Here is a 115,343-nt window from a genome sequence, read left to right on the forward strand (position 1 = left end):
GTCGGCATTCAGGATATGGGGGCGGCAGGACTGACAAGTTCGAGCGCGGAAATGGCGAGCAAAGCGGGTTCAGGCATTGAAATGAACCTTGATTTGATCCCGCAGCGGGAAACGGGCATGACACCGTATGAAATGATGCTTTCCGAGTCTCAGGAGCGCATGCTCTTGGTCATTGAGCGCGGACGTGAACAAGAAATCATCGATATTTTCGATAAATATGATCTTGAAGCAGTGGCCGTCGGCCATGTCACAGATGATAAAATGCTGCGCCTTTTCCACAACGGAGAAAAGGTTGCCGAACTTCCGGTTGATGCGCTGGCAGAAGAGGCGCCTGTCTACCACAAGCCTTCAACGGTTCCGGCTTATTACAAAGAGTTCCTTGAAACAGATGTCCCTGCGCCAAAAGTGGATGATGCGAAAGAGACGCTTCTCACGCTTTTGCAGCAGCCGACAATTGCAAGCAAGGAATGGGTTTATGACCAGTATGACTACATGGTGCGGACAAATACGGTTGTCGCCCCTGGTTCAGATGCGGCGGTTCTCAGAATCCGCGGAACGAAAAAAGCGCTGGCGATGACAACAGACTGTAATGCACGCTATTTATACCTCGATCCGGAAGCCGGCGGAAAAATCGCGGTCGCTGAAGCGGCGCGCAATATCGTCTGCTCGGGTGCGGAGCCGCTTGCAGTCACAGACAACCTCAATTTCGGAAACCCGGAAAAGCCGGAAATTTTCTGGCAGATTGAAAAAGCCGCTGACGGCATCAGCGAGGCGTGCAATGTATTAAGCACACCTGTCATCGGCGGAAACGTCTCTCTTTACAATGAATCGAACGGAAAAGCGATCTATCCGACGCCTGTCATCGGTATGGTCGGACTTGTCGAAGATACAGCGCACATTACGACACAGCAGTTTAAAGCAGCGGGGGATTTGATTTATGTCATCGGTGAAACGCTTCCTGAGTTTGCCGGAAGCGAGCTGCAAAAGCTGACAGAAGGAAAGATTTACGGAAAAGCGCCTGTGATTGATCTGGCGGTTGAACAGGCACGGCAAAAAGCGCTTCTCGAAGCGATCCGCTCAGGGTTAATCCAATCAGCCCACGACGTTTCAGAAGGCGGCCTCGGCGTAGCGCTTGCCGAAAGCGTCATGTCTGCTGACGGCCTCGGCGCCAGTGTCACTCTGGAAGGCGGCCCTGCTTTACTATTCAGTGAATCACAATCACGTTTTGTCGTATCTGTGAAAAAAGAACACCAAGCGGCTTTCGAAAAGCTTGTAAAAGACGCCAGCCATATCGGTGAAGTGACGTCTGACGGGATTTTTGCCATTCAAAGTCAGGAAGGAAAACAATGGATTCATGCGCAGGCAGAAGAGCTTAAAAGCGCATGGAAAGGAGCTATCCCATGCTTGCTGAAATCAAAGGACTAAATGAAGAATGCGGCGTATTTGGGATTTGGGGGCATGATGAAGCACCGCAGATTACGTATTACGGACTCCACAGCCTTCAGCACAGAGGTCAGGAAGGCGCCGGCATCGTGGCGACAGACGGACAACAGCTGTCTGCCCACAAAGGGCTGGGGCTGATTACAGAAGTCTTCCAAAACGGCGAGCTTGAAAAAGTGAAAGGAAGAGGGGCGATCGGCCATGTCCGTTATGCAACGGCGGGCGGCGGCGGTTTTGAAAATGTTCAGCCGCTCCTTTTCCATTCGCAAAATAACGGCAGCCTGGCACTTGCGCACAACGGCAACTTAGTGAACGCCAGCCAGCTGAAACAGCAGCTGGAAAACCAAGGAAGCATCTTCCAGACGTCATCTGATACAGAAGTACTTGCACATTTAATCAAACGGAGCGGCCACTTCACTTTAAAGGATCAAATTAAAAACGCCCTTTCCATGCTGAAAGGCGCTTACGCTTTCTTGATTATGACGGAGACGGAAATGATCGTGGCGCTTGATCCGAACGGACTCAGACCGTTATCGATCGCAATGCTCGGCGACGCGTATGTCGTCGCATCTGAAACGTGTGCGTTTGACGTGGTTGGCGCGACCTATCTGCGCGATGTTGAACCGGGAGAAATGCTGATCATCAATAATGAAGGCATGCAGTCAGAAAGATTCTCCATCAATATCAACCGCACAATTTGCAGTATGGAATACATTTATTTCTCAAGACCTGACAGCAATATTAACGGAATTAACGTCCACAGCGCCAGAAAGAACCTCGGCAAAAAGCTGGCCGAAGAATCCGGCATTGAAGCGGATGTTGTCACAGGTGTTCCGGATTCAAGCATTTCAGCGGCGATCGGCTATGCAGAAGCGACGGGCATTCCTTATGAACTCGGACTCATCAAAAACCGCTATGTCGGCAGAACCTTTATCCAGCCTTCCCAGTCGCTCAGGGAACAGGGCGTAAGAATGAAGCTTTCCGCCGTCCGCGGAGTTGTTGAAGGCAAGCGCGTCGTCATGGTGGATGATTCGATCGTCCGCGGCACGACGAGCCGCCGGATTGTGACGATGCTCAGAGAAGCTGGCGCGACGGAAGTTCACGTCAGAATCAGCTCTCCGCCGATTGCACATCCGTGCTTTTACGGAATCGACACATCGACGCATGAAGAACTGATCGCTTCCTCTCATTCAGTAGAAGAAATCCGTCAGGAAATCGGCGCCGATACGCTGTCATTCCTAAGCATTGACGGCCTTCTTTCCGGGATCGGCAGAACGTATGAAGGCGAGAATTGCGGTCAATGCATGGCTTGCTTTACAGGGAAATATCCGACAGAAATTTACCAGGATACCGTTCTCCCTCATGTGAAAGAAGCCGTTCTGACAAAATAACTTGGCCGGGGTCCATCAGGACGCCGTGCCTGCTGAAATGAATAAAGGGCAGCGAGAGGTTAGGCTGCTCTTTTGATTTGAAATATCATGAATGGACAAGCGCGGATAAGGAGTGATTGTGATGTCTGAAAGCTATAAAAACGCCGGGGTTGATATTGAGGCGGGCTATGAAGCCGTAAAACGGATGAAAAAACATGTGGAACGGACAAAGCGCATCGGTGTGATGGGCGGACTTGGCGGTTTTGGCGGCATGTTCGACCTGTCGGAGCTTCCTTACAAAAAACCGGTTCTCATTTCAGGAACAGACGGTGTCGGGACAAAGCTGAAACTTGCTTTTGCGATGGACAAGCACGATACGATCGGCATCGATGCCGTTGCGATGTGTGTCAATGATGTTCTCGCTCAAGGTGCGGAGCCGCTCTTCTTTCTCGACTATCTGGCGGTCGGAAAAGCCGATCCCGTAAAAATAGAAGAGATCGTAAAAGGCGTAGCCGAAGGCTGCACTCAGTCGGGGGCGGCGCTCGTCGGCGGTGAAACGGCGGAAATGCCAGGCCTCTACACGGAAAACGAGTATGATATTGCCGGCTTTTCGGTGGGCGCCGCTGAAAAGGACAACATCGTGACGGGCGAAAACATTGCGGAAGGGCATCTTTTAATCGGCCTCTCTTCAAGCGGTCTTCACAGCAATGGCTTTTCACTCGTACGGAAAGTTCTTCTTGAGGATGCCGGTCTTAGCCTCGATGAAACGTATGCACCTTTTGAACGGCCTCTTGGCGAAGAGCTTTTAGAGCCGACAAAAATATATGTCAAACCTGTGCTTGAAGCTGTGAAATCAGGAAAAATCGCCGGCATGGCACATGTCACAGGAGGCGGTTTTTATGAAAACCTGCCGCGCATGATGCCTGACGGTCTTGGCGTTGAAATCGACAACGGCTCTTGGCCTGTCCCTCCTATATTTCCGTTTATTCAGGAAAAGGGCGGTCTGAAATCTGAAGAAATGTTCAACGTCTTCAACATGGGAATCGGCTTTGTACTAGCTGTCAAAGAAGAGCACATGACAGATCTCATTCAAACGCTCGAAAATCATGGGGAAAAAGCATATTTGATCGGCCGGGTGAAAACCGGAAGCGGCGTGACGTTTGGCGGTGCCGGTCTTTCATGAAAAAATTTGCGGTATTTGCATCTGGAAGCGGAACGAATTTTGAAGCGATCTTGAGAAAGATGAAAGAAGAAAACTGGGATGCCGAAATCGTGCTTGTCGTCTGTGACAAACCGCAGGCTAAAGTGCTTGAAAGAGCGGAAAAAGCCGGAATCCCGTCATTCGCTTTTCAGCCGAAATCGTTTGAAAATAAAGCGGCATTTGAAAGGATCATCGTTGAACAGCTTCATCTTCACGGGGCTGAGTGGATTGTGCTTGCCGGCTATATGAGACTGATCGGCAATACGCTTCTTTCGGCCTTCCGGAACAAAATCATCAACATCCATCCGTCGCTCCTGCCGGCTTTTCCGGGCATTGATGCAATCGGACAGGCATACAGATCAGGCGTGAAAGTGGCCGGAATCACGGTTCACTATGTTGATGAAGGTATGGACACGGGGCCGATCATCGCTCAGCGCGCCCTTGAGCTTGAAAAAGATGAAACATTGGAATCTTTGGAAGAAAAGATTCACAAATTGGAACACGAGCTTTATCCCGAAGTAATCAAAGAGCTTCTTGAACTAAATGGCAGAGGTGAGAAGGAATGACGATCAAACGCGCATTAATCAGCGTATCTGATAAAACGAACATTGTCCCTTTTGTAAAAGAATTGACAGAGCTTGGCGTTGAAGTGATTTCAACAGGCGGCACAAAAAAACTGCTTCAGGAAAACGGTGTTGATGTGATCGGCATTTCTGAAGTGACGGGCTTCCCGGAAATCATGGACGGCCGCCTGAAAACACTTCATCCGAATATCCACGGGGGACTTCTTGCTGTCCGCGATAATGAAAAACACATGGCACAGCTGAGTGAACAAGGAATCCAGCCGATTGATCTTGTTGTCGTCAACCTGTATCCATTTAAAGAAACGATTTCAAAAGAGGGCGTCACATACGAAGAAGCGATTGAGAATATCGACATCGGCGGCCCAGGTATGCTTCGCGCAGCCGCGAAAAACCATCAGGACGTCACAGTCATCGTCGATCCCCGCGATTACAGCCCTGTGCTGAACGAAATCAAAGAAACTGGTGCGGTGTCTCTAGAGAAAAAACGCGGACTGGCGGCGAAAGTATTCCGCCACACAGCAGCATATGATGCATTGATTGCAGACTACTTAACAAACGTAACAGGTGAAAAAGAGCCAGAGCAGTTCACCGTCACATTTGAGAAAAAGCAATCGCTTCGCTACGGAGAAAACCCGCATCAGGAAGCTGTTTTTTATCAAAGCGCGCTCCCTGTCAAAGCGTCGATCGCTTCAGCCGAACAGCTTCACGGAAAAGAGCTCTCCTACAACAACATTAAGGATGCGGATGCTGCAGTCCAAATCGTCCGCGAATTCACCGAACCGGCAGCGGTCGCCGTCAAGCATATGAACCCGTGCGGCGTCGGAACCGGCAACACGATAGAAGAAGCGTTTAACAAAGCATATGCGGCTGATCAGACATCGATCTTCGGCGGAATTATCGCCCTTAACCGCGAAGTCGACAAAGCAACGGCCGAAGTGCTTCATCAAATCTTTTTGGAAATCATTCTTGCACCTTCTTTCAGCAAAGAAGCGCTTGAGATTTTAACATCCAAGAAAAATCTCCGTCTGCTGACGCTCGATGTCAATCAGCCTGTTCAAAATGAAAAACAGCTGACATCTGTACAAGGCGGCCTGTTGATTCAGGATCTGGACATGCATGGCTTTGAAGATGCCGACATCTCCATTCCGACAAAAAGAGAGCCGACCGAACAAGAATGGGCTGATCTAAAACTCGCATGGAAAGTCGTTAAACACGTCAAATCGAATGCGATTGTTCTCGCCAAAGATGACATGACGATCGGTGTCGGCGCAGGGCAAATGAACCGCGTCGGTTCCGCCAAAATCGCGATCGAACAGGCCGGAGAAAAAGCAAAGGGAAGTGCGCTTGGATCTGACGCGTTTTTCCCGATGCCTGATACCGTGGAAGAAGCGGCCAAAGCAGGGGTAACCGCGATCATTCAGCCGGGCGGTTCTGTTCGTGACGAAGATTCGATTAAAAAAGCGGATGAATACGGGATTGCCATGGTGTTCACCGGAATCCGCCACTTCAAACATTAAGGGGAGGAAGCAGCGTGAATGTATTGATTATCGGTAGAGGCGGAAGAGAGCACACACTCGCCTGGAAAGCGGCGCAAAGCCCTCTAGTCGAAACGGTTTATGCAGCCCCGGGAAATGACGGAATGACCGGAACTGCCGCACTCGTTGATCTTGATGAAGGAGATCACAAGGGACTTCTCGCTTTCGCAAAGGAAAACAATATCGGGCTGACGATCGTCGGTCCTGAGGTTCCTTTGATCGAAGGCCTTGTTGATAAGTTTGAAAAAGCGGGCCTTCCGGTGTTCGGACCATCGGAAAAAGCCGCAGTGATTGAAGGAAGCAAGCAGTTTGCAAAAGATTTGATGAAAAAATATCAAATTCCGACAGCGGAATATGAAACATTTACGTCTTTTGAAAAAGCAAAAGCTTATGTTGAGGATAAAGGCGCACCGATCGTCATCAAAGCGGATGGGCTTGCGGCCGGAAAAGGTGTCACAGTCGCGATGACAGAGAAAGATGCGATTCAGTGTCTGCACGACTTTTTGGAAGACGAAAAGTTTGGCGAAGCAAGCGCATCTGTCGTCATAGAAGAATTTTTAAGCGGAGAGGAATTTTCGCTGATGGCGTTCGTTAAAGGCGAAAAAGTATATCCGATGGTGATCGCGCAGGACCATAAGCGGGCATTTGACGGAGACAAAGGTCCGAATACAGGGGGAATGGGCGCATATTCACCGGTGCCGCAGATTTCCGATGCGGTCGTTCAAGATGCCGTCAAAACGATTTTAGAACCCGCCGCCCAAGCGATGGTCAAAGAAGGCCGTTCATTTACGGGGGTCTTATATGCGGGCTTAATGCTGACGGAAAAAGGTACAAAAGTGATCGAGTTTAACGCCAGATTCGGCGATCCGGAAACACAAGTCGTGCTCCCGCGTCTTGAATCAGATCTTGTTCAAGTGATGCTTGACTTGCTGGAAGGACGCGAAGTCGAGCTCAAGTGGAAGGATACAGCAGCAGTCACCGTTGTGCTGGCGTCTGAAGGCTATCCTGAAAGCTATGAAAAAGGCACGCCGATCGGTTTATTAGAACCTGTTCAAGAACAGACCGTCGTCTTTCACGCAGGAACGAAAAAAAGCGACGGGCAGTTTGTGACGAACGGCGGCCGCGTCGTCAATGTCACAGCATTTGCAGACACGTTTGAAGCCGCGAGAAAAACTGCTTACAAAGCGGTGAGCGAAGTCGCAAAACCGGGCCTTTTTTACCGGACCGATATTGGTGCAAGGGCTTTGAAGGCCGCGCAGAAATAGTGAAAAGCATAAAGAGACAAAATGGGCGCTTCCCATTTTGTCTTTTTAGTGTTTTTGAATGATGTTGATCAGGGCTTCTGCCATGAATTCAGGAGGGATAAGGCATTCCGTTTTCAAGCCACCATGCTGCTGTGCCTGCATAGGCGGAAATCACGAATTGCCGAGGCCCCTATTGTCAACTTCATCGGGCGCGGCTTTTTTGATGCCTGACAAAAAGCTGTCATTCCCAAAATCATTAAGCAAACCCTTAATATTCAACTCATATCTTTTGTTGATGATGATCGTAAAATCATGGGCGTTCTTTTGCAAATGAAGATAGATTCGCAGCAGATACCAGTATGCCTCAGGCTTTTCCTCATTACGATCAATGTCAAGCGGTGAAAAAATATCTTCTTTCATCGTTTCAAACATGTCGCTCATATTTTGGTGCAGCAAATCATATTTATCTTGAGGATCAGAGGGGCGAATTTGAAAAAAGGAGAGGGTGTTATTGCTTTTCTTGCTTCAGCCAACCGGGATGAATCCAAATTAGAAAGGGCGCATGAATTTGATATTCATCGCCATCCGAATCCGCATATCGGAATTTGGACACGGTATCCACTTCTGTTTAGGCGTCCCGCTTGCACGGCTGGAAGCTAAAATCGCGCTGACTGCGCTTTTGAAGCAATATTCTTCTATAGAAAAGGTCTCGATCACGCCGATGGCCAACAGCAGCTGTACGGTCTGAAACATTTCCGCCTCCGCGTGAAACCTGCTGAAAAAGCATTATTGTTCAAACCGTGAAAAAAGCACCCCTTTGGGTGCTTTTTTACGATTGTTCGTCTGACTGCGCCTGCTTCATATACGTTTGGCAAACATAAGTCATGGGGCAAAACCTTAAAATGCCCGAAGCGGCTTTCATCGCGCCCATAAACATGCAGAAAAACGTCATTCTGCACCACGGCTTTCTCGTCAACTTCGCCGTCGCCGCGGACAGGATCGTCAGCCCGCAGGCGATGCGGAAAACAGCGTCAAACAGCCCGATGTTTTGCTTCATATTGATTCCTCCGATTTAAATAATTAAATAAAGTGTTTTTTCGAAAAATTGTAACGTGTTGGTAATGCGTGACTATATTAAATGTGTTAACATGGGATCATTACATGTAAAGGAGAGTATGTGAATGTTCGAACGCACCTTAAATTGGAAAAACAAGCACATCAGATCGCAAGTTGATGTTGTAAGTTCAAGGCTGCTGCCAACGCTCCTTTTACGAAATGCATCCGTACTAAACCCGTACTTAAAGCAATGGGTCCGCGCAAACGTATGGATTCATCATGACAGAATCGTGTATGTCGGCCGTGATTTGCCTAAATCGGCTGTTAAAACTACAATAGATTGTGAAGGGAAATACATTGTACCCGGGTATATTGAGCCGCATGTGCATCCTTTTCAAATTTATAATCCCCAAACATTGGCTGAATATGTGTCACAGTTTGGAACAACGACATTCGTGAATGACAACCTGTTTCTGCTTTTGCACTGCGGAAAAAAGAAAGCGTTTTCTATATTGGAGGAACTGAAAAAACAGCCTGTTCACTACTATTGGTGGTCAAGGTATGACTTGCAGACAGAGGTCTTAAATGAGGATCAGATTTTATCCATTGACTACCGAAAACACTGGGGCGAACATCCTGATGTTATACAGGGAGGAGAAATGACAAGCTGGCCGCGCCTTTTGGACGGCGATGATTTGCTTCTGCATTGCATGCAATGTACAAAAAGAAGACGGAAGCGGATAGAAGGCCATTTTCCGGGCGCTTCGGAAAAAACGCTTACAAAAATGAAGCTTTTCGGCGCTGACGCCGATCATGAAGCCATGACCGGAAAGGAAGTGCTGAAACGGCTTGAACTGGGGTACTATGCCGGTTTAAGGCATTCTTCCATACGCCCTGATTTGCGAAAGATTTTGCGCGAGCTTCATGAAGAAGGCTTTCGCCATTATGATCATATGTTTTATACAACGGACGGCGCCACGCCGAATTTCTATAAGGAAGGCATGACAAACCAGCTGATTGCGATAGCGCTTGAAGAGGGAGTCCCTGCGGTTGACGCCTATAATATGGCCGCGTTTAATATCGCTAAATATTATCATATGGAAGACATTCTCGGTGTTGTCGCACCGGGCAGATATGCGACGCTCAATATTTTGGAGAGCCCTGAAAATCCGAACCCTGTGACAGTTTTGGCGAAAGGCCGGATTTTGAAATCGGACGGCATTGATATGAAGACGTTTTCAGAACCCGATTGGCAAAAAGGGGGTCTTGTCCCTCTGAACCTTTCATATGATCTAACGATGGATGACTTGCAGTTTTCTATGCCGCTCGGCTTGAAAATGAGGAATTCAGTCATTATGGAACCTTATACCATTGAGATCGACAACTCTGTGGATCAGCTGTCCTTTGAACATGATGAAAGCTATCTTTCTCTGTTTGACAAGTATGGGAAATGGCGGGTCAATACGATGCTGAAAGGATTTGCGCCCCGTGTGCAAGGGTTTGTCAGCTCTTATTCAACAACGGGGGATATTGTGGCGATCGGAAAAAACAAGGAAGACATGCTGCTGGCCTTCAAACGAATGAAAGAAATCGGAGGGGGAATCGTATTAGCCGAAAACGGGAAAATACTGTATGAAATTCCTCTTCATTTAAGCGGCGGCGCATCAAATGAGACGTATGAGACGGTGCTTGAAAGGGAAGAAAAGTTGAAAGGACTTCTTTTTGAAAGAGGATATACGTTCAGCGACCCTATCTACACCCTTCTCTTTTTGCAAAGCACTCATCTTCCTTATATCAGGGTGACGCCGAAAGGGATCTTTGATGTCATGAAAAAAACTGTACTCTTTCCATCGATAATGCGTTAAAATATAAAAGAGCGGGAGCTAATGTATGTTTAATCGATATGTAAGAGTGCTGCTGTGTTTTGCCTGTGTATTGCTGTTAGCATCATGCCAGCAGCAGGAAAAACAGGAAGCCGGGCAGAAAATATATCCGCTGACAGGAATGAAAGCGGAAAAAGACATTCGGCAGCGGCCGCTGGCTGTTGTGGTGAACAATCATCCAAAAGCTAGGCCGCAGTCAGGGCTAAGCAAAGCCGATATTGTCATTGAGGCCCTTAGTGAAGGCGCGATTACCAGATTTGTGGCGATTTTTCAAAGCGAAATGCCTAAAGCGGCGGGACCTGTCAGAAGCGCGCGGGAATATTTCATTGATTTGGCTCGTGGTTTTGACGCCATCCTGGTGCATCACGGCTGGAGTCCAGGTGCAAAAAGCCGGCTTGAAAACGGTGATGCCGATTATGTCAATGGATTGGATTATGACGGCAGTCTGTTTTGGAGAGCTGATTTTCGAAAGGCGCCGCATAATTCGTACACTTCATTTGAAAACGTCAAGCAGGCAGCCGCTGAAAAGGGATATGCCCTTGAGACCCGCACAGATCCGCTCACTTTTAAAGAAAGTCCTGAAGAGCCTTCAGAGACGCTTTATTCCATCCGGTTAGATTATGGAACAAAATCCGTTACAAACCGTGTCGAATATGGTTATGATAAGAAGGTTAAAGGCTATGTGAGAAAGTCAGCCGGCGTTTTGACAACAGACCTTGAAACAGAAGAACCGGTTATTCTTCAAAATATTGTAATAGCGGAAGCCGAACATCAAATGAAAGATGCGTACGGGAGAAGGGATATTGACCTTCGTTCAGGCGGAAAAGGGCTGCTTCTGCAAAACGGGGAAGTCCGTCAGATCAATTGGAAGAACGAAAACGGCCGGATCATACCAGTTGCGGATGGAAAAAGCGTTCCATTCGTGCCGGGAAAAACGTGGATCAATATCATTCCCGATCTCAGCAAGGTTTCTATTAGCAAAGGAGAAGGTGTGTAACGATGCAGATCGATAAATTGCGCGGGAGAGAGCTGGATCAGCTTTTTCAATCCATTCTATCATTAAAAGATCTCGAAGAATGCTATCGTTTTTTCGATGATTTATGTACAATAAATGAAATTCAGTCACTGGCTCAGCGGCTCGAAGTGGCCAGGATGCTTCGCGACGGCAACACGTACCATAAAATCGAAACGGAAACCGGAGCGAGCACGGCGACCATTTCCAGGGTAAAGCGCTGCCTGAATTACGGAAATGACGCTTATACACTGGCACTGGACCGTGTAAAAGAAAAAGAATCTGAATCATCTTCGTGATGTTCACTGTACCGCCTGGCTTTAAAAGCTTTAGGCGGTTTTTTTATGGCCGTAAACTTTTGCCTCCGCTGCCTGCATTATCCCTCATTCTTTATTCGTTATCCGTTTTTCCAAAGAGAATGAATTTGTTATAATATTTAAATGGTAAGAACGATTGGAGGAGCTTTTTTCATGTACGATATTACCGAGTGGAAGCATGTCTTTAAACTCGATCCCAATAAAGAGATAACGGATGATCAGCTTGAACAGCTGTGCGAATCAGGAACAGATGCGATATTGATCGGCGGAAGCGACGGTGTCACAGAAGATGACGTGCTTCGGCTGATGTCAAAAGTTCGCCGTTTTTTGGTTCCTTGCATCCTTGAGGTCTCAACGATTGATGCGATCGTGCCGGGTTTTGACCTTTATTTTATCCCGACCGTATTAAACAGCAATGATCCCGACTGGATTGTCGGTTTACATAAAGAGGCGATGAAAGAGTACGGCGAGCTGATGTCGCCCGAGGAGATCGTTGTCGAAGGGTACTGCATTTTAAATGCAGACTGCAAGGCGGCAGCATTGACAAATGCCGATGCGGGGCTTGACCTTGAAGACGTTAAAGCATACGCGCGAATGGCTGAGCATCTTTTCCGCCTGCCGATCTTTTATCTGGAATACAGCGGCAGGCTCGGGGATGCAGAGATCTTGAAGGAAACGAAAGCTGTTTTGAATGATACGACATTATTTTACGGCGGCGGCATTCAAGATTCTGCAACAGCAGTGAAGATGGCCGAGCATGCCGATGTGATCGTGGTCGGAAATGCGATTTATGAAAACTTCGGACAAGCGCTGAAAACGGTGAAGGCTGTAAAAGAATGAGCGAAATAAACCGGAATGGTTTATAATAGAACATATGTTTGAATGGGCGGTGAATCAATTTTGAATTATATTAGCGATCAATTATTAAACGGATTAAATAAAGTTCAGCAGGATGCAGTCAGGAAAACGGACGGGCCGCTTTTGATCATGGCGGGAGCCGGAAGCGGAAAAACACGGGTGCTGACCCATCGAATCGCCTATTTGATGGCGGAGAAGCGTGTCGCCCCGTGGAATATTTTGGCGATTACATTTACAAACAAAGCGGCCAGAGAAATGAAAGAGCGTGTTGAAAGCATCCTTGGGCCGGGAGCGGATGACATTTGGATTTCGACGTTCCACAGCATGTGTGTGAGGATTTTGCGGAGAGACATCGACCGAATCGGAATCAGCCGCAACTTCTCGATTCTTGATACATCAGATCAGCTTTCCGTCATTAAAGGCATCTTAAAGGAAAGAAACATCGATCCGAAAAAATTCGATCCCCGGAGCATTCTCGGCTCGATCAGCGGTGCGAAAAATGAACTGATCGACCCTGAAGAATACGAGAAAACGGCGGGCGGTTTCTTTGAACAGGTGGCAAGCGACGTCTATAAAGACTATCAAAAAAAGCTGCAAAAAAATCAGTCGCTCGATTTTGATGACTTGATCATGACGACGATCCGTCTGTTCGACAGGGTACCGGAAGTGCTCGAATACTATCAGCGGAAGTTTCAATACATCCATGTCGATGAGTATCAAGATACAAACAGAGCGCAGTATTTGCTCGTCAAAAAATTGGCGCAGCGATTCCAAAACATCTGCGTCGTCGGGGATTCTGACCAGTCGATTTACAGATGGCGCGGAGCGGACATTGCGAACATTCTTTCTTTTGAAAAAGACTATCCGAATGCCAGCGTCGTTCTGCTTGAACAAAACTACAGATCGACGAAGCGGATTTTGAATGCGGCCAATGAAGTCATTCAGAACAACTCGAACAGAAAGCCGAAAAACCTTTGGACTCAAAATGATGAAGGGGCAAAAATCGCTTCCTACAGAGGAGACAACGAATTTGGCGAAGGCCAATTTGTCGCGGGCAAAATCAGGGAGCTCATCGCTTCGGGAAAACGCTCGCTTTCAGATATTGCGATTTTATACCGGACAAACGCGCAGTCCCGTGTCATTGAGGAAACGTTGATGAAAGCGAACATCAACTATAATATCGTCGGCGGCACGAAGTTCTACGACAGAAAAGAAATTAAAGACATTCTCGCATATTTGCGCCTTGTCGCAAATCCCGATGATGATATCAGCTTTGCAAGGATCGTGAATGTGCCGAAGCGCGGCGTCGGTGCGACTTCTGTCGATAAGATCGCCGCATATGCTGACATGAATGGACTGCCGATGTTTGAAGCGCTCGGACAGGTTGATTTTATCGGGCTCAGTGCAAAAGCAGCCAATGCGCTTGACGGGTTCAGACAGATGGTTGAAAACTTGACGAATATGCAGGAGTACTTATCCGTCACAGAGCTGACAGAAGAAATTCTTGAAAAGACCGAATACCGCGAAATGCTGAAAGCGGAAAAATCGCTTGAGGCACAGAGCCGTCTTGAAAATATTGACGAGTTTCTGTCCGTGACGAAAAACTTTGAGCAGCAAAGCGAAGACAAATCGCTTGTCGCGTTTTTGACAGATCTTGCGCTGATCGCAGATATCGATCAGCTTGATCAGAAGGAAGAGGAGTCCGGACATAAGGACACCGTCACCTTAATGACGCTTCATGCTGCAAAAGGGCTTGAATTTCCTGTCGTTTTCCTGATGGGGCTTGAAGAAGGGGTCTTCCCCCACAGCCGCTCCCTGATGGAGGAAGCGGAAATGGAAGAGGAGCGGAGGCTTGCGTATGTCGGCATTACGAGGGCCGAGGAAGAGCTCTATTTAACAAACGCCAAAATGCGGACATTGTTTGGCAGAACGAATATGAATCCGGAATCAAGATTTATTGCAGAAATACCGGAAGAATTATTGGACAATCTAAATGAGAAGAAGAAGGATCTGAAAAGTCCGTTCGGAAGGAAGCCGGAGCCGAGGGGGCCTGTTGCAAGACCAGCCGCATCCTACAGCAAAACGGGCGGAGACGGAATCGGCTGGGCCGTCGGTGATAAGGCCTCCCATAAAAAATGGGGTGTCGGAACGGTCGTCAGCGTAAAAGGAGCCGGTGAATCAACTGAGCTTGACATCGCCTTCCCGAGCCCGATCGGAGTGAAGCGTCTTCTCGCGGCCTTTGCGCCAATTGAAAAGCAATAATGGCAAAAGACCTGAAATGAAAGGACGAAATCAATGGAAAAAGAAACAGCAAAACGTCGTGTGGAACAACTGCATGCACTGATTAACAAATACAACTATGAATATCACACACTTGATGACCCGAGCGTGCCAGATTCCGAATATGACAAATTGATGAAGGAGCTTATTGCCATTGAGGCGGAGCACCCTGATTTAAAAACGCCCGTCTCTCCTTCACAGCGTGTCGGCGGAGCCGTTCTGGACGCCTTTCAAAAAGTGCAGCACAAAACACCGATGCTGAGCCTCGGCAATGCGTTTAATGAGGAAGATCTGCGCGACTTTGACCGCAGGGTCCGCCAGGCGGTCGGAGACGTTGAGTATAACGTCGAATTCAAAATAGACGGTCTTGCTGTTTCATTGCGCTACGAAAACGGCGTATTTGCCAGAGGTGCGACAAGGGGCGACGGAACGACCGGCGAGGATATTACTGAGAACTTGAAGACGATCAGAAACATCCCCCTCAAGATGAAACGCGACCTTTCCATCGAGGTGCGCGGAGAAGCTTTTATGCCGAAACGCTCCTTTGAACTGCTGAACGAAGCGAGGCTTGAAAGAGAAGAAGAGCCGTTTGCAAACCCGCGAAACGCAGCTGCCGGATCATTAAGACAGCTTGATCCGAAAATTGCAGCGAAACGAAATCTTGATATTTTCGTCTACAGTATAGCTGAGCTTGACGAAATGGGTGTCGAAACGCAGAGCCAAGGGCTTGATTTTCTCGATGAACTCGGCTTCAAAACCAATCATGAACGAAAAAAATGCAGCACAATCGAAGAGGTCATTGAAATCGTTGAAGAGCTGAAGACAAAACGCACAGACCTGCCATATGAAATTGACGGGATCGTCATTAAAGTCAATTCCCTCGATCAGCAGGAAGAGCTCGGATACACGGCGAAAAGCCCGCGCTGGGCAATTGCCTACAAGTTTCCGGCTGAAGAAGTCGTTACAACGCTATTGGACATTGAATTGAGCGTCGGCCGGACGGGCGCAGTGACGCCGACGGCGATACTCGAACCCGTAAAAGTTGCGGGAACGACAGTCCAAAGAGCGTCTCTTCATAACGAAGATTTAATTAAAGAGAAAGATATTAGACTGTTTGATAAAGTCGTCATCAAAAAAGCGGGAGATATCATCCCGGAGGTTGTCAATGTGCTGGTTGAACAGCGGACGGGCGAAGAAAAAGAATTCAGCATGCCCAAGGAATGCCCGGAATGCGGAAGCGAGCTGGTCAGAATTGAGGAGGAAGTCGCGCTTCGCTGCATCAATCCTGAATGCCCTGCCCAGATCAGAGAAGGGTTGATTCATTTCGTTTCCCGCAACGCCATGAATATAGAAGGCCTCGGAGAACGCGTCATCACCCAGCTGTTCCGGGAGGATCTTGTCCACAATGTGGCTGATCTTTATAAATTGACGCGGGAGCAGCTGATCGGTCTTGAACGAATGGGTGAGAAATCGACTGACAACTTGTTGCAGTCGATTGGAAAATCGAAGGAAAATTCATTGGAACGGCTTCTTTTCGGGCTCGGCATCCGCTTTATCGGTTCAAAAGCGGCCAAAACGCTTGCCATGCATTTTGAAACGCTCGACAGGCTCAAAAAAGCAACAAAGGAAGAATTGGTTGAAGTTGATGAAATCGGTGAAAAAATGGCGGATGCCCTCGTCACATACTTTGAAAAAGAAGAGATTCTAAAACTTTTGGCTGAGCTTGAAGAGCTCGGTGTCAACACCGTTTACAAAGGCCCGAAAAAAGCAATTGCCGAAGACAGCGACTCCTATTTTGCCGGAAAAACGATTGTGCTGACCGGAAAGCTCAGCGAAATGTCGAGGAACGACGTAAAAGCTGAAATTGAAGCGCTCGGGGGAAAAATTACAGGCAGTGTAAGCAAAAAAACCGATCTTGTCATTGCCGGAGAAGCGGCAGGCAGCAAACTGGCCAAAGCTGAAGAGCTTAACATCGAGGTATGGGATGAAGCAAGGCTGATCAGTGAGCTAAAGAAATAAGAGGAGTGTTTTCTATTGAAAAAAACATTATTTTTGGCGGCTGCTGCGGGTATGCTGATGCTCTCAGCCTGTGCGCCGAATTTTGGGGGAGAAGAAGAACAAGAGATGGTTCAGAAGACGGACAAGGCCAAAGAAAAAGCCATCATCCCAAAATACAGCATCTCTGATTCTTATTATAAAATGGTTATTCCATTTAAAGCCGGAAAAGCCCGGGGCTTGACGGCGGAACGGCTGAATACGAGGCTTGACATCGATGAATTTGAAACAGGCATGATGCGCCTCGCGCAAGATTCTTTCTCTACTGACGATTATCTTTTTCAGGAAGGCCAATATTTAGATGAAGATACAATCACAAGCTGGCTGGCTCGTAAAAAAACGGGAGCAGATCTGAAGAAAGCGCAGAAAGATGATAAAGACTTTCAAAACCTCGGGCTGAACCCCGCTCTTTCAGGCAGCGGCTCAACGGAAAAGCAAAACGAGGAGAGCCCGATTTATCTCGCCCATATGCTTGAGCACGATTACCTTGTCCGCAAAGACAAAGATACGATTGAGCTGGGCGGCGTTGTGATCGGCTTGGCGCTCAACTCTGTCTACTATTACCGCGAAAAAGTCGGCGACCCGCAAAAAGAAGTGACGATCAGCGATAAAAAGCTGAAAACAGAAGGCGAAAAGATCGCACAGGAAGTGGCAAAACGCGTCCGGAACATGGATGATCTGAAGAATATTCCGCTGACGATCGTCCTGTACAAGCAGGCGCCAAAATCATCGATCGTGCCTGGAAACTTCATTGCCAAAACAGAAGTCAAAGCAGGCTCAAGCGAGGTCGGCGGCTGGGATCATATCAATGAAGAATACACCTTCTTCCCGTCAGATAAAGGAAAGGATAAACATCCGGATGATGCGGAGCTCTTTAAACGGTTCAAAAATAAAGTCGATACGTATTTTCCAAACTATACTGGTGTTGTCGGCACAGCATTGTATAAAGACGACCAAATGCAGGAGATGAAAATAAACATTCCGATGCAGTTTTACGGAAAAAGCGAAGTCATTGCGTTTACACAGTTTCTGACCGGTGAAGTGATGGATTACTATGGAAAAAGCGAACTGAATGTAGAAATCAACATCACTTCATCAGACGGACAGGAAGCCGTCATTCTGAAAAAGCCGGGAGACAAAGAACCGACCGTTCATATTTATGATTCATAAAAGAAAAAGCAGCCTTCATCGGCTGCTTCTTTTGAATCATGCGCTGACATTAAAGCGTATCACATTTCACTCCGACGACTCCGTCGATCGCTTTAATGTCATAATAAACATCAGTCACATATCTTTTCTTATGGACCATGATTTTCGTTTCCATAATCGGAAAATCTTTATCGCGCATATCGTCGATCCGGACAGAGTGTATCCGGATGTTTTTCGCTTTCATTTCCTTGAGGATGTCGGTCATTTTATCCTTATCAGACAGGGACATGCGAATGCGGATTTCTTTTTCCTGCAAGCGGCCGGGGCCGATTTTGCCGATCATCCAGGGCAAAAACTCGACGCTGACTAATATGAAGACCAAACTGATAAATGCCTCTTTATAAAAACCCGCTCCGATTGCGACGCCGAGACCTGCCGCACCCCAGATCATAGCAGATGTTGTGAGGCCGGAAATGACATCATTGCTTTTCCTTAAAATGACGCCTGCCCCGATGAAACCGATCCCGGAAATAATTTGCGCCGGCAGCCGCAAGGGATCCATCATAATCCGGTTTGATTTCGGAAAATGATAGGCTGCATCAATGCTGACCAATGTCAACACACATGAGCTGATCGCAATGACAATGCATGTTTTCAAGCCGAGCGGCTTATTTTTTAGTTCCCTTTCGAGACCGATGACCATTCCGATTAATGTTGCGACTCCCAGCTTCATGACCGTGTCCATGTCGATATGCCAATCCATGCCCATTGATCTCCTTTCTCACACTAATTGATATGATTTTCTCACAGACATGATGGGCGGACAATATTTTTTGCGAAAAGAAGGTGATGTTTCAGTATGCTGCTGTTATTGTCTCTGCTGCTTCCGCTGTCGATATTCGCCATCATCGTGGCTTGTGCCTATAACATGTTTATCCGCAAAAAAACCATTCAAAACCACTATACTCCTTTTGATTATATTGCCGGACAAACATCAAAAGAATTCCATGAAGAAAAAAAGGAACAGGAAGCTCGCGATGATGATGAAAGCGGTGAAGGAAAATAAAAAAGCTGCCGAGGCATACAGCCCGGCAGTTTTTTGGATTTGCTATTAAATTAAGAATGTTCTTCCTCATGCGTCTGTTCCATTTCTTCAAACATATCAGATGCCTCAGAACCTGGTTTATTCGTCATCAGGCTGACAGCGACAACCACAATCAGACTCAAGAAGAATCCTGGAATCATTTCATAAACTCCGGTTGCCTCTTGAAGTCCAGTCAGAATCCAAATCAACACGGTTGCGGCTCCTGTGATCATGCCTGCTAATGCGCCCCACTGGTTCATTCGCTTCCAGTACAGGCTGAGAAGGATGGCAGGTCCAAACGCAGAACCAAACCCGGCCCAAGCATAGCCGACGAGATCCAAGATCGTGTTATTCGGGGTCAAGGACAGAAGAAGGGCGATGACGGCGACCAAAAGAACGCTCATGCGTCCGACAAAGACAAGTTCTTTATCTGTAGCTTTGCGGCGGAAAAACGTTTTGTAAAAGTCTTCGGTCATGGCGCTTGACGTCACCAAGAGCTGGGACGATACCGTACTCATGATAGCCGCAAGCAAAGCGGAAAGTAAAAATCCGGTAATCAATGGATGGAATAATACTTTAGAAAATACAATAAAGATCGTTTCAGGATCTTTCAGGGTTGCGCCTGTTTCATGGACATACGCCACTCCAATCAATCCGACAAGCAATGCGCCGATGACAGAGACGATCATCCAGCCCATCGCAATGCGTCGTGCAGGCTTCAGTTCTTTTACGGATGAAATCGCCATAAAGCGCACGATGATATGCGGCTGCCCGAAGTAGCCGAGTCCCCAGGCAAGAAATGAAATAATGCTAATGACGGTCGTTCCTTTGAAGAAATCCAACAGGCTCGGATCGATTTCTTCTATCACATTTATTGTCGGCGAGATTCCGCCTAATTGAGTAAAGGCAACGATCGGCACGAGCACTAAAGCAATAAACATAATCAAGCCTTGCACAAAGTCCGTCAGACTGACAGCTAAAAATCCTCCGAACAGCGTATATGCGATTACGACTGCAGTAGTTACTAATAAACCAATTTTATAATCGAGGCCAAACGCCGTTTCAAACAGCCGTCCTCCGGACACCATACCAGCTGACGTATAAAGTGTGAAAAACACCATGATGACAATCGCCGATGCCAGGCGCAGGATTCTTGTTGTATCATTGAACCGATTTTCAAAAAAGTCCGGAATTGTTATCGCGTCATTCGCTACTTCCGTATATGTGCGCAGACGGGGAGCGACGACTAAATAGTTCACATAAGCTCCAATCGTTAAGCCAACTGCAAGCCAGGCGCTTGAAAGTCCTGTTACATACATGGCCCCCGGGAGTCCCATCAGCATCCATCCGCTCATGTCAGACGCACCAGCCGATAAAGCCGTAACAGCAGGCCCAAGACCTCTGCCGCCGAGCATATAGTCATTCAAATTGGATGTTTTTCTGTAGGAATACCAGCCGATAAACAACATTGCGGCAAAATAAATCCCCAACGAAATAAATATTTCAACACTCACGTTTCATATCTCTCCTCTTTAACTTAATGTGGCATCACCTCTTTATGATTTTCAACAATACTGATTTTATGTGTACGAAGAATGTTGCAGGGCCTCCTCTTTAAAAGATCAAGTATTGGAATAATAAGGCGCTGCCAATTTAATCGTACTCAGTTACCTAACCTATCAAACTATTCCGAATCAATCAACCGTAAAAAGCCCATTAATTTTTGAAAAAAGGATGGGATGGTCCTGATAAGCATACTAATGAAAGCGCTTACAATTATTAATTAAAGTAAAAATATTCTGAAAATTTAGACATCCTATTTTGTCTGCTTCTTGATGTAAAATAAAATAAAACGGCGGGAGACGGGACGATGATTGCGGTTTTGTTGATTTACGAGGCTCACATTTGATATGATCAGTATTATATGACTAAGCGAGAATCATCATGGAGGTGTTTTTTATGTCGCGTATTTCTATAGAAGAAGTAAAGCATGTCGCCCATCTTGCAAGACTGGCGATTACGGACGAGGAAGCGGCTATGTTTACAGAACAGCTGGACAGCATTATTTCCTTTGCAGAAGAGCTGAATGAAGTCGATACAGAGAATGTTAAACCAACAACGCACGTATTGCAAATGAAGAATATCATGAGGGAAGATGTCCCTGATCAAGGTCTTCCGGTTGAGGACGTTGTCAAAAACGCGCCTGACCATAAGGACGGCTATATCCGCGTGCCGTCAATTTTGGACTAAATAAAGGAGGGAACGAGAGAACATGTCGCTGTTTGATCATAAAATATCTGAATTAAAACGTCTCATACATAATAAAGAGATCAGCATATCAGATTTAGTCGATGAATCCTATAAACGGATTCATGAAGTGGACGGAAAGGTTCAGGCCTTTTTGCAGCTTGATGAAGAAAAAGCCCGCGCTTATGCCAAGGAATTGGATGAAGCGACAGGCAGCAAAGACGAGCACGGTCTTCTTTTCGGCATGCCGATCGGAATCAAGGACAATATCGTCACAAAAGATTTACGCACAACCTGTGCGAGCAAAATATTGGAGAATTTTGATCCGATCTACGATGCAACGGTCGTTCAACGTCTTCAGGAAGCGGAAGCTGTCACGATCGGGAAGCTGAACATGGACGAATTTGCCATGGGGTCTTCCACAGAGAATTCAGGCTTACAAAAAACGAAAAATCCGTGGAATCTTGAAACCGTTCCGGGCGGATCAAGCGGAGGCTCCGCAGCGGCAGTGGCAGCCGGAGAAGTGCCGTTTTCACTCGGATCTGACACGGGAGGCTCCATTCGTCAGCCGGCTTCATTCTGCGGCGTCGTCGGCTTAAAACCTACATATGGACGAGTATCCAGATACGGTCTTGTCGCATTTGCTTCATCATTGGATCAAATCGGTCCGATCACAAAATCTGTCGAGGACAACGCCTACCTTCTGCAAGTGATTTCCGGCGTCGACAAAATGGATTCGACAAGTGCGAATGTGGACGTGCCCGACTATCTGTCCGCGTTGACAGGCGATATTAAAGGACTTAAGATCGCTGTTCCGAAAGAATACCTTGGCGAAGGTGTCGGAGAAGAAGCGAAGCAATCCGTCCTTGAAGCATTAAAAGTGCTTGAAGGCCTTGGTGCGACATGGGAAGAGGTGTCACTGCCGCACAGCAAATACGCGCTGGCCACCTATTATCTGCTTTCTTCATCTGAAGCTTCGGCAAACCTTGCCCGCTTTGACGGCATTCGTTACGGCTACCGCACCGATAATGCGGACAACTTAATCGACCTTTACAAGCAGACCCGTTCTGAAGGATTCGGAAACGAAGTCAAGCGCCGCATCATGCTCGGTACGTTCGCGCTAAGCTCAGGCTACTATGATGCTTACTATAAAAAGGCGCAGAAGGTCAGAACCTTGATCAAAAAGGACTTTGAAGACGTATTTGAAAATTATGACGTCATCATCGGACCGACAACGCCGACGCCTGCCTTTAAAATCGGCGAAAAAACGAGCGATCCGCTGACAATGTACGCCAATGACATCTTGACTATTCCTGTCAACCTTGCAGGTGTACCGGGAATCAGCGTACCGTGCGGACTTGCAAACGGCCTGCCGCTCGGCCTGCAGATCATCGGCAAACATTTTGATGAAAGCACAGTTTACCGCGTCGCCCACGCGTACGAACAGGCGACAGACCATCATAAGGCAAAACCTGAACTGTAAGGGGTGAAAAAACATGAACTTTGAAACGGTAATCGGACTTGAAGTCCACGTGGAGCTAAAAACAAAATCGAAAATTTTCTCAAGTTCTCCAACGCCATTCGGCGCTGCTGCCAATACGCAGACAAGCGTCATTGATTTGGGCTATCCCGGCGTGCTGCCTGTTTTAAATCAAGAGGCGGTCAATTTCGCGATGAAAGCGGCAATGGCGTTAAACTGCGAGATTGCGACGGAGACAAAATTCGACCGGAAAAACTATTTCTACCCTGACAATCCGAAAGCATACCAAATTTCTCAATTCGACAAACCGATCGGCGAAAACGGCTGGATCGAAATCGAAGTCGGCGGAAAGACGAAGCGCATCGGCATTACCCGCCTTCATTTGGAAGAAGATGCAGGGAAATTGACGCATACCGGTGACGGATACTCCCTTGTCGACTATAACCGTCAGGGAACGCCGCTCGTTGAAATCGTCTCCGAGCCTGACATCAGAACGCCTGAAGAGGCTTATGCCTATCTTGAAAAACTGAAATCGATTATTCAGTATACAGGCGTTTCCGACTGTAAGATGGAAGAAGGGTCGCTCCGCTGTGACGCCAATATCTCGCTCCGTCCGATCGGACAAGAGGAATTCGGCACGAAAACAGAGCTGAAAAATCTGAACTCATTTGCCTTTGTTCAAAAAGGCCTTGAGCATGAAGAAAAGCGCCAGGCGCAGGTTCTTCTGTCAGGAGGCGTCATTCAGCAGGAAACCCGCCGCTATGATGAGTCATCAAAGACGACGATTTTGATGCGGGTCAAAGAAGGTTCCGACGACTACCGCTATTTCCCTGAACCGGATCTAGTCGAGCTTTATATTGACGATGAGTGGAAACAGCGCGTCAAGGACAGCATTCCAGAGCTTCCCGACGAACGCCGCAAGCGCTACATTGAAGAGCTCGGACTGCCTGCCTATGATGCAAAGGTGCTGACGTTGACAAAGGAAATGTCAGACTTCTTTGAAGCGGCCGTTGAAAAAGGCGCCGACGCGAAGCTTGCATCAAACTGGCTGATGGGTGAAGTATCGGCTTACCTGAATGCTCAGCAAAAAGAGCTCGAAGATGTCGCGCTTACGCCTGAAGGCCTTGCCGGTTTGATTAAGCTGATTGAAAAAGGAACGATTTCATCCAAAATCGCGAAAAAAGTCTTCAAAGAATTAATCGAAAACGGCGGAGACGCAGAAAAAATCGTCAAAGAGAAAGGCCTTGTGCAAATCTCTGACGAAGGCACGCTCAGGAAGCTTGTCACAGAAGCGCTCGACAACAATCCTCAGTCGATCGAAGACTTTAAAAACGGAAAAGACCGGGCGATCGGCTTCCTTGTCGGCCAAATCATGAAAGCTTCAAAAGGCCAGGCCAACCCGCCGATGGTCAATAAGCTTCTTCTCGAAGAGATTAATAAAAGATAATACAAAACCTTGGAGATATCGCTCTCCAAGGTTTTTTTGCTCCCGCATTTTTATTCAACGAAAGGTGTTAATGAATCGCCGTTCCATATTTCTCCTTTATTCAGCGTCCAGCTATTAGAGATGATATGCTCCCTTATTCACGACAGGGCCCCAGCTGTCATTCCAAGCTAAGAAGTAAGCGGTTTTCGGATATTTTTGTCTAATTGCATTGATAAATGAAGAGTAGTCTAAGCTGCCGTTCGTTTCTTGCGGCCCGATTTCTGTGAAGGGAAACAGATGTCAGTTGATCATACCCCTGAATCGATTCCGCGTCGGTAAAGTAAGCGTCCAATTCAACAATGTCAACGTTAGAGATATTTTTTGAATATAAAGAAAATAACGCAATAGAATGAGATCAAACGATTATTTTTAGGGGATGAGAAAATGAAAGCGCTTATATGGCATAATGCTAAAGATTTACGATTAGAAAATATCGAAGAACCACAAGCGTTAGAGGGAAAAGTCAAAGTAAAAGTAGAATGGTGCGGAATTTGCGGAAGCGATCTGCACGAATATACCGCAGGCCCTATTTTCATTCCAATTGAAACACATCCGTTAAGCGGTGATAAAGCCCCAATCGTTATGGGACATGAATTTTCCGGACAGGTCGTCGAAGTAGGAAAAGGAGTTACGACTGTTCAAGTCGGCGACCGCGTAACTGTTGAACCTATCTACGCATGCGGCGAATGTGAAGCTTGTAAACAAGGAAAGTATAACCTTTGTGATAAATTGGGATTCTTTGGTCTCGCTGGAGGCGGCGGCGGGTTTTCTGAGTATACAGCGGTACCGGCAGAAATGCTTCACAAATTGCCGGAAACGGTATCATTTGAACAAGGTGCACTTGTTGAACCGTCTGCCGTTGCCCTTCACGCTGTACGCAATAGCAAATTGAAGGTCGGTGACAAAGCGGCCGTTTTTGGGACAGGCCCTATCGGTTTACTTGTGATCGAAGCATTAAAAGCATCCGGCGCATCAGAAATTTATGCTGTCGAATTATCTGAAACCCGCCGGCAAAAAGCAGCAGAGCTTGGGGCGGTCGTCATTGATCCAAAACAGTACGACGCAGTTGGTGAAATTCAGAAACGGACAAACGGCGGTGTAGATGTGGCCTATGAAGTGACAGGTGTGCCGCCTGTTTTAAAACAAGCGATCCATACAACAAAAATGAACGGGGAAACAATGGTTGTCAGCATTTTTGAGAAAGAAGCGCCAATCCATCCTCATGATATTGTCATGAAAGAACGCACATTAACCGGAATTATTGGATACCGCGACGTTTTTTCGACTGTCATCAGTTTAATGGCTCAAGGGTATTTCCCAGCTGACAAATTGGTAACGAAGCAAATTACACTTGATGAGGTCATCGAAGAGGGTTTCAAAGGATTACTAAGAGAAAGAGACCAAGTGAAGATCTTGGTCAAAGCTGAATAAATAGGAAAACCAGATTTCTATTTTAGTAGGAATCTGGTTTTCCTTTGCCGTCGGATATGCTGCCGCCTGTTTTATCAACGATCGAGAAAGCCTGAGATGATCTGAAAAAGATGCTGAACGTTGTCCTGATGCTCCAGGTTTGAGAGCATTCCTTGGATCACCGGCTTTCGGGGGGCATCTTTATTCAGCTCTTCTTCAATCACATCGAGCGTAATCAAAATGTCTTCCGGCAGGTCGGCTTTATTTTTTATCGTTTCGATCTCCTGCAAAATGGTATGTTTATCAGCCTCACTATTGGCATCCGTGTAAAAGCTGTATGTTTGATCAGCGAGGATCGAGTGTTCCCCGCTTTGAATCATGCCATTGATCATGTCATCGATTCTTCTGATAATGAAGTCTGCAAGCTCATAAAAATCAACCTCAATCTCGTTAAAAATAAACAAGTTTTGATAGGATTGCACAATTCCCTGCACGATCACCGTCAGATCCGACAAATAAGGCTTTATGATGTCCCCGAAGGCTGCGTAAAGCGCCTCCCGATAAGTTTCATGAAATTCTTCGCCGACTTTTTTAAAATACTCCTTTATTTTGCTGTTTTCAGGTATGCTGTGTTCGCTGATCATGACGAGAATGAAATCCCTGTGTTCTTTGCTCTCGCTGAATTGATAAGCGATTTGCTCTCTGAATGTTTCTTTCGGAGGGAAGTTTTTTTGCTGGATGCTCTTCATATTTTCCATGGTTCTATCGATATAATATTTAATAATAGCGAGCAAAAGTGCGTCTTTAGACTTGAAATGCAAATAGAAAGCCCCTTTAGAGATTTGGCACTCATTGGCGATATCCTGTATGGTCGTGGAAGCAAACCCGTTTTTAGCAAATAAGCGGAGGCCGGCTTTAATGATTTTTTCTTCTTTTTCTGTCATGAAAGTACTCCTTTAAAGCATCCTTAAAATTGATTAAATTTTAACATATATAAGTTGACGCTGTTTACTTTTGAAGTTTATTATTGTATAGAATGACCAGTCAGTCAATCTGTATTCAGAAAAAGATTTATAAAAATGGAGGTCGTAATGAATTCTATCATTAATTTTGTGCTAAAGAACAAGTTCGCTGTGTGGCTGATGACGATTATTGTTACAGTTGCCGGACTTTACGCCGGTTTGAATATGAAGCAAGAATCCATTCCTGATGTGAATATGCCTTACCTGACAATTAGCACGACATATCCGGGAGCTGCCCCGAGCCAAGTGGCAGACGAGGTAACAAAGCCGATTGAACAAGCGATGCAGAATGTGGACGGAGTGAGCGTTGTCACGTCAACGTCTTATGAAAATGCATCATCGGTTATGATTGAATATGATTATGAGAAGGACATGGACAAAGCGAAAACAGAAGCGGCTGAAGCGCTGGAAAACGTCAGCCTGCCTGATAACGCGAAAGACCCGGAAATTTCTCGCTACAGCATGAATTCCTTCCCGATCCTGACGCTCAGCGTATCGAGCAGCAAAGACAATCTTCAAGAACTGACGAAAAAAGTGGAAGACGGCCTCGTACCGAAGCTTGAAGGCGTTGAAGGCGCAGCTTCAGTCCAAGTATCGGGTCAGCAGGTTGAAGAGGTTGAGTTCTCTTTCAAAGAAGACAAAATGAAAGAATACGGACTTGACGAAGATACAGTCAAGCAAGTGATTCAAGGATCTGATGTGACAACTCCGCTTGGATTGTACACATTCGGCAATGAAGAAAAATCCGTCGTGGTCAGCGGCGATATTGAAACCATCAAAGATTTGAAGAATATGAGAATTCCGGCCGCATCTGCTTCAAGTGCAAACGGTGCAGCAGCGGCACAGGGCGGACAAGCGGCACAGAGCCCGCAGGCAGCCGCACAGGCGCAGCAAAGCGCCAGCACAGAAGTGCCGACGGTCAAGCTTTCAGACATTGCAAACATGAAAGATGTCAAAAAAGCTGAATCGATTTCACGCACAAATGGAAAAGACAGCATCGGCATCAACATCATCAAAGCAAACGACGCCAATACGGTAGAGGTTGCCGACAATGTCAAAGATGTACTGAAACAATATAAAGAAGACCATAAAGGCTTTGAGTACAGCTCAACAATGGATATGGCCGAACCGATCACACAGTCGGTCGAGACAATGCTGAGCAAAGCCATTTTCGGCGCGATCTTTGCGATTGTCATTATTCTCTTATTCTTAAGAGATATTAAGTCGACATTAATTTCGATCATTTCGATTCCATTATCCCTGCTCATCGCATTGCTTGTGCTGAGCCAGCTTGATATCACATTGAATATCATGACGCTCGGCGCCATGACAGTCGCCATCGGCCGGGTTGTCGACGACTCCATCGTTGTCATCGAGAACATCTACCGCCGCATGAGGCTGAAAGATGAACCGCTGCGCGGAAAAGCCTTGGTTCGTGAAGCGACGAAAGAAATGTTCTTGCCGATCATGTCATCAACTATCGTAACGGTTGCGGTATTTCTGCCGCTCGCGCTGGTAGGCGGCCAAATCGGCGAATTGTTTATCCCGTTTGCTTTAACCATCGTATTTGCGCTTGCCGCATCCCTTGTGATTGCGATCACGCTCGTGCCGATGCTCGCGCACAGCCTGTTCAAAAAATCATTGACGGGTTCTCCGGTGAGAGGCAAAGAACATAAGCCGGGCAGACTTGCAAACTTCTATAAAAAAGTCTTGAACTGGGCGCTCAGCCATAAATGGATCACATCTCTCATCGCGGTTCTGATGCTGGTCGGAAGCTTGTTCCTTGTGCCGCTGATCGGTGCCAGCTACCTGCCTTCTGAACAAGAAAAAACGGTGCAGATCACTTATTCGCCTGAACCAGGGGAAACGAAAAAAGAAGCGGAAGAAGAAGCCGCAAAAGCTGAAAAACTTTTATTGGACCGCAAGCATGTCGATACGGTTCAGTATTCATTAGGTGCAGGAAACCCGCTGATGGGAGGAAGCTCAAACGGTGCATTGTTCTATATCAAATATGAAGAAGACACGCCTGATTTTGATAAAGAAAAAGACAATGTGCTAAAAGCCGTTAAGAAACAATCCGACCGCGGAGAATGGAAAACCCAGGACTTCAGTTCTTCAGGCAATAACAATGAATTAACCTACTATGTATACGGCGACTCAGAGAAAGATATCAAAGGCACTGTCAAAGACATTGAAAAGGTCATGAAAGATCAAAAGGATCTGAAGAATGTGAACTCAGGCCTTTCCAGCACATATGACGAGTATACATTTGTAGCTGACCAAGAGAAGCTGAGCAAACTTGGCTTAACAGCAGCTCAGATTTCTAAAGAATTAATGACAGAAACATCGCAGGCTCCTCTGACAACCGTCAAAAAAGACGGCAAAGAGCTTGATGTCAACATTAAAACCGAAAAAGACGTGTATAAGAGCGTTAAAGATTTAGAAAACAAAAAAATCACATCAGCGACAGGCCAGGAAGTCAAAATCGGTGATGTGGCAGAAGTAAAAGAAGGCACGACATCTGATACCGTTTCGAAACGCGACGGAAAAGTTTACGCCGATGTCACTGCTGAAGTCACATCAGACAATGTCACAGCCGTATCAGTTGATGTACAGAAGAAAATTGATAAACTTGACCTGCCTGACAACGTAACAATTGATACAGGCGGTGTCTCCGCAGATATCGCGGATTCCTTTACGAAGCTTGGGCTGGCGATGCTGGCCGCGATCGCGATCGTTTACCTCGTGCTCGTGATTACATTCGGCGGAGCGCTGGCGCCATTTGCGATCCTGTTCTCGCTGCCGTTTACAGTCATCGGCGCATTGGTCGGACTTTACGTATCAGGAGAAACGATCAGCCTGAACGCGATGATCGGGATGCTGATGCTGATCGGTATCGTTGTAACGAACGCAATTGTCCTCATCGACCGCGTCATCCATAAGGAAGCGGAAGGACTGTCTACGAGAGAAGCGCTTTTAGAAGCCGGCTCTACAAGACTCCGCCCGATCCTGATGACAGCCATCGCGACAATCGGCGCCTTGCTTCCATTGGCGTTCGGATTCGAAGGCGGCAGCCAGATCATCTCAAAAGGACTCGGCGTTACCGTGATCGGCGGTTTAATCAGTTCCACCCTCCTTACCCTTCTGATTGTGCCGATCGTATATGAAGTATTGGCCAAATTCCGCCGGAAAAAGCCGGGGATGGAAGAAGAGTAGGATCTAAAAAAACCACAGCTCACAATAGAATGCACCCCTTAGAATAGACATTGGAAAAACCCCTTGGTCGATCCGATAAATTCTGAGGGGTGTATTTTTTGGTATTCGAAGGAAGTTAAAAAAGAGGCTGTACGTTTTCAATATCCCCACAAAAGTCAAAGCAGTTCTTGATGGGACTGCAGGCTTTGCAACTCTTTTAAATATAATTGATAACTATACAGGAGCTGTAGAGGATGCTTGCTGCCAAGGAGCTCTTGTAGTCACAGGGAATCCAAAAGCCGCTTGACTGATATCCAAAACATTGATGATTTTCCTTTAACCTGAGACTATGGTTGGTGTCTAACAAAAATATCCTATGTTATGTTAATGAAAGATATTTTACAGCACAATTAGGAGGTAGTTATGGAATCCAAAGGAAACAGCGAACTAAGCCCTAAAGTAGTAAAGTCGCTAACCTGGATAATACCAATGGTGATTATAGGATTAATATTTCTTCTTAAAAATATTGAAAACCCTGTAACTGATGTTTTATTTTATATTGTATGTGCAGGTGTTATAATCTCAGTGCTTTTCAGCATCATTAAAGAGAAAAAAGCTAAAAGCAAATGAAGGCAGGTTTTTAACCTGGTCAGCTTGTCGACAAAGTCACAAAAAGACGCTTCATCGACAGGCTTTTTTATTAAAATGTGAGTGGAATCTAGATTTAGGAGGTTTCACCATGTTGTCCAAACACTCTCAAGATCAGCGTGAATAGCTTTTGAACTTCTCCCTGGAGACCATTTGGTTAGGAAAATAGAAGAAGCCGTGGATTTTTCATTTATTTGTGAAAAAGCAACCCCTCTTTATTCATCGAAAGGACGTCCGAGTATTGCCCCCTTTGTATTTATTAAATTGTTACGGATTTAATACGCGTTTGGACATCGCTCTATGCGTGAGACGATTAAGAGAAACCGATGTGGCCTATCGCTGGTTTATTAGTTACGGATTCTCTGAAAAAATTCCTCATTTTTCAACCTTCAGTAAAAACGATGAACATCGTTTTCATAACATCGACCTATTTTGTCAACGGTCTGAAAATCCTCAGCTCTTTATGAGCTGAGGATTTTTTTCGTTTAGAACAGGCCGAGGAAGCGGCTAATCATTCGGATTAATAACGGCCAGCAGCTGATGATCTTCCCATTTGCCATTGATCTTGACGTTTTTCCGGGCGATGCCTTCTTTATGAAAACCCGCTTTCTCCAGCACCCGAATAGACGCCAGATTATGAGGCATGACACCGGCTTCGACGCGGTGCAGCTTCAGATCCTCAAATGCATATTCAACTATCAGCTTGGCCGCTTCTGTCGTATAGCCCTTGCCATTATGCTTCTCATCCAAAAAATAGCCGATGAAGGCGCTTTGCAGCGAGCCGCGCAGTATTTGAAAAAGATTAATCGTGCCAATCAGCGCATCATCCGCCTGATGAAAGATGCCTAAATAATAGTCTTCGTCGTTCTGCATATTCTCATAAAACCTTTGAAGCCTCTTCTTTTGTCCTTCGATTGTATAGAAATCATCGTTCCGTTCCATTGAAAACTGTTCAAAAAATGAGCGATTGTCTGTTTGCAATTTGAGACATGCTTCGGCATCTTCTGCTGTCAGCGGCCTGATATAAACGTTTTTGCCTTTTTTCATCTGTCATCTTCCCCTTATATTGATGGTATACGATCAGCCTTTTTCATCAACTCTTCAAAGTACGCAAAAAATGTGTCTCTATCGACTTGGTCAACGACTTCGACCTTTCTGCCTTTTGGATGCTCTTCTGTTGTTCCCTGGCGCGGACTTTCCGTGTGCACAATCGTATTGACGGTTCGCGAACGGATCATGTCTTTCGCGCCGAGCGTCAGTGTTGTCAGTACATCCCAGAGGTAGTAGGTGGAATTCGTCTCCGTATGTACAAGCGGCGGGCACATCGCATAGCATTGGCCGATGAAGTCGATTCCGATATGCTTCCTGAGACTTGCCCAATGGGAGCGGATCTCATTTGTCAAAGGCACTTGATTCGTGCTTTCAAGCGCGACCATTTCAATTTGAATGTCATGGTCAAACACCGTCTTCACGCTGTAAGGGTCCCAAAAGGCATTCCATTCCGCCGTCCCGTCGTGCTCAGGCTCTTCCACATTCCCTTTCTGAAGGAAAGTGCCGCCCATCCAGACCAGCTTTGAAATATGGTTTGTGATCGCCGGATCTGCATCCAAAGCCCGCGCCAAATCCGTCAGCGGACCGGTGAACAGCAATGTCACAGGTTCGTTGCTTTTCTTGACACTCTCAATCAGGTGAAGGTGGGCGGGAAGGCTGGAAACAGGGGTCCGGACCGCCCCCTTTTCATTTAAAATCGGCAGGGCGTCGACATAAAAGGCATGCATACGCCACTCCTTCGGAAAAGGATGAACCCCTCTGGAATCGGATGCAGCGGTTTCGACCGGATAGGAGCCGAAACGGTCGATAATTTTTCTGCTTGCGCCGAGGGCTGGCTCCAAGTAGCAATCTCCGGGAATAACCGAGGTTCCGATCAGCTTGACATCCTCCATTTGCAGCAAAAGAAACAAGGAGACGAGATCATCGACCCCTCCGTCATGATTAAAATAAACAAGCTTCTCCACAGCAACACCCCTTTATTTTTGTAATATTTATTATTTTACAGTAATTAGCCTGCGAAGTCTCGATTTCCATTATTTAGGTCGTTTTATCTAAAATTAAACAAAAGACCATACCCATTTTGTTGCGATTTTTTCAACAACTAGTATAATTAAAGGTTGTTGGTAAAGAAATGATACGGATACTCTAATAGGATGATGAAAACATGAAACGTGCACGAATCATATACAATCCGACTTCCGGACGAGAAATATTTAAAAAAAATCTCCCCCAAGTTCTGCAAAAATTCGAAAAAGCAGGCTATGAGACATCATGCCATGCGACAACAGGCGAAGGAGATGCCGTTCAGGCAGCGAAAATCGCAAGCGAACGGCAGTTTGATTTAATTGTCGCTGCAGGCGGAGACGGGACCTTAAATGAAGTCATCAACGGCCTGGCTCCTTTGGAAAACCGCCCCAAGATCGGGGTGATTCCGGTCGGAACGACAAACGACTTCGCCAGAGCGCTCGGCATTCCGAGGGAGGATATTTTAAAAGCGGTTGACACAATACTAGAGGGGGAAGCCCGTCCGATTGACATCGGGCGCGTCAACGGCCAATATTTCATCAATATCGCCGGAGGCGGCCGCCTGACGGAACTGACATATGATGTACCAAGCAAATTGAAAACGATGCTCGGCCACTTAGCCTATTATTTGAAAGGAATGGAAATGCTGCTTCCTTCATTAAGGCCGACCGAGGTTGAAATCGAATATGACGGCAAGCTGTTTCAAGGAGAAGTGATGCTTTTTTTAGTGATGCTGACGAACTCTGTCGGCGGCTTTGAAAAGCTCGCGCCCGACTCAAGCTTGAATGACGGCATGTTTGATCTGGTAATTTTAAAAAGAACAAACCTCGCCGAATTTGTCAGGCTTGTCGGTCTCGCTCTCAGAGGCGAACACATTCACGATGAGCATGTCATTTATACAAAAGCGAACCGCGTAAAGGTCACACTGAAGGATAAAATGCTCTTAAACCTTGACGGCGAATACGGCGGTGAACTGCCCGGCGAATTTGAAAATCTCTACCGCCATATCAATGTCATGATGTCAAAAGAAAAAGCGAGAAAATTGGATGATTAAACTTGGTCTCGGGATTCGGCCAAGTTTTTCTTTTAGCAGGTGAAGAATATGAAACAAAAAGCCCCCGTAGAAAAAAATGAATATTATAACGTAGTATTTGAAGACTTGACACATGAAGGAGCCGGAGTCGCCAAAGTCGACGGCTTCCCGATTTTCGTCCCGAACGCTCTGCCTGACGAAAAGGCGCAGATCAAGGTGACGCGGGTCAAAAAAGGCTTCGCCTTCGGCCGCCTGATCGACCTGAAAGAAGAAAGCCGCTACCGCACAGATGCACCGTGCCCGATCTACAAACAGTGCGGCGGCTGCCAGCTTCAGCACATCAATTACGAAGGCCAGCTCCTCTACAAGCAAAAACAGGTCAAAGACGTACTAGAAAGAATCGGCAAGCTAAATTTAAGCCGGATCACCGTCCACCCGACTCTCGGCATGGAAGACCCATGGAACTACAGAAACAAAGCCCAGGTCCCAGTCGGTGAAAGGGAAGGCGGACTTGTCGCAGGCTTCTACCAGCAGCGCAGCCACGACATCATCGACATGAACGAATGCCTGATCCAGCAGTCGGAAAACGACCGCGTCGTTCAAGCGATCAAAGAGATCTGCAGCCGTTACGGCATCAAAGCGTACAACGAAGAACGCCACAAAGGCTGGCTCAGACACATCATGGTTAGATACGGTGTCGTGACAGGGGAAATGATGGTCGTCTTCATTACAAGAACAAACGACTTCCCGCACAAAGCAAAGATCATCGAAGACATCACAGCGGCATTCCCGCACGTCAAATCGATCGTCCAAAACATCAACCCGAAAAAAACAAACGTCATCTTCGGCGACGAAACAACCGTCATCTGGGGAGAAGAATACATCTACGACACCATCGGCGGCATCAAATTCGCCATCTCCGCCAGATCGTTCTACCAAGGCAACCCTGAGCAAACGAAGGTGCTCTACGACAAAGCGCTTGAATACGCCGAACTGAACGGCGAAGAAACCGTCATTGACGCCTACTGCGGCATTGGCACGATTTCGCTGTTTCTGGCGAAGCAGGCGAAAAAAGTGTACGGCGTTGAGATTGTGCCGGAAGCGATCGAGGATGCGAAACGGAATGCTGAGTTGAATGGTATTGAGAACGCTGAGTTTGCTGTGGGCGAAGCGGAGACCGTGATTCCGAAATGGTATGAGGAAGGCATTGCGGCTGACACGCTAGTGGTTGACCCGCCGCGCAAAGGCTGCGACGAGGCGTTGCTGCGGACGATTGTTGAGATGAAGCCGAAGCGTGTTGTGTATGTATCGTGCAACCCGGGAACCCTGGCGCGCGATTTGCGGGTGCTGGAGGATGGCGGGTATGTGACGTGCGAAGTGCAGCCTGTTGATATGTTTCCGCATACGGCGCATGTGGAGTGTGTGGCTGCCCTCAAGTATAACGAAGGCAACTAACTTCAATGTGAGTTGCCTTTTTGTGTTTTTTAATCAAGTTAACTAGATTTTCAAGGATTAATAACAAAAGATGATTATAAGTTTCAGTTTTTTTGATTAAACATGAAATTAAATTATTTCAGGTATTCTAAACCAATTCTTATCAAAGAGCTTGCCGCATAAAACTGTGAAAAATGATTTGAAATGTTGTAATTGGACCCTTAAACAAGTCTTTTCTTTTTTTCTATAAAGAGTAGATTTGTATGGTATAATTTTTTAACAGAATGGGTTAACTTTTTAATCTGAGAAAGGTTGTTTTTTAATATGAGATACCCTGTTTTTTCTTTCTTTTCAGGTTCAGGATTTTTAGATTTAGGGTTTGAAAATAATGGATTTGATGTGGTTTATGTCAATGAAATTCATGAACCATTTATGAAATCATATAAACATTCTAGGAGGATGTTAAATAAAGATGAACCTCGATTTGGTTACCATCAAGGAGATATAACTCACTTGTTGGAACAAGAGCAGTTAAGGAGTTTTATTAATGAAATAAAAGAAGAGAGCAGCATTTTTGGCTTTATTGGAGGGCCTCCTTGTCCAGATTTTTCGGTTGGAGGAAAAAATAAAGGAAGAGAAGGGGAAAATGGGAAGTTATCAGGTACATATATAGATCTGATTTGCTTACATAAACCATCTTTTTTCTTATTTGAGAATGTAAAGGGGCTATGGAGAACCAAAAGACATCGAGAGTTCTATGAGGAAATGAAGGATATATTACATCGAAATGGTTACGTGACCACAGAAAGATTAATTAATTCTTTAGAATATGGAGCCCCTCAGCATAGAGAGAGAATTATCCTTCTTGGATTTCGCAGAGAACTTATTAAGCAAATCGGATATCATGTTGATGATACAATTAATACTTTTTCGGAGCAAGATTTCCCTTGGATGAAATACGTCAAGTATTCAATGGATAAAGTACGATCAATACCTTGGCCTATCACAAATAAATTTGAGCAAGATTCAACATATCCTATACCGATAGGTATTGAGGAGGAATTAACCGTTGAACATTGGTTTCAAAAAAATAAGGTTCAGACCCATCCAAATGCAAAACAGTATTTCACTCCAAGAGCTGGCCTAGCAAAATTCCTTGTTATTGAGGAAGGGGATGATTCGAAAAAGTCTTATAAAAGGCTTCATAGATGGAGATATTCCCCTACAGCTGCGTATGGTAATAATGAAGTACATTTACATCCATATAAAGCTCGAAGAATTTCAGTAGCAGAAGCACTGGCTATTCAATCATTACCACGTGACTTTGAAATACCAAAAGATATTTCCTTAACTGACGCTTTTAAAACAGTTGGTAACGGAGTTCCATATCTTGCTTCTTTAGGTATTGCAGGATCAATTTATTATTTTCTAGGTGGGGATTGGAAAAAATGAGACTTTCAGCATCTAACATCAGTTCCTATATAGACCAACTACCCAAAAATAGAGCTTATTCTTATATTAACAACAAAACAAAAGGTGAAATTAGAATCGTTAGTGTTACAAAACCAGAAGGACCTATTATTATTAAGAGATATAATCCAAGTAAAGGTGGAACACCATTTACAGCTAAAGAGGAATCTATCTCTTCAGAAATGATTTGGAGAGTAGCAAATGCTTTCTTTCCAAATCAACCGATAAACTTTGATCGTGTTCTTGGAGCAAGTTATAATACACGTTCAGTACTAGAGTCTCTTATTGCACATACACCCCAATTTTATTATTGTTATCCTGGTAGAATAGAAAGCACATTTAACAACTCAACAATTAAAAAAGGACATAAACATCTGATTTGGCGTCCAGAAGCCCCACATCCACTAGGTGAGTTGCATCATTTTGAAACAGACATTGTAATTTCTGAAGTTCCTAATACAGATGCTTTTTATGATGCACTTACTTTGCCAAATGAAACGAAGGGTTCCGAGATTGATATTGAAATAAAGAGGCGCCATTCACAAATTCAGATAGCTCTTATAATGATTGGTCAACAACTAGGATTTCGTACATGGATTGCACAAAACGATAAAGGAGTCATTTATAAGAATCAAAGGATTGGGGAAATGGACAGTGTGGTGAGGTCGTTAAGAGATGAGAACATTATTTCAATGGTCAATGATGCTTATAATGCTGCAAAGTTAATCGATTGCATATGGTTTAAAAATGGAAATTTGATGCCAGCGGTTATGGAAGTAGAACATAGCACTGGTGTCACAAGTGGTCTAACTCGAATGAAGGGATTACAAGATACAATTCCGGCTTTTCTTACTAGATATGTAATAGTTGCCCCAGATGAAGAAAGAGATAAGGTATTGAGAGAAGCAAATCGACTACAATTTCAGTCTTTAAATGTACGGTATTTTCCTTATTCAGCCGTAGAAGAATTGTACTCACTTTGTCAACGACGAAAAATAAGGGGTGTAACTGAAGAATTTTTAGATTGCTTTATGGAGCCGACAGTTGGTTTATCAAACTGCTAGTTACTTATTGGAGGTATTTATATAACAGATTGGATAGAACCAGAAGATTTAGAAGAAGAAGTAGATGGGCAATCATTCACAGAATATGACATAGCTGCTTCTCCAAATGATTTTATATTTTATTGAATCAGGAGTTGTAAAAATTTCAGGCTTTTAAGGAATTATGTTTGGGATCGTAATAGAGCGTCAAAGCTAATTGAATCTATCATTATTGGCTTGCCGATTCCACAGATCTTTTTATATAAACAGTCAAGAAATAATTTTCTAGTAATCGATGGTCAGCAACGTCTTATGTCAATTTATTATTTCATTAAAGAAAGGTTTCCTAAAACAGAAGTAAGACCCCATTTGAGGGAAGTACTTGATAAAAAAGGAACAGTTCCAAATGATATGTTGGCTGACAATAATTACTTTGTTCCATTTAAGCTAAGTTACCTGAGATTAAAGAGGGAGTAGAGCACCCTCTAAATAAAATCTTATACAACCCTTGATGAACAAAAAACGGTTTTTGACCTTGGTACTATAAGAAATATAATAATTAAACAAAACCAACCAGAAGACAGCCATTCATCAGTTTCGAAATATTTAATCGGCTAAATTCTGGGGGGCAAAATTTAAATGCCCAAGAGATTCGTTCAAGTCTTTATTATTCTAAATTTGATAATATGCTGAGACGTCTTAATTTGAAACCTCGTTGGATAGAGTTATTGGGAAAAGAAAGTCCAAATATTAGAATGCGGGATATTGAAATTTTGTTAAGGTGTTTTGGTACTCTATTATATGGTGATCAATATAAAACTTCTATGGTTAAGTTCTTAAATAATTTTGCCCGTGATGCTACTAAAAATTTTGATGAAGAGAAAGTTGAGTACTTAGAGAAGTTATTTGAATCATTCCTTTACTCTACTAGAGATTTAGAAGCTGATTGTTTCAGTACAAAAAAAGGTAAATTTAATATCTCGATTTTTGAGGCAATTTTTAAAGCAACTTGTGCCCCTTATTTGTCAGATCGTGGTTTAATTGATCATGTTATTAACCCAGATGCAGTTAACCGTCTGAAAGAAAATAATGAATTTATTAATGCGACCCATCATAGTACAACTAGAAAAGATATAGTACAAAAAAGATTATTAATTGCAAATAGTATTCTGAATAGCGAATCCTAAGGGTGGGACCTGACGCAAGAGACAGTAGTTGACACAGTATATAAGGATAATAAAAGCTTATCAAAGAATCTGGAAGAAAATAGTGAAATATCTTTCCAACAGGATATGGACAACAAGTTAAAAAAATTTTAGTTGTTTGTTCAGCAAGTTATTTCGAGAAAAAAATTACTGATTTCTTAAAAAACTATTTTATTTTAAAGACTGGAGATAACAAAGAAATTGTAGCTTTTTTGAGCAATAAAGCAATTAATAGGCAGTATCATACTTATTTCACTTGAAGTGGTAATAATATTAATACGTTCCTCGGTTTTTTGGGTGAAGAATTCAAGAAACAATCATTAGAAGAAATACAAAAAAAGAATTAAAGCCTGCAATTAAAGCTTTTCTAACCTTAGGGGATTAAGAAATCAACTTGTTCATAATAATATGGCTACCCACTACATCGAACAGACTAGCAAAGAAATTTATGATCTGTATAAACAAGCTTTAAGGCTTATTTTATTCTTTGAAACAAAATTTAGTTAAAATGAAATAAATACTTTTTAGTTGAATGACTAAATATGAATATTGGTATTTTACATTATATTTTTATTGGGTTGTAAAGCAAAGAAAACTAATCAGAATAGTTATTTAAGAACAGGCAATATTGCTGTTAATAACGAGTTGAAGATGCTGACTTTTATAGAGTATAAAAATAAATTGAGAATAAGGTTGTCAAAATGAATAAAGAGGATTTTATTAATTGGCTCATAAATACTACTAAATTGTCTCCCTATTCAGTTAATAGATATGCTAATGCTATTGATACCATAAGTTCAGAATTAGTTAACTATGGATTAGAAAATATAAATCTATATAATGAAACAGATATTAAAATTATTGATGCAGTTATTAATGAGCTTTTAGCGAATCAAGAGTTTCAAAAGAAGAATAATACAGGGAACAGAATGTATAGTGCTTCATTAAATCATTATAAAAGGTTTTTGGAACATAATAATAATCAATTCCAAGCAGAGCTAATAATGGATGAAATGGAATACGAAAAGGACATAATGCGGAATATCTCTAAAGAAATAAGGTCCAAAGACATAGTAGACATACAACAAAATGTTCCTAAATATAATATAGTAAACAACCGGAAAATATGGAGCAGAAACGCAAAGTATGCAAGTGATGTAGTTGCAGATGCTGATTACTCATGTGAGTTTAATGAGGAGCATAGTTATTTTATTTCTAAGTATAGTCAAAAGAATTATGTAGAGGCTCATCATCTTATTCCAATGAAGTACCAAGAGGAGTTTGACTATAGCTTAGACGTACATGCAAACATTGTCTCTCTCTGTATAGTTTGTCATAAGAAATTGCATTATGGAATGTTTGGGGATAAAAAAGAAATATTAGATAAGTTATTTTATAGTAGACGAGAAAGGCTAATCAAATGCGGAATTAATATAACGGCAAATGACCTATACAAATATTATAGGGATTAATGAAGGGAAGAAGTTCGAGCGCGGTGGCTTTTTTCCTTTTTCTTTTTTTTATTGCAGCTAGAAAGGGAGAGTACATACGTTGTGGAAGAGATCTCCCAATCTTGACGATTTTTGTTTTAATCCAACTATTTCCTCTCATGCTCTCCCATCCTTCATTTTCAAATTACTAAACAATTACTTTTTCTTTATTAAGTATAAGGCCTTTCCAACCCACTCACATTAAAATCGAATCTACCCGTTTATCAACCAAGAGGCTGCCCCCATGAATCACAAACAATTAGACTAATATCGGCGCAAGCTAGATCCCATTGAAGAAATCCAAATCAAAACAGGCGAAAATATTCCCGAGTTTGGCGGCAGGGGCTGTTGGTTGAAAACGACAACGATATTCCGCGGTTCCCAGGAAATTTCCTTTTTTGAAAAGGTCCGATCTATATTAGCAAGCATCACCGTTTTGCAGATATACCGCTTCATGTGCATTCTTTTACCAAGATCAACTATATTTACTCAGGAGAGAGCCGACAGATTGTGAATGGGGAAGAGGTTACATTGACAGAGAGGGGCAGGTGTGCCTGCTTGATCAAGATGTACCACACAGCATTCCTGCGCTCGGCAAAAATGATATTTTTGGCGAATGCGTTTTAGAGGATCAGTGCCATGACCGCTATATTTTGTTTTACTGGCAAGATAACGACAATTTGCAGTATATCCTGAAAAATATGATGTGAGTGTATTTTGATCCGCAGGATTATTTGTTTGAGATGCTGAATTGCTACATTCCGTGATGTTTATCAAGTTGATGAGGGTATACCAGAGGCGAAAAAAATTTTGAACTCGCTCGTATAGGGGTTAAAAGTAGTGTCATTGAGATCCTGCACTATATTGAACAGCATTATCGCGATTCCAGCCTAACGACGCCGAATTATTTGGGCAATATGCTGAAAGAGCGGACATACCAAACGTTTGTCGAGCTTATTCAGACTAAGCGGATGATTGGCGCAGCCGGGATCTGAGAAAAACCAGGAAAACGATCGATGAGATTGCTTATCTGGACGGCTATGAAATTGGATATTTTTATCGGACGTTTAAAAAGTATTTTGGAAAGAGTACAAGCCGTTTTCGAGTATATTCGTAGACAAAATAGGTCGGCGTACAACTACAGATATGGCATTCGCTATTGATGAGCCTTGCTATCAGATGAAAATGCATTGTGGTTTTGGTCTTACGTCTCTAATATGAATCCCTTCAAGATCCCTATGAAAAATCCATATCGATTTTTTCTTTAATGTCTTAACTCCTTCGAAAATTTCAACCCAATTCGCTCTTCAGCTTTTTGGTTATGTCATGCTCTTTTAAAGAATAAAACTTTTGTATCATGTCTTAAACATTGCTTTATTTACATATATTTCTCCAAAAAGTGGATGTTGCTCATCATATTTTTACCCTCCATGGATTGTTAGAAGGAGAACCTTGGGGGATGATCCGTATATTATTTGAACAACAAGATAGCCACCTTTTCTCTAACTCGTTTTCTTTTACTATAGTATATCTTGTATTGAGGCCAAGCTCTCTCACTAGTTGACAAAAGGTCATTACAAAAATTTACACATATGATAAGATCATTTTAAAGATAGACAACATTCCTTTATGAAAGAGGGGGTTCGGCATGAGCAAGGTCGCTTCAGAGGTTGTAGCGGGGGTGTTAAACGAATTCCATTTGGCGATTAAAAAGCATGATATTGAACAGGCAAAAAGCCTCTTTGAACAGGCAAAGTCAATGTTTGCCGAGATGGAAGAGAATCAGAATGTGCTCGCCTACTTCTCGCTTCTTGAAGAACGGTATCGGATGATGCTTTATGATGCGAGGGGAGAGCGGTTGCCGCGAGAGTCTTATTTTAATGATTCGCAAATCAAGTGTATCGAGCAGACGGATGATATGATCGATTACTATTTCTACTTTTTTGAGGCGATGCACGAATCGTATAACAAGAATTTTGAGCGGGCGATCAGCCTTTATAAGGTAGCGGAGAAAAAATTGGCGAAGGTACCCGATAAAATCGAAGCGGCTGAGTTTTATTTCAAAGTGTCCTGGCTGTATATGTCCCTCCGGCAAAATGCGGTTTCCCTCAATTATGCGAGAGATGCGATGAATATTTACAAAATGCATGACGGGTACGAAAAGAAGATGGCGATTTCCCAAGTTGTGATGGGAACAAATTATATGCAGATGCAGCGCTTTAAAGAGGCTGAGAAGTACTTTGAAGAATCGATTGAAATTTCTAAAGAAATTAACGATTCGTTTTTAGAGGCGATGCTCCATCACAACATCAGCATCCTTTACTCTAATTCAGGCCGGTCCCAGGACTGCATCCTCGCTGTACAGCATGCGTTGAGCAATCCTGAGTGGTGTGAGTCGAGCTATTATATCAACTCTCTTTACATGCTGGTCAGAGAGTTTTTCAAAATCGGCGAAACAGAAGCGGCTCTGTATTATTACCAAAAGGGACAAGAGGAATTACAGAAAAGCGGGAATAAGCATTATGAAAAGAAAATAAATATCATTTATGAACTGTATTGTCATGGAAGCGTAAAGAGCATCAAAAATGACATCCTTTCCTTGGAGGAGATGAACGATTTAGACGGTGTCTGCGATCTTTCTTTGCTCATATCAAATTATTTTGAAAGCAAAGGAGATTACAAGGAAGCACTGGAATTTGTTAAAATATCCATGAAAGCCGAAAACAAAATGAGATCATTAGGGAGTGAGGGATTGTAATGAAAAAAGTCATTCTTTGCTTGTCGTTAACAGCTGTGGTCTTAGGCGGAGCTGCTTTATCACAAAGTCACAATCTGGCGTCAGGAAGTGTTCAAACAGCAGAATTGCCTGTTGGAGGTTAAGTTTGCTGAAGTCCCTTTTGGGGCTTTTTTTTCAATCATGAAACGGGGAGCTGTTAATGATGAAACCGAAAGAGCATGAAACATAACAACCTTTCATATTTGTGAGAGGCCCTCCAATGTTTAAAACATATCCAAACTTTTAACATGAGGAGGGAAAGATAATGAATGACAAAACATTTTTTTCGTTTTTAAAACATGCAGATGAGCCTTTCAGCGGCTGGGATTTTTCTTTGTCGTTCAAGCGATCAAAGAGATCTGCAACCAATCCGGCATCAAATTCGCCATCTCCGCCAGATCGTTCTACCAAGTCAACCCGGAACAGACAAAAGTGCTCTACGACAAAGCCAAGCTGAACGGCATTGAGAACGCCGAATTTGCCGTCGGTGAAGCGGAAACCGTGATTCCGAAGTGGCATGAGGAAGGGATTAAGGCTGATTCGCTTGTGATTGACCCGCCGCGTAAAGGCTGTAATGATGCTTTGCTGCGGACGATGATTGAGATAAAGCCGAAGCGTGTGGTTTATGTGTCTTGTAACCCTGGAACCTTGGCGCACGATTTGCGAGTGCTTGAAGATGTTCATGATCGCTATTAGGAATAAATTGTAGGTCATTCGACCAGGAAATTTACTTCTTTCCGAAAAAACAAAATAAATGTTGACGCTTTCATAAAACCGATATATACTTTAATCAAATCCAATATTGATAAATTAGACATGTGACTGGTCATGCAGGCAGGATCTAAAACCGATAAATTCTTTAATTTGTCGGTTTAGGTCCTTTTTTTATTGCCTAAATATAGGTCTCATGTTTCAGAAAAGGGGGAGAAACAATGAATTACACACAAACTGCAAAAGACGTATTGCAGCATGTAGGCGGTAAAGAGAATATTGCCCACTTGGAGCATTGTTCGACACGACTCCGTTTTACATTGATTGATCAAAACAAGGCGAATGTACAGGCACTTGAGAAAACACCAGGTGTCATCGCCGTCCGTATGTCGGGCCAATGCCAGGTTGTAATTGGAAACGATGTCATCGAAGTCTATGAGAAATTGACCGGCCTTCTCGGCGGATCACCTTCTGGACATAATGGGCCTTCCAATCAGCCAAAGGAAAAGCGAAAAGTGGGGACTGTACTATTAGACTTCATTGTTGGTGTTTTTCAACCGCTTGTTCCAGCCATTGCGGGTGGAGGGATTTTAAAATCGTTTCTCCTCCTATTTTCGTTATTCGGATTAATTGATGCCAAAGGGCAAACGTATCAGATATTAAATATGGTTGGTGATGCGCCGCTTTACTTCCTGCCATTGCTAGTAGCCGTGACGACAGCCAATAAATTAAAAGTGAATCCGCTTGTTGCATTATCGGCAGTCGGTGCTCTTATTCTGCCAAACATGACGGCTATGCTGACAGAAGGCGCTCAATTATTTTCATTCGATGTGAAAAATATTGCGTATGCCTATCAGGTGTTTCCGGCGATTTTATCTGTCCTGTTGTATGCACAGATGGAAAAATGGTTTACTCGCATTTCGCCAAAACCAATTCGTATCTTCTTCGTACCGATGATGTCATTGGTTATTACAGTTCCGATCACTCTCCTGTTGCTGGGACCAATCGGTTTTACAGCAGGGCAAGGCTTCACAGCACTCATCCTTGCTATGTTTGACAAAGTAGGCTGGGTTGCGGTTGCGATCCTGGCAGCAGTCCTTCCATTTATGGTCGCATCGGGGATGCACAAAGCGATGGTGCCATACGCTGTAACGACAATGGGCAATCTCGGAAAAGAAGCACTCTACTTGCCTGCATCACTTGCACACAATATCGCTGAAAGTGGGGCGTGCTTCGCAGTTGCCCTTCGTACAAAAGATAAAGTGCTTCGTTCAACTGCCATTTCTGCAGGGATTTCAGCATTTTTTGGCATTACCGAACCGGCATTATACGGGGTGACATTACAAAATAAACGTGTGCTTGGCAGTGTCATGATCGGTTCTTTCATCGGCGGTATCTTCATCGGACTTGTCGGACTTCAAGCGTTTGTTCTTGTTGGACCTGGTCTTGCAAGTATGTCGATGTTCATATCTGACGAGCTTCCCCGCAACTTCATGTTTGCAGTGATTGGTTTTGCCATCTCATTTGTTGTTGCTTTTGCTGCTGCCTTTATTTTAGGAAAAGATCGAAAGACAGAAGAAACGGAAAAAGAAGCAGAGCAAGGTGCTTTCGCTGAAAAACTTGGCACAGATGAGACATTCAAAAGTCCAGTCATTGGTCAAATGATTTCACTATCTGATGTAGAAGATGACATATTTTCTTCAAAGGTAATGGGAGAAGGAATTGCCATTATTCCTTCAAAGGGTGAACTATATGCACCGGTAGATGGCGAGGTTTCCCTTCTCTTTGAAACAAACCATGCGCTCGGTATGAAAACAGCAAACGGAGTTGAGGTTCTTTTCCACATTGGAATCGACACCGTTCAGCTAGAGGGCAAGTTCTTTAAACCATTGGTGCAAGCAGGGGGTCAAGTCAAAGCAGGTGATCTGCTCATTCAATTCGACCTGGAAAAAATCATAGAAGCAGGTTATGATCCAGTTACACTAGCAGTTATTACGAATACGGATCAATATGATATAAAAGTAACGCAATTAAAAGAGGTCAATCGTCAAGATACGTTGATGGTTGTTACACAATTAGGAGGGTAATCATAATGACAACGACTAAAGGATTTCCGAAAGATTTTTTATGGGGCGGTGCGATTGCCGCAAACCAAGCAGAAGGAGCTTGGAATGTTGATGGAAAAGGACCGTCTGTTGCAGATATTGCCATGTACCGTTCGAATTTGAGTGTGGAAGATTACGAAGGACACCTTGCTGTTTCTTCTGAAAACATTGAACGTGCAATGAAAGACCCAGACGAGAAAAAATATCCGAAGCGCAGAGGTATTGACTTTTACCATCACTATAAAGAAGATTTGGCTCTCTTTGCAGAAATGGGTTTTAAAACATTGCGTATATCGATTGCATGGAGCCGAATTTTCCCGACGGGAGAAGAAGCTGAGCCAAACGAGAAAGGTCTTCAGTTTTATGACCGTCTGTTTCAAGAAATGAAAAAACATAACATTGAACCGATCGTGACTTTGTCACATTATGAAATGCCATTAGCACTTAGTGTGAAATACAACGGATGGGTTGAAAGAAAAGTGATCGACCTCTTTGTGAAGTTCGCCAATGTGTGTTTTGAACGCTATAAAGATGTTGTGAAATATTGGCTTACCTTTAATGAAATTGACAGTATACACCGCCATTCTTTCATTACAGCGGGAATCATTCCTGACCGCTGTCCAGAGGGGAAAATAGAAGAAACTGTTTATCAAGCATTGCATCATCAATTTGTGGCATCTGCTCTTGTGACAGCAGATTGTCATCGCATCATTCCAGACAGTCAGGTGGGATGTATGCTAACGAAACTTACGACATACCCGCACACTTGTCATCCGAATGATGTTGAACGCGCACTGAAGCAAAACCTAGATAACTATTTCTATGCAGATGTTCAAGTGTTTGGCGAATATCCGCCATTGATCAAACACATGCTAGAACGAAAAAATATCAATATTAAGATGGAAGCGAACGATCTTGCCATTTTGAAAGAAAATACGGTAGACTTCATTTCATTTAGTTACTATATGTCCCTGACAGAATCTGCACAGGAAGGGCTGGAAAAAACAGATGGCAATACGATTCGTGGTGTGAAAAATCCATATTTACCTGCAACAGATTGGGGTTGGCAAATCGATCCGATCGGCTTAAAGATTTCGCTCATTGAATTGTATGATCGCTATCAAAAACCTCTCATTATTGTGGAGAACGGCATGGGTGCTAAAGATGTTGTCGAAAGCGATGGATCTATCCATGATGATTATCGTATTAACTATTTCAGAGAGCATTTCCGTCAGATGAAAGAAGCCATTGAAGAAGGTGTTGATCTCTTTGGATATACTAGCTGGGGATCGATTGACATTATTAGTGCGGGAACATCTCAAATGTCCAAACGATATGGGTTTATCTATGTTGATCAAGATGACGATGGCAACGGGACATTGAAGCGCTCACGCAAAGATTCATTCTACTGGTATAAGAAAGTGATTGAGACAAATGGAGAAGTGTTAGACTAAAAAACCGCATTCATGAAAAGGTGATGGCGATGTTTAAAATAAAAAAGGTTTTAAACTCGAGTGTGGTACTGGCTGTAGATCAGAACCAACAGGAGATGGTTTTATTCGGCAGGGGCATCGGTTATGGGCAAAAGCCAGGGAACAGGATTGAAGAAAAACAAGCTGATCAAGTGTTTATGCCAGTAGACAATATGAAGGCAAAGGAATTTCTCCAACTGTTGGATTCAATACCGCAAGAATTTATTGAATTGACACAGCAAATTGTTCATTATGCAGAAGAAAAGTTAAAAACAAAGCTAAATTCCGGCGTATACTTCACATTAATGGATCACTTGAATTTTGCAGTAGAGCGTTATAAAAAGAACATCAATATTACAAATCGTGTCTACTGGGAAATTAAAAACTACTATACGGAAGAGTTTGAGGCAGGGAATTATGCGCTGCGGCTCATCAATGAAACAATAGGGATCCAATTACCGAAAGAGGAAGCGGCAAATATTGCATTCCACTTAATTAATGCATTAGGTGAAGAAACAGAATCAAAAGATGGAATGAAATATGCAAAAATGATCGGGAGTATTGTGAATCTTGTCCGTTACACATTAAACATGAAATGGGATCAAGAAAATATCCATTACAGCCGATTTATCACACACGTTAAATTTTTTGTTGAAAGATTTTACGCTGATAAACTGCTGGCAGATCAGGAGAATGAATTGTTTGAGCAAATTGCTAATTTATATCCGCAAGCAATGGATGTAGCTTTCAAAATTAAGGATTATATCAAGCAGGTACACGGAAACGTCATTCCGAATGATGAACTAACGTATTTGGCTGTCCATATCCATCGATTGATTTCTTATCAACAATTAAAATAAATGATAATAGAACCACTTGCCTTTGTGGAAGGCGAGTGGTTTCTTGTTTTTGAAAAGAAGGAGCGTTTCCTGTTTATGTTCCAATAGGGCGTTCCGAAATGCCTGTGTCATTATGATTGAATGATGTGTATCCTGCTAACATGAAACATAACATCCTTTCATATTTGAGAGTCCTTCCAATAGTTTTAAACATATCAAAACTTTAACATTTGGAGGGGGAAATATCATTTATGAACTGTATTGCCATGAAAACGTGAAGAGCATTAAAGACGACATCTATTCGTTGGACGAGATGAATGATTTAGACGGTGTTTATGACCTTACTTTGCTCATATCAAATCATTTTGAAAGCAAAGGAGAAGGAAGTATGGCTGCTTCTCTTATTCAAGATGAAAAGTGTATGTTGGATATGGGAACAGGCGGTGGGAGTTTTTATCTAAATTAAGTAATTTCAAAAGAAATTGACAATTCGTTTTGAAAAACGCCTTTTTGTTAAAGGATGTCCTTGACATAAAAATGATGGGAAAATCAGTAAGTCAATTGAGGGTCGGAATCTAGGTGTTTCATTTTGAAACACCTATTACATTTTCATGGATTTTTATAATTTTCTCACCATTTATTGTTGATAAAATAAACATAAAGGTTATATAATCATATTTGAAAGCACATACAAAAATAATGTGTTTTAAAAATAAACAACTGAACTGGCTTAGGAAAGCGGACGGCATTCTTGCGGATTTAATAAGATCGAAAAGTCACTTAAGGGGGGAAAGCGATTGAATCTATGCGCTGAGAGCGAGTGTGAAAAACCCGGATTGTGGATATACATAAAGCTTATCATAGGGCAAGATTGAAAGCGCTTTATTTGGAGGGCGCATCAGCAACCGTAATTCAGTTGTTAATATTCAGTGATTCTTAGACTAATCGCTTTGTTGAATTGCAACCAAAGGGGGAAACGTAATGGGAGGATTAAGCGCTTCAAGCATCACGTTTATATTGGCGGTCATTGTCGTGTATATCCTGTTTACAACGTGGCTGACGTTCAGGCTTCGTAGCAAATCAAATGCGGAATTTAATAATGCGGCAAAATCGCTGCCTGCGATCGTAGTCGGGATTTTGTTGATGTCTGAGTTTATCGGCACGAAGTCGACGGTCGGTACGGCCGAGTCGGCTTTTACTGAAGGGATTGCTTCTTCGTGGTCGCTTGTTACTGTGACAATCGCATTTTTTCTCTTTTCTTTCTTTTTAGTCAATAAATTTTACGGAACCGGAAAGTTTACGATATCCAGCATCATCGAACAAAAATTTGGCAAGTCGACGAAGGTGGTCGTATCCGTCATTATGATCGGCGCCCTCCTGTTGGTGAATCTAGGAAACTATCTCAGCGGGTCTGCCGCCATCTCTTCATTGCTCGGTCTTCCTCTTATGACATGCGCCATCATTACGGCTATCGTCAGCACGTTTTACTTTGCATTTGGCGGGATGAAGGGAATGGCATGGGTAACCATTCTTCATTCACTTGTAAAATATGCCGGTGTGATGATAACGGTTGGGATTGCGCTGTATCTTTGCGGCGGTTTCAACCCGGTCATGGAAAACCTTCCAAAGCATTATTTTACTTGGGATGGAACGATCGGCGCGGGCACGATTTTCGCATGGCTGATCGGCAATATGGGCGCTATCTTTTCAACTCAGTTTATCATTCAAGCCATCACTTCATCGAAAAGCGCCAAAGCGGCTAAAAAATCAAGCATGTATGCTGCGCTCCTATGTTTGCCGCTTGCGCTCGGCATCGGAGTGATCGGGGTGTGCGCCCGTTATTTATACCCTGACATTGATCCGATTTATGCGTTCCCTATCTTTATGCAGCATATGAACCCGATTTTGAGCGCGATTGTGGCGACGTCTTTAGTAGCCTCGATTTTTGTAGGCGTCTCAACGGTGGCATTGGCAACGACGACATTAATTATCGAAGATTTTTATGTTCCAAAGGCCAAGCCGACACAAGAAAAACAATTGAGAATGACCCGGATCATCTCAGTTGTTGTCGGCATTATACCATTGGTCGGCGTAGCTTTTGCCCCGGAATTGTTAGCGTTGTCATTTTTCACACGTGCGCTGAGAACATCGATTGCCGTTGTAGCAGCCATGGGATTCTATCTTCCGTTTTTCAGTTCCAACAGAGGAGCGACTATAGGACTCGCTGCGTCAGGGATTGGTACAACGGTGTGGTGGCTGCTTGATAACCCGTTTGGCATCGATAATATGTACATTGCTGTGATTACGCCATTTATCGTCATGATCATTGACCGATTGATCGGCGGAAAGAAAATTTCCCAAAATGATGCCATTCAAAACAATGAATCGGCGGAAATAAAATAAGCGTTTCCAGCTTTTAAAAATCTTAAGGAGTGGTTCAAGTGGATAATCTGACATTTGACGGAAAAGTGAAACAAGCAGAAAGTGATACCTCTCGTATTGAAGCATATATCCCATCTGATTGTGTGCAAAATCATGCAGCCAACCTGCTGCCGCTAGATAACGGCGATTTATTATGCGTTTGGTTTGCAGGGACACAAGAAGGCATTTCAGACATCCATATATACATGTCAAGGCTGAAGAAAGGAGAAAAAGCATGGAGCAAAGCCGTAAAAGTCTCTGAAGATCCAACCCGGTCTGAACAAAATCCTATTTTATTTACTGCGCCGGATGGAAAACTGTGGCTGTTATACACAGCGCAAAAGTCGGGAAATCAAGATACGGCGATAGTGAGATATCGCATTTCAGAAGATAATGGACATACTTGGGGGCCGATCGGCACGTTGTTTGACACACCGGGAACTTTTATTCGCCAGCCGCTTGTTGTCATGGATAATGGGGAATGGCTGCTGCCTGTTTTTTATTGCCGTACGTCCAAAGGGAGAAAATGGACGGGTGATCAGGACGTCAGCGCCGTTAAGATTTCCAAAGATCAAGGGGAAACATGGGAAGAATACGAAGTGCCTAATAGTTTAGGCTGTGTTCATATGAATGTTGAAATGCTGGAAGATGGGACGCTTTTGGCATTATTCCGCAGCCGTTGGGCTGACAATATTTACAGCAGCTTTTCAACCGATTATGGAAGAACATGGTCTGAGCCCGTTCCAACAGAATTGCCTAATAATAATTCTTCCATTCAATTCACAAAGCTGAATAATGGCCATCTGGCTTTAGTTTTTAATCATATGAACGCTGAGAACTGTACTGAACGCAGGACATCATTATATGACGAGATCGAAGATGAAGATGATCACAGTGCTGATATGAATGAAAATGCTGAGGAGGGACGGACGGCTTTCTGGGGAGCGCCAAGAGCGCCTATGACAATCGCTATCTCAGAAGACAACGGCAAAACATGGCCTTACATTAAAAATATAGAAGTTGGCGATGGGTATGCGATGACAAATAACTCTAAGGATGGGTTAAATAGAGAATACTCTTATCCTGCGATCAAACAAACCCCGGACGGAAAAATCCATGTTGCATTTACGTATTACAGGCAAGCCATTAAGTATGTCGCCATTACAGAAGAATGGGTGAAAGCTTAATACCTAGTTTAATAGAACGGCAAAATGTCATAAAAGGGGGGATCGATTTGTTGCTGAGAGGTACGGCCGCGATTGTAACAGGCGCAAGCAGGGGGATCGGGAAAGCTGTTGCATTGACATTGGCTGAACACGGTGCATCACTGGTCATCAACGGAACAAATGCTGAATTGTTGAATGATTTGGCGTTGCAGATTGAAGAGCTTGGACAAAAATGCGTCATCCACATTGGAGATGCCGTCAGGCCAGAGACTGCCGCGCAGGCTGCGGAGGCGGCGATGGAACATTTTGGACGAATTGACATTTTGGTCAATAATGCAGGGATTAATATGCGGAGTTCAACATTAGAGATGAAAATAGAGGATTGGCAAACCGTTTTGGATGTTAATTTAAACGGTACGCTATTTTTTTGCAAAGCTGTTTTGCCCTATATGATGGAACAAAAATACGGGAAGATTGTCAATGTGAGTTCGACAACAGCAAAATCCGCCCATCGGAATGCCGCTCCATCATACGGCGCTTCAAAAGCCGGCATTAATTATTTGACAAGGCATCTCGCTTTGGAAATGGCGCCAAACAACATATATGTCAACGCTGTTTGTCCCGGACCTATCGAAACGGACATGAGCCGGCAGTGGTCTGACGAATACCGGCGGGAAGTTACAGCCAGAATCCCTTTGCAAAAGCTGGGCACACCGAAACATGTAGCAGATGCCGTCTTGTTTTTGGCTTCAAGCATGTCTGACTTTATAACAGGTGAAACCATTAATGTGAATGGCGGGACATATATGAATTGAGGACGGGGTGCTATGAGAAAAGAAAATATAAATACAAAAGAGCCTTTTGACATATAAAAAGGCTCTTTCTATTTCTAAAGCAGGATTACCGGGAAGGAAGTCGAATCTTTTTAATTGAAGGCCATATACGTTTGAGAATCCATTCCTTTTGTCCGCCCCGAATAAGATACCCTCGCCGTACAAACCAGGGAGGCAGCCGCCATGAATCACCGCCAATTAGACCGCTACCTGCGAAAATTAGACCCGATTGAAAAAATCCAGATCAAGACGGGGGAAAATGTTCCCGATTTTGACGGAAAGGAGCTGTTGGTTGAGAACGACAGCGATATTCCCCGTTTGCAGGAAAATTATTTTTTTGATAAAGGGCCGATTTTTATCAGCAAGCATCACCGTTTTGCAGATATGCCACTCCACATGCATTCCTTTATCGAAATCAATTATATTTACTCAGGCGAGTGCCGGCAGATTGTGAACGGGCAGGACATTAAGCTGATGGAGGGGCAGGTTTGCCTGCTTGATCAAGATGTGCCGCACAGCATACCGGCGCTTGGCGAAGATGATATTTTGGTGAACATCATCATGAAAAAAGAGACGTTTTCATCGGCTTTTTTAGGTCTTCTCCATAATACCGGGATCGTTTCGAATTTTTTGGCGAATGCCGTTTTGGAAGATCAATCCCATGACCGCTATATTTTGTTTCACTCGCAAGACAACGACAATTTGCAGTATATCTTAAAAAATATGCTGTGCGAGTTTTTTGATTCGCAGGATTATTCGTTTGAGATGCTGAATTACTATATTCCCGTAATGTTTACCGAATTGATGCGGGTGTATCAGGTCGATAAAAATTTTGAGCTCACCCTTACAGGAGGTAAACGCAACATCATCGAGATTCTGCATTATATTGAACGGCATTATCGCGACTGCAGCCTGACGACGCTGGCAAAAGCGTTTAATTTTAATCCGAATTATTTAAGCAATATGCTGAAAGCGCGTACAGGCCAAACGTTTGTCGAGCTGGTGCAGACTCAGCGGATGATCCGCGCAGCCGCGATGCTGAGAAAAACCGGGAAAACGATCGATGAGATTGCTTATCAGATCGGCTATGAAAATTTAGGTTATTTTTATCGGACGTTTAAAAAGCATTTTGGAGAGACGCCAAGCCGCTTTCGAAAAGGCCTATAAGCGGTACTTCCTGATGAAATAGGCCGGTGTGCAGCTCCAGGCATGGCAGTAGCTGTTGATTAATTGGCTTCCGTATGGCGAGAACGCTTTGTCGTTTGGGTCGTATGCCTCCCAAAATGCATCTGCTCCGTCTTTCATCATTTCTCCCCAATAGCCTTTGATATGGCTGATGGCTTTTTCCTTTTCGCCGACAAGGATAAGCGCTTCGACCAAGTAATGATGCATATACGGTGTTGTGAGGCCGATGGCCGGCTTTTCTGACAAGAGCCTCTGCATGAGCCGGCGATTTTCCGCCGGAGGCAGCACTTCCGCCAATCCCATCCAAATCTGGCTCGCCCATGAGATCTGTTTTTCCTGTCCGCTGACGAAAAACCCCTTTTCTTTGTCCCATAAATGAGCAATTGCTGCTGATGAGATCTCTTGTAGCCGCTTATTTAAACATTGCCGCTTTCCGCTCTCCAGAACCTCTGCAAGCTTCACCGCCTGTTTCATTGCATAAATTAAGATGGCCTGTGAAGATGTCTGCTTGTTAAGTTTTTCATGCCAGTCAATAAATGAATACCATGAATCATCGTCCTGGACGATATCGCGCTCGTCTAAACGATCGAGTGCAAGCTCGATTTGCCGGTATGCGGTCGGCCAAAGATCAGACAGCGTGCCGCGGTCATTTGCGGCAAAATAATAATCATATAATGTGCTGACAAACAGCAGTGAATAGTCAAAGAAATAAGTGTCATCCGCAATATATTCGGGCGCGGTAAATAAATTAGCCGCTACTTGCCCTTTGGCATCGGGGAGCCCCGCAAATAAATACAAACAGCGCTTCACAAGGTCATAATTGTGAAAGGTCTCATAATCTGACAAAGCTTGCAGGCGCAAATCGCCCAGCCACAAACGCCGATCGCGCTTCGGCCCGTCTTCGAACACATCCTGCATGCAATTTTGCAGTGTTTTCATACTTATCTTGTCAATCTCACACATCATTTGATCTTCGTGAATGAGCGGTTTGACGCGCGAGCTGTCGGCAGAAGTCACCGTCCTGCATGTCACTTCGTCAAAGGCGACGCGGTATTTTGGCGAAGTATCCAGGATGTCGAACTTCAGATAACGGAAGCTGTAGCGGCGCGGCAGCTCAACCTGCCCGGGCATCACATCTATATAAATCGTTTCTTCTTGCAGCCATGAGCTGCTGATCCAGCCGTTATATTCAGAGAACGGCTCTGCCATTTCAACAGGCATTTCGCCAAAGGTCAGGCGCAGGCGAAGCGGAGCATCGGGCGGACTTCCGATTGGTTTAATGTACATGCTCACGTATCCGACAAGGTGTGTGCCAAAATCGAGAATAAATTGATCGCCTTTTCCGTAATCACCGCCGCCAAGCTCTTCGGCGGGAGAGACCGCCATTGCCCGCCAGCCATGTATCGCAAGCGGATCTGCAGAAACGACGGCTAAATTGTCCGGGCGCACGGTCGTTTGCAGCAGCTGCGGTTTTAATTGTTCTGCTGTGTTTATGAAATATTCATTTCGTTTAATGGCTCTTTTATTTGTTTGGATTTTCGGTTTATTTTTCATTGATATCCTCCATTTCGAGCTAGAGTGCGGTCTGATGGTCGTCCGTTTCGTCTTTTTGGTAGCGCTCGTCAAGTTCGGCCCGTATTTTAGGATAGATTTTATCAAGGTTGTAGAAGCACATCGTCACCATTGATAAAACGACCAATACAGCCGGGATGATTAAATAGCCTAATTTAATCGCAAACAACGCAGAATCCGGCTGGGCTTGATTCGGAACGTAACGGCCCCATGTCAGGAGCAGACCTGATAATGCCCCTGCAAGCGCAAACGTTAATTTTCCCATAAAACCGTTCAGCGCCATCATCAGGCCTGATGCGTTGATGCCTGTTTTCCATTCGCCGTAATCGACAGGATCTGCCTGCATCGAAAAGTAAATGGCCTGCCTTAGTCCATAGCCTGATGCCGCAATGACAGCACCGATGATCAAGCCCGTGACATTCACATTTGAGATGAGCATGACAACGATTCCGGCGAGATTAACCGCGCTTGCGATCATGAACAATGTGCGTTTGTACATCAGGCGCGCGAAAAACGGCGTCATCAGCGTGCCGAAAAGCGGGACGAATGAACTGATCGTGGCAATGATGCTTGCCAAATCGGCACGGCCGATATGATAAGTAAAAAAGTAGATTAAGGTCGCCTGCTGCAGAAAATATGAACCCCACATAAAAATGATATTGATCATGAAGATGTACCACGGTTTATTCCCTTTTAAGCCGGAAAATGATGTCTTCAAGGTCACTTTTTGCCGCCTGATCTTGACTTTTTCCTCCACATTTTTAAATGTGAAAAAGAACAACAGCATCCCGATGACAGCGAAAATCAGCATCGTCCAGAAGAACCCTTGTGCTTGAGAGCCGCCTCCCAGCGCATTTACCATCGGAAGCGTGAGCGCGCTGACTGCCGTTGCCCCGATCAGCGAAAAGATAATCCGAACCGTTGCAAGAGTTGTCCGTTCATTGGCGTTGCTTGTCAGACTAGGCAAAATCGAAGCCATTGGAATATTGACCATCGTATATGCCGCAGACAATCCAATATACGTGATATAAGCGTAAATCAACTTGCCCGTCTCTCCCACATCAGGCACTAAAAACGTCAGCACAGCCAAGAGGCCGAATGGAATTGCGCCGATTAAAAAGTACGGACGCGATTTGCCCCAGCGTGTATTCGTTTTGTCAATGGCAACACCCATCAGGATATCTGTGATTCCATCCACAAACCGCGTCAGCAAAAAAAGCAGGCTGACATGGGCAGCCGCCAATCCTGCGACATCTGTGTAATAAAATAAGAGGTAAAGCGTGATCATCTGCCATATTAAATTGCAAGAAAGATCTGCGGCGCCGTATCCAATACGCTGCCGCCATATCATTGCTTTTGAACCCATCTGAATTCCTCCGATCACTGTCTTTTCATCAGGTGGAAGGATTCATGGCGCCATTTATTCTCCCAATATTATTAAAGCGCTTACAATTCAGATTAACAATGAACTTATTACAGAATAAATTACGTTTTTTACAGGTTTAGCAGCGTCGATTTGGGAATTTAAAATGAGGAAAAGGCGGAAAAAGGGGGGACAGCATGCAGCAATCTCTGTTAAATACGAATTTGAAAAAAACCTGAAATCCTATCCTCGCCAGAACGTTTACACTGCCTGCTATTAGATGATTTTTTGAATGGGGTGGTTCAGGAGGCACATGGTTCAAAAAGGATGGCGCCGCCAGCGGAGGGATCAGGTCGATCTTCTGCTTTTTCCATAAAGGATGAGACGAGAAAGCAGGATAGATTGCGCAGTTCGACCTGTGTGCGCGTTAATGACTGCTTTCATCAAGGCGCGCCGTTCCAAATAAAAAGGATGCCCCACCCGCGGGACATCCCTGATTTTATTCACTCAACCCATTACTCCCAATCACACTTTGATACCTATAAAAACTCTTCTTCCGCCACCGTTCAAGCGTGCCGTTGCCGTCATCGTCCTGGATACTGATTTTTTTAAAAGATATAGGGCAAAAGATGGTTAAAGGCATTTATCTATCATTCATGCTGGTGTTTTCCGATAGGTGAACAATACACCCGCTATCGTCACCATCCCTCCGAGCAGGGAAAGAAAAGCAGGAACTTCCCCAATCCATATCCATGAGATGATGAGCGTTAAAGCTGGTGTTAAGTAAAGCGAAACCGCAGCTTCTGCAGCTCCTACGCGCGAGGTTATATAAGCAAGGGCAAAATATGGCACAACTGTCGGCAGCAAACCTAGATAGACGACACTGGCAGTCGATTGAATGGATGCGTTGCCAAGCTCTTCAGCCATTCCTGGCAGGAAGAACAGCATTGGAATTGTTCCGCCCCAAATCGTATATGTAACAAATGGGATAAAACCATAATTTTTAATATAGCGTTCTTGAAAAACGAAATAGAGGCTCTCTGAAATCGCAGCTAATAAGATGAACAAGATGCTTGCCGCCGAGTGTGCAAAGTTTCCAGTACCCAATGAAATGAGCCCGACGCCTAAAAAGCTGATACATGATCCAATCCATTTAGCTGCACCAAATCGTTCTGCAAAAAACAACCGGGCTAATAATGCTGAAAAAATAGGTGTAGTCGCGACAAGCAGGCTTGCCATTCCGGCGCTAACCGTTTCCTCGCCCAAATTCAGCAACGTGTGGTAGGCAGAAAAGCCTAAAAAACCGAGTAATAAAATAATGGGAATGTCTTTTGTATGCGGCAGCCGCATCCGGATCGCAGCAGCCATGACAACTAAAGCTGCGGAACCCGACAGCAGACGAAGCAATGTGAGATGCTGCGGCGCATAATCCTCCAGGCCCGCACGAATTCCCGGAAAAGCTGAAGCCCAAAGAAAGATCATAAGGCAGTATGACATCATGATGTAAATCGTCTTTTTCTCCATGAATTTCACAATCTCCTTTTCAAAAAACCAACCAGTTCATATGTGTGTATCCATCTTAATGGACATTTGATAAAATGACTTCAACCAGTTTATGAAATGTTAAACCAACCACTTTTCTGCCTGAGGAGACAAATTGATGAGGAATAAGAAAACAGCAAAACTTCCGAAATACAAACAAATTATCGAATTTATAAAAGAGAAGATTGCAAATGGCGAGTGGCCGATCGGCAGTAAAATTCCCAGCCAGCGAACATTGGCAAAAACCTTTCATGTCAACAGAAGTACGGTGATTACGGCATTGGAAGAATTAATGGCTGATGGATTAATTGAAGGCAAAATGGGGAAAGGCACGGTCGTCATCAGCAATACATGGACATTGTTAGCCAAAAATTCGACGCCTGATTGGGAGAAGTACGTAGCCGCGGGATTTCAGCAGCCCAGTCAGAAAACGGTTCAGGAGATTAATCAATCGGAAGCAAATGCCGAGCTGATACAGCTCAGCAAAGGCGAGCTTTCAAATGAAATGTTTCCGCTGGATTTAATGAAGGAAATGATGGGGAAGGTATCCCAAAACATGAATGCCTTTGGTTATGAGGAGCCAAAAGGCTATTTTCCTTTAAGAGAGGCGTTGAGCCGCTATTTACAAACGGCCGGCATCCACGCTTCCCCGTTTTCCATCTTGATTGTTTCAGGCGCATTGCAAGCATTGCAGTTAATATCGATGGGGCTTTTGCAAAGCGGATCAACCGTTTTTCTTGATCGGCCTTCTTACCTTTATTCTTTGCATGTGTTTCAATCTGTGGGGATGAAGCTGACGGGCCTGCAAATGGATGAAGAAGGCCTGATGCCGCAAACCATCCGGATGACGCCAAACATGCGGGGCAGAGCGATTTTATACACAAATCCTTGTTTTCAAAACCCGACCGGAATGTTAATGTCTCAAAAGCGGAGGGAAGAGATTTTGGCATTCAGTGAACAAGAGCAGCTTCCTATTATTGAAGATGATATATACCGTGAACTATGGATAGATCATCCGCCGCCGGACCCGATGAAATCGGATGATAAACATGGTCGTGTCTTATACATCGGAAGTTTTTCGAAAACGCTCAGCCCGGGCTTAAGAATTGGCTGGATCGTCGGTCCGGAGCCGGTCATTGAACGCTTATCGGATATTAAAATGCAGACGGACTACGGCTCAAGCTCGCTTTCGCAGCGAGTCGCAGCAGAATGGCTCACCACCGGCCATTATCAGAAACACTTGGAAAACGTCAGGGAGCAGCTCAAATTCAGAAGAAATTTCGTCTTAAAAGTTTTAGAAGCAGAGCTGGAAGGGCTGGCCGCATGGAACGCTCCAAAAGGCGGATTTTTTATTTGGCTGAAGATCCTGCCATCCATATCGATGAAATCTCTTTATGCAAAAGCATTATCCCGTGGGCTGCTCCTTAATTCCGGGAGCATATATGCTCAAGATAACGGCAATTACATTCGGCTGTCATATGCTTTTGCTTCCTGCGAAGATCTTAAAAAGGGGATTATACTGTTAAGGCACTTGATCAAGACGCTATCAAGCTGAGGAGGCCTATTTCTTTTTTGTATTTATTAGAAAAAACTGAAAAAATATAATAAATGCCACCCTTATTTTTGATAAACTATATAAATATGAAAACTAGATTTAAATACATATAGACAGGGGAAAAATTTAATGCGGAATCAACTTGCTGCATACATATCAATGGCGCTCGCGATGGCGATCGTCGGCAGTTCGGTCGTCGTCGGCAAGCTGATGGTGGAAACCATTCCGGTGTTTCTGTCGTCAGGCATTCGTTTTTTGATTGCGGCTGTTGTTTTGATCATCTTGTTGTTTTATTTTGAAAAGGGCTTTCCCGCTCTTACGAAAAAAGATGTCTTTGTTCTCTTGATACAGTCTTTTACAGGCGTTTTCCTGTTCAGCGTCTGCATGCTTTATGGCGTCAAGCTGACGACGGGAATGGAGAGCGGCATTATTACGAGCACCACGCCGATGGCTGTCGGTGTTTTGGCTTTCTTTTTATTGAAAGAAAAAATCGAAAAGCGAATGGCTGCCGGCATAGTGTTGGCCGTGATCGGCGTGATGACGATCAACCTGTTCGGGGCAGGCAGCCAAGGCGAGAACCCTTATGCTTTAATGGGGAATCTTTTAATCGCGGCTGCGGTCATCGGTGAAGCGATGTTTACACTAATGGCGAAGCTGCTGTCACCTCATATTTCCGCATTGGCGATATCGACGTTTGTGTCGCTTTTTGGTTTTTTATTTTTTCTCCCGTTTGCTGCGATTGAAGCGCTGTCGTTTGATTTTGGCGCGCCGGGAATTCTTGACTGGTCATATGTGATATATTATGCGCTGATTGTAACTGTCCTCGCCTTTTTCTTATGGTACAGCGGCGTGACAAAAGTGCCCGCAGGTGTGTCCGGGATTTTCACTTCGGTTCTCCCCGTTTCAGCTGTTGTGCTGTCGGGCCTCATTCTGAAGGAGCAATTTACCTATATTCATTTGATTGGCATCGTGTTTGTCATGGCAGGCATTTTTGTCACAGTCTTAAAGAAAGAACCGCAGAAGGACAGCAGAAATCTCGCGTCTTAAGGGGATTTCCAAAAAAATGTCGCAAATTCGATGCATCAACATAATGAATTCGCCCAGGGCTGCGGTATAATAGATTTTGTGAATTCAATGTTGAAAGAGAGTGGTTACATCATGGGCCGTAAGTGGAACAATATAAAAGAAAAGAAAGCGTCGAAGGATGCGAATACAAGCCGCATCTATGCGAAGTTCGGACGCGAAATTTATGTGGCGGCAAAGCAGGGAGAGCCCGATCCTGAATTAAATCAGGCGCTGAAATTCGTGCTTGAGCGCGCCAAAACATATAATGTACCGAAAGCGATTATCGAGCGGGCGATTGAAAAGGCGAAGGGCGGTTCTGAAGAAAACTATGACGAGCTTCGCTATGAAGGCTTCGGACCGAACGGTGCGATGGTGATCGTCGATGCGCTGACGAACAATGTCAACCGGACGGCGGCGGATGTGCGCTCCACATTTGGCAAAAACGGCGGAAATATGGGTGTGAGCGGCTCTGTCGCATACATGTTTGATCCGACGGCCGTCATCGGCTTCGAGGGCAAAACGGCCGATGAAGTGCTCGAATTATTAATGGAAGCGGATATCGATGTCCGCGATATTATAGAAGAAGATGACGCGGTGATCGTCTATGCCGAGCCTGATCAGTTCCATGCCGTTCAGGAGGCGATTCAAAACGCTGGAATCACTGAATTTACTGTCGCAGAGCTGACAATGCTTGCGCAAAACGATGTGACGCTTCCCGAAGATGCACAGGCTCAATTTGAAAAGCTGATTGATGCGCTGGAAGATTTGGAGGATGTGCAGCAAGTTTATCATAATGTTGATTTAGGCGAGTAATCACAAACCGCCCGTGATTGGAATCATGGGTGGTTTTCTTGCAAAAAAATCCCCATCGTACAGAACTACTAAATGGGGAAAATGCTATTCTACATCTTTTAGTATTGCTTCAATTTTATCAAGCCGCTGCTTGATATCCTTTATTTCCTCGTTTTCAAGTTTAAATTTATCTTCAGCCAATTTGCCGTTCCTTAAATATCTTTTGACAACCTTTGTTAAGGCTACGAGACCCACGATGACAAGCGCAGCCATTACTAAATAATATATAGGTATTAAAATTGTGATGATATCAACTGTCCCCATCTTTATTCTCCTTATATTCTGTAGATTGTTTTTTTGCTAATTTCTCAATCAAATCATTATCAATCGTAAAGGAAAATTCCTTTAGATAATAATATTTTAGAGCTTTACCATCTAATGAAACTTTCATTTCACTAAATATAATTCCTGCCTCCTCGAGTTTGGTTAAATGTAAATAAAGTAATGTCCTATTGATTTCTAACTTGCGTGCAAGCTCACTAACATAGCAACCTCCTTTTGATAAGATGGTTAAAATCTGTAAGCGAAATGGGTTTCCAAGGGCCTTTGCAATTAAGATTAATTGGTTTGGTTCATTTATTTTATTCATATGTAACAATAATTTAACACATGTGCATCTGAAAAAAAAGGTTTTTTTTCAAAAAAATGATTTGTTTGTTAAATTATGTGAGGGTGCAATGTTTAAGACGCTTTTTAATTTAAAAATTTTATAAAGCGAAATATTAAAGAAGATAAAATTGATTCATATCCTTGATCCTAAAAATGGTATAGAAGTATATTTTTTGTTTTTAATGCGTTGTTTCCAATGATTTTACATGATAATATTAACATTAGTTGAATAGACTTCCAGTTAAATGCACCCAATAAATTTACTTTATTTGGAGAGTGATTGGAATGAAGAGATCTTTAGCATTATTATTTTCCTTTTTGTTAGTATTCCCTACTGCCTTTGGGACTGCTAGTGCAAAGGAAAAAACACAAGATTTAAGTTTGGAAGAAAAAATTTTTGAAATTGATGAAAGTGATTTATCAACTCAAGCTAAAAAACAAGAGTTTATCCAAGCTTTGGAGGATGCAACTGATGCGGAGAAGACTGAATATCTTGAAGAAGTAGGAGAACGAGTACAAAATACTTTAAATGGAGTTGATGCTGAATTAGGTGAAAATCAAGAAATAGATTTAGGTATGGGGACGACTATTGAATTAGAATCTTCGGATGTTGTTGAGTCACCTGAAGATGAATTCGCAAAGACTTCTGGATATGATTTTTCAAAGGGAAACATACTCCAAAAAAATTACGGTGCTAGAAGATTTACATGCAGGGTTAGTGTAAAATCACTTGGTATCACATTAGGATCTCTAGTGCTGCGAAACCATTATACGGTGGGGAATTTTGGATTGAAAATGAGGTATGCATCCGATAATGGTACATCTGGAACAGATCCTTTAATGATTATCACTAGTTCTTCTACATCGGTTCCTGATGGTAAAGCTGAAAAAGTAGGGTATGATATGAATGCAAGAGGTTCGTATAAATGGAAACTAGGAATTTCAGGTATATATATATCTTTCACATCAGAAATATACAGTACAATCAAGTTAAGTAAGCTAAATAAGAAAAAGAAATTTGCTGTCGTATATCAAAATTATAAATTTACTGAGTGATGACGCTTTAAATATTGGTTTAAAAATATAATTGGTTCTTAAATTACATTTCGACAGCTTAAACGCTGTCATTTTTTATTTGAAGCAAAAAGAGTCATTGCCCATTTTTTCCTTACCCACTCCATCTCGGGCTTTTGTTGTTTTTTTGGAATATGTTGGTTAGTTTCATTTTCTTCATTAAAATTGCTTACGGCTTTCTGTATTTATTTTTTTAGGGTGTCCCGGCAATTGTAAGCCATTCGACAATACCCTTGTCGAATGGAATGATCACACTAGGATTTAGCCATAAGAAAACCCCACTTAGAATGAACGTAACATTGATGTTTTTTCAATGTCCATTCTAAAGGGGGGCACTTCACAAACCGGTCAGCTTTTTTATTTAAACAAACTGCAAAAGCTGCATCAATATCGGCACGACAAACATAAAGAGAATCGTGCTTGTCGCGACGGTGTTTGTCGCAAAGTCGACGTCGCCGCCGGCTTCCGCGGCGAGCATCGGTGTCACGGTCGGGGTTGCTGTGGCTGATTGCACGATTAATGTCTGCTTTAACAGGGACGCCATTGGGATCGGCAAGAGCAGCAAAAACAGCACGAGCGGCGAAATCACGAAGCGCCCCAATAAAACGCCGATCGTATCTTTGTCAAAACGGATGCTTTTCAGCCCTGATTGATTTAAGACGATTCCGATGAATATCAATGACAGCGGTGTGACCAGATTTCCTACATATGTCAGCGCAGAGCTGGCGAACTCAGGCACGGGGATTTCAAACCAGAGAAAGACAATTGAAATGATAAATCCTAACAGCGGAGGCGGCAAAAGCTTTGACAACAACTGCTTAAACGTTATTTTATCCGCGCCGCTCCGCCCGTCGATGCTGTCTTTGGCAATCAAAAAGGCGCCCAATGACCAGAGAGAAATCGTATTAATAATATAGTAGACAAGGAAATAAGGCAGACTTTTTTCGCCAAACAGGGCGATGTTCAGCGGCAATCCGATAAAAATGGCGTTGGCATTGACAAATGAAGCCCTGAAGGTGCCGATTCTGCCTTTTCTCGTGCGCAGCATTTTAGATAATAAATAGGCGATCACATAGGAAATGATGACCCCGCACAACGGCCAGATCAAACTGCCGGATAAGTCGATCAGCTTTTCTTTCGTGAAAAACTTTAAAACGGAAACGAAAATTGAGCAGGGCAGCGCTATTTTTGTGATCAAGTTTGAGACGCTGCCTTTAAACCCTTCCGCAAACCAACCCTTCTCATTTAACACAAATCCTAATGCGATCAATAGCAAAATAATGATGACGCTTGAAATCGATGTCCAAATATTCATGTCCATTCCTTCTTTTTATTTATTATGGAAATAAAATATTTCCTGGTTCAAATTTTAGAGCAGCAGAAAGACGGCTCACAATATCGTTTATTTATAGACTGATAAGAAATATTTATCAGCATGCCGTACAGCTTGTCGGGAAAGTCACTATTAGTTTTATTTATGAACATATAAAAATTCTATAGGGGTTTTTTGCGGTAAACCGGGCCTACAATATCAGCGAGCACAAAATGAATAAGGAGTTGATACTTGTGGCTGAGGGAAGTGATCCTGAAAGAAAAGCCCGGCAGCTGGCGTTTAAACCGATTCCGTTTCTCATTTCGATGATTGTTGGAACGGTGCTTTGGTTTTTACACTACCCGTCAGGCATTTCGATTCAGGGCGGTCATGTGCTGGCTTTATTCCTGGCAACGATCATCGGCTGCATCTTGAATGCGGCTCCGCTTGGACTTTATGCATTTATCGATTTGATCATTTTAACCGTTACGCATACAGTCAGCGCTGAAGTTGCCTTTTCGGGATACAGCAACAGCACGATTTGGTTGATTGTGGCGGCATATTGCGCGGCCATCGGATTTACGAAAACAGGACTCGGATTAAGAATCGCTTATCTTTTCGTCAAACTGTTCGGTAAACGGACATTGACTTTAGGATATGCCCTGATTTTATGCGAATTGGTCATCTCACCTGCAATTCCGAGCAATACGGCGCGGGGAGCGGGCATCATTTTTCCGATCATCCAGCAGCTGGCGAAATCATACGGTTCTGATCCGAAGCAGGGAACAGCGCGAAAGATTGGCTCATTCCTGGTGATTCTGGGGTTTCACGCCAATTTATTGACGTCGGCTATTTTTCTGACCGCGATTTCAACGAGCCCGATCGCGGTGTCATTAGCGGAAAAACTCGGTGTCCACATTTCGTGGGGACAATGGGCTTTAGCTGGGTTATTGCCGGCGGTTGTCTCATTGATCGTGATTCCGCTGTTCATCTATCTCGTCTATAAACCGGAGATTACGGAAATGCCTGAAGCACCGGCGATGGCGCAAAAGGAACTGGAGAAAATGGGGCCGGTCAAACGCTCGGAAATTTATATGCTGATCTCATTTCTCGTGATGATTTTATTGTGGATCTTCGGAAATGCACTCGGCGTCTCGACAACGATTGCAGCCTTTATCGGTGTGACGATGCTCGTTTTCTTTGGCGTCATCCAATGGTCTGACATTCCCGAACAAAGAAGCGCCTGGAACCTGCTCGTCTGGCTTGGACCACTCTTGATGATGGGAGCCCAGCTCAACCGATTTGGCGTTATCAAATGGTTCAGCAATGTTGTCAGCGCGGAAGTCCATGGTTTGTCATGGGGTGTGGCTTTCGTGGTGTTAGGTTTGATTTACTATTACAGCCATTACTTCTTTACGAGCCTGATCATTCACGTCAATGCGTTCTACACACCGTTTTTGGCGATTTTGATCGGCATGGGTGCCCCGCCTGTTGCATCCGCCTTATATTTGGCTTTTCTAACGGCGCTGTGCGCACAGCCGACAAATTACGGAACACTTGCCGGACCGCTGTATTTCAGTTCTGATTATGTGTCATCAAAAGCCTGGTTCGGCATAGGATTTGCCGTATCTGTCCTGACATTTGCGATTTGGACAGGCCTTGGATTGCTTTGGTGGAATATCATCGGATTGATGTAAAATAAAAAAGTGAGGTTTTTCATATGTCAAGCATTTTAGCAAATCCATTATTGAACAAAGGAACAGGATTCAGCAAAGCAGAACGCGATTCATTGGGGCTAAACGGCTTGGTGCCTCCGGTCATTCAAACAATTGAAGAACAGGAGCAGCAAGTTTACAGCCAGTATCAAAAAAAGGCAAAACGTCTTGAAAAAAGAATTTTTTTAATGGATATATACAAAACAAACCGGACGCTTTTCTTCTATACAATGGGAAAGCACCTTGTCGAATTTATGCCGGTCGTCTATGATCCGGTCGTGGCAGATGCCATTGAGGAATACAGTGACCGCTATGTATCTCCGGATGCCGTCTATCTGTCCATCAATGATCAGGACAATATGAATGCAGCGCTGGAAAGCTTTGCCGATGGACGGGATATCCGATTAATCGTTGTGACAGACAGTGAAGGGATTTTAGGTATGGGCGACTGCGGCATTAACGGCGTGGAAATCGCAACCGGAAAGTTAGCCGTATATACAGCGGCGGCGGGTGTTAACCCAAGCCAGGTGATCCCTGTTGTCTTGGATGTCGGAACAAATAACAAAGAACTGCTGAACAATCCGAATTACCTGGGAAATAAACACGAACGGATGACTGGTGAGGCGTATGATCGATTCATCGACAAATTTGTGAAGAATATCACAAATTTATTCCCTAAAGCACTGCTTCACTGGGAAGATTTCGGCAGGGCCAATGCGGCGACGATTCTCGAAAAATACCAATCTGACATCTGTACAATCAATGATGACATTCAAGGAACGGGGATTGTCATTTTAGCGGCTCTTTTAGGATCAATTAAAGTGTCAAAAATACCGCTGAACAAACAAAAAGTCTTGATTTTCGGAGCCGGAACTGCGGGAGTCGGCATTGCCAATCAAATTTTGGAGGAAATGTTGCGGACAAATGACATCACCCTTGAAGAAGCTAAAAAGCAGTTTTATTTAGTCGATAAACAAGGTTTGTTAACGGATAACATGCCGGATCTGACAGTCGGACAAAAGAAATTTGCTAGGCCTCATGCCGAATTGCAGGGCAAACAATACAAAGATTTACAAGACATTATCGCTTATGTGAAACCGACTGTACTTGTCGGTACATCAACGACACCGAAGGCCTTCACTGAAGAGGCGATCAAAGAAATGGCGAAATACGTTGAGCGTCCGGCTATCTTCCCGATCTCGAATCCGACAAAACTGATTGAGGCACAAGCGGCCGATGTCATCAAATGGACGGATGGAAAAGCTTTGGTATGCACAGGAATTCCTTCTGATGATGTCGAATGCAACGGCGTCACTTATCAGATCGGCCAAGGAAACAATGCGTTAATGTATCCGGGACTAGGCCTTGGCATTATTGTTGCCGAAGCGAAGGTCGTCACGCAAAACATGCTGTCGGCTGCTGCGCGGGCTGTTGGTGATTTGGTCGATCCTAAAGTTGAAGGGGCATCGATTTTGCCGCCGGTCGCAGACATGAGAAAAGTATCAAAAATTGTCGCGGAAGCTGTCGTGAAGCAAGCGATTGAAGACGGCGCCAATCAGAAAGAAATCGCCGATGTTGAAAAAGAAGTCAGCCGTTCCATCTGGACACCGCGGTATTAACAAAACTGTCACTTGTAAGTCCCCAGAAAAAGGCTATCATTTTAAATGATAGCCTTTATGTAAGGAGACACCATAGATATGAACCTGAAAGATTTGGAGTATTTCCAGACGCTTTGCTATACGAAAAGCTTTACAAAAACAGCGGAAGTCCTTTATGTGTCCCAGCCATCCGTTACGTTTGCGATTCATCGCCTCGAAGATGAACTTGGTGTTAAGCTGTTTGAAATCAATAAGTCGCACCGTTCCGTAGAGCTGACGATCGCGGGACAATTTTTACAGGATAAAGCCCAATCGATTTTAACAGCGGTTGACAATACCGTCAGGGAGATCAGGGAGTTTAATCATCCGATGATCCGCCTGGGGCTGCCGCCGATCATCGGGGGCTACTATGCGGCAGATATCATGAAGCAGATCGACAATAAAGGGCTTTTGCCTTTTATCACATTGGTTGAAGACGGCTCAGAACTGCTGATGAAAAAAATCGAAGAGAACAAACTGGATTTGGCGATCATCGGTTCAGCCTCGCCGCTTTCAAACAGAAAAATAAACAGCATCCCCATCACGTCTTCAGAACTCGTGATATGCACTTCCAAGAAGCATCAATTCAGCACTTATGACAAGATTAATTTTCAGGAATTGGAAAATGAGAAGATGCTTGTGCTTGGAAAAGCATTTGTTCACCGCACAGCTTTTCAGTATTTTACTAAAAAATACCGGATGGCGCCGAAAATTGTCTACCAAACAGATAAAATCCAAACGCTTAAATCATTGATTGCGGTTAACTGCGGCATCAGCCTTTTAAGCAGAATGGTCGTGTCAGATGCGGAGGATATCACAACAATTCCTTTGGATGAAGAGGTCATTCCTTATTTTTACGTGTCGATTTGCTTTAACAAAAACCATACGCTAAGTGAAGAAGAAAAATTGATCATCGAATTGTTTAAAACCCATAGGAAAAAGAGTTTGACGGATCAACCGGATTTTACCGATATCGCGCGGTAAAATCTTTTTTTATGCCTAAAGCCCTGCGAGATTGAATTTTTTTGAAAGAATGCCGATACTTATATTGAAGTCTAACTTTTCCCAAAATTGTTTGATAGGAGATGGCCCGAATGATTCAAATATCTGATCTCAACCGTCAATACATAGGAGGGGAATGGAGGGACGGCCAAAGCGGCAATATGTTAGCCGATCTAAATCCATATACCCATAAAACGATTACATCTTTTCGCAAAGCAACGCCTGATGATGTCGACCAAGCCTACAAATCGGCTTTGGAGGCGAAGAAAAAATGGGATTGCGTCGGTCCATATGAGAAAAGAGCGATTTTCGAAAAAGCCGTCGCTTACATTGAAGAGCATACAGAAGCGATTGTGTATCTCATAATGGAGGAGCTTGGCGGCACAAGGTTAAAAGCTGCTTTTGAAATTGATCTTGTCATCAATATGATCAAAGAAGCTGCGGGCTTCCCGCTTAAGATGGAAGGGAAAATTCTGCCTTCGCCGGTTGATGGAAAAGAGAATCGGCTTTACCGGATTCCGGCCGGTGTCGTCGGAGTCATCAGTCCGTTCAATTTTCCGTTCTTTTTATCCGTCAAATCGGTTGCTCCGGCGCTTGGCGCGGGAAATGGCGTTGTGCTGAAGCCTCATGAGGAGACGCCGATTTGCGGGGGCACCTTGATTGCAAAGATTTTTGAAGAAGCCGGACTTCCGAAGGGTCTTTTGAATGTCGTTGTGACTGATATCGGAGAAATCGGCGACAGCTTTGTTGAACATCCGATTCCGAGAATCATCTCGTTTACCGGTTCAACAAAGGTCGGCAGCCATATCGGACAGCTGGCGGTAAAACATTTTAAAAAACCGCTGCTTGAGCTTGGCGGCAACAGCGCCCTGATCGTTCTTGAGGATGCCGATTTGGAGTATGCGGTCAATGCGGCGGCCTTCAGCCGATTCACCCATCAGGGGCAAATTTGTATGTCGGCCAACCGGATTCTCGTGCAAAAAGAGGTCCATCCGCAATTTTTAAAATTGTTTTGTGAAAAGGTATCCGCGTTTAAGACAGGAGATCCGATGGATCCTGAAACCCTTATCGGGCCTGTCATTAATGAACGCCAGGCGGAACATTTAAGAAAGGCGATTGAAAAAGGAATTGCCGAAGGCGCCGTCCCGCTTATCAAGGGTGAAATCAAAGAAAATCTCGTCGAACCGACGATTTTAACCGATGTTCAGCCTGACATGTCCATCGCCCAGGAAGAGCTGTTTGGTCCGGTTGTATGCGTCATGCCGTTTCAGACAGAGGAAGAAGCGATTAAGATTGCCAATGATACAACATTTGGCTTAAGCGGGGCCGTACATACAGGAAATGTTGAACGCGGTGTTGAAATCGCCAAACAGATTGAGTCGGGTATGATCCATGTCAATGACACAACGATCAACGATGAATCGCATGTCGCTTTCGGAGGAGAAAAGCAATCCGGACTCGGGAGGCTGAACGGCGAGTGGAGCCTTGAGGAGTTTACGACATTAAAGTGGATCTCTGTCCAGCACCAAAAGAGAGTTTTTCCATATTAAAAGGAGGTTTGAAACATGAGTGAAGCAGTAAAAACAGACATCCATCCTCTCCTGGATGCTTTTGTGAAGGTTGCGCCTTTCCTGAATCAGCTGATTCAGGATGATGTGACAGTCGGTATTTATGATACAGAAAAGCTGATCATCAACATTCCGGGTAAGACATTTTCCCTGAATGTAAAACCGGGCGATCCTTTGCAGGAAGGGGACATTATTACAGACGCCATCCGTCAAAACAAAAAGAAAGTCAGCATGGTGCCAAAGGAGCTGTTTGGCTTCCCGCTTGCCGCCAGAGCGATTCCGCTGAATGACGAGAACGGCCGGGTCATCGGCGGCGTCGGACTCGGCACAAGCCTGGAAAAATCAGACCAGCTTCACCGCGTGGCAGAGAGCTTGTCCGTCATCGTTGAACAGACGGCGTCAGCCATTCAGGACATCGCCGGGTCTGTCAGCGGATTTTCCGGCCAAATGTCCGATATCTCCAAGCAGGCGAAAGAAGTAAGTGAGAGCGCAGGTGAAATCGAAAAGATTTCCGTCACTGTTAAAGGCATTTCAGACCAAAGCAACCTGCTGGGGCTGAATGCGGCAATCGAAGCAGCCAGAGCCGGAGAATCGGGAAAAGGATTCTCTGTTGTGGCAGACGAGATCAGAAAGCTTGCGACACACTCAAAAGAAAACGTCGGCCAAATTGACCAAATCACGAAAAAGATCCACGCCTTATTGAAAGACCTTGAACATTCGATTGAAGTCATCAATGAGCATACAAGCGGCCAGGCCGCCGGTGTTGAACAAATTTCCGCGACCATGCAGGAAATCAGCAGCAATGCGCAGAACCTCGCAAAAATGGCGGAACACCATTTTGAAGACTAGATATATAGAAAAGGAGAAGCTGTCCGGCAATGTCGGCGGCTTTTTTTATGAATCAGCCGCCCCCAGCCAAATCCCAATAATTAAAATTTTATTTTAAATTTTTTAGAGGATTTTTCCCCGCCCAAATCGAAAGTGATAAACGGAAACCGCTTTCAAAGGGAGGAAGGGATATATGAGAGTATATACATCAACAAAACTGACCGGATTATTGTTGGGGCCGATCGGTTTTTTGCTGATCTTTGGCTTGATACCGGAGGCGGAGCTGGCTTATGCACCGCGGGTCATTCTTGCTGTGACGGCATGGACGGCCGTCTGGTGGATCACGGAAGCCGTGCCGATTCCCGCCGCATCGCTGCTGCCTATCATTCTTATGCCCACATTAGGCGGTTTAGATATGGAAACGACGGCTAAGGCATACGGCGACCCGATTGTTTTTATGTATATGGGGGGCTTTATCATTGCGATCGCGATTGAGAAATGGAATCTTCACAAGCGGATGGCTTTGCATATTTTAAAGCGCATCGGGGCGGAAAGCCATCGGGTTGTGCTGGGGGTTATGCTGGCGACAGCGTTTTTATCGATGTGGATTTCAAACGCCGCCACCGCCTTGATGATGCTTCCTGTCGCGCTCGCTATCATTAAAGAAGTGCAGGAAAAAGAGATTTTAAAAGGGGATTCCCTGCAGAAATTCAGCAAAAGCATCTTGCTGGCCGTCGCATATGCTGCGTCAATCGGAGGGCTCGCCACTTTGGTCGGTTCTGTGCCGAACGCGGTGTTTGCGGCGATGTCCAGAAAGATGCTGAATCAGGATATTATGTTTTTTGAATGGTTTTTGTTCGGATTTCCGGTTTCTGTTCTTTTTCTGATCATTCTATATGTTTATTTAACGAAGGTGAAGTTTAAAGTCAGCCGCTTTGAAGGAAAAAAGCCCGGGTTTATCGATCATGATCTGAAGGCGCTGGGGGCGATGACAAAGGAGGAAAAATCGGTATTCGCCGTTTTTTTGGTGACCGCATTTTTATGGATGTTCAAATTTCTCCTTCCATTTGCGGTATCAGATACGTCAATCGCCATTTTTGGTGCGGTCCTGCTTTTCTTAATTCCAAGCACAAAGGATGAGCGGATTTTGGAGTGGAAGGATATGCAGTCGCTGCCGTGGGGCCTGCTTCTCTTGTTCGGGGGCGGATTGTCGCTTGCATCGGGTTTTTCAGCAACGAACTTAACGGCATGGATCGGCGGCAAGCTTAAGCTTCTGGAAGGCCATCCATACTTGCTTGTTGTGGTCGTGTTAACGGCGTCGATTTTATTTATGACGGAGATCATGTCCAATACGGCTGTCGCCAATATGGTGATCCCGATGACCGTCGGCCTTGGCACCGCGCTCCAGGTTGAGCCGTACGGGCTGATGGCCGCAGCTGCGCTCGCATCATCCTGCGCCTTTATGCTTCCGATTTCCACCCCGCCGAATGCGGCTGTATTCAGCGCCAATGTATTGAATATGAAGGATATGATCAGGGCGGGGTTCTGGCTGAATATTGTGGGGATTTTGATCATCGTGATCAGCGTCTATTTTTGGCTTCCGGCCGTCCTTCAGTGAGATTCAGCTGTTTTAAGAGCTCACAAACCTCTCACTAGTTTTCTTTCAAAAACTGCTTTAAAATAAAGGTATGACATTACGTTAGGATTGGTAGAATACATGAGCATTTTAAAAGCTGAAGGTTTATATAAAACATACGGAGACAAGACATTATTTGATTATATATCGTTTCATATTGAAGAAAATGAGCGAATCGGCTTAATCGGACCGAATGGAACCGGAAAAAGCAGTTTGCTTAAAGCGATAGCCGGCTTTGAATCAACGGAAAAAGGAGAGATCACGAAATCGGGCAGCCTTCAAATCGAGTACCTGCATCAGGAACCGGATTTGGATGGCCCTGAAACGGTGCTGGAGCACATTTATTCAGGCGATTCCGTGATGATGCGGACGATGAGGGCGTATGAAAAAGCATTGCAGGAATTGAATGCGTCTCCCGACGATCAGAAGAAGCAGGATAATCTTTTGGCCGCTCAGGGCAAAATGGATGAACATGGCGCCTGGGATGCGAACACGGCGGCAAAAACGATTTTAACAAAGCTCGGCGTCGCCGATGTGGCAAAAGAAGTCAGGGCTCTTTCCGGAGGCCAAAAAAAGCGCGTGGCGATTGCCAAAACACTCATCCAGCCAGCAGACCTTTTGATATTGGATGAGCCGACGAACCACCTTGATAATGAAACAATCGAATGGCTTGAAGGCTATTTGAGCGGATATCCCGGTTCAGTCGTACTCGTCACACATGACCGCTATTTTCTAAACCGGGTGACAAACCGGATCTATGAGCTTGATCGCGGCCACCTTTACACGTATAAAGGGAATTATGAAGTGTTTTTAGAAAAGCGCGCTGAACGGGAAGCGCAGGCTGAACAAAACGAAACGAAGCGGCAGAACCTGCTCAGAAGAGAGCTCGCTTGGCTGAGAAGGGGAGCCAAAGCCCGTTCGACAAAACAGAAGGCCAGGGTTCAGCGGGTGGAAGAACTGAAAGAGCAGGATGGGCCTGAAGCGGGTTCATCCCTCGATTTTGCGGTCGGCTCCCACCGCCTCGGCAAGCAGGTGATTGAGGCTGAAGGCGTTGAGATCAGCCGCGGCGGAAAACAGCTTGTCAGCTCATTTGATGAACTGATTATACCCGGAGACCGAATCGGCATTATCGGACCGAACGGCATCGGCAAAACGACGCTGTTAAACGCGCTGGCCGGGCGCTTCGAGCCTGAAGCGGGCCGCATTACGATCGGCCAGACCGTCAGAATCGGCTATTATACACAGGATCACAGTGAAATGAATGATGCGTTGCAAGTGATTGATTATGTCAAGGAAACGGCCGAAATCGTCAAAACGGCCGACGGCCAAGTGATTACCGCCGAACAAATGCTGGAAAGGTTCCTCTTTCCGCGCCGTACGCAGCACAATTTTATCCGCAAGCTGTCGGGCGGTGAGAAAAGGCGTCTGTATTTGCTGAAAGTGCTGATGGAGGAGCCGAATGTCCTGTTTCTCGATGAGCCGACAAATGACCTGGATACTGAAACGCTTGGGGTTTTGGAAGATTATTTAGAGCAGTTTCCAGGTGTTGTCGTGACGATATCCCATGACCGCTACTTCCTTGACCGGGTCGTCAGCCGCCTGCTCGTGTTTGAAGGGAACGGATCCATCTCGCGCTTTCACGGCTCATACAGCGAATATATGGAAAAGCAAAAGGAAATCATCCGTGAGAAACCTTCCCAGGAAGCGGTTGAGACTGTGAAACCCGAGAAAAAGAAAAGGAAAAAGCTTTCGTATAAAGATCAGCTGGAATGGGAAGGCATCGAAGACAGAATCGCAGGCCTGGAAGAAAAGCATAAACAGCTTGAAGAAGAGATCGCAGCTGCGGGCAGCGACTTTGCAAAAATCGAGACACTGATGGAAGACCAAAAGAAAACAGCGGAAGAGCTTGAAGAGGCGATGGAGCGCTGGACCGAACTGTCGCTGATGATCGAGGAGCTTGAACAATCATAATGGACGGCTGCCCGGAGAGTAAAACGGCAAACAGTAAGCAGCCTGCTGCTGGCTGGTGGTGCATCCACGCACGTGCTGCAAAGAACTTTATGATTTTCGGTTTTGCCTGCTGGATCACGCTCATCTACAAATGAACGATTTTTTTATAAAAAGCTAAGCCCAGCATAAACGTTGCTGGGCTTTGTTTTTTCTCAACAATTGGACGAAAAATACCCGGTCACTCTTGCCCTGAATAACGATGCTGCCAGACCGAGCTCCCTGTCTTTACGGACAATGAGCCCATGCGTGGAAACAATCGGCGCTGATAGCTGCAATAGCTCGAATTGACCTGCTTCAAGTTCTTGTTTGACGGCGATTTCCGGAATGAAGGCAAAGCCGATCCCGCATCTTACAGCCTGTTTGATCATTTCGATGCTTGGGTATTCGAGGGCGCTGTTTCCTTCGATTCCGGCTTCCTGCAATAGCCGGCCCGCTTTTGTATGGTACACACAGCTTGTGCCGAAACTGATAAATGTTTCGCGGCTCAGGGCGCTCAGGCCTTCAGATTCAACTTTTTCAACCAGGTCATGGGATGCGATAAATACCAGCTTTTCTTCGAGCAAAGGGACGAACAGGATATCTGGCCGATTTGGATTTTGCGGCACAATCCCGAAATCGACGGCATGATCCAGCACCTGCTGAACGATATCTTGCTGAAACCCGCTTTCCAGTTTTAATCTGATGTTTGGATGATCTTTTGAAAATTCTTGAATCATAGTCGACATGCGCGTGAGGAAAAACGATTCCTGCATTCTGATGTCAACATTTCCTTGAGGCTGATCGAGCTCATTCATCGCTTCTTCTATAGATCTTCCTAAATGAATAAATTGATAAGCAAATGCAGCAAGCTTCAAACCGGCCGGAGTCGGTTTCACCCCTCTTGATAAACGCTGAAACAACCTTTGCCCGCAAGCTTGTTCCAAAAGCTGAATATGGCTGGTGACGGTTGATTGTACATACCCCAGCCGATCAGCAGCGCGGCTGAAGTTTTTTTCTTCCATCACGGCAATGAAGGTATTGAAAAATTTCCCCTCTAACATCTCAATCATAAAATGGTCATCTCCTTGATATCGATAAATAAAATGGTTTGTATCGCAATCATTCATAAGTAAAATGGATATCTTCATGATATCGTTATTTTTGTAAGGATGAAAGAGATATAGAAAGGGAGGAAAACAATGAACAAAACGAGAGGATTCAGGCTTGGTGTGTATATTTTCAAGGATGCTGAAATCATAGACTATGCGGCTCCGTACGGGGTGTTTTCAGTGGCGAGGCGGCTTGATCCCGAGCTGGACGCCTTTCTTGTGGCAGATGCGATGAAGCCGGTTCAGACTCAGGCAGGACTGGTCGTTCAGCCGAATTATAGTTTTCAAGACCAGCCTGATATGGATGCTTTCTTAATTCCGGGCGGATTCGGCACACGGCAGGAGACAAATAACAAACGGCTGCATCAGTTCATCCGCTCTCTTCCTGAGACAACTTTGCTGGTCAGCGTATGTACGGGTTCATGGATTTTCGGGCGAATGGGACTCTTAGACGGGGTTCCCGCCACAAGCCGCAAAGAACCGGATCGGCTGGAGGCATCGGAAATGGGGCAAGTGCCGATCGACCGTTTAGCTGACATCGCGCCCGCCTGCAAAATCAGCCGGGCAAGAATCGTTGACAGCGGCAGAATTGTAACCGCCGGAGGCATCGCTTCAGGAATGGAAATGGGCTTTCACTTGCTGAGAAGGGCGGGTTATGATGAAAAATTCATTGCTGAAACAGCCCGTATTATGGAATATAAAGAGGGATACAGCCAGTATAAAGATGATATTGAATATGTGCAGGAAACGAAGTAGCCAAAAAAGCTCAGCCGAAAGGTGCTGAGCTTTTTTTCATTAGCTCTTGGAAAATGACAGCCGGGCCACGGCATCATGCATATGAATCGATTCTTCATTCCGGCATTCGATGTCAAAGGCCGAGATCCAATCCATTTCGTATAAATCAGCGGCTGTTAGGCGAATGATGTCTTCTACAAATCTCGGATTCTCGTAGGCCTGTTCAGTCACCCTTTTTTCGTCGGGCCTTTTTAAGACGGGGTGGAGCTTTGCGCTTGCATTCGTCTCCGCTGCGGCGAGTAGCTCTGTTTTAAAATCGTCAGGCATTTCCGCCTTGTCATGAATGTGCGCGGTGATGGAAATGATGCCGCGCTGATTGTGGGCGCTGTATTCGCTGATTTCTTTTGAACATGGACAGAGAGTCGTCACATGCGAAGTCATCCCGACGGTTTGTGCCCAGCCTGTGTTTTCTTTGTAAGAAACTTTCATATGGATATCGGCATGCATCAGCCCGAGCAATTCGGTTTCAGGACTGCGGCGTTGAAAATACCAAGGAAAAGAAACAGAAACCGAGGCGCTTTGCTGTTCCATATTGTCTGCAAGTTCCTTCGTGAAATCTTTCAGCGTATTCAGATCAACGGTCCAGTTTTTCTCATGATAGCGCTGCAGCTGCTCTGTCAGCCGGCTCATATTAATCCCTTTGCGGCTCTTGTCGAGGTTTGTTGTGAAAGAAAATGACCCGATCGTCGTCTGAGTATGCGGTATGGCGGAAGATTCGATCTGAATCGGGTGTGAAACGTTTGAGACGCCGACATGATCAATATTAAAAAAATAATCGTTCGGCATATTTTGAAGATCTGACATGTTTTCTTTATCAGTCGGCTTTGTTCCTTTTATCGCTTCGACTGATCCGAAGCGGCGGTGGCGTTCCGGTTTTGCGGGTAAGTGAAGTTCATGTTTCATTGGTGAGACTCCTTTCAACAAACAAATCGTAATTATTCCTATTTATTTTGAGGGAATGCTGTGATAAAATCAAGTGGTCATGTTGTGAAAGAAGATGATTTTGCATTTGTATCCCGGATATGATGAAATATAACATATAAATCGTAATAATTACGATTTATAAAAATATCAAAAAGGAGAATGAAAATGAGCAAAACGATTCCTGTAACAGTATTAAGCGGCTACTTGGGAGCGGGCAAAACGACTCTGCTGAATTACATATTGCAAAATCGCCAGGGGATGAAAGTCGCCGTCATCGTCAATGACATGAGCGAGGTGAACATTGACGCCGGACTGGTTAAACAGGGAGGCGGTCTTTCACGGACAGATGAGAAACTGGTCGAAATGTCAAATGGCTGCATTTGCTGCACACTAAGGGAAGATTTATTGGTTGAAGTAGAAAAACTGGCGAAACAGGGGAATATCGATTATATCGTCATTGAGTCAACAGGCATCAGTGAACCGATTCCTGTCGCGCAAACTTTTTCTTACATCGATGAAGAGCTGGGCATTGATTTAACGCGGTTTTGCCGCCTGGATACGATGGTGACAGTGGTCGATGCCAATCGTTTTTGGCATGACTTCCAATCTGGAGACAGCCTGCTCGACAGAAAAGAAGCAATCGGTGAAGAGGATGAGCGCGACATTGCCGATCTGCTTATTGATCAAATCGAATTTTGCGATGTGCTGATTTTGAATAAATGCGACCTTGTCTCTCAAGAAGAGCTGGCCAAACTGGAAAAAGTGCTGAGAACGCTGCAGCCTAAAGCTAGCATCATTCGGGCGGTAAAAGGTGAAGTCGACCCGAAGGACATTTTAAACACAGGCTTGTTTCAGTTTGAGGAAGCAAGCAGGTCAGCGGGGTGGATTAGAGAATTAAATCAGGGGCATCAGGAGCATACGCCTGAGACTGAAGAGTACGGAATCTCATCTTTTGTATATGAAGCCCGTCGGCCTTTTCACACAGAGCGGTTTTACAACTGGATTCATTCGCTTCCGGAAAACATTGTAAGGGCGAAAGGGATTGCATGGTGTGCGACGCGCAACAGCCTTGCTTTATTAATGTCCCAAGCGGGCCCGTCCGCCAGTCTGGAACCGATCTCTTACTGGGTTGCCGCATTGTCTAAACAAGAGCAGGAGCAAATTTTACGGCAGAATCCGGAGCTTTTAAAAGAGTGGAATGCTGAATTTGGCGACCGCCATACAAAGCTTGTTTTCATTGGAATCGATCTTTCGCCAAAAGAGATTGCGGCTGAAGCGGATCAATGTCTGCTGACAGATTCGGAGATGGCCGATGACTGGTCGCTTCTGCCCGACCCGTTTGATTGGCAGATTGAAAAAGCAAAGTAAACAGAATCATATCAGCTGAAAAAAGACAGAAGAGGACACCCTCTTTTGTCTTTTTTATTTTTCAAGAGAAACCGCTTTGGCATATCTTGTTGACATATTAGAGAAGGAATACTAATATTCTATTTGTAATGTTAACTTATAATAATTTAAGGTTAACATTTATGCGCGGTCGGTCTTCATACATTAAAAAGAGGGGGAAATATGAAGGGAGAAACATACTATAGTGTAAGAATGAGAGCGTCCCAAAATGGGCGTCATGAGGATGGCGGAAAACATATTTCCGGAGGAGAGAAGCTCACGCCTTTCGACGGTTTGAAGCATACGGTCAATGCCTTATTGGAAAAAGGCTTATCTCATTCAAGAGGTAAACCCGACTTTATGCAAATTCAGTTTGAACGTGTAAACGAACCGATCAGGACGATTCAGCCTTTGCTAATTGAAACAAATGAAGCTGATTCAGCCGAAAAAGGACAAGAACTCGCGAAGGAGCTTATCAGCCAAGCGGGTGTTCCTCGAGACATAATTGAAAAAGCGTTTCGGGAAATTGCCGAATATTCGAGAGTAAGGGGTGCTGTCTTGTTTGATATCCATTCAGGCCGGCGGATTGACGGGAGAAAAGACAAGGGTGTGCGCGTCTCCCGAATGGATTGGCCGGAAACAGATTTTGAAGAGTGGGCAGCCGGATGCGGCATGCCGCCGAATCCGCGAATGAAGGAGGCGCTTGCAGTTGCGGCAAAGGTATCCGGGCACCCGGCTGTAGTCGCTGAATTATGCTGGTCTGATGATCCTGATTACATAACGGGCTATGTTGCCGCTGGAGAGCTGGGCTATCAGCGGATCACAAAAATGAAAGAGTATGGAGACGAAAGCGGCTGCCGAATTTTTTTTGTTGATGGATTGATAGATATGAAGAACTGCATAGACTATTTGGAAAAACAGCCTGTATTGATTCAGTCGGGGGGAGAAGGATGAACCAATCATTAATTGAAAAAAGCAAACAGCATTTGTGGCTGCCTTTTACACAAATGAAAGACTATGATGAACATCCATTAATCATCGAAAGCGGAGAAGGCATTAAGCTAAAAGATATAGACGGCAAGGAATACTATGACGGATTTTCTTCAGTGTGGCTCAATGTACACGGACACCGCAAAACGGAACTAGATGAGGCGATTAAAAAACAGCTTGGGAAAATTGCGCATTCTACGTTGTTGGGGATGTCGAATGTTCCAGCGACAGAGCTTGCCGAGATATTAGTCAAAATAAGCCCTGAAAAGCTGACGCGCGTTTTTTATTCTGACAGCGGGGCCGAAGCCATGGAAATTGCTTTGAAAATGGCATTTCAATATTGGAAAAATACAGGGAAGCCGGAGAAGCAAAAATTCATTTCGATGCGAAACGGCTATCACGGCGATACGATCGGCGCTGTCAGCGTCGGTTCAATCGAGCTTTTCCACCATGTATACGGCCCGCTCATGTTTGACAGTTTCAAGGCGCGGGTCCCTTATGTATACCGTTCTGAAAGCGGCGACCCTGATGTGTGCCGAGATGAATCCCTGGAAGAACTCGAAAAGCTGCTGATCGAGCATCACGGTGAGATCGCCGCGCTTTCGATTGAATCGATGGTCCAAGGAGCGTCCGGCATGATCGTGATGCCTGAAGGATATTTGGCAGGTGTTCGCCGGCTTTGCACAAAATATGACGTTTTAATGATTGTTGATGAAGTGGCGACAGGGTTTGGCCGCACCGGAAAAATGTTTGCCTGTGAGCATGAAAACGTTCAGCCTGACCTAATGGCCGCGGGGAAAGGAATTACCGGAGGATATTTGCCGATTGCCGTTACATTTGCCACCGAAGAGATTTACAAAGCATTCTACGATGACTATGAAAAATTAAAGACGTTTTTCCACGGCCACTCATATACGGGAAACCAGCTCGGCTGTGCGGTTGCGATAGAAAATTTGCGCTTGTTCGAATCAGAAAAAATCGTAGAACAGGTCGCTGAAAAATCAAAAGCGCTTCATTTGCTTCTTCAGGATCTTACATCACTCCCTCATGTCGGCGACATCCGCCAGCTCGGTTTTATGTGCGGGATAGAGCTTGTTCAGTCAAAGGAAACGAAACGATCCTTTCCGCCTGAACAGCGCGTTGGGTATCAGGTTTCTTTAAAAATGAGAGAGCTTGGCATGCTGACAAGGCCTTTGGGGGATGTTGCTGCATTTCTGCCTCCGCTCGCCAGCACGATCGAGGAACTGGAAGCGATGGTTTCGATCATGAAGGAAGCGATACATGAGGTCACAAGCCGTGAATCTTGATGGATGGTTCACAAGCCGGCTGGACAGAACGAAAGCGGCCGGGCTTTATCGGACGCTCCCCCGGACGATGAGATCTGAAGCAGAAGCAGATGAACAAAAACAAGTGATTTGGTCGTCAAATGATTATTTAGGCATGGCAAATGACAAACGATTGATTGCAGCCGCTAAAACGGCGCTCTTCCAATCCGGAGCGGGGAGCACCGGTTCGCGGTTAACGACGGGCAATACAGACTGGCATGAGAAGCTTGAGCGGAAAATCGCAGATTTTAAACGGACGGAAGCGGCTCTCCTGTTTTCAAGCGGGTATTTAGCCAACATCGGTGTGCTTTCTTCATTGCCTGAAAAAGGAGATGTCATTTTAAGCGATCAATTGAATCATGCCAGCATCATCGACGGCTGCCGCCTGTCAAAAGCTGACACGGTCGTTTATCACCACATTGATATGCGTGATCTTGAAGAAAAACTGGCAGCGGCGCAAGGATGCGATCGGCGCTTTATTGCAACAGACGGCGTATTCAGCATGGACGGTGCGATTGCGCCGCTTGATGAGATCATCACACTTGCCGAACGCTATCAGGCCTTCGTTATTGTCGATGATGCACATGCAACAGGTGTTTTGGGAGAGGCCGGCAGAGGGACGAGCGAATATTTTGGCGTTTGCCCCGATGTTGTGATCGGCACCTTAAGCAAAGCCGTTGGTGCGGAAGGGGGTTTTGTTGCGGGTTCTAAAGCATTGATCGATTTTTTGCTGAATCATGCGAGAACGTTTATTTTTCAAACAGCGATCCCGCCAGCGAGCTGTGCGGCTGCATATACAGCCTTTGAGATTATAGAAGACAGTCAAGATAAACGCCGGCTTTTGCATTCATCTGTGAGAACGGTGAAAGCTGGTCTGGAGGATATGGGATTTACGGTGAAAGGAGGGCGGACGCCGATTGTACCTGTGATGATCGGAGATGCTCAACAAGCGGTTTTATTGGCAAAAAGCCTTGAGGAAAAGGGAATTTATGCGCCGGCCATTCGTCCGCCAACGGTAGCTGATGGAGAAAGCCGGATCAGGCTGACAGTCACAGCAGACCGCAGCTTAAGAGAAATAGACGATTTGTTAAAGGGATTTCATTTAATCGGAAGAGAGTTGAACATGGTGAAATGAAGGGTTTTTTTGTAACAGGGACAGATACAGGAGTTGGGAAAACCGTCATATCATGCGGCCTTGCCGCTGTATTGAAAGAGAAAAAGATTGATGTCGGGGTGTTTAAGCCGTTTTTGAGCGGGATGCGGAGCACCCACCCGCAAAGTGATACAGCTCTGTTGAAGCAAATGTCGCAGACATGTCTCTCCCACGAAGACATTACACCTTTTGAGTTTAAAGAGCCGCTTGCTCCATACATCGCTGCTGAGCTGGAGGGAAAGGCCGTCAGCCTGGAAGAGGCTGTGAACCATTGGAAAAAGATAAGGATTCAGCATGATTGTTTTATCGTTGAAGGAGCAGGCGGAATCGCAGTGCCGCTGGGAAAAGATTATTTGGTCAGTCATTTCATAAAAGCTTTGGAATTGCCGGTTGTCATCGTAGCAAGGCCGAATCTTGGAACGATCAACCATACCTATTTAACCGTTCAATATGCGAAAGGGATGGGGCTTGAGGTAATCGGTATTGTGATCAATGGAACCAGCAGCCGTCCAAGCCTTGATCAAGAAACCAACCCAGACATGATTGAAGAATTATGCGGTGTGCCGATTTTAGGCGTTACACCGAAGCTGGAACATGTAACACCAGAAAATATTCACAACATGATAAAGGAGCATGTCGATGTTTCCTTCATCATGAATCAAATGCAAATGGGGGCTAAAAAGTGAATCAGTGGATGGATCTTGCAGATAGAGTGTTGGGGGGAGCGGAAGTAACGGACAAAGAGGCGCTTTCCATTTTGGAATGTCCGGATGAAGATGTCCTCTTGTTGATGCATGCCGCTTTTCAAATTAGAAAACGTTATTACGGAAAAAAAGTAAAGCTGAATATGATTATGAATGCAAAATCCGGCCTTTGCCCGGAAAACTGCGGCTACTGTTCCCAGTCAGCCATATCAAAAGCACCGATCGATTCTTATCGGATGATGGACAAAGGAACACTTATTGAGGGCGCAAAGCGTGCACATGATTTAAATATAGGAACGTACTGTATCGTGGCCAGCGGGAGAGGGCCGTCAAACCGGGAAGTCGACCAAGTTGTCGATGCTGTAAAAGAAATCAAAGATACCTACGGCTTAAAAATCTGTGCCTGTCTTGGATTGTTAAAACCGGAGCAAGCGCTGCGCCTAAAAGAAGCCGGAGTCGACCGCTACAACCACAATATCAATACATCAAAAAGCAATCATTCAAACATTACAACTTCACATACGTACGATGACAGAGTCAATACAGTGGAGACAGCCAAACAATCCGGGATGTCCCCGTGTTCGGGCGTGATTGTCGGCATGAAAGAGACAAAGCGGGATGTACTCGACATGGCGAAAAGTTTAAAAGCGCTTGATGCCGATTCAATCCCGGTTAATTTTTTGCATGCGATCGACGGTACTCCATTAGAAGGGGTAAATGAATTAAATCCGCTTTATTGCTTAAAAGTATTGGCTTTGTTCCGTTTTATCAATCCGACAAAGGAAATCCGCATTTCCGGCGGCCGGGAAGTCAATCTTCGTTCATTGCAGCCGTTGGGGCTTTATGCCGCCAATTCGATTTTTGTCGGAGATTATTTAACAACGGCAGGACAGAATGAAACAGAAGACCATAAGATGCTCCATGACTTGGGATTTGAAGTCGAATCGGTAGAAGAAATGAAAGCCAGCCTGCAGCAATAAACGGCAAGAAAAAAGCAATGGGCTGACGAGACGGAGGGATGACATGACAACAGATTTTCACGCGGCAAAGCCAAGCCTGCTTGCTGATTCAGATTTTTGGAGAGACCCTTATCCCTTTTATGATAAACTGAGGTCCGTTCATCCTGTTTATAAAGGGACTGTATTAAAATATCCGGGCTGGTATGTAACAGGATATGCTGAAGCGGCAGTGATTTTGAAAGATGCCAGATTTAAAAACCGCATTCCTCTTCCTGAAACGGCAACAAAATACGAAAATCTTAAAAATGTACAGCAGGATATGCTGTTATTTAAAAACCAGTCTGACCATAAACGAATGCGTACGCTTGTTGGCAAAGAATTGACACCGAAGATGGCAGACTCCTTTCGTCCTTATATAAAAGAAGCTGTTCATGAATTGCTGGATCAAATTCAAAGGAGAGGAACGGCGGACATTGTTTCAGAGTATGCCTTTCCTTTGGCAAGTCTTATCATCGCCAAAATCCTTGGAGTGCCGGAAGAGGAGAGATATCGATTCAGACAATGGACGGCCAGCTTAATCCAGACGATCGATTTGACCCGATCAAGAAAGGCGTTGGCGAAAGGCGGCGATGCCGTCTTCCAGCTGACGGCATATTTTAAAAGCTTGATTCAAAAGCGAAAAACACGTCCTCAGGAAGACATGATCACTAGATTCACCATGCACGAACAGTTAACAGAAGAGGAAGTGCTTGCAACATGTATATTGCTTGTCATTGCCGGACATGAGACGACGGTCAACCTTATAAGCAATGGATTGTTTTCTTTAATAAATCATCCTGAAGAGCTCGGCGCACTGAAGGAGGAGCCCCAGCTTATTGAATCCGCTGTCGAGGAGTTTTTGCGCTATGAAAGCCCGACACAGCTGACGGCGCGCACGGCTTCAGAAGACTGCGAAATCAACGGGGACATCATAAAAAAAGGAGAACAGGTATATATCCTTTTAGGTGCTGCCAATCGTGATCCGAACAAATTCAAGCATCCTCATCTACTGGATATCTCCAGAAAACCGAATCAGCACCTAGCCTTTGGATATGGCGCTCATGTCTGTCCAGGTTCCTCATTGGCGCGCCTCGAAGCACAAATTGCCATTTCTGCACTTTTAGAGCGGGCGCCGGAGCTTCGGCTGGCTGCATCCAATGTTCAATACCGCAAATTAATTGGTTTTAGATCGCTGATCGAGCTGCCTGTTGCCCTCGGATGAAAGTGAATATAGGAAAAAGGGCTGGTTTAGATGCCAGCCCCTTTTAGTCTTTCTTTTCATTTTGTGTGATATAGGTTGTTAAAAGCGCCTTGAGCTCTTTGATTTCTGCCCTCAATTCTTTTATTTCTTTTGTATCCTCTTTTAACTCGCCTGTTTCATCTTCTATTTCCTGAGAAATTTTTTGGGCGTTGTTGACGATTTCCCCGACGATCAGATTGATCATAATAAATGTCGCAATGACGATAAATGAGATGAAATACAGCCATGACCAGCCGCTTTCGGCAAAGATCGGCCTGAATATGCCGCTTGCCCATGATTCAAGTGTGAACGTCTGAAACAGCGTTATAAAGCTGAGCTGCAAGTTTCCGAAATATTCCGGTGCAATATTTGAGAAGAACATCGTCCCGATGACGGCGTACACGTAAAAAATGATCGTCATCAATAATATGACGCTGCTGATTGTCGGAATCGCCATAAACAACGCATTGACGATACGTCTTAATGACGGAACAGAGGTGATCGTCCGCAATACCCGGAGCACCCGGAAAATTCGGAGCACACTGACGAAATTGGTGTTATAAAGAACCAAACTGCCGACGACGATAATAAAATCAAAAACGTTCCAGTTGTTTTTAAAGAAATGGAGTTTTTGCACGAATAGTTTAAGAGACAGTTCAATGACAAAAATCGCTAAAAACAGACAGTCTAAAATAAAAAATACGTTTTGATAAGGCTTAAAAAATGTATAGGTCTCCAAGCCGATGGAAATCGCATTTACAATAATGACAAACGTAATGAAATACTGAAACATGCGGCTCTCGACGAGCGCAGAAACTTTGGTTTTAAATGATAAAAATCCCTTGTTTTGATGAGTATTCACCCTGTTTTTTTATCCTCCCGTTTTGTTTTCATTTCTATGATACGTTACATAGACTAGAAGCTGTCAAGCAAGTTATTTTTTATCGGGTAAACTTAACGTTTACGTAAACATTCGATAATGATATAATAAAAAAATCAAAGAAGATCAGGGGGGATATGGACGTGGACTGGATGAAGATTGATCAAATAGCAAAGCGAAGCGGTTTGACCAAAAGAACGATACGCTTTTATGAAGAAATCGGTCTGCTTTCTTCACCAAAGCGAACAGAGGGCGGTGTCCGCCTTTATTCTGAAGACGATCTGGGAGAGCTTGAAAGAGTGATAAGCGCGAAGGAAGTTTTAGGATTTTCTCTGCAAGAGCTTCAGCAATTTATGGAAATGAGCAAGCATCTTGAGATGAATAAAGAAGGCTATCTTTTATCATTGGATAAAGTGGAGCGAAAAGAAAAGCTTGAAGACATTCAAAACATGCTGAATGAACAGCTGAGAATGATTGATGAAAAGATTGAAAAATTTCAATCATTCAAAAAGCGTTTGAAGGGTATGCAACATAAGGCCCGACATGCGCTGAGTCATATTGATTAAACAAAGCAAACGCTATTTTGATAGCGTTTGTCAGCGTGTCGACAAACCCTCGCATTCGTTGTCAGGTCTGCGCGTCGGTGCTCACGTTCAAGGAAGGAACGGCGGCTAATCGCTCAGGCGTCCTGCCTGAACGCCGCCGTCATCACATCCTGTGAAAGTCCGCTCCGATGCTCGGCCTTCCTAGACTGCAAAGGTTTTCAATCACGCTGAAAGGATGACAAAATCCTAAGACTTTAAACCGTTTTAGGATTTTGTCAACAATCTGAACAAACGCTATTTTGATAGCGTTTGTTTATTTTTGGAAGGAAGGTCTGATTTGTTATGAATGAACAACCATCTAAGAACTCAAGTATACTTAAACAGCCAAAAGCAGTGTGGGCCGTAGCATTTGCTTGTGTCATCTCTTTTATGGGAATAGGGCTGGTCGATCCGATCCTGCCGGCGATTGCTCAACAGCTTCATGCTTCCCCCAGCCAAGTTTCACTTCTGTTTACAAGCTATCTGCTTGTGACAGGCTTTGCGATGCTTTTGTCAGGCGCCATCTCAAGCCGGATTGGAGCAAAGCGGACATTAATATGCGGTCTTATTCTGATTATTATTTTTGCGGGGCTGGGCGGATTTTCACATTCCATCTCCCAGCTTGTCGGCTTTCGGGGCGGCTGGGGGCTCGGCAACGCCTTGTTTATCTCAACAGCTCTTGCTGTTATTGTAAGTGTTGGATCAGGCGGAAGCGCAAAAGCGATTATTTTATATGAGGCGGCGCTGGGGTTGGGGATTTCGGTCGGTCCCCTTGCTGGCGGAGAGCTTGGAACCATATCATGGAGAGCGCCGTTTTTCGGGGTATCTGTTTTAATGGCGGTTGCTCTGCTTGCGATTTCCGTTCTTTTGCCGCGGATTGCGAAACCGCAAAAGAAAATTTCCGTCAGCGCTCCGATAAAGGCGCTGCGTTATAAAGGATTATTCACACTGTCTGCGTCCGCTTTTTTGTACAACTTTGGCTTTTTCACTTTGCTTGCTTATTCGCCATTTGTTCTTGATTTAAATGAAAGAGGCCTCGGCTATGTCTTTTTCGGCTGGGGACTGTTTCTTGCAGTCACATCCGTTTTCACCGCTCCGGCTGTACAGCGCGTCTTTGGAACCGTCCGTTCTCTTATTCTGCTGTTTATGTTGTTCGCAGCTGATTTGTTAGCGCTCGGCATTTGGACGCAGCATAAGGCTTTTGTTATCGTGTTGATTATCATAGCAGGCGGTATTTTAGGAATGATCAATACGATTTTGACAACCGCGGTGATGGAAGCAGCACCTGTCGAACGATCAGTCGCTTCATCGGCCTATAGCTCAATCCGGTTTATCGGCGGCGCGATTGCACCATGGATTGCCGGTGTGTTGGCCGATCATTTCAATCCGAATATGCCTTATTTCGCCGGGTGTGTAGCGGTGCTTGCCGGCATGGCTGTTATTATAGGCGGCCGCCGTCATTTGGCTGGCATCAAGGCCGGGCATTAAATAAAAAAACTTGTTTCCCTGCAAAGGAAACAAGTTTTTTTATCATAAGACCTTCGTCGTCCATGATTCACAGTTCCATGTATCTGTTGCGAGCTCCATATAAAACTCCGGTTCGTGAGAGATGAGGAGGATTGAGCCTTTGTATTCTTTCAGGGCTCTTTTTAACTCTTCCTTAGCTTCAACATCCAGGTGATTTGTCGGCTCATCGAGCACGAGCAGGTTTGTTTCAGAATTAATGAGCTTGCACAGTCTGACTTTCGCTTTTTCCCCTCCGCTTAAAACGGAAACCCTGCTTTCAATATGCTTTGTCGTCAGTCCGCATTTTGCAAGGGCTGCGCGGATTTCGTACTGAGTAAAGGACGGAAAGTCGTTCCACACTTCTTCAATACATGTGTTGTTGTTGGCTTCTTTAGCTTCCTGTTCAAAATAGCCTATATGAAGGTATTCCCCCCGTTCGACTTCTCCTGACAGCGGTGAAATTTCGGCGAGCAGGCTTTTCAGCAATGTCGTTTTTCCGATGCCGTTTGCCCCGTGCAAGGCGATTTTTTGCCCGCGTTCCATCCTCAGGTTTAACGGACGGGAAAGCGGTTCGTCATAGCCAATGACGAGATCTTTTGTTTCAAAAATCAGCTTTCCTGATGTTCTCGCCTGCTTAAAGTGAAATTCCGGCTTCGGTTTTTCAGAAGGGAGCTCGATCATATCCATTTTATCAAGTTTTTTCTGCCTGGACATCGCCATATTGCGCGTACTGACTCGCGCTTTATTGCGGGCCACGAAATCTTTAAGCTCGGAAATTTCCTGCTGCTGCTTTTTATAGGCCGCCTCAAGCTGCTGCTTTTTGACCTCATACACTTCGCGGAATTGATTGTAATCACCGACATAGCGGGTCAGCTCCTGATTTTCTACATGGTAGATCAGGTTGATAACACTATTGAGGAACGGAATGTCGTGTGATATCAGAATAAACGCGTTTTCGTATTCCTGCAGATAGCGCTTGAGCCATTCGATATGCTGTTCATCCAAGTAGTTTGTCGGCTCGTCAAGCAGCAGGATGTCGGGCTTTTCCAGCAGCAGTTTGGCTAGCAGCACCTTTGTCCGCTGGCCGCCGCTCAAATCTGTGACATCCCGATCAAGTCCGAGGTCATGAAGCCCGAGTCCGCGGGCGATTTCTTCAACCTTTGCATCAATCGCATAAAAATCATTGTTGGTCAGAGCGTCCTGGATCGTCCCGACTTCTTCAAGAAGCTTTTCAAGCTCTTCAGGATCGGCCTCTCCCATTTTGACGTAGATCGCATTCATTTCTTCTTCCATTGCAAATAAATAATGAAAGGCATTTCTCAGTACATCGCGGATCGATTGTCCGCGTTCCAGCACTGTATGCTGGTCAAGGTAGCCGACCCGGATTTTTTTTGACCATTCCACTTTGCCCTCATCAGGTTCAAGTTTTCCTGTAATGATATTCATGAAGGTTGATTTTCCTTCGCCATTCGCTCCGATGAGACCGACATGCTCGCCTTTTAGCAGGCGAAAGGAGATATCATGAAAGATCGCCCGGTCGCCAAAACCGTGGCTTAGCTTTGTTACCGATAATAAACTCATGTTTTGCACCTCTAATGTATAGTAAAAAACCATTTCTGTATCCTATAAGATTATATCGAACTTCCCGGGAACAATAAAAGAAAAATTGCGCTGCAGCTTCTGTTTTGAGATACTAGGTGCAGAACCAACCTGAGTATAAAGGAGAAAAACATGACAGAAAGATGGCCATTTTTAGATAAAGCAAAACCGTTTATTAAAGAAAATTGGGAGGCGGCAGGCTTTCTCGCACCGACGAACGTTCAAAAAAGCACGGCTGAAATGATTTTGGAAGGGCGTGACGTGATCGCCGAGTCGCCGACGGGAACGGGAAAAACGCTCGCTTACGTCCTGCCGCTCCTGGAAAAAATAAAAGCGGATGAAAAAAACATCCAGGCTGTGATCCTCGCTCCTTCCCGGGAGCTTGTCATGCAGATTTTTGATGTGATCACAGAGTGGAAAAAAGGCTCAGATATCAGAGCCGCATCTTTCATCGGAGGGGCAAACATTAAAAAGCAGCAGGAAAAGCTGAAAAAACATCCGCACATCATTGCGGGCACACCGGGACGATTGAATGAGCTTATCAAAATGAAGAAGCTGAAAATGCATGAAGTAAAAACGATTGTCCTTGATGAAACAGATCACCTGCTTACCCCGGAGCACCGCGGCACGATAGGAAACATCATCAAGTCGACGCTTCGCGACCGGCAGCTTCTCTGTTTTTCCGCAACTTTAAAAAATGATACCGAGCGCGAGCTGCGTGAGGTGACGAAAGAGGCCGAGCTTTTCCGGATTAAAAGAACAAGTGAAGAATCCGCTAAAGTCAAACATCAATATCTCGTCTGCGACCAGCGGGATAAAGTCAAAATTCTGCAAAAATTTTCAAGGCTGGCAGGCATGCAGGCGCTGGTCTTCGTGAAAGATATCGGCAATTTAAGCGTATATGCGGAAAAGCTCAAGTTTCATCATGTGGATGTCGGCGTTCTTCACAGCGAGGCGAAAAAAATCGAGCGGGCCAAGATCTTGCAGGCGTTTGAGGCAGGGGAGTTTACATTGCTTTTGGCGACTGACATCGCGGCGCGCGGGATCGATATTCAAGATCTCCCATATGTCATTCACGCCGATTTGCCAAATGAAGAAGGCTATATCCACCGTTCAGGCAGAACGGGAAGGGCCGGAAATGAAGGAACAGTGATCAGTCTGGTCAACCGTATGGAAGAGGAAAGGCTGAAAAAACTTGCGAAGAAGCTGGGGGTTCATCTTCAGCAGATCGTCTATGAAAGAGGACGAATCATTGAAAAATAGGAGGAGGCTCTTTGAGCCTCCTTTTTTATTCGGGTTCAGATACTTTAATCAGCTGTTTTCCAAGGTTTTTTCCTTTAAATAAGCCTAAAAATGCTTCCGGAATTCGTTCGAAGCCTTCTGTAATCGTTTCTTCATATTGAATCCGGCCGCTTTTCAGCCATTCGGCAAGCTGTTTGGCACCTTCCGGAAAACGGTCGCGATAATCATTGACGACAAATCCCTTCATCAGTGCGCTCGATTTAATTAAGGCCGTTTGAACGCGCGGTCCCATGTCATCCTTTGCGCTTTCGGCATTATAAGAAGAAATCGCACCGCACACCGGAATCCGCGCAAATTTGTTGATGAGCGTTAGCACGGCATCTGAAATGCTGCCCCCGACATTGTCAAAGTAGACGTCGACCCCGTTCGGGCATGCTTTTTCAAGCGCTGAAGCGATATTTTCAGTCGTTTTATAATTGATCGTTTCATCAAACCCGAGCTGTTCTTTCAAATACGCGGTTTTTTCATCAGAACCGGCGATTCCGACGACCCTTGCCCCTTTGATTTTGGCGATTTGTCCGACGGCTGAGCCGACTGCCCCCGCGGCCCCAGAGACAACAACCGTTTCTCCGGCTTTTGGGCGGCCGATATCAAGAAGACCGAAATAAGCCGTCAAGCCGGTCATGCCGAGAATTCCGAGATAGGCAGTGACAGGGGCGAGTGAAGGATCAATTTTTTGCAGATTTGTTTCAGGAACCGCAGAATACTCCTGCCAGCCCAAGTTTCCTACAACGATATCTCCTTTTTGAAGCTTGTCCCCTTTTGATGAGATGATTTCGCCGATGACTCCGCCGCTGATGACCTCATCAAGGGGAAAAGGTTCAACATACGATTTCGCATCCTGCATTCTGCCCCTCATGTAAGGATCTACAGAGACATAAAGCGTTTTGACAAGCACTTCTCCGTCTTTTGCTTCCGGAATTTCTGTTTCTTTTATGCGGAAATCTTCCATGACAGGAATGCCTTGCGGCCGTCTTGCAAGTTCAATTTGTTTTTGCAGCATAATGACTCCTCCTTTTATCCATAACCTTATCATTTAAAATAGAGATTTTGCAAAACATGAGCCGGTTAATGAAAGGTCTTCTGGAGAACTGAATCCGGAAGAAAAAGATGATAAACATCGGCATTTCTTTCGTTTAAGAGATATTGATTGGCATTTTCCCTGGAGTCTTTGATCATGTCTTTTGTAATGAAAGGAAGCAGTGAAAAAAGATACGAGGCCAGGATGTCCTCTGTGTTGCTTGCCGTTCTCTTCTCCGGATCACCGATATTCATGATGATCGAAAAGACATAATCAATATTGATGCCGAACTGCCGGGCCGCAAAGGATTCAAGAAGATGCGTATCGACTTCTTGTTGACCTTTCCTTGACAAAATTTGTTTAGTTAAATCACAAATGATCCATGCGTTGTATTGTTGTTCTGGTGAAAAATAATTCAAGCTAAAATCACCTCATTTCAGCCTTGTCTTTTTTAAATGTACCTGAAACAGCAGACCTCTTAAACGAAATATCTGAATATTTATAACGATTGTAATATTGAAATAAAAATGTCATGAGAGCACATTGAGTTGTTTCAGCTTCCCAGACCGAGGGGTATTTCATAAATACAGCATTCAAAAAGAGGAGGAGATTCACATGAAACCGGTAGTAAGAGAATACACAAATGATGAGAAGCTCTTGAAGGATGTTGAAGAGCTCAAGAGTATTGGCGTGGCGAGAGAAGATCTTTATGTTCTTTCACATGATGATGACAGAACGGAACGGATCGCGGATAACGCGGAGGCCAATACGATTGGAGCGGAGGAGACAGGCCTCAAACATGCAGTCGGCAATATCTTTCATAAAAAAGGAGACGAACTCCGCAATAAAATTCATGAGATCGGCTTTTCAAAACAGGAAGCGGATCAGTTCGAAGAGCGGCTTGATGAAGGGAAAGTGCTCCTGTTTGTAACCGATCATGATAAAGTGAAATCCTGGGCGTAAAACAGACTGCCGACTTAGTCGGCAGTTTTTTTAGTAAAATAAAATTTGAATGGCATATATAAAGGAGTAGAATAATAAATGAAAACGATATGAATAGGAGGAGAAACTAGTGGCTACAGAAAAAAACACAGACCAAAAACCAGCACTTCAAATCCTTCCTCTGGCAGTCACGATTTTAGTCGGAGCGGTTATTTGGTTTATTCCGCAGCCTGCCGGTTTAGATCAGAAAGCATGGCACTTATTTGCAATTTTTGTAGCAACGATTATCGGCTTTATATCTAAACCGTTGCCGATGGGGGCAATCGCGATATTCGCATTGGCTGTGACGGCCCTTACCGGAACCTTGTCAATCGAAGAGACGCTGAGCGGATTTGGAAACAAGACGATTTGGCTGATCGTCATTGCTTTCTTTATTTCACGGGGTTTCATTAAAACAGGATTAGGCGCGAGAATCGCCTATTTATTTGTGAGGATGTTCGGCAAAAAAACGCTCGGACTTTCATATTCGCTGCTTGTCAGCGATTTGATTTTGTCGCCGGCGATACCAAGCAATACAGCAAGAGCTGGCGGGATCATTTTTCCGATTATCCGTTCGTTATCTGAGACCTTTCAATCGACACCTAAAGATGGAACTGAACGCCGCATCGGAGCGTTTTTGCTGAAAGTCGGCTTTCAGGGTAATTTGATTACCTCAGCGATGTTTTTAACAGCGATGGCTGCAAACCCGTTGATCGCAAAGCTTGCCCATGATGTGGCCGGCGTTAATCTGACATGGACAAGCTGGGCGGTAGCGGCAATCGTTCCTGGACTTGTCAGCTTGATCATAACGCCGCTTGTCATTTACAAGCTGTATCCGCCCGAAGTCAAGGAAACACCTGATGCCGCGGCGATTGCGACAGAAAAGCTGAAGGAAATGGGTCCGTTCAAAAAATCAGAGCTCTCCATGGTCGCGGTCTTTCTGCTCGTCCTTTTTTTATGGGTCTTTGGCGGAAACCTAAAAATCGACGCGACGACAACGGCCTTGATCGGTTTAGCTGTTTTGCTTTTGACCCAGGTTTTGACATGGGAAGATATTAAGAAAGAGCAAGGCGCGTGGGATACGCTGACATGGTTTGCGGCGCTCGTCATGTTGGCGAGCTTCTTGAATGAGCTTGGAATGGTCGGCTGGTTCAGTGATGCGATGAAGTCGTATGTCTCCGGGTTCTCCTGGATCAGCGCATTTCTTATTTTAATTGTCGTGTACTTTTATTCGCACTATTTCTTTGCGAGTGCAACCGCTCATATCAGCGCGATGTATTCGGCTTTTCTCGCCGTTATCGTCGCCGCAGGCGCACCGCCGCTGTTAGCGGCTTTAAGCCTCGCATTTTTCAGCAATCTTTTTGCTTCGACGACACACTACGGGGCTGGAGCCGCCCCCGTCTTTTTTGGAGCAGGCTATATACCGCAAGGCAAATGGTGGTCGATCGGCTTCATTTTGTCGATTGTTCATATTGTGATATGGCTTATTGTCGGCGGCTTATGGTGGAAATTGCTGGGTATATGGTAATATAAAGGAGGCAGGAGACATCCTGCCTTCTTTTTTTTAGATTGAAAGGTGTGGTTTTAATGTTTTGGTCGCTTGATTTGATGGTGCCCGGTTTTATATGTGCTTTTATTTATTTTTTGTATGATATTATGAAAAACCGAAAAAGAACGAGCTTTTTTAGAAAACTTGTTTTTGCCAGCTTCCTTGTTTACTTTTGCACCGTCTTTCAATTGACGATAGGCGGCATTCATTTTCCAGATCAGGAGTTCGCTTATCTTGATGTTCAGCCCATCCCTTTTTATTTTGTGGGTGATTGGCTCGAGATGTATGAGCAGACCGGATTAGATTGGTTTTTTTGGAATTCTGTCAGGCTTACGTTGTATAATGTATTGCTGCTCTTTCCTTTAGGCGTTTATCTTTCATTTCTGTGGAGAAAGACTACGCTAAAAAAAGCGGCTGTTCTTGTGTTTTTGACGAGCTTTTTCATTGAAAGCCTGCAGCTGGTATTATCTGCTTCAGGAATCATCATGGCACGAATGTTTAATGTTGATGACTTAATATTAAATACTGCCGGCGGTGTGATCGGATTTTGCCTTAGTACATATGTGCTTCATACAATCGGGAAAAGGCTTCCGTGTGAAAGGTCTGCATATTTCAGATAAAGCGTAAACGGAGTCTAAAACTGAATGCTGAAGTTTTTAAATTCATGGATGCCTGTTCCGTGCCTTGCCAGACCATGTGTCTTTAAATAATGTGCGGCGCTTTCGGCTTCCTTTAAAATGCCGGGATCAAGACCAAGCTGATGGTGTCCTCCAAAAACTCTCCTTACACCTTTAATGGCGGAGATTTTTTCAAGGGAATGCACTAGGTCCAGAGGGTTTGTCGTCGGGTAGAAAGCATAGACGGGCGCTCCGGTATAAAGCAGGTCGCCAGTGAACAAATAGCCTGCCGTCTGATCAAAGATGCAGATATGCCCCGGAGAATGTCCCGGTGTATGGTAAATGACCAGCGGTCTTGAATGGCTGCCGATCATGTCGCCGTCTTTAAGAATGCCTGCTGGTTCGCCTTTGTACGGCGTATAGCTTTCAGGAGAAAATGTATCTGGGACTGGTTTTGTGATATCGCGTGAAACATCGCGGCGTATCTGTTCAATTGGCAGTCCTTTGATTCCGTCTGTAAGCCATTCCTTCTCAGCTTCATGCACATAAATGAAATCATATTCACCATGCCTTCCGATGTGGTCCCAGTGCACATGGGTTGTTATTACCTTGATCGGCAGGCTTGTCAGCTTGTCCGTGATTTTTTTCATGCTGGCAATGCCAAGGCCTGTATCGATTAAAAATGCCTCTTCTCTTCCAAGAAGCAAATAAGAGTGCACATATTCCCAATGGCCGTATTCACTGATCGCAAACGTATCCCCACCCAAGTCAGTAATGGTAAACCACTTATCGTCAATCATTTGCTTCCCCCTCAGGTCACGCGTTATTTCAAATGTATCACGCTGCTTCTACTGCCGGCAAATGAGGAAAAAACTCATAAATGTTTGCAAAAAAGCGCACACTAGTGAATGCAAATGATAAGTAAGTGTGGTGACATGATGAGTGATCCTTATATGCCGCTGACTTCTATTAAAAGCGGGGTCTTGAAGGAGTATGCCAAAGGAGTTTACGGATTAACCGTTCAAATTGTGAATGTATATTTTATTTTCGATCCTGATTCGCGTGAAGCCGTGTTAATCGACGCGGGTATGCCAAAATCTGCACCTTTCATTTTAAAAGAGGCAGAAGAGCGGTTTGGCGGTGATTTTCAGCTGAAAGCGATCGTTTTGACGCATGGGCATTTCGATCATGTCGGCGCATTGGAGGAGCTTCTGGAAAAATGGCCGGTCCCCGTTTACACTCATCCTGAAGAAATGCCGTATTTAACGGGGAAAGCGGATTATCCGCCTGCGAAACCGGATGTGAAAAGCGGACTGGTGGCAAAGCTTTCTCCATTATTTCCGCGGCATTCAATCGATATTTCATCCCATGTAAAGCCGCTTAGTGAAGACGGCTCTGTTCCTTTCCTTCCCGGCTGGAAGTGGACGGACACGCCAGGCCATACACCAGGGCATATTTCGCTTTTCCGGGAGTCGGACAGAACCTTGATCGCCGGGGATGCCGTTACAACGGTAGAACAGGAATCTCTTTTTGAGGTGGCGATTCAAAAACAAGAGCTGAACGGTCCGCCTGCTTATTTTACGATGGACTGGACAAAAGCGGCAGACTCGATTCGCAAGCTGGCTGAACTTAAACCGGCATCACTGTTGACAGGCCACGGCGTGCCGATGATGGGGGACGATTTTTCACAGGAACTGCTCAGTCTGTCCAACCGCCTTCCCGTTTCATAGCCAGAAGCAAGTGTTAGCTGAAACATTCGGTTCGCCTGAATGTTTCTTTTTTATGAGAGTGCGAGTGAAAAATGAACCATTTCTTTCATAGCGTTTGTTCCAGTTTCCAGCTGTGTATGTGTACCAATTGATTCATTTTCTGAAATTTTAGACAAAAAATGCGCGCGTTTCATTTATAATGCAGGTATGCTGGAAAGGAGCTGAGGAATGATGAATGTGCAAAAAAGGGTGCAAGCTTTGCTGGGGATCACAATTTTATTTGCCGGACTGCTGTTCTTCGATGTGGCGCATGCCGCTGAAACCCCTTATTACGGAAAAAATTACACTCAGCCAGAACCATTATCTTCATTATATCCAGAGCCTGAAGAAACATTTAAAACGCCTGCTTTCGTAAAAAAAGGGGAAGCCTTTACGACACAGGAAGAAATGATGAAGTTTATCAACAGTCTGACAAAAAAAAGTCCGTACGTCAAAATGAAAAATATCGGTTTTTCGATTGAAAAAAGAGAAATTCCTGTGCTTTATTTTACAAAAGATGACCGTATACGGTCGATATCCAAAAAGCCGATTATTTGGCTGCAGGGACAAATTCACGGAAATGAACCGGCTGCCGGGGAAGCGACTTTGGCAATGGCCGAGAAATTAGCCGGGCCATACGGGGATAAAGTCCTCGATAAGGTCAACGTGGTCATCGTCCCGAGAGTTAATCCTGACGGCTCTTATCACTTTAACAGGAGGCTTTCAAGCGGAATCGACGGAAACAGAGACCATGTGAAGCTTGAGTCTCCCGAAGTACGCGCCATCCATAAGGAATTCATTCAATATGCTCCAGAGGTCGTCATTGACGCTCATGAATATGGTGTCGGCCAAAACGAATTTCAACATATCGGTGAAAAAGGGACATTGAAATACCACGATATTTTAGTTTTATCAGGAAAAAATTTAAATATCCCGGAATCCATCAGGAATGCCTCTGACAGCCTTTATGTGAACGGCATCAAAGCAAAGCTTGATCAGAAAGGTTTCTCAAATGATTCCTATTATACGACTGGAAAAAGCAAGGACGGGAAAATCGAAATCTATGAAGGCGGCACAGAAGCGAGGATCGGACGCAATGCCTTTGCTCTTCAGCCTGCTCTTTCCTTCCTTGTTGAAAGCAGAGGAATCGACATCGGGCGCGAAAATTTCGCAAGAAGGGTCGCCGCTCAAGTGGCGACACATGAGACCATCATGAACACGACGGTCAAGCATGCAGCTGAAATCAAACATCTTGTCGCCGCTGAAAAATTAAAGCTGATCCAACAAGGGGCAAAAGGAAATGACAAGGATCAGGTCGTCATTACAAGCGACTTTGCCGGGCCGTTTGCAGATACGCTGGAAATGGCGGATATTGCTTCAGGACAAGCAGTCGATGTCCCCGTTCAATATTACAGTGCGAGCCAGGCTGTACCGACCCTGTCGCGAACACGGCCGACAGCCTATCTTGTCTTGCCGGGACATCAAGATATCGATCAGAAATTGAAAGACCAAGGGCTAAAAAGCGTGACGCTGAAGTTTAAGCAAAAACTTTCAGCAGAGGCTTTTCAGGTTGCCTCTAAAGAAACGGCGGGAGAATCAGAAGGCCGTCCCGTCATCAAAGTAGAAACAAAGCTCAAAAACAAGAAAAAAGAGTTTCCAAAGGGAACAAAAATCTATTTTACTGCTCAGCCGCAGAGCAATCTCTTATCGATTGCGCTTGAACCTGAATCAGTTGACAGTTTTGTAAGCACAGGCTATATTTCTTCTGAAGCGGGGAAAGAGCTTCCTGTCTATCGCTTTATGTTCGATCAAAAGACGCTTCATATTCAAGAATAAAAAAGAAGGCATCCGACCCTTTGGCGGATGCTTTTTTAGAGGTTTTTTGTCTTTTCATACAGAAAGGTTTTAAACTGTGCCGGAAACTTATACAATAAGTATCAACCTAAAAGCAGGAAAGGAGAGAATTCGGTTGGAAGCACATGAAGAACGATGGAATGAAGCAAAGGCCTTCATTGAGATATGCTTCGGTGAACTGTCAAAATCCGAAGAGGAAAAAAAGCTGCGTTTACATAACATACGAGAAGAAATCAAGAAAACCGGCACCTATACACATACAATGGAAGAAATCGAACATGGAGCAAGAATGGCTTGGAGAAACAGCAGCCGCTGCATCGGCAGGCTGTTTTGGCATTCTCTTACTGTCCTGGACAAAAGGGACGCCCGGACGGAAGAAGAGGTGCGGGATGCGCTGTTTCAACATATTCGATTAGCGACTAACAGCGGAAAAATAAAACCGTTCATTACTATATTTCCTCCAGAACAAAACGGGGAAAAGAAAGTCACCATTTGGAACCATCAGCTGATCAGATACGCGGGATATGAGACGGAAAACGGCGTTGTCGGCGATCCGGCTTCAACAGAGCTGACAAAAGCGTGTCAGGCGCTTGGCTGGAAAGGAGAGGGGACGCTTTTTGATCCGCTGCCGCTCGTTTTTCAAATCGCAGATCATCCTCCTGTCTGGTATGAGCTGCCCAAGGATATCGTAAAAGAGGTGCCGCTCATACACCCTGACATTGCAGCTTTTCAAGATTTGGGGCTGAAATGGTATGCCGTTCCGATTATTGCGGACATGAAGCTCGAAATCGGAGGAATCCATTATAATGCCGCACCTTTTAATGGATGGTATATGGGAACAGAAATCGGCGCGCGCAACCTTGCTGATACAGACCGCTATAATGTGCTGGAAAAAGTGGCGGCCGTTATGGGGATTGACACAGAGCGGAATGCCTCCCTGTGGAAAGACAGAGCGCTTGTTGAGCTAAATACGGCTGTGCTTTACTCTTATAAAAAAGCGGGTGTCAGCATCGTTGACCACCATACAGCGGCAAGCCAGTTTAAACGGTTTGAGGAACAGGAAGCTGAAGAGGGGCGGGAACTCTCCGCAAGCTGGACATGGCTGATTCCGCCGTTATCACCGGCATCGACCCATATATTCCACAGCTATTATGAAAATAAGCCGGTAAAACCAAATTATTTTTATCAGGAAAAGCCTTATCTCGGGGATTACTAAAGAGGGAAATTGGAGATCAAAAGAAAATACTTTGTGCCATGCAGCGTGTTCGCTGTTTTTTGTAATGCTTACATATAGCGAAGGATGCAAAAATCTTGCTCTGTCATACTACAGGCGAGATTGCCTTTATTCATAGGCCATACCAAAAAAACAGGCTCGATGACGTTTTCTTATCAAGATCGCCGGCGCATGAATCATCAATGAAAGGCTCCGATACGGAGCCTTTTTCACTGAGCCTCATATCAGCTCTTCACATCCATTTCTTTTCGATAGAGAACATAGGAATAGATATAGGGAGCAAAAACCGTGATCAAAATAATGGGCAGCATCACACCTTCGCTTATTGAAAACAACCCATCCGCCGCTATCAAAAGTCCTGCGGCAGTAAATACTTTCGCCGCAAATCTGTGGGTCTTCTTCCAAATCGCATCACTGCTCAATGTCCAAGGATTCTTAATTCCGAAAAAGAAATTGGAGCGGACTCTCGGAAGGTAATTGCCGATCACGATCAAAAGAGCGCCCACAAGCACCGGAACGATGCTTCCCGTCGGCAGGTCATAGCCGAGCCCTGTCATGACTACTAGCAGATTGATCAAGAAAAATAACAGCAGCATTGCATTTATGAGAAGATGATATGTTTTTGAAAAAAGCTGATAGTTCTTTCTGCGTGGATCCAGTTTTGGAGTCAGGATCATCATGATATACAGAAAGACAAGCAGTCCCATCATGGTCAGCATCGCTTCCATTTTTGAAGCATATCTGTCAACTTCGCCTGAGGACGACCAATGGATGGGCACTTGATCGGATATGTGCGGATAAGCGATCGCCCACATCAAAAGATTAGCTAAAATAATAGATAGTGAAAATATGTGCTTCTTCATTTTGTATCCCCTTCGTTTTTGCCGGTTTGTTCAGTAAAACTGAAAGCCCAGCTGATAATGTCTTGAAACATGGTTGTATTCAGAGAGTAAATGATGAACTGGCCTTTTTTTTCATCTTGTATTAATTCGGCCTGTTTTAAGATTTTCAAATGCTGTGAAATGCTGGGTTTTGACATTTGGAAGTGCCCTGAAATTTCACCAGCGGTCAAATCCCGCTCTTTCAGCAGATTCAAAATCTTTCTTCTTGTCGGATCAGCTAAGGCTTTAAACATTTGATTCATTTGTAAGCATCCCTTAATTCGATATTTAGTTATTTAACTAAATACTAAAATTAAATACGGAATAAGTCAAGGAGCAATTAAAAAATCCGCCGTCAGCGGCGGATTTTAATAGCTGATATTAAATTTTTGATATCCGTCGAGTTGTTTTGTTTCTTCTACTTTAACATTCGTTACGTTTGAGAACGGACTGCCTTTTTCTACGGCTTTCAAGAAGTGTTTCAGGCTTTCTTCCGGGCCTTCGGCACGAATCTCTACAGCGCCGCTGTCGAGATTTCTCACCCAGCCGGTTAACTTGTGTTTGTCTGCTTCCATTTGAACGAAGTAGCGAAAGCCCACACCTTGGACTCGCCCATCTATAATGATTCGATATTGAAGCATAGAGAACACCCCTTCTTCTATGCTATCATATTTCCCATTTTAAGATCATGGGATAGACATAATCTAAAGGAATCGTTAAAATATGAAAATAAAGGAAGGACGTGAAGTTTTGGAAAATCGGAAGTATGAGATTTTTTCTATTTATGTCGGACATCCGGACACATATGACTTTGAAGGAAAGAAGGTAGAGACGGCGATTTTCAAAGAGCCCGTCGATAAACCCGTGTATTTAAGCCGCACAAACTTTGAAGGAGACAGGCAGGCTGATCTCGTCCATCATGGCGGAGCGGATAAAGCGGTTTGCGTCTATCCGGCGGATCATTATGGATACTGGGAAGACGTCCTGAAGAAAAAGCTTCCTGAAGCGGCATTCGGAGAAAATTTGACGGTTGAAGGCTTAACAGAAAAAGATGTATGCATCGGGGATACTTTTAAGCTGGGAGAAGCTCTTGTTCAAGTAAGCCAGCCGCGGCAGCCGTGTTTTAAGCTTGCCAAAAAGTTGAATGAAAAAGATATGGTATTGAAAGTGAGAGATACAGGCTACAGCGGATTTTATTTCAGAGTATTGGAAGAAGGGATCGTTGCGCCGGATGCGCAGCTGCAGTTCGTTTCCCGTGATGTGAATGAAGTGACCGTTTCATACGCCAACCATCTGATGTATCATGACAGGGATAATCAGCCCGCCATTCGCAAGATCCTTGAGGTCGATGCTTTGTCAGAAAGCTGGAGAGCTTCCTTTTTAAAACAGCTGAGCGCTTAAAAATAAGCCGTGCCGAAAGCGGCACGGCTTAGAATGAGTGGTTTATTTTTTTACGCTTTCTAGCAGATTGGCTAAAAAGTGCGCTTTATAGCTTTGAAGCTTTCTTCCTTCATACTTCGTCATTCCGAGCTTTTTCAGTTCCTCTACATACCAGCCTTTGCTTCCGTAATGCATGGCAGAAAACCCCCTTCTATTATTCGATGCAATTGGCATTCTAACATCTATAGAAAAACGTTGAAAAGGGGTGGGCGAAAATTTTCCGAAACTGAGTCTTTCGTCCTGGTTCGGGAGTTTGACCATGCAGAATTTCAGCTGTGTGTCAGGCTCGTAATGATCATGACAAGGATTGAAATGCTGAGAACAATTCCGATGTATTTTAAATAGCCGTTCTTTTTTTTATGAGCATATACGATTAAGAACACGCTCTCAATTAAAAAGATCAGCCCGATAATAGCAAACAGCATAAGAAAAAGGGCTCCTTTCGGATACATTCTGTTTTATATTTTAACATAAAAGCCCGGACTTGCATGAGTCCGGGCTTTGAATGAAAATCAGTCAAGCTGTGTTAAAATAATCGGTTCGTTTTTCGTGATGACGATCGTATGCTCGATCTGTGCGACGAAGCTTCCGTCGGGCGTTTTGAAAGTCCAGCCGTCACCGGCTTCTACAATATGTTCGGCTTTTGTTGAAACAAAAGGTTCAAGAGCGATGACTGTTCCGTTTTTAAACAGCGCATTATCAAACGGATCATAGTAATTTAGAATATGGTTCGGCGCTTCATGAAGGTTTTTTCCAATGCCGTGTCCAGTGAGGTTTTTAATGACGTTAAATCCGTTTTCTTTCGCCTCGTTGTATACGGCTCTGCCGATCTGATTTTGTTTTTTGCCGGCCCGCGCCTGCAAAAGGCCTTTTTGAAAAGCGCTTTCGACACATTCGCAAAGCTTGTGCAAGGTCTCATCGCCTGTGCCCAATACGAATGAAATGCCGGTGTCTGAGTAGTAGCCGCCGAATTCCGCGGAAATGTCAATGTTGATCAAATCCCCTTCCTTTAAAATGGCGGATTTGCTTGGAATTCCGTGGGCGACCTCATGATTTACGCTGATGCATGTTGTTCCAGGGAAATCATATTCCTTCTCCGGAGCTGATGCTGCTCCATGGGCTTCAAGCACTTCTTTTCCAATGAGATCAAGTTCTTTTGTACTCATGCCTGGAGCTGCTTTTTTCTTCATTTCCTCCCTCGCCAAAGCGACGATTCTGCCGATTTTTTTGAGCCCTTCAAGCTCTTGGTCATTCGTTACAATCACGATTCATTCCCGCTTTCTTTTTTTATATTCCAAATCAAGCTTACCATATCTGTTCCCGAAAAAGGAACAGCTCGGCTTCAAGACGAAAAAACACCTGCCTTCCGTCAGGAAAGCAGGTGCTGCCGATTGTTATTGCCCTGAATCTGATTTCGTTGTTGACGCCGCATCAGATTCAGATGTTTTCGGGTTATGGTTGGTGTAATCATAATCGCTCGGATCAATTGCTTTGAATCCTTTCGGTTTATAGAATCGCAGCAAGTCTCCGTCAACGATTTTATCCGACATCTCGAGCTCTTTTTTGACCGATTCTTCGATGGTCGGATCAATGTCTTTTTCGTTCAGAAGCTCTCCTGTCTTCGTATCATAGTAGTTTCCGTTCGTTTTCGTGTACTCCGGAGAAACGAAGTCGCCGTTTCGGAACGGAATCACTTCACGATGTTCAGGTGACAGAAGGTCAGAACCGCTCATCAGGTAATCCTTCGTATTCACGCCCATCAAATGAAGCAGGGTAGGGGCTACATCGACTTCGCCTCCGTATTTATGGGATTTGACTCCCTTGACCCCAGGTGCATGAATGAACAGCGGAACCCGCTGTAATTGCGCGTTTTCATATGGTGTGATGTCTTTGCCTAATACTTCGGACATCGCATTGTTGTGATTTTCCGAAATGCCATAGTGGTCCCCGTACATGACAACAATCGTATTATCATATAATCCGGCCTTTTTCAGATCGTTGAAGAATTGTTCAAGCGCCTGATCCATATAGTTGGCCGATTGGAAATAGTGATCGACAACACTGTCGCCGGTATCACCGGCAGGGAAGTCTGTATCGCCTTCATCCATCTCAAACGGGAAATGGTTCGAGAGCGAAATAAACTTCGTATAGAACGGCTGTTTCAGGCTTTTCAACAGCGGCATTGATTCTTCAAAGAACGGCTTATCCTTCAAACCGTAGTTTTTCGTTTTATCCTCGCTCATATCGTAATACGTAGCGTCAAAGAATTTGTCATAACCGATGGTTTTATACATTTCATTGCGGTTCCAGAACGTTTTGTAGTTGCCGTGGAACGCCGCTGATGTATAGCCTTGGGGTTTCAAAATGGCCGGCGCCGACTGTAGCGTGTTTTGCGCTTTATTGATGAATACTGATCCTTGTGCTAAGGGATACAGTGAGTTGTCCATCATAAATTCGGCATCTGATGTTTTCCCTTGTCCAGTCTGATGGAAAAAGTTATCGAAATAGAATGTCTCATCATCATGGGCCAGTGAGTTTAAGAACGGCGTTACTTCTTTGCCGTCAAGCTTATAGTCAATCAGGAACGTCTGCAGTGATTCCATTGAAATGTAAACGACGTTCATGCCTTTCGCTTTTCCGAAGTATTCGGCATTCGGTTTGTCCTGATTGGCTTTAATATAGTTCTCAACTTCCGTCACGTCGCTGGAGCTGGCCAGGGCGCGCTGGCTGTTTGACTTCACATTCTGCACCGCATCATAGATTGTGAAGTTGTATGTTCCCAAATATTTCACAAGATAGTTGCGGTCAAAAGAGCGGGTGAGAAGCTCTGGACGATCCATCTCTGCTACTGCAAGATTGGCGAGAAAGACCAGGATGCTTGCCCCCATCACAATTTTAAACGGCCGTTTCGTAGTCGTTTCAGAAGGTCTGTTATAAAAGACAGCCAATCCGATTAAAATGATTGTATCGATAAAATAAAACACATCGAGAGGGTGCATTAATGAGAAAATGCTGTCTCCGAGCTGCCCTCCGTTTGTTTTTGCCTGCATGATCGTAGGCAGTGTGATAAAGTCGCTGAAAAATCTGTAGTATACAACGTTTGCGTAAAGTAAAAAAGACATTAAAAAATGAATCACTATAATCGCTGTCTGCTGTATTTTTTTCTTGAAAAGCAGTCCCAATCCAAGAAAGAACAAGCTTGAGCTAATCGGATTCACAAAAAGCAAAATCTGTTGTATCGTGTTGGTTATTCCTAAATTAAATTCAATTACATAAGCAGCATAAGTTTTTAGCCATAACAAGACGACGGCTATCAGAAAAAAGGCAAGGCCTCTTTCTTTTATAAATCTTTTCATTGTTACACTCCTTTTTTCCGGATCAGTATAAAACCATCGGAACGAAAGAAAAAACGAATGTATAAAATATACCATGAAATACCGATTTAGAAAAGCGGAAACTAAGGCTCTGAAAAAAGTCGTAAAACGCCCGGTAAATGAAGGTTTTTTCACCCTTTAACAAGAGGGTTGGAAATATTTTGTGTATGACTGATATTGGCAGTCAAATGTTTTTATGGCAGACTGATTTTAATATATGAAAGAAAGGGGGATTTAGACCATGGATTTTTCGAGCATCATATCCGAGGATATGATTAAGCAGGCGATCAAGGACGGGGAATTTGACGGGCTTCCCGGAATGGGCAAGCCGCTTAAAAAAGATGAAGCTGCACATATTCCCGAGAATCTCCGCATGGCATACCGGGTCATGAAAAACGCCGGTATGGCAGGAGACGAAGGTGCCCTGAAAAAAGAGCTGATGACGATCGACGACTTAATATCCAAATGCACGGACGAAAATGAGCGCGAGCGTTTAATGAGAAGAAAAACGGAAAACCAGCTCAAGCTCGACAGGCTCGCCGGTAAAAAAGGGATGTTTTCCAAGCCCGCATCGGCTTTTTATAAAGATAAAATCTATAATCGGCTGGGCCGAAAATAAAAGGCGGACGTTTTTTCAGGGCGTCTGCCTTTATTTCATGCTGGAATGGAGAGCCCCACCGATGTTTGAGCCGGGAAATCAATGCAGTAATCCTTTCCCGAGCAGGTCGAATGATTGTCACCCCCAAGTAAGCAAACTGCTCCGGCACCTGATGATGGAAAGTCAAATAGCCTTGAGCCGAAGGAATCAGGCGGCAAGATGACGAACCCTATTCTATAAAACTTATGCAAGTTACCGCACAAAAGAGGTTTATTTTTCTCCAGTTGTGGTAATGACCCATAAACGAAAAAAGGGTGATAGGATGGAAATGTTGTTAACATGGGTAGAACGTATATCTGATTGGCTGTGGGGGCCGCCTTTAATTATTTTATTGACGGGGACAGGGGTGTATTTGACAATCCTTTTGAAATTTTTTCAGTTTCGCCATTCCTTCTACATTTTCAAACAGACGATCGGCAGCGTAGGTCAAAAGCCGAAGGGAGAGGGGACAGTTACACCTCTGCAAGCATTAACATCAGCTCTCAGTTCGACGGTCGGCGCTGCAAACATTGTCGGTGTGCCGGCTGCGATTATGTTCGGCGGTCCCGGAGCCGTTTTCTGGATGTGGCTGATCGCGCTGTTTGCAATGGCGATTAAGTTTTCGGAAAGCGTGCTTGCCGTCCATTACAGAGAAAAAAATGAAGCAGGCGAGTTTGTCGGGGGACCGATGTATTATATAACTAAAGGGCTGCGGATGAAATGGCTCGGCGTCTTTTTTTCTGTCGCGCTGATTGTCGAGCTGGTTCCCAGCATTATGGTTCAAGGAAATTCAGTATCCGTCTCATTGGCAGATACCTTTTCTTTCAATAAAGTATACGCCGGAATCGGAATCGCCTTTGTGATCGGTTTAGTTGTCATCGGAGGAATTAAACGGATTGGAAAAGTGACGGAGCTTGTGGTGCCGCTTATGGCAGGGGCATATGTCGGCGCAGGCATCATCATCGTCTTCATGAATATTTCATCAGTGCCCGCTTTCTTCTCTCTCATCTTTTCGAATGCGTTTACCTCTTCTTCAGCATTAGGAGGATTTGCAGGTGCAGCTATTGCCGAAACCGTCCGCTGGGGTTTTGCACGCGGTCTTTATTCCAATGAAGCCGGAATGGGGACGGCGCCGATTGCACATGCCGCCGCAATGACCGACCATCCTGTGAGGCAGGGGTTCTGGTCTGTGATCGGGATCGTCGTTGACACCTTGCTCATTTGTACAACGACAGCTTTTGTCGTTCTTTCATCAGGTGTTTGGACCGGGGAAAATGCCCTTCAAAATCCAGCAGCGCTAACTGCCGCCGCTTTTAAAAGCTATTTTGGCAGCGGAGGCGGATATTTCGTGTCCATCTCACTTGTCTTCTTCGTTTTATCAACGATCACGGTCGTGATTTTTTACGGAGTCAAGCAAGCTGAATTTCTATTCGGGCGGATCGCGGGACATGTGATTAAATTGATCTATTTAGCTGCGATTATCGTAGGGGCAGCAGGCGGGGCAAAGGCGATTTGGGGCTTTCTTGACCTGGCGCTTGCCTTCATTCTGGTTCCGAACATTGCAGCGCTGCTGCTTCTGAGCAAAAAAGTGAAAGCTCTGTATACCGAGTTCTTTACTTCTGAGGAGTATTATTTAAAAGATGTCGGAAAACAGAACACTTATGAGCCGTCAAAAAAGGCGGAAAATTCTTAAAAATCATTTCGAAAGCTTGACCAGTTTAGCTCCATTTTAAAATAGAAGAAAGCAGGCATGCTGCTATGGGAGCCATCCTGTTTTCTTCTTGTTTTGATGAGGAGCGGCTGGTTTTTTTATTTTTGAAAGCGCTCTAAAAAATATGTTGACTACTTGTATATACAGGATTACAATATAATCATAACATGTATATACAGGTTACAAGCGGAGAAGGAGGGTTTGGAATGGGTGATGTAAAACAATCAGCACGACAGATTGTCGATGCAGTCGGCGGTGTGGAAAATATCGCAGCGGCAACCCACTGTGTGACACGTCTGCGGTTTGCGTTAATAGATGAAAGTAAAGTTGATCAAGAGGTGCTTGATCAGATTGATGTTGTCAAAGGCTCGTTTTCAACTAACGGCCAGTTTCAGGTGGTCATCGGCCAAGGGACAGTCAATAAAGTGTATGCAGAGCTGGTGAAAGAAACGGGGGTTGGCGAATCGACCAAAGATGAAGTGAAAAAGGCCTCTGAAAAAAATATGAACCCTTTGCAGCGTGCTGTGAAAACGCTTGCGGACATTTTTATTCCAATTTTGCCGGCGATTGTGACAGCTGGATTGTTAATGGGGATCAACAATATTTTAACGGCCCAAGGCATTTTCTTCAGTAAATCGATTGTCGAAGTCTATCCGCAGTGGGCGGATCTCGCCAATATGATTAATTTGATTGCGGGTACGGCCTTTACTTTTCTGCCTGCATTAATCGGATGGTCGGCTGTCAAACGTTTCGGCGGCAATCCGCTGCTTGGCATCGTGCTCGGTGTCATGCTCGTACATCCGGACTTATTAAATGCATGGGGATATGGAGCCGCTGAACAGAGCGGAGAGATCCCGGTTTGGAACCTTTTCGGGCTGGAGGTGCAGAAAGTCGGCTATCAGGGACAAGTGCTGCCGATTTTGCTTGCTTCCTATTTACTTGCAAAGATAGAACTGTTTTTAACAAAGCGGACGCCTGAGGGCATACAGCTGCTGGTGGTTGCCCCGATTACGCTGCTTGTGACAGGCTTTGCTTCATTTATTGTCATCGGGCCGATTACATTTGCGATCGGAAATGTGCTAACATCAGGCCTGATTGCCGTATTCGGAAAATTTGCCATACTGGGCGGCCTCCTATACGGGGGATTGTACGCCGCTCTCGTCATTACAGGAATGCATCACACATTCCTTGCAGTCGATCTGCAGCTGATCGGTTCCAAGCTTGGGGGTACATTTTTATGGCCGATGCTGGCGCTTTCCAATATCGCTCAAGGATCAGCGGCGCTTGCAATGATGTTTATTTTAAAAGATGAGAAGCAAAAAGGGCTTTCCTTAACTTCCGGCATCTCGGCTTATCTCGGCATTACCGAACCAGCATTATTCGGGGTGAACCTCAGATATAGGTTTCCGTTTGTGATCGCCATGATCAGTTCCGGGCTGGCCGGGATGTATATTTCATCACAAGGGGTTCTGGCAAGCTCTGTCGGTGTCGGCGGCGTGCCTGGCATTTTCTCAATCATGAGCCAGTATTGGGGCGCCTTTGCGATTGGGATGGCGATTGTGCTCGTGGTTCCATTTGCCGGAACATATGCTTATGCAAAATTGAAACAAAAATAATAAAAGGGAGAGGGACGCGTTTTTGGTCACTCCCTTTTCCCATTTCATATAGAAGAAAACGGTGGTGCTAAAAAATGGAAACAAAACAAAACCCATGGTGGAAAAAAGCGACAGTCTATCAAATTTATCCGAAAAGCTTCAATGATACGACAGGGAGCGGTGTCGGCGACATTCAGGGCATCATTGAAAAACTTGATTATATAAGGGAACTCGCCTGTGATGTGATTTGGCTGACGCCGATTTATGAATCCCCGCAAAATGACAATGGCTATGATATCAGCGATTATTACCGGATTCATGAAGAATACGGAACAATGGAAGATTTTGAGCAGCTTTTACAGGAAGCACACAAACGCGGCCTGAAGGTGATTATGGATCTTGTCGTCAACCATACATCAACAGAGCACAGATGGTTTAAAGAGGCATCGTCTGCCAAGGATCATCCTTACCGCAATTTTTATATTTGGAAAAATGTCAAACCGGATGGTTCTCCGCCGACAAACTGGGAGTCAAAATTCGGCGGCTCCGCGTGGAAGTTTGATGAAAAGACGGGGCAGTATTACTTGCATCTCTATGATGTCACACAGGCTGATTTAAATTGGGAAAATGAAGCGGTCAGAAAAAAAGTGTATGAAATGATGCATTTCTGGTTTGAAAAAGGAATTGACGGCTTCCGGCTTGACGTCATCAATGTTATTTCGAAAGATCAGCGTTTTCCCGATGATGAAAGCGGTGACGGACGGAGGTTTTATACGGACGGGCCAAGGGTTCATGAATTTTTGCACGAAATGAACAGGGAGGTTTTTTCTCAATATGACAGCATGACGGTCGGTGAAATGTCATCGACAACGATTGCCGATTGCATCCGCTACACAAACCCGGAAAGCCGAGAACTCGATATGGTGTTTAACTTTCATCATTTAAAAGCCGACTATCCAAACGGGGAAAAATGGGCGCTCTCCGAATTCGATTTTCTAAAGCTGAAAAAGATTCTTTCTGAATGGCAGATTGAGATGAATAAAGGCGGCGGCTGGAACGCGCTGTTCTGGTGCAACCATGATCAGCCGCGGATCGTCTCGCGTTACGGAGATGACGGGAAATACCGGAAAAAGTCGGCGAAAATGCTTGCAACCGCGATCCATATGCTGCAAGGCACTCCTTATATTTATCAGGGAGAAGAATTTGGAATGACAAATCCGAAATTTGATGATATTTCCCTTTATCGGGATGTGGAGTCTTTGAATATGTATCGGCTGATGAAAGAAGAAGGAAAACCGGAAGAAGAAATCCTTGAGATTTTGAAGGCGAAGTCCCGCGATAATTCGCGTACGCCCGTTCAATGGAATGCGGAGGCAAACGCCGGTTTTACAACGGGAACACCGTGGATTCCGGTTCCAGACAACTACACAGACATTAATGCGGAAGAAGCGCTGCGCGATCCCGATTCGATTTTCTACCATTATAAGAAGCTGAATGAGCTGCGCAAAGAATACGACATTATCACCACGGGTGATTACCGGGTGATTCTTGAAGATGACCCAGAGCTTTACGCATATGTGAGAAACGGAGTGGATGAAAAGCTTTTGGTGATCAATAATTTTTACGGAAGAGAGACTGAGTTCCACCTTCCCGAAGATATTGACATTGAAGGCTATGCCGCCAAAGTTCTCATTTCCAATGATGCCGATACTCCGGAGCACTTTGCAAGCTTTAAGGTCAAACCTTATCAATCGATAGTTTATCATCTTGCCAAACCGTGCTAAACTAAGCTGGGTGGTAATAAATGAAAGTTAATAAATATGTGATGATTTACAAAGAAATCGCAGAACAAATCGATAAAGGTATTTTGAGCGCCGGGGATATTTTGTCATCTGAAAACGATCTTGCCGAACAATATGAGACGTCAAGGGAAACGGTTCGGAAAGCGCTGAACGTACTTGTCCAAAACGGATACATCCAAAAAATTAAGGGAAAAGGTTCTGTTGTGCTGAACAGGGAGAAAATGCAGTTCCCTGTTTCCGGATTGGTCAGTTTTAAAGAGCTTTCCCAAACGCTCGGCAAAGAGACGAGAACGACGGTGCATGAATTCGGCCTGACCCATCCGGACGCTTATATTCAAAAGCAGCTTCGGATCACCGGTGATGAAGAGGTATGGCGCGTCGTCCGCTCCCGAAACATTGACGGGGAGCATGTCATTCTGGACAAGGATTATTTTATCCGCAAAAACGTGCCGCTTTTAACAAAAGAGATATGTGAGGATTCGATCTATCACTATATCGAAGGCGAACTCGGGCTTGTCATCAGCTATGCCCATAAAGAAATCGTCGTGGAGCCGTGTACGGAAGAGGACCAAAAATATTTGGACCTAAATGGATATGATCAAATCGTCGTTGTGAAAAACTTCGTTTTCTTGGATGACACCACTTTGTTTCAATATACGGAAAGCAGACACCGCCTTGACAAATTCCGGTTTGTCGATTTTGCCAGAAGAGAGAAGTAGCACGGTCCGCCTGTTGGCGGCCGTGTTTTTTTGTGAAGCCGTTTCTGATTGCATGCGAATTGAATATGATGCAAAAGGCATTTCTGAGAAACGGAGGCTGTGAAGATGATTCATGAAAGCGCAAAGATCGGTAAGAATGTGGTGTTGGGAGAGTATGTCGTGATTGAGGAAAACGTGACAATTGGAGACGATGTAATGATTGGTCACCATGCCATTATTAAAATGGATACGCAGATCGGAAGCAGAGTGAAGGTCGGTGATTTGACCGTACTTGGCAAAACGGCTTCTTCAAATAAAAAAATGGCGCGCCAGCCGAAAAAAGCCGGTGCTCCATTGACAATTGAGGACGATGCTGTCATCGGTTCAAATGCAGTGATTTATCGGGATGTCTTGTTGGCCCAAGGAGTGTTTGTGGGAGACATGGCAAGCATCCGTGAAAATGTGTCAGTCGGCAAAGAAAGCATTATCGGACGAAACGCTATGGTTGAGAACAATACAAACATCGGAAGCCGTGTGACCATTCAAACGGGATGCTATATTACGGCTGATATGAAAATTGAAGATGAAGTATTTATCGGTCCGTGCTGCTCAACATCAAATGATAAATATATGGGAATGGGCAATTATCAATACCAAGGCCCGATTATTAAAAAGGGGGCGAAAATCGGCAATAATGCCACATTGCTGCCATCGGTTGTCATCGGAGAACATGCGGTCATCGGAGCTGGAGCCGTCATCACAAAAGACATTTCCGCTGGGAAAACGGCTGTAGGTAATCCGGGTCGTGTGATGAATTGAGGCTCTTTCTTCGAAAAAAATTGAAATTTGTGAAAATGTTTGTGTTGAATAACGTGTCTGCTTGAGAGAAAAGATCATAGTATATAAAGCTTTAATATCTATTAAAGTTGCAGTCGATAGATTAAATAGATGTGGGGGTGATTTTTAAGAACGAGTGGTTTACAGCGGTTTTAAAATTGTACTCCTACCAGCTAGGGCAGGTGTAAAGATAATCGCAGCAAACCAATTTTCATGTTCACATTTTTTCTCGGTAAGACTCCTTAGGAGAAACATTTATCTCATTCATTGCAAGATTCATAGCCTATTCCGGCAGAAGGAGGAGAACTTTTTGTTGTCTTGATGGAAACCGTGAATTTATCCAGCTAAGAGGAAGCCGAAGATATTTTAGAAGACGATGTTTCTTTATTGAATGTAACAGGAGAAGAAGGTTCATTAGGAGCGCAAAATCTAAAAGGTTCATCAACCTGAAAACTGACGAACGTAACTTCTGCACTAGGATTCAATAGAAACAGAAACCTGATTTTGTTTCATTAAAAGGAGAGGAAGTTCTTTTTAGAACATCACCTTTTATTTTTTTTGAAATGAAAGAAGAATAGAGTTTGGCAACTTTGAATGGCAGCAACGTTGGGGTGAATTTTTTTATATGAAGCCTCACATAGCTATAAAATGTGTTTTAAACGTATGGAAAATAACGTGACCGAGTTATTTGAGAAAACATAGTATATGTTAGCTTCAATCTTGAAAAAAGGGAATTGAAGCTAATCTTGAAAAAGGGAGGTTAAGACCCTAGATGTCGATTCAAAATTTAGTTGTAAATGGTAGCTTTGAAACAGGGGCACTTCCACCTTGGGTTGGCCAAAATGCAATAGTTACAACTCAGTTTTCGCATACGGGTTTTTGGTCTGCAAGACTGCTAGGCGGAAATGTCACTTCATTTATTGCTCAATTTGTACCAGTCGATGCAGGAGAAGGATTAGAATTTCTCGCTTCTCTTGCTAAAACTGGCTTTGCTCCATCTCCTCAGGTGCAAATTCAAGTCTCTTATTTTGATAGTGCTTTTAACTTTTTAGGGCAAGGTCTATTCTTAAATATACCATTTAATAGATTGCCAGTTGTAGAAAATAACACATGGCTTGAAGTTTATGAAACGACTGCGCCGGCTCCAGCCGGATCTACTATGGCTTTTATCTTGATTAATACTTTGCCGCAGGCAGGTACTGCTGATGTCATTGTAGATGATGTAGCGTTGCTAGATGCAGAAGGTGGTGGAGTAGGTCCAACCGGCCCGACAGGCCCAACCGGTCCGACAGGCCCAGCAGGTCCAACGGGAGCAACAGGAGCAACGGGAGCAACCGGAGCGACAGGACCAACAGGAGCAACGGGAGCAACCGGAGCGACAGGACCAACAGGAGCAACGGGAGCAACCGGAGCGACAGGACCAACAGGAGCAACGGGAGCAACCGGAGCGACAGGAGCAACGGGAGCAACCGGAGCGACAGGAGCAACGGGAGCAACCGGAGCGACAGGTCCAACGGGAGCAACCGGAGCGACAGGAGCAACGGGAGCAACCGGAGCGACAGGACCAACAGGAGCAACGGGAGCAACCGGTCCGACAGGAGCAACGGGAGCAACCGGTCCGACAGGAGCAACGGGAGCAACCGGTCCGACAGGAGCAACGGGAGCAACCGGTCCGACAGGAGCAACGGGAGCAACCGGAGCGACAGGTCCGACAGGACCAACAGGACCAACAGGT

The 115,343-nt window shown here is 44.7% G+C and carries 101 protein-coding genes and 4 pseudogenes (2 of these 105 only partly in view); 77 read left to right on the top strand and 28 right to left on the bottom strand.

Annotated elements, in window-relative coordinates:
• The 6 genes from purL to purD all read left to right on the top strand — a co-directional run.
• Nucleotides 1-1,425, top strand: the 3' portion of a protein-coding gene (gene purL / locus RBH91_RS04015; RefSeq protein WP_307893554.1) for a phosphoribosylformylglycinamidine synthase subunit PurL. It extends 804 nt beyond the left edge of the window; only the last 1,425 of its 2,229 coding nucleotides appear in the window; its start codon lies off the left edge, out of view; it ends in the stop codon at nt 1,423-1,425.
• Complete coding sequence (gene purF / locus RBH91_RS04020) at nt 1,401-2,831, top strand: amidophosphoribosyltransferase (RefSeq protein WP_076763781.1); 1,431 nt, start codon at nt 1,401-1,403, stop codon at nt 2,829-2,831. Before purL ends, purF begins: the two co-directional genes overlap by 25 nt.
• 121 nt (nt 2,832-2,952) lie before the next feature.
• The gene (gene purM, locus RBH91_RS04025; protein WP_076763759.1) at nt 2,953-3,993 is read left to right on the top strand and encodes a phosphoribosylformylglycinamidine cyclo-ligase; all 1,041 of its coding nucleotides are present in this window, start codon (nt 2,953-2,955) and stop codon (nt 3,991-3,993) included.
• Nucleotides 3,990-4,577 (top strand): phosphoribosylglycinamide formyltransferase, encoded by a 588-nt coding sequence (gene purN, locus RBH91_RS04030; protein ID WP_307893555.1) that lies wholly within the window; start codon nt 3,990-3,992, stop codon nt 4,575-4,577. Before purM ends, purN begins: the two co-directional genes overlap by 4 nt.
• Complete coding sequence (gene purH / locus RBH91_RS04035; RefSeq protein WP_307893556.1) at nt 4,574-6,112, top strand: bifunctional phosphoribosylaminoimidazolecarboxamide formyltransferase/IMP cyclohydrolase; 1,539 nt, start codon at nt 4,574-4,576, stop codon at nt 6,110-6,112. Before purN ends, purH begins: the two co-directional genes overlap by 4 nt.
• A gap of 14 nt (nt 6,113-6,126) precedes the next feature.
• The gene (gene purD / locus RBH91_RS04040) at nt 6,127-7,395 is read left to right on the top strand and encodes a phosphoribosylamine--glycine ligase (RefSeq protein ID WP_307893557.1); all 1,269 of its coding nucleotides are present in this window, start codon (nt 6,127-6,129) and stop codon (nt 7,393-7,395) included.
• A 150-nt stretch (nt 7,396-7,545) separates the two neighbouring features.
• Here purD and RBH91_RS04045 read toward each other — a convergent pair whose 3' ends face one another.
• The gene (locus tag RBH91_RS04045; RefSeq protein WP_307893558.1) at nt 7,546-7,830 is read right to left on the bottom strand and encodes a hypothetical protein; all 285 of its coding nucleotides are present in this window, start codon (nt 7,828-7,830) and stop codon (nt 7,546-7,548) included.
• 15 nt (nt 7,831-7,845) lie between these two features.
• Between RBH91_RS04045 and RBH91_RS22760 the strand changes: the two are divergent.
• Nucleotides 7,846-8,178 (top strand): annotated as a pseudogene (locus RBH91_RS22760) (cytochrome P450); the annotation flags it as partial.
• 25 nt (nt 8,179-8,203) lie between these two features.
• On the opposite strand, the gene RBH91_RS04055 reads toward RBH91_RS22760, so the two are convergent.
• The gene (locus tag RBH91_RS04055; RefSeq protein WP_076763767.1) at nt 8,204-8,431 is read right to left on the bottom strand and encodes a YgaP family membrane protein; all 228 of its coding nucleotides are present in this window, start codon (nt 8,429-8,431) and stop codon (nt 8,204-8,206) included.
• Nucleotides 8,432-8,555: 124 nt separating this feature from the next.
• On the opposite strand from RBH91_RS04055, the gene RBH91_RS04060 reads away from it, so the two are divergent.
• The 7 genes from RBH91_RS04060 (at nt 8,556) to RBH91_RS04090 (ending at nt 18,005) form a co-directional block, all read left to right on the top strand.
• Nucleotides 8,556-10,295 (top strand): adenine deaminase C-terminal domain-containing protein, encoded by a 1,740-nt coding sequence (locus RBH91_RS04060; RefSeq protein ID WP_076763769.1) that lies wholly within the window; start codon nt 8,556-8,558, stop codon nt 10,293-10,295.
• A gap of 25 nt (nt 10,296-10,320) precedes the next feature.
• A complete protein-coding gene (locus tag RBH91_RS04065) occupies nt 10,321-11,310 on the top strand; it encodes a DUF3048 domain-containing protein (protein WP_307893559.1) in 990 nt (329 codons plus the stop codon).
• 2 nt (nt 11,311-11,312) lie between these two features.
• A complete protein-coding gene (locus RBH91_RS04070) occupies nt 11,313-11,624 on the top strand; it encodes a YerC/YecD family TrpR-related protein (RefSeq protein ID WP_148958388.1) in 312 nt (103 codons plus the stop codon).
• Nucleotides 11,625-11,795: 171 nt separating this feature from the next.
• Nucleotides 11,796-12,482, top strand: coding sequence for a heptaprenylglyceryl phosphate synthase (locus RBH91_RS04075; RefSeq protein WP_307893560.1), 687 nt, complete (start codon nt 11,796-11,798; stop codon nt 12,480-12,482).
• A gap of 60 nt (nt 12,483-12,542) precedes the next feature.
• Nucleotides 12,543-14,762 (top strand): DNA helicase PcrA, encoded by a 2,220-nt coding sequence (gene pcrA, locus RBH91_RS04080; RefSeq protein WP_307893561.1) that lies wholly within the window; start codon nt 12,543-12,545, stop codon nt 14,760-14,762.
• Between the two features lie 33 nt (nt 14,763-14,795).
• Nucleotides 14,796-16,799, top strand: coding sequence for an NAD-dependent DNA ligase LigA (ligA, locus tag RBH91_RS04085; RefSeq protein WP_307893562.1), 2,004 nt, complete (start codon nt 14,796-14,798; stop codon nt 16,797-16,799).
• A 15-nt stretch (nt 16,800-16,814) separates the two neighbouring features.
• Complete coding sequence (locus tag RBH91_RS04090; RefSeq protein WP_076763555.1) at nt 16,815-18,005, top strand: CamS family sex pheromone protein; 1,191 nt, start codon at nt 16,815-16,817, stop codon at nt 18,003-18,005.
• Nucleotides 18,006-18,054: 49 nt separating this feature from the next.
• Here the strand turns inward: RBH91_RS04090 and RBH91_RS04095 are convergent, their stop codons facing one another.
• Nucleotides 18,055-18,753, bottom strand: a complete 699-nt coding sequence (locus tag RBH91_RS04095; RefSeq protein WP_307893563.1) for an MgtC/SapB family protein — start codon at nt 18,751-18,753, stop codon at nt 18,055-18,057.
• Between the two features lie 90 nt (nt 18,754-18,843).
• On the opposite strand from RBH91_RS04095, the gene RBH91_RS04100 reads away from it, so the two are divergent.
• Nucleotides 18,844-19,050, top strand: a complete 207-nt coding sequence (locus tag RBH91_RS04100; RefSeq protein WP_307893564.1) for a DUF3951 domain-containing protein — start codon at nt 18,844-18,846, stop codon at nt 19,048-19,050.
• Nucleotides 19,051-19,100: 50 nt separating this feature from the next.
• Here the strand turns inward: RBH91_RS04100 and putP are convergent, their stop codons facing one another.
• A complete protein-coding gene (gene putP, locus RBH91_RS04105) occupies nt 19,101-20,582 on the bottom strand; it encodes a sodium/proline symporter PutP (protein WP_076763551.1) in 1,482 nt (493 codons plus the stop codon).
• 445 nt (nt 20,583-21,027) lie between these two features.
• Between putP and gatC the strand changes: the two genes are divergently transcribed.
• The 3 genes from gatC to gatB are packed head-to-tail and all read left to right on the top strand — an operon-like array spanning nt 21,028 to nt 24,242.
• Nucleotides 21,028-21,318 (top strand): Asp-tRNA(Asn)/Glu-tRNA(Gln) amidotransferase subunit GatC, encoded by a 291-nt coding sequence (gatC, locus tag RBH91_RS04110; protein WP_076763550.1) that lies wholly within the window; start codon nt 21,028-21,030, stop codon nt 21,316-21,318.
• A gap of 22 nt (nt 21,319-21,340) precedes the next feature.
• A complete protein-coding gene (gatA, locus tag RBH91_RS04115; protein WP_076763548.1) occupies nt 21,341-22,798 on the top strand; it encodes an Asp-tRNA(Asn)/Glu-tRNA(Gln) amidotransferase subunit GatA in 1,458 nt (485 codons plus the stop codon).
• A gap of 13 nt (nt 22,799-22,811) precedes the next feature.
• The gene (gene gatB, locus RBH91_RS04120) at nt 22,812-24,242 is read left to right on the top strand and encodes an Asp-tRNA(Asn)/Glu-tRNA(Gln) amidotransferase subunit GatB (protein WP_076763546.1); all 1,431 of its coding nucleotides are present in this window, start codon (nt 22,812-22,814) and stop codon (nt 24,240-24,242) included.
• 50 nt (nt 24,243-24,292) lie between these two features.
• Here the strand turns inward: gatB and RBH91_RS04125 are convergent.
• Nucleotides 24,293-24,594: pseudogene (locus tag RBH91_RS04125) on the bottom strand (glycosyl hydrolase); the annotation flags it as partial.
• Nucleotides 24,595-24,665: 71 nt separating this feature from the next.
• Between RBH91_RS04125 and RBH91_RS04130 the strand changes: the two are divergent.
• On the top strand, nt 24,666-25,712 hold the full coding sequence (locus tag RBH91_RS04130; RefSeq protein ID WP_307893565.1) for a 2,3-butanediol dehydrogenase: 1,047 nt from the start codon (nt 24,666-24,668) through the stop codon (nt 25,710-25,712).
• 74 nt (nt 25,713-25,786) lie between these two features.
• Here the strand turns inward: RBH91_RS04130 and RBH91_RS04135 are convergent, their stop codons facing one another.
• Complete coding sequence (locus tag RBH91_RS04135; protein WP_307893566.1) at nt 25,787-26,635, bottom strand: TetR/AcrR family transcriptional regulator; 849 nt, start codon at nt 26,633-26,635, stop codon at nt 25,787-25,789.
• Nucleotides 26,636-26,782: 147 nt separating this feature from the next.
• Here RBH91_RS04135 and RBH91_RS04140 point away from each other — a divergent pair, with 147 nt between their 5' ends.
• The 3 genes and pseudogenes from RBH91_RS04140 to RBH91_RS04150 all read left to right on the top strand — a co-directional run.
• Nucleotides 26,783-29,929, top strand: a complete 3,147-nt coding sequence (locus RBH91_RS04140; protein ID WP_307893567.1) for an efflux RND transporter permease subunit — start codon at nt 26,783-26,785, stop codon at nt 29,927-29,929.
• Nucleotides 29,930-30,331: 402 nt separating this feature from the next.
• A complete protein-coding gene (locus RBH91_RS04145; RefSeq protein WP_307893568.1) occupies nt 30,332-30,538 on the top strand; it encodes a hypothetical protein in 207 nt (68 codons plus the stop codon).
• A gap of 141 nt (nt 30,539-30,679) precedes the next feature.
• Nucleotides 30,680-30,995: pseudogene (locus tag RBH91_RS04150) on the top strand (transposase); the annotation flags it as partial.
• Between the two features lie 68 nt (nt 30,996-31,063).
• Here the strand turns inward: RBH91_RS04150 and RBH91_RS04155 are convergent.
• Nucleotides 31,064-31,603 (bottom strand): GNAT family N-acetyltransferase, encoded by a 540-nt coding sequence (locus RBH91_RS04155; protein WP_307893569.1) that lies wholly within the window; start codon nt 31,601-31,603, stop codon nt 31,064-31,066.
• A gap of 14 nt (nt 31,604-31,617) precedes the next feature.
• Nucleotides 31,618-32,571, bottom strand: a complete 954-nt coding sequence (locus tag RBH91_RS04160; protein WP_307893570.1) for a nucleoside hydrolase — start codon at nt 32,569-32,571, stop codon at nt 31,618-31,620.
• A gap of 200 nt (nt 32,572-32,771) precedes the next feature.
• Between RBH91_RS04160 and RBH91_RS04165 the strand changes: the two genes are divergently transcribed.
• The 19 genes and pseudogenes from RBH91_RS04165 (at nt 32,772) to RBH91_RS04245 (ending at nt 53,797) form a co-directional block, all read left to right on the top strand.
• Nucleotides 32,772-33,686 (top strand): diacylglycerol kinase, encoded by a 915-nt coding sequence (locus RBH91_RS04165; protein ID WP_076763533.1) that lies wholly within the window; start codon nt 32,772-32,774, stop codon nt 33,684-33,686.
• 48 nt (nt 33,687-33,734) lie between these two features.
• Complete coding sequence (gene rlmD / locus RBH91_RS04170; protein ID WP_307893571.1) at nt 33,735-35,120, top strand: 23S rRNA (uracil(1939)-C(5))-methyltransferase RlmD; 1,386 nt, start codon at nt 33,735-33,737, stop codon at nt 35,118-35,120.
• Between the two features lie 303 nt (nt 35,121-35,423).
• The gene (locus RBH91_RS04175; RefSeq protein WP_307893572.1) at nt 35,424-36,551 is read left to right on the top strand and encodes a DNA cytosine methyltransferase; all 1,128 of its coding nucleotides are present in this window, start codon (nt 35,424-35,426) and stop codon (nt 36,549-36,551) included.
• A complete protein-coding gene (locus RBH91_RS04180) occupies nt 36,548-37,633 on the top strand; it encodes a type II restriction enzyme NmeDI-related protein (protein ID WP_307893573.1) in 1,086 nt (361 codons plus the stop codon). The genes RBH91_RS04175 and RBH91_RS04180 overlap by 4 nt, the downstream gene beginning before the upstream one ends.
• Before the next feature lie 126 nt (nt 37,634-37,759).
• Nucleotides 37,760-38,089, top strand: a complete 330-nt coding sequence (locus tag RBH91_RS22610) for a DUF262 domain-containing protein (RefSeq protein ID WP_404802493.1) — start codon at nt 37,760-37,762, stop codon at nt 38,087-38,089.
• Nucleotides 38,090-38,340: 251 nt separating this feature from the next.
• Nucleotides 38,341-38,799, top strand: a complete 459-nt coding sequence (locus RBH91_RS04185) for a hypothetical protein (protein ID WP_307893574.1) — start codon at nt 38,341-38,343, stop codon at nt 38,797-38,799.
• A 719-nt stretch (nt 38,800-39,518) separates the two neighbouring features.
• Nucleotides 39,519-40,289: an HNH endonuclease gene (locus RBH91_RS04190; RefSeq protein WP_307893575.1), complete on the top strand. Its 771-nt coding sequence runs from the start codon at nt 39,519-39,521 to the stop codon at nt 40,287-40,289.
• Nucleotides 40,290-40,855: 566 nt separating this feature from the next.
• Complete coding sequence (locus tag RBH91_RS04195) at nt 40,856-41,017, top strand: cupin domain-containing protein (protein WP_307893576.1); 162 nt, start codon at nt 40,856-40,858, stop codon at nt 41,015-41,017.
• A 281-nt stretch (nt 41,018-41,298) separates the two neighbouring features.
• Nucleotides 41,299-41,424 carry an AraC family transcriptional regulator gene (locus RBH91_RS22615; RefSeq protein WP_404802494.1) on the top strand — a complete coding sequence of 42 codons (126 nt, stop codon included), beginning with the start codon at nt 41,299-41,301 and terminating at the stop codon, nt 41,422-41,424.
• Between the two features lie 531 nt (nt 41,425-41,955).
• The gene (locus RBH91_RS04200; RefSeq protein ID WP_307893577.1) at nt 41,956-43,065 is read left to right on the top strand and encodes a response regulator aspartate phosphatase; all 1,110 of its coding nucleotides are present in this window, start codon (nt 41,956-41,958) and stop codon (nt 43,063-43,065) included.
• On the top strand, nt 43,065-43,187 hold the full coding sequence (locus RBH91_RS04205) for a PhrK family phosphatase-inhibitory pheromone (protein WP_307893578.1): 123 nt from the start codon (nt 43,065-43,067) through the stop codon (nt 43,185-43,187). The genes RBH91_RS04200 and RBH91_RS04205 overlap by 1 nt, the downstream gene beginning before the upstream one ends.
• Before the next feature lie 271 nt (nt 43,188-43,458).
• Nucleotides 43,459-43,761, top strand: a pseudogene (locus RBH91_RS04210) (23S rRNA (uracil(1939)-C(5))-methyltransferase RlmD); the annotation flags it as partial.
• A gap of 254 nt (nt 43,762-44,015) precedes the next feature.
• Nucleotides 44,016-45,881, top strand: a complete 1,866-nt coding sequence (locus tag RBH91_RS04215; protein ID WP_307893579.1) for a beta-glucoside-specific PTS transporter subunit IIABC — start codon at nt 44,016-44,018, stop codon at nt 45,879-45,881.
• 5 nt (nt 45,882-45,886) lie between these two features.
• A complete protein-coding gene (locus RBH91_RS04220) occupies nt 45,887-47,353 on the top strand; it encodes a glycoside hydrolase family 1 protein (RefSeq protein WP_307893580.1) in 1,467 nt (488 codons plus the stop codon).
• Between the two features lie 29 nt (nt 47,354-47,382).
• Entirely contained in the window at nt 47,383-48,231 is an 849-nt protein-coding gene (locus tag RBH91_RS04225) for a PRD domain-containing protein (RefSeq protein WP_307893581.1), read from the top strand.
• Nucleotides 48,232-49,191: 960 nt separating this feature from the next.
• Nucleotides 49,192-50,613 carry a sodium:solute symporter family protein gene (locus tag RBH91_RS04230; RefSeq protein ID WP_307893582.1) on the top strand — a complete coding sequence of 474 codons (1,422 nt, stop codon included), beginning with the start codon at nt 49,192-49,194 and terminating at the stop codon, nt 50,611-50,613.
• 38 nt (nt 50,614-50,651) lie between these two features.
• The gene (locus RBH91_RS04235) at nt 50,652-51,818 is read left to right on the top strand and encodes a sialidase family protein (protein WP_404802472.1); all 1,167 of its coding nucleotides are present in this window, start codon (nt 50,652-50,654) and stop codon (nt 51,816-51,818) included.
• A gap of 47 nt (nt 51,819-51,865) precedes the next feature.
• Nucleotides 51,866-52,612 carry an SDR family NAD(P)-dependent oxidoreductase gene (locus RBH91_RS04240; protein WP_307893584.1) on the top strand — a complete coding sequence of 249 codons (747 nt, stop codon included), beginning with the start codon at nt 51,866-51,868 and terminating at the stop codon, nt 52,610-52,612.
• 201 nt (nt 52,613-52,813) lie between these two features.
• The gene (locus RBH91_RS04245) at nt 52,814-53,797 is read left to right on the top strand and encodes an AraC family transcriptional regulator (protein WP_307893585.1); all 984 of its coding nucleotides are present in this window, start codon (nt 52,814-52,816) and stop codon (nt 53,795-53,797) included.
• Here the strand turns inward: RBH91_RS04245 and RBH91_RS04250 are convergent.
• From RBH91_RS04250 to RBH91_RS04260, 3 genes are all read right to left on the bottom strand, one after another.
• Nucleotides 53,792-55,369 (bottom strand): alpha-L-rhamnosidase-related protein, encoded by a 1,578-nt coding sequence (locus RBH91_RS04250; protein ID WP_307893586.1) that lies wholly within the window; start codon nt 55,367-55,369, stop codon nt 53,792-53,794. The two genes, RBH91_RS04245 and RBH91_RS04250, sit on opposite strands and share 6 nt — an antisense overlap.
• 19 nt (nt 55,370-55,388) lie before the next feature.
• Nucleotides 55,389-56,753, bottom strand: a complete 1,365-nt coding sequence (locus RBH91_RS04255; RefSeq protein ID WP_307893587.1) for a glycoside-pentoside-hexuronide (GPH):cation symporter — start codon at nt 56,751-56,753, stop codon at nt 55,389-55,391.
• A 651-nt stretch (nt 56,754-57,404) separates the two neighbouring features.
• Complete coding sequence (locus RBH91_RS04260) at nt 57,405-58,274, bottom strand: DMT family transporter (RefSeq protein WP_307893588.1); 870 nt, start codon at nt 58,272-58,274, stop codon at nt 57,405-57,407.
• A 136-nt stretch (nt 58,275-58,410) separates the two neighbouring features.
• Between RBH91_RS04260 and pdxR the strand changes: the two genes are divergently transcribed.
• From pdxR to RBH91_RS04275, 3 genes are all read left to right on the top strand, one after another.
• Nucleotides 58,411-59,847 carry a MocR-like pyridoxine biosynthesis transcription factor PdxR gene (pdxR, locus tag RBH91_RS04265; RefSeq protein ID WP_307893589.1) on the top strand — a complete coding sequence of 479 codons (1,437 nt, stop codon included), beginning with the start codon at nt 58,411-58,413 and terminating at the stop codon, nt 59,845-59,847.
• 129 nt (nt 59,848-59,976) lie between these two features.
• On the top strand, nt 59,977-60,894 hold the full coding sequence (locus RBH91_RS04270; protein ID WP_404802473.1) for a DMT family transporter: 918 nt from the start codon (nt 59,977-59,979) through the stop codon (nt 60,892-60,894).
• Between the two features lie 111 nt (nt 60,895-61,005).
• The gene (locus tag RBH91_RS04275; RefSeq protein WP_307893590.1) at nt 61,006-61,725 is read left to right on the top strand and encodes a YebC/PmpR family DNA-binding transcriptional regulator; all 720 of its coding nucleotides are present in this window, start codon (nt 61,006-61,008) and stop codon (nt 61,723-61,725) included.
• 84 nt (nt 61,726-61,809) lie between these two features.
• Here RBH91_RS04275 and RBH91_RS04280 read toward each other — a convergent pair whose 3' ends face one another.
• Together RBH91_RS04280 and RBH91_RS04285 are read right to left on the bottom strand one after the other, a co-directional pair.
• Nucleotides 61,810-62,028 carry a hypothetical protein gene (locus RBH91_RS04280; protein ID WP_307893591.1) on the bottom strand — a complete coding sequence of 73 codons (219 nt, stop codon included), beginning with the start codon at nt 62,026-62,028 and terminating at the stop codon, nt 61,810-61,812.
• The gene (locus RBH91_RS04285; RefSeq protein ID WP_307894662.1) at nt 62,015-62,353 is read right to left on the bottom strand and encodes an ArsR/SmtB family transcription factor; all 339 of its coding nucleotides are present in this window, start codon (nt 62,351-62,353) and stop codon (nt 62,015-62,017) included. Before RBH91_RS04285 ends, RBH91_RS04280 begins: the two co-directional genes overlap by 14 nt.
• A 305-nt stretch (nt 62,354-62,658) precedes the next feature.
• Here RBH91_RS04285 and RBH91_RS04290 point away from each other — a divergent pair, with 305 nt between their 5' ends.
• Nucleotides 62,659-63,429 (top strand): hypothetical protein, encoded by a 771-nt coding sequence (locus RBH91_RS04290; RefSeq protein ID WP_307893592.1) that lies wholly within the window; start codon nt 62,659-62,661, stop codon nt 63,427-63,429.
• A 379-nt stretch (nt 63,430-63,808) separates the two neighbouring features.
• On the opposite strand, the gene RBH91_RS04295 is transcribed toward RBH91_RS04290, so the two are convergent.
• Nucleotides 63,809-64,762 carry an AEC family transporter gene (locus RBH91_RS04295; RefSeq protein ID WP_307893593.1) on the bottom strand — a complete coding sequence of 318 codons (954 nt, stop codon included), beginning with the start codon at nt 64,760-64,762 and terminating at the stop codon, nt 63,809-63,811.
• A 251-nt stretch (nt 64,763-65,013) separates the two neighbouring features.
• Between RBH91_RS04295 and RBH91_RS04300 the strand changes: the two genes are divergently transcribed.
• The 7 genes from RBH91_RS04300 to RBH91_RS04330 all read left to right on the top strand — a co-directional run bounded on the left by RBH91_RS04300 (nt 65,014) and on the right by RBH91_RS04330 (nt 75,116).
• Nucleotides 65,014-66,456 (top strand): DASS family sodium-coupled anion symporter, encoded by a 1,443-nt coding sequence (locus RBH91_RS04300; protein WP_307893594.1) that lies wholly within the window; start codon nt 65,014-65,016, stop codon nt 66,454-66,456.
• A 23-nt stretch (nt 66,457-66,479) separates the two neighbouring features.
• Nucleotides 66,480-68,093, top strand: coding sequence for an oxaloacetate-decarboxylating malate dehydrogenase (maeA, locus tag RBH91_RS04305; RefSeq protein WP_307893595.1), 1,614 nt, complete (start codon nt 66,480-66,482; stop codon nt 68,091-68,093).
• Between the two features lie 78 nt (nt 68,094-68,171).
• Nucleotides 68,172-69,095, top strand: a complete 924-nt coding sequence (locus tag RBH91_RS04310; protein WP_307893596.1) for a LysR family transcriptional regulator — start codon at nt 68,172-68,174, stop codon at nt 69,093-69,095.
• Between the two features lie 110 nt (nt 69,096-69,205).
• The gene (locus RBH91_RS04315; protein ID WP_307893597.1) at nt 69,206-70,663 is read left to right on the top strand and encodes a benzaldehyde dehydrogenase; all 1,458 of its coding nucleotides are present in this window, start codon (nt 69,206-69,208) and stop codon (nt 70,661-70,663) included.
• A 465-nt stretch (nt 70,664-71,128) separates the two neighbouring features.
• Nucleotides 71,129-71,530 (top strand): methyl-accepting chemotaxis protein, encoded by a 402-nt coding sequence (locus RBH91_RS22620; protein ID WP_370510587.1) that lies wholly within the window; start codon nt 71,129-71,131, stop codon nt 71,528-71,530.
• A 172-nt stretch (nt 71,531-71,702) separates the two neighbouring features.
• Entirely contained in the window at nt 71,703-73,127 is a 1,425-nt protein-coding gene (locus RBH91_RS04325; RefSeq protein ID WP_307893598.1) for an SLC13 family permease, read from the top strand.
• 99 nt (nt 73,128-73,226) lie between these two features.
• Complete coding sequence (locus RBH91_RS04330) at nt 73,227-75,116, top strand: ABC-F family ATP-binding cassette domain-containing protein (RefSeq protein ID WP_307893599.1); 1,890 nt, start codon at nt 73,227-73,229, stop codon at nt 75,114-75,116.
• 191 nt (nt 75,117-75,307) lie between these two features.
• Here RBH91_RS04330 and RBH91_RS04335 read toward each other — a convergent pair whose 3' ends face one another.
• Nucleotides 75,308-76,204, bottom strand: a complete 897-nt coding sequence (locus RBH91_RS04335) for a LysR family transcriptional regulator (RefSeq protein WP_307893600.1) — start codon at nt 76,202-76,204, stop codon at nt 75,308-75,310.
• Nucleotides 76,205-76,333: 129 nt separating this feature from the next.
• Between RBH91_RS04335 and RBH91_RS04340 the strand changes: the two genes are divergently transcribed.
• Nucleotides 76,334-76,999, top strand: coding sequence for a DJ-1/PfpI family protein (locus RBH91_RS04340; protein WP_307893601.1), 666 nt, complete (start codon nt 76,334-76,336; stop codon nt 76,997-76,999).
• Nucleotides 77,000-77,038: 39 nt separating this feature from the next.
• On the opposite strand, the gene folE2 is transcribed toward RBH91_RS04340, so the two are convergent.
• Entirely contained in the window at nt 77,039-77,941 is a 903-nt protein-coding gene (gene folE2, locus RBH91_RS04345; RefSeq protein ID WP_307893602.1) for a GTP cyclohydrolase FolE2, read from the bottom strand.
• 186 nt (nt 77,942-78,127) lie between these two features.
• Between folE2 and RBH91_RS04350 the strand changes: the two genes are divergently transcribed.
• The 7 genes from RBH91_RS04350 (at nt 78,128) to RBH91_RS04380 (ending at nt 85,740) form a co-directional block, all read left to right on the top strand.
• Nucleotides 78,128-79,330: a GTP-binding protein gene (locus RBH91_RS04350; RefSeq protein WP_076761992.1), complete on the top strand. Its 1,203-nt coding sequence runs from the start codon at nt 78,128-78,130 to the stop codon at nt 79,328-79,330.
• 201 nt (nt 79,331-79,531) lie between these two features.
• A complete protein-coding gene (gene bioW, locus RBH91_RS04355) occupies nt 79,532-80,302 on the top strand; it encodes a 6-carboxyhexanoate--CoA ligase (protein ID WP_307893603.1) in 771 nt (256 codons plus the stop codon).
• Nucleotides 80,299-81,645 (top strand): adenosylmethionine--8-amino-7-oxononanoate transaminase, encoded by a 1,347-nt coding sequence (gene bioA, locus RBH91_RS04360; RefSeq protein ID WP_307893604.1) that lies wholly within the window; start codon nt 80,299-80,301, stop codon nt 81,643-81,645. Before bioW ends, bioA begins: the two co-directional genes overlap by 4 nt.
• Nucleotides 81,620-82,798: an 8-amino-7-oxononanoate synthase gene (gene bioF / locus RBH91_RS04365; protein WP_404802474.1), complete on the top strand. Its 1,179-nt coding sequence runs from the start codon at nt 81,620-81,622 to the stop codon at nt 82,796-82,798. Before bioA ends, bioF begins: the two co-directional genes overlap by 26 nt.
• The gene (gene bioD / locus RBH91_RS04370; RefSeq protein WP_307893605.1) at nt 82,795-83,502 is read left to right on the top strand and encodes a dethiobiotin synthase; all 708 of its coding nucleotides are present in this window, start codon (nt 82,795-82,797) and stop codon (nt 83,500-83,502) included. The genes bioF and bioD overlap by 4 nt, the downstream gene beginning before the upstream one ends.
• The gene (bioB, locus tag RBH91_RS04375; protein WP_307893606.1) at nt 83,499-84,500 is read left to right on the top strand and encodes a biotin synthase BioB; all 1,002 of its coding nucleotides are present in this window, start codon (nt 83,499-83,501) and stop codon (nt 84,498-84,500) included. Before bioD ends, bioB begins: the two co-directional genes overlap by 4 nt.
• Before the next feature lie 43 nt (nt 84,501-84,543).
• Complete coding sequence (locus RBH91_RS04380; RefSeq protein WP_307893607.1) at nt 84,544-85,740, top strand: cytochrome P450; 1,197 nt, start codon at nt 84,544-84,546, stop codon at nt 85,738-85,740.
• A gap of 43 nt (nt 85,741-85,783) precedes the next feature.
• Here RBH91_RS04380 and RBH91_RS04385 read toward each other — a convergent pair whose 3' ends face one another.
• Nucleotides 85,784-86,620 carry an ion transporter gene (locus RBH91_RS04385; RefSeq protein ID WP_307893608.1) on the bottom strand — a complete coding sequence of 279 codons (837 nt, stop codon included), beginning with the start codon at nt 86,618-86,620 and terminating at the stop codon, nt 85,784-85,786.
• 161 nt (nt 86,621-86,781) lie between these two features.
• Here RBH91_RS04385 and RBH91_RS04390 point away from each other — a divergent pair, with 161 nt between their 5' ends.
• Complete coding sequence (locus RBH91_RS04390) at nt 86,782-87,204, top strand: MerR family transcriptional regulator (RefSeq protein ID WP_307893609.1); 423 nt, start codon at nt 86,782-86,784, stop codon at nt 87,202-87,204.
• Between the two features lie 321 nt (nt 87,205-87,525).
• The gene (locus RBH91_RS04395) at nt 87,526-88,710 is read left to right on the top strand and encodes an MFS transporter (protein WP_307893610.1); all 1,185 of its coding nucleotides are present in this window, start codon (nt 87,526-87,528) and stop codon (nt 88,708-88,710) included.
• Nucleotides 88,711-88,752: 42 nt separating this feature from the next.
• Here the strand turns inward: RBH91_RS04395 and RBH91_RS04400 are convergent, their stop codons facing one another.
• The gene (locus tag RBH91_RS04400; RefSeq protein WP_307893611.1) at nt 88,753-90,309 is read right to left on the bottom strand and encodes an ABC-F family ATP-binding cassette domain-containing protein; all 1,557 of its coding nucleotides are present in this window, start codon (nt 90,307-90,309) and stop codon (nt 88,753-88,755) included.
• A gap of 150 nt (nt 90,310-90,459) precedes the next feature.
• On the opposite strand from RBH91_RS04400, the gene RBH91_RS04405 reads away from it, so the two are divergent.
• A complete protein-coding gene (locus RBH91_RS04405; protein WP_307893612.1) occupies nt 90,460-91,590 on the top strand; it encodes a DEAD/DEAH box helicase in 1,131 nt (376 codons plus the stop codon).
• A 25-nt stretch (nt 91,591-91,615) separates the two neighbouring features.
• Here the strand turns inward: RBH91_RS04405 and RBH91_RS04410 are convergent, their stop codons facing one another.
• On the bottom strand, nt 91,616-92,632 hold the full coding sequence (locus RBH91_RS04410) for an NADP-dependent oxidoreductase (protein WP_404802475.1): 1,017 nt from the start codon (nt 92,630-92,632) through the stop codon (nt 91,616-91,618).
• A 65-nt stretch (nt 92,633-92,697) separates the two neighbouring features.
• Complete coding sequence (locus RBH91_RS04415) at nt 92,698-93,069, bottom strand: DUF3212 family protein (protein ID WP_307893614.1); 372 nt, start codon at nt 93,067-93,069, stop codon at nt 92,698-92,700.
• A 196-nt stretch (nt 93,070-93,265) separates the two neighbouring features.
• Here RBH91_RS04415 and RBH91_RS04420 point away from each other — a divergent pair, with 196 nt between their 5' ends.
• From RBH91_RS04420 to RBH91_RS04430, 3 genes are all read left to right on the top strand, one after another.
• Nucleotides 93,266-93,613 (top strand): YflT domain-containing protein, encoded by a 348-nt coding sequence (locus RBH91_RS04420; protein ID WP_307893615.1) that lies wholly within the window; start codon nt 93,266-93,268, stop codon nt 93,611-93,613.
• Nucleotides 93,614-93,722: 109 nt separating this feature from the next.
• Entirely contained in the window at nt 93,723-95,159 is a 1,437-nt protein-coding gene (locus tag RBH91_RS04425) for an anion permease (RefSeq protein WP_076762005.1), read from the top strand.
• Nucleotides 95,160-95,218: 59 nt separating this feature from the next.
• The gene (locus tag RBH91_RS04430) at nt 95,219-95,800 is read left to right on the top strand and encodes a VanZ family protein (RefSeq protein WP_307893616.1); all 582 of its coding nucleotides are present in this window, start codon (nt 95,219-95,221) and stop codon (nt 95,798-95,800) included.
• 14 nt (nt 95,801-95,814) lie between these two features.
• On the opposite strand, the gene RBH91_RS04435 is transcribed toward RBH91_RS04430, so the two are convergent.
• Entirely contained in the window at nt 95,815-96,597 is a 783-nt protein-coding gene (locus tag RBH91_RS04435; protein WP_307893617.1) for an MBL fold metallo-hydrolase, read from the bottom strand.
• Between the two features lie 138 nt (nt 96,598-96,735).
• On the opposite strand from RBH91_RS04435, the gene RBH91_RS04440 reads away from it, so the two are divergent.
• From RBH91_RS04440 to RBH91_RS04450, 3 genes are all read left to right on the top strand, one after another.
• Entirely contained in the window at nt 96,736-97,527 is a 792-nt protein-coding gene (locus tag RBH91_RS04440) for an MBL fold metallo-hydrolase (RefSeq protein WP_307893618.1), read from the top strand.
• A 210-nt stretch (nt 97,528-97,737) separates the two neighbouring features.
• Nucleotides 97,738-99,381, top strand: coding sequence for a M14 family metallopeptidase (locus RBH91_RS04445; protein WP_307893619.1), 1,644 nt, complete (start codon nt 97,738-97,740; stop codon nt 99,379-99,381).
• A 133-nt stretch (nt 99,382-99,514) separates the two neighbouring features.
• Nucleotides 99,515-100,615, top strand: a complete 1,101-nt coding sequence (locus tag RBH91_RS04450; protein WP_307893620.1) for a nitric oxide synthase oxygenase — start codon at nt 99,515-99,517, stop codon at nt 100,613-100,615.
• 242 nt (nt 100,616-100,857) lie between these two features.
• On the opposite strand, the gene RBH91_RS04455 is transcribed toward RBH91_RS04450, so the two are convergent.
• From RBH91_RS04455 to RBH91_RS04465, 3 genes are all read right to left on the bottom strand, one after another.
• The gene (locus RBH91_RS04455) at nt 100,858-101,496 is read right to left on the bottom strand and encodes an SdpI family protein (RefSeq protein ID WP_307893621.1); all 639 of its coding nucleotides are present in this window, start codon (nt 101,494-101,496) and stop codon (nt 100,858-100,860) included.
• Nucleotides 101,493-101,777: an autorepressor SdpR family transcription factor gene (locus RBH91_RS04460; RefSeq protein WP_076762010.1), complete on the bottom strand. Its 285-nt coding sequence runs from the start codon at nt 101,775-101,777 to the stop codon at nt 101,493-101,495. The genes RBH91_RS04455 and RBH91_RS04460 overlap by 4 nt, the downstream gene beginning before the upstream one ends.
• Before the next feature lie 105 nt (nt 101,778-101,882).
• On the bottom strand, nt 101,883-102,155 hold the full coding sequence (locus RBH91_RS04465) for an acylphosphatase (RefSeq protein ID WP_076762011.1): 273 nt from the start codon (nt 102,153-102,155) through the stop codon (nt 101,883-101,885).
• A gap of 109 nt (nt 102,156-102,264) precedes the next feature.
• Between RBH91_RS04465 and RBH91_RS04470 the strand changes: the two genes are divergently transcribed.
• Nucleotides 102,265-102,915 (top strand): MOSC domain-containing protein, encoded by a 651-nt coding sequence (locus tag RBH91_RS04470; protein WP_307894665.1) that lies wholly within the window; start codon nt 102,265-102,267, stop codon nt 102,913-102,915.
• Between the two features lie 42 nt (nt 102,916-102,957).
• On the opposite strand, the gene RBH91_RS04475 is transcribed toward RBH91_RS04470, so the two are convergent.
• The 4 genes from RBH91_RS04475 to RBH91_RS04490 form a co-directional block, all read right to left on the bottom strand.
• Complete coding sequence (locus RBH91_RS04475) at nt 102,958-103,089, bottom strand: YflJ family protein (protein ID WP_076762012.1); 132 nt, start codon at nt 103,087-103,089, stop codon at nt 102,958-102,960.
• Between the two features lie 134 nt (nt 103,090-103,223).
• Nucleotides 103,224-103,379 carry a hypothetical protein gene (locus RBH91_RS04480; protein ID WP_094777342.1) on the bottom strand — a complete coding sequence of 52 codons (156 nt, stop codon included), beginning with the start codon at nt 103,377-103,379 and terminating at the stop codon, nt 103,224-103,226.
• Nucleotides 103,380-103,466: 87 nt separating this feature from the next.
• A complete protein-coding gene (gene map / locus RBH91_RS04485) occupies nt 103,467-104,219 on the bottom strand; it encodes a type I methionyl aminopeptidase (RefSeq protein ID WP_307893622.1) in 753 nt (250 codons plus the stop codon).
• A gap of 129 nt (nt 104,220-104,348) precedes the next feature.
• Nucleotides 104,349-106,310: a lipoteichoic acid synthase gene (locus tag RBH91_RS04490; protein ID WP_307893623.1), complete on the bottom strand. Its 1,962-nt coding sequence runs from the start codon at nt 106,308-106,310 to the stop codon at nt 104,349-104,351.
• 259 nt (nt 106,311-106,569) lie between these two features.
• On the opposite strand from RBH91_RS04490, the gene RBH91_RS04495 reads away from it, so the two are divergent.
• The 7 genes from RBH91_RS04495 to RBH91_RS04525 form a co-directional block, all read left to right on the top strand.
• Complete coding sequence (locus RBH91_RS04495) at nt 106,570-106,947, top strand: DnaJ family domain-containing protein (protein WP_307893624.1); 378 nt, start codon at nt 106,570-106,572, stop codon at nt 106,945-106,947.
• Between the two features lie 301 nt (nt 106,948-107,248).
• Complete coding sequence (locus RBH91_RS04500) at nt 107,249-108,658, top strand: alanine/glycine:cation symporter family protein (RefSeq protein WP_076762016.1); 1,410 nt, start codon at nt 107,249-107,251, stop codon at nt 108,656-108,658.
• 224 nt (nt 108,659-108,882) lie between these two features.
• Nucleotides 108,883-110,292: a PTS system trehalose-specific EIIBC component gene (treP, locus tag RBH91_RS04505; RefSeq protein WP_148958464.1), complete on the top strand. Its 1,410-nt coding sequence runs from the start codon at nt 108,883-108,885 to the stop codon at nt 110,290-110,292.
• A gap of 74 nt (nt 110,293-110,366) precedes the next feature.
• The gene (treC, locus tag RBH91_RS04510; protein ID WP_307893625.1) at nt 110,367-112,055 is read left to right on the top strand and encodes an alpha,alpha-phosphotrehalase; all 1,689 of its coding nucleotides are present in this window, start codon (nt 110,367-110,369) and stop codon (nt 112,053-112,055) included.
• A 20-nt stretch (nt 112,056-112,075) separates the two neighbouring features.
• A complete protein-coding gene (gene treR, locus RBH91_RS04515; protein WP_307893626.1) occupies nt 112,076-112,792 on the top strand; it encodes a trehalose operon repressor in 717 nt (238 codons plus the stop codon).
• 105 nt (nt 112,793-112,897) lie between these two features.
• On the top strand, nt 112,898-113,590 hold the full coding sequence (locus RBH91_RS04520; RefSeq protein WP_307893627.1) for an N-acetyltransferase: 693 nt from the start codon (nt 112,898-112,900) through the stop codon (nt 113,588-113,590).
• Between the two features lie 790 nt (nt 113,591-114,380).
• Nucleotides 114,381-115,343 carry the 5' portion of an NTTRR-F1 domain gene (locus RBH91_RS04525; protein ID WP_307893628.1) on the top strand. The gene runs 783 nt beyond the window's last position, so 963 of the gene's 1,746 nt are visible here — the first part of the coding sequence; it begins with the start codon at nt 114,381-114,383; its stop codon lies beyond the right edge, outside the window.

It is taken from the genome of Bacillus swezeyi, assembly GCF_030908325.1.
Taxonomy (GTDB): Bacteria; Bacillota; Bacilli; order Bacillales; family Bacillaceae; genus Bacillus; species Bacillus swezeyi.

Coding starts and splice junctions, on each gene's coding strand:
- purF (WP_076763781.1), top strand. CDS start 1,401: ATGCTTGCTGAAATCAAAGGACTAAATGAAGAATGCGGCGTATTTGGG.
- purM (WP_076763759.1), top strand. CDS start 2,953: ATGTCTGAAAGCTATAAAAACGCCGGGGTTGATATTGAGGCGGGCTAT.
- purN (WP_307893555.1), top strand. CDS start 3,990: ATGAAAAAATTTGCGGTATTTGCATCTGGAAGCGGAACGAATTTTGAA.
- purH (WP_307893556.1), top strand. CDS start 4,574: ATGACGATCAAACGCGCATTAATCAGCGTATCTGATAAAACGAACATT.
- RBH91_RS04055 (WP_076763767.1), bottom strand. CDS start 8,431: ATGAAGCAAAACATCGGGCTGTTTGACGCTGTTTTCCGCATCGCCTGC.
- RBH91_RS04060 (WP_076763769.1), top strand. CDS start 8,556: ATGTTCGAACGCACCTTAAATTGGAAAAACAAGCACATCAGATCGCAA.
- RBH91_RS04065 (WP_307893559.1), top strand. CDS start 10,321: ATGTTTAATCGATATGTAAGAGTGCTGCTGTGTTTTGCCTGTGTATTG.
- RBH91_RS04070 (WP_148958388.1), top strand. CDS start 11,313: ATGCAGATCGATAAATTGCGCGGGAGAGAGCTGGATCAGCTTTTTCAA.
- RBH91_RS04075 (WP_307893560.1), top strand. CDS start 11,796: ATGTACGATATTACCGAGTGGAAGCATGTCTTTAAACTCGATCCCAAT.
- ligA (WP_307893562.1), top strand. CDS start 14,796: ATGGAAAAAGAAACAGCAAAACGTCGTGTGGAACAACTGCATGCACTG.
- RBH91_RS04095 (WP_307893563.1), bottom strand. CDS start 18,753: ATGGGCATGGATTGGCATATCGACATGGACACGGTCATGAAGCTGGGA.
- RBH91_RS04100 (WP_307893564.1), top strand. CDS start 18,844: ATGCTGCTGTTATTGTCTCTGCTGCTTCCGCTGTCGATATTCGCCATC.
- gatC (WP_076763550.1), top strand. CDS start 21,028: ATGTCGCGTATTTCTATAGAAGAAGTAAAGCATGTCGCCCATCTTGCA.
- gatA (WP_076763548.1), top strand. CDS start 21,341: ATGTCGCTGTTTGATCATAAAATATCTGAATTAAAACGTCTCATACAT.
- gatB (WP_076763546.1), top strand. CDS start 22,812: ATGAACTTTGAAACGGTAATCGGACTTGAAGTCCACGTGGAGCTAAAA.
- RBH91_RS04130 (WP_307893565.1), top strand. CDS start 24,666: ATGAAAGCGCTTATATGGCATAATGCTAAAGATTTACGATTAGAAAAT.
- RBH91_RS04135 (WP_307893566.1), bottom strand. CDS start 26,635: ATGACAGAAAAAGAAGAAAAAATCATTAAAGCCGGCCTCCGCTTATTT.
- RBH91_RS04140 (WP_307893567.1), top strand. CDS start 26,783: ATGAATTCTATCATTAATTTTGTGCTAAAGAACAAGTTCGCTGTGTGG.
- RBH91_RS04145 (WP_307893568.1), top strand. CDS start 30,332: ATGGAATCCAAAGGAAACAGCGAACTAAGCCCTAAAGTAGTAAAGTCG.
- RBH91_RS04155 (WP_307893569.1), bottom strand. CDS start 31,603: ATGAAAAAAGGCAAAAACGTTTATATCAGGCCGCTGACAGCAGAAGAT.
- RBH91_RS04165 (WP_076763533.1), top strand. CDS start 32,772: ATGAAACGTGCACGAATCATATACAATCCGACTTCCGGACGAGAAATA.
- rlmD (WP_307893571.1), top strand. CDS start 33,735: ATGAAACAAAAAGCCCCCGTAGAAAAAAATGAATATTATAACGTAGTA.
- RBH91_RS04175 (WP_307893572.1), top strand. CDS start 35,424: ATGAGATACCCTGTTTTTTCTTTCTTTTCAGGTTCAGGATTTTTAGAT.
- RBH91_RS04180 (WP_307893573.1), top strand. CDS start 36,548: ATGAGACTTTCAGCATCTAACATCAGTTCCTATATAGACCAACTACCC.
- RBH91_RS04190 (WP_307893575.1), top strand. CDS start 39,519: ATGAATAAAGAGGATTTTATTAATTGGCTCATAAATACTACTAAATTG.
- RBH91_RS04200 (WP_307893577.1), top strand. CDS start 41,956: ATGAGCAAGGTCGCTTCAGAGGTTGTAGCGGGGGTGTTAAACGAATTC.
- RBH91_RS04205 (WP_307893578.1), top strand. CDS start 43,065: ATGAAAAAAGTCATTCTTTGCTTGTCGTTAACAGCTGTGGTCTTAGGC.
- RBH91_RS04215 (WP_307893579.1), top strand. CDS start 44,016: ATGAATTACACACAAACTGCAAAAGACGTATTGCAGCATGTAGGCGGT.
- RBH91_RS04220 (WP_307893580.1), top strand. CDS start 45,887: ATGACAACGACTAAAGGATTTCCGAAAGATTTTTTATGGGGCGGTGCG.
- RBH91_RS04225 (WP_307893581.1), top strand. CDS start 47,383: ATGTTTAAAATAAAAAAGGTTTTAAACTCGAGTGTGGTACTGGCTGTA.
- RBH91_RS04230 (WP_307893582.1), top strand. CDS start 49,192: ATGGGAGGATTAAGCGCTTCAAGCATCACGTTTATATTGGCGGTCATT.
- RBH91_RS04245 (WP_307893585.1), top strand. CDS start 52,814: ATGAATCACCGCCAATTAGACCGCTACCTGCGAAAATTAGACCCGATT.
- RBH91_RS04250 (WP_307893586.1), bottom strand. CDS start 55,369: ATGAAAAATAAACCGAAAATCCAAACAAATAAAAGAGCCATTAAACGA.
- RBH91_RS04255 (WP_307893587.1), bottom strand. CDS start 56,753: ATGGGTTCAAAAGCAATGATATGGCGGCAGCGTATTGGATACGGCGCC.
- RBH91_RS04260 (WP_307893588.1), bottom strand. CDS start 58,274: ATGGAGAAAAAGACGATTTACATCATGATGTCATACTGCCTTATGATC.
- pdxR (WP_307893589.1), top strand. CDS start 58,411: ATGAGGAATAAGAAAACAGCAAAACTTCCGAAATACAAACAAATTATC.
- RBH91_RS04270 (WP_404802473.1), top strand. CDS start 59,977: ATGCGGAATCAACTTGCTGCATACATATCAATGGCGCTCGCGATGGCG.
- RBH91_RS04275 (WP_307893590.1), top strand. CDS start 61,006: ATGGGCCGTAAGTGGAACAATATAAAAGAAAAGAAAGCGTCGAAGGAT.
- RBH91_RS04280 (WP_307893591.1), bottom strand. CDS start 62,028: ATGGGGACAGTTGATATCATCACAATTTTAATACCTATATATTATTTA.
- RBH91_RS04285 (WP_307894662.1), bottom strand. CDS start 62,353: ATGAATAAAATAAATGAACCAAACCAATTAATCTTAATTGCAAAGGCC.
- RBH91_RS04290 (WP_307893592.1), top strand. CDS start 62,659: ATGAAGAGATCTTTAGCATTATTATTTTCCTTTTTGTTAGTATTCCCT.
- RBH91_RS04295 (WP_307893593.1), bottom strand. CDS start 64,762: ATGAATATTTGGACATCGATTTCAAGCGTCATCATTATTTTGCTATTG.
- maeA (WP_307893595.1), top strand. CDS start 66,480: ATGTCAAGCATTTTAGCAAATCCATTATTGAACAAAGGAACAGGATTC.
- RBH91_RS04310 (WP_307893596.1), top strand. CDS start 68,172: ATGAACCTGAAAGATTTGGAGTATTTCCAGACGCTTTGCTATACGAAA.
- RBH91_RS04315 (WP_307893597.1), top strand. CDS start 69,206: ATGATTCAAATATCTGATCTCAACCGTCAATACATAGGAGGGGAATGG.
- RBH91_RS22620 (WP_370510587.1), top strand. CDS start 71,129: ATGTCCGATATCTCCAAGCAGGCGAAAGAAGTAAGTGAGAGCGCAGGT.
- RBH91_RS04325 (WP_307893598.1), top strand. CDS start 71,703: ATGAGAGTATATACATCAACAAAACTGACCGGATTATTGTTGGGGCCG.
- RBH91_RS04330 (WP_307893599.1), top strand. CDS start 73,227: ATGAGCATTTTAAAAGCTGAAGGTTTATATAAAACATACGGAGACAAG.
- RBH91_RS04335 (WP_307893600.1), bottom strand. CDS start 76,204: ATGATTGAGATGTTAGAGGGGAAATTTTTCAATACCTTCATTGCCGTG.
- RBH91_RS04340 (WP_307893601.1), top strand. CDS start 76,334: ATGAACAAAACGAGAGGATTCAGGCTTGGTGTGTATATTTTCAAGGAT.
- folE2 (WP_307893602.1), bottom strand. CDS start 77,941: ATGAAACATGAACTTCACTTACCCGCAAAACCGGAACGCCACCGCCGC.
- RBH91_RS04350 (WP_076761992.1), top strand. CDS start 78,128: ATGAGCAAAACGATTCCTGTAACAGTATTAAGCGGCTACTTGGGAGCG.
- bioW (WP_307893603.1), top strand. CDS start 79,532: ATGAAGGGAGAAACATACTATAGTGTAAGAATGAGAGCGTCCCAAAAT.
- bioA (WP_307893604.1), top strand. CDS start 80,299: ATGAACCAATCATTAATTGAAAAAAGCAAACAGCATTTGTGGCTGCCT.
- bioF (WP_404802474.1), top strand. CDS start 81,620: ATGAGGTCACAAGCCGTGAATCTTGATGGATGGTTCACAAGCCGGCTG.
- bioD (WP_307893605.1), top strand. CDS start 82,795: ATGAAGGGTTTTTTTGTAACAGGGACAGATACAGGAGTTGGGAAAACC.
- RBH91_RS04380 (WP_307893607.1), top strand. CDS start 84,544: ATGACAACAGATTTTCACGCGGCAAAGCCAAGCCTGCTTGCTGATTCA.
- RBH91_RS04395 (WP_307893610.1), top strand. CDS start 87,526: ATGAATGAACAACCATCTAAGAACTCAAGTATACTTAAACAGCCAAAA.
- RBH91_RS04400 (WP_307893611.1), bottom strand. CDS start 90,309: ATGAGTTTATTATCGGTAACAAAGCTAAGCCACGGTTTTGGCGACCGG.
- RBH91_RS04405 (WP_307893612.1), top strand. CDS start 90,460: ATGACAGAAAGATGGCCATTTTTAGATAAAGCAAAACCGTTTATTAAA.
- RBH91_RS04410 (WP_404802475.1), bottom strand. CDS start 92,632: ATGCTGCAAAAACAAATTGAACTTGCAAGACGGCCGCAAGGCATTCCT.
- RBH91_RS04420 (WP_307893615.1), top strand. CDS start 93,266: ATGAAACCGGTAGTAAGAGAATACACAAATGATGAGAAGCTCTTGAAG.
- RBH91_RS04430 (WP_307893616.1), top strand. CDS start 95,219: ATGTTTTGGTCGCTTGATTTGATGGTGCCCGGTTTTATATGTGCTTTT.
- RBH91_RS04435 (WP_307893617.1), bottom strand. CDS start 96,597: ATGATTGACGATAAGTGGTTTACCATTACTGACTTGGGTGGGGATACG.
- RBH91_RS04440 (WP_307893618.1), top strand. CDS start 96,736: ATGAGTGATCCTTATATGCCGCTGACTTCTATTAAAAGCGGGGTCTTG.
- RBH91_RS04445 (WP_307893619.1), top strand. CDS start 97,738: ATGAATGTGCAAAAAAGGGTGCAAGCTTTGCTGGGGATCACAATTTTA.
- RBH91_RS04455 (WP_307893621.1), bottom strand. CDS start 101,496: ATGAAGAAGCACATATTTTCACTATCTATTATTTTAGCTAATCTTTTG.
- RBH91_RS04460 (WP_076762010.1), bottom strand. CDS start 101,777: ATGAATCAAATGTTTAAAGCCTTAGCTGATCCGACAAGAAGAAAGATT.
- RBH91_RS04465 (WP_076762011.1), bottom strand. CDS start 102,155: ATGCTTCAATATCGAATCATTATAGATGGGCGAGTCCAAGGTGTGGGC.
- RBH91_RS04475 (WP_076762012.1), bottom strand. CDS start 103,089: ATGCATTACGGAAGCAAAGGCTGGTATGTAGAGGAACTGAAAAAGCTC.
- RBH91_RS04480 (WP_094777342.1), bottom strand. CDS start 103,379: ATGCTGTTTGCTATTATCGGGCTGATCTTTTTAATTGAGAGCGTGTTC.
- RBH91_RS04490 (WP_307893623.1), bottom strand. CDS start 106,310: ATGAAAAGATTTATAAAAGAAAGAGGCCTTGCCTTTTTTCTGATAGCC.
- RBH91_RS04495 (WP_307893624.1), top strand. CDS start 106,570: ATGGATTTTTCGAGCATCATATCCGAGGATATGATTAAGCAGGCGATC.
- RBH91_RS04500 (WP_076762016.1), top strand. CDS start 107,249: ATGGAAATGTTGTTAACATGGGTAGAACGTATATCTGATTGGCTGTGG.
- treP (WP_148958464.1), top strand. CDS start 108,883: ATGGGTGATGTAAAACAATCAGCACGACAGATTGTCGATGCAGTCGGC.
- treC (WP_307893625.1), top strand. CDS start 110,367: ATGGAAACAAAACAAAACCCATGGTGGAAAAAAGCGACAGTCTATCAA.
- treR (WP_307893626.1), top strand. CDS start 112,076: ATGAAAGTTAATAAATATGTGATGATTTACAAAGAAATCGCAGAACAA.
- RBH91_RS04520 (WP_307893627.1), top strand. CDS start 112,898: ATGATTCATGAAAGCGCAAAGATCGGTAAGAATGTGGTGTTGGGAGAG.